Origin of the sequence: Hungatella sp. SL.1.14 (assembly GCF_024460495.1) — a bacterium.
Classification (GTDB): Bacteria; Bacillota; Clostridia; order Lachnospirales; family Lachnospiraceae; genus Hungatella; species Hungatella hathewayi.
Genome location: NZ_JANFYJ010000030.1, coordinates 1 through 86,302, shown reverse-complemented (window position 1 = coordinate 86,302; position 86,302 = coordinate 1). Strand labels below are relative to the sequence as shown.

Annotated in this window: 73 protein-coding genes, 1 rRNA gene and 1 pseudogene; 64 read left to right on the top strand and 11 right to left on the bottom strand. The window is 49.3% G+C overall.

The features are described 5' to 3' along the window. The 10 genes and pseudogenes from NE473_RS25525 to NE473_RS25480 form a co-directional block, all read left to right on the top strand. Positions 1-112: ribosomal RNA gene (locus NE473_RS25525) — 23S ribosomal RNA — on the top strand; the annotation flags it as partial. A 303-nt stretch (positions 113-415) separates the two neighbouring features. Next, complete coding sequence (locus NE473_RS25520; RefSeq protein WP_055652072.1) at positions 416-829, top strand: DUF3788 domain-containing protein; 414 nt, start codon at positions 416-418, stop codon at positions 827-829. A gap of 345 nt (positions 830-1,174) precedes the next feature. Beyond that, a pseudogene (locus tag NE473_RS33220) lies at positions 1,175-2,047 on the top strand (tyrosine-type recombinase/integrase). Between the two features lie 275 nt (positions 2,048-2,322). Then, positions 2,323-3,573, top strand: a complete 1,251-nt coding sequence (locus NE473_RS25510) for an EAL domain-containing protein (protein WP_242866253.1) — start codon at positions 2,323-2,325, stop codon at positions 3,571-3,573. 175 nt (positions 3,574-3,748) lie between these two features. Further along, positions 3,749-5,191, top strand: a complete 1,443-nt coding sequence (locus NE473_RS25505) for a sensor histidine kinase (RefSeq protein ID WP_022032417.1) — start codon at positions 3,749-3,751, stop codon at positions 5,189-5,191. Between the two features lie 11 nt (positions 5,192-5,202). Beyond that, positions 5,203-5,925 (top strand): response regulator transcription factor, encoded by a 723-nt coding sequence (locus NE473_RS25500; protein ID WP_022032416.1) that lies wholly within the window; start codon positions 5,203-5,205, stop codon positions 5,923-5,925. 193 nt (positions 5,926-6,118) lie between these two features. Then, positions 6,119-7,447: an ABC transporter substrate-binding protein gene (locus NE473_RS25495; protein WP_055652071.1), complete on the top strand. Its 1,329-nt coding sequence runs from the start codon at positions 6,119-6,121 to the stop codon at positions 7,445-7,447. Positions 7,448-7,465: 18 nt separating this feature from the next. Beyond that, positions 7,466-8,353 carry a carbohydrate ABC transporter permease gene (locus NE473_RS25490; RefSeq protein ID WP_055652070.1) on the top strand — a complete coding sequence of 296 codons (888 nt, stop codon included), beginning with the start codon at positions 7,466-7,468 and terminating at the stop codon, positions 8,351-8,353. A gap of 14 nt (positions 8,354-8,367) precedes the next feature. After that, on the top strand, positions 8,368-9,192 hold the full coding sequence (locus NE473_RS25485; RefSeq protein WP_022032413.1) for a carbohydrate ABC transporter permease: 825 nt from the start codon (positions 8,368-8,370) through the stop codon (positions 9,190-9,192). 8 nt (positions 9,193-9,200) lie between these two features. Further along, positions 9,201-11,759 (top strand): beta-galactosidase, encoded by a 2,559-nt coding sequence (locus tag NE473_RS25480; protein ID WP_055652069.1) that lies wholly within the window; start codon positions 9,201-9,203, stop codon positions 11,757-11,759. 1 nt (position 11,760) lies between these two features. Here the strand turns inward: NE473_RS25480 and NE473_RS25475 are convergent, their stop codons facing one another. Then, the gene (locus NE473_RS25475; RefSeq protein ID WP_172682306.1) at positions 11,761-13,203 is read right to left on the bottom strand and encodes a helix-turn-helix domain-containing protein; all 1,443 of its coding nucleotides are present in this window, start codon (positions 13,201-13,203) and stop codon (positions 11,761-11,763) included. Positions 13,204-13,355: 152 nt separating this feature from the next. Between NE473_RS25475 and NE473_RS25470 the strand changes: the two genes are divergently transcribed. Beyond that, positions 13,356-13,577 carry a cation transporter gene (locus tag NE473_RS25470; protein WP_055652067.1) on the top strand — a complete coding sequence of 74 codons (222 nt, stop codon included), beginning with the start codon at positions 13,356-13,358 and terminating at the stop codon, positions 13,575-13,577. A 92-nt stretch (positions 13,578-13,669) separates the two neighbouring features. Further along, positions 13,670-15,565, top strand: a complete 1,896-nt coding sequence (locus tag NE473_RS25465) for a heavy metal translocating P-type ATPase (protein WP_256265423.1) — start codon at positions 13,670-13,672, stop codon at positions 15,563-15,565. A gap of 84 nt (positions 15,566-15,649) precedes the next feature. Here NE473_RS25465 and NE473_RS25460 read toward each other — a convergent pair whose 3' ends face one another. After that, positions 15,650-16,558 carry an alpha/beta hydrolase gene (locus NE473_RS25460; RefSeq protein ID WP_256265422.1) on the bottom strand — a complete coding sequence of 303 codons (909 nt, stop codon included), beginning with the start codon at positions 16,556-16,558 and terminating at the stop codon, positions 15,650-15,652. Positions 16,559-16,785: 227 nt separating this feature from the next. On the opposite strand from NE473_RS25460, the gene NE473_RS25455 reads away from it, so the two are divergent. The 17 genes from NE473_RS25455 to NE473_RS25375 all read left to right on the top strand — a co-directional run bounded on the left by NE473_RS25455 (position 16,786) and on the right by NE473_RS25375 (position 42,954). Then, entirely contained in the window at positions 16,786-20,004 is a 3,219-nt protein-coding gene (locus NE473_RS25455) for an ATP-binding protein (RefSeq protein WP_055652064.1), read from the top strand. A 33-nt stretch (positions 20,005-20,037) separates the two neighbouring features. Then, positions 20,038-20,400 carry a VOC family protein gene (locus tag NE473_RS25450; RefSeq protein ID WP_006776006.1) on the top strand — a complete coding sequence of 121 codons (363 nt, stop codon included), beginning with the start codon at positions 20,038-20,040 and terminating at the stop codon, positions 20,398-20,400. A gap of 207 nt (positions 20,401-20,607) precedes the next feature. Then, positions 20,608-20,979 (top strand): BlaI/MecI/CopY family transcriptional regulator, encoded by a 372-nt coding sequence (locus NE473_RS25445; protein ID WP_022032406.1) that lies wholly within the window; start codon positions 20,608-20,610, stop codon positions 20,977-20,979. Beyond that, positions 20,976-22,517, top strand: a complete 1,542-nt coding sequence (locus tag NE473_RS25440; protein ID WP_256265421.1) for a M56 family metallopeptidase — start codon at positions 20,976-20,978, stop codon at positions 22,515-22,517. The genes NE473_RS25445 and NE473_RS25440 overlap by 4 nt, the downstream gene beginning before the upstream one ends. A gap of 202 nt (positions 22,518-22,719) precedes the next feature. Next, on the top strand, positions 22,720-23,955 hold the full coding sequence (locus tag NE473_RS25435; protein WP_006776010.1) for a response regulator: 1,236 nt from the start codon (positions 22,720-22,722) through the stop codon (positions 23,953-23,955). Positions 23,956-23,972: 17 nt separating this feature from the next. Further along, on the top strand, positions 23,973-25,835 hold the full coding sequence (locus NE473_RS25430; protein ID WP_022032404.1) for a cache domain-containing sensor histidine kinase: 1,863 nt from the start codon (positions 23,973-23,975) through the stop codon (positions 25,833-25,835). 84 nt (positions 25,836-25,919) lie between these two features. Beyond that, positions 25,920-27,350, top strand: a complete 1,431-nt coding sequence (locus NE473_RS25425) for an ABC transporter substrate-binding protein (protein ID WP_006776012.1) — start codon at positions 25,920-25,922, stop codon at positions 27,348-27,350. A 97-nt stretch (positions 27,351-27,447) separates the two neighbouring features. Further along, entirely contained in the window at positions 27,448-28,368 is a 921-nt protein-coding gene (locus NE473_RS25420) for a carbohydrate ABC transporter permease (protein WP_006776013.1), read from the top strand. 12 nt (positions 28,369-28,380) lie between these two features. Beyond that, positions 28,381-29,214, top strand: a complete 834-nt coding sequence (locus tag NE473_RS25415) for a carbohydrate ABC transporter permease (RefSeq protein WP_006776014.1) — start codon at positions 28,381-28,383, stop codon at positions 29,212-29,214. A gap of 64 nt (positions 29,215-29,278) precedes the next feature. Further along, entirely contained in the window at positions 29,279-30,538 is a 1,260-nt protein-coding gene (locus tag NE473_RS25410) for an MFS transporter (protein ID WP_256265420.1), read from the top strand. 28 nt (positions 30,539-30,566) lie between these two features. After that, positions 30,567-31,574, top strand: a complete 1,008-nt coding sequence (locus tag NE473_RS25405; protein ID WP_256265419.1) for a PHP domain-containing protein — start codon at positions 30,567-30,569, stop codon at positions 31,572-31,574. 52 nt (positions 31,575-31,626) lie between these two features. Beyond that, positions 31,627-33,789, top strand: a complete 2,163-nt coding sequence (gnpA, locus tag NE473_RS25400; RefSeq protein WP_256265418.1) for a 1,3-beta-galactosyl-N-acetylhexosamine phosphorylase — start codon at positions 31,627-31,629, stop codon at positions 33,787-33,789. A 113-nt stretch (positions 33,790-33,902) separates the two neighbouring features. Continuing rightward, the gene (locus NE473_RS25395) at positions 33,903-35,117 is read left to right on the top strand and encodes a glycoside hydrolase family 88 protein (RefSeq protein WP_256265417.1); all 1,215 of its coding nucleotides are present in this window, start codon (positions 33,903-33,905) and stop codon (positions 35,115-35,117) included. Beyond that, entirely contained in the window at positions 35,051-36,529 is a 1,479-nt protein-coding gene (locus tag NE473_RS25390) for an alpha-L-fucosidase (RefSeq protein WP_256265416.1), read from the top strand. The genes NE473_RS25395 and NE473_RS25390 overlap by 67 nt, the downstream gene beginning before the upstream one ends. Positions 36,530-36,749: 220 nt before the next feature. Next, a complete protein-coding gene (locus NE473_RS25385) occupies positions 36,750-37,667 on the top strand; it encodes a homocysteine S-methyltransferase family protein (RefSeq protein WP_138312416.1) in 918 nt (305 codons plus the stop codon). A 196-nt stretch (positions 37,668-37,863) separates the two neighbouring features. Next, the gene (locus tag NE473_RS25380) at positions 37,864-41,709 is read left to right on the top strand and encodes a PAS domain-containing protein (protein ID WP_256265415.1); all 3,846 of its coding nucleotides are present in this window, start codon (positions 37,864-37,866) and stop codon (positions 41,707-41,709) included. 21 nt (positions 41,710-41,730) lie between these two features. Further along, positions 41,731-42,954: an MFS transporter gene (locus NE473_RS25375; protein ID WP_055652056.1), complete on the top strand. Its 1,224-nt coding sequence runs from the start codon at positions 41,731-41,733 to the stop codon at positions 42,952-42,954. Between the two features lie 245 nt (positions 42,955-43,199). On the opposite strand, the gene NE473_RS25370 is transcribed toward NE473_RS25375, so the two are convergent. Together NE473_RS25370 and dpsA are read right to left on the bottom strand one after the other, a co-directional pair. After that, complete coding sequence (locus NE473_RS25370) at positions 43,200-43,784, bottom strand: dipicolinate synthase subunit B (RefSeq protein WP_256265414.1); 585 nt, start codon at positions 43,782-43,784, stop codon at positions 43,200-43,202. A gap of 15 nt (positions 43,785-43,799) precedes the next feature. Continuing rightward, entirely contained in the window at positions 43,800-44,630 is an 831-nt protein-coding gene (gene dpsA, locus NE473_RS25365) for a dipicolinate synthase subunit DpsA (RefSeq protein WP_256265413.1), read from the bottom strand. 171 nt (positions 44,631-44,801) lie between these two features. On the opposite strand from dpsA, the gene dapA reads away from it, so the two are divergent. Then, the gene (gene dapA / locus NE473_RS25360; RefSeq protein ID WP_256265412.1) at positions 44,802-45,695 is read left to right on the top strand and encodes a 4-hydroxy-tetrahydrodipicolinate synthase; all 894 of its coding nucleotides are present in this window, start codon (positions 44,802-44,804) and stop codon (positions 45,693-45,695) included. A gap of 102 nt (positions 45,696-45,797) precedes the next feature. On the opposite strand, the gene NE473_RS25355 is transcribed toward dapA, so the two are convergent. Continuing rightward, positions 45,798-46,478, bottom strand: a complete 681-nt coding sequence (locus tag NE473_RS25355; protein ID WP_256265411.1) for a GntR family transcriptional regulator — start codon at positions 46,476-46,478, stop codon at positions 45,798-45,800. Between the two features lie 191 nt (positions 46,479-46,669). Here NE473_RS25355 and NE473_RS25350 point away from each other — a divergent pair, with 191 nt between their 5' ends. The 18 genes from NE473_RS25350 to NE473_RS25265 all read left to right on the top strand — a co-directional run bounded on the left by NE473_RS25350 (position 46,670) and on the right by NE473_RS25265 (position 67,299). Then, the gene (locus NE473_RS25350; RefSeq protein WP_055649520.1) at positions 46,670-47,683 is read left to right on the top strand and encodes a M42 family metallopeptidase; all 1,014 of its coding nucleotides are present in this window, start codon (positions 46,670-46,672) and stop codon (positions 47,681-47,683) included. Positions 47,684-47,701: 18 nt separating this feature from the next. Further along, entirely contained in the window at positions 47,702-48,976 is a 1,275-nt protein-coding gene (locus tag NE473_RS25345; protein ID WP_256265410.1) for an amidohydrolase family protein, read from the top strand. 16 nt (positions 48,977-48,992) lie between these two features. Next, a complete protein-coding gene (locus tag NE473_RS25340; RefSeq protein ID WP_055649518.1) occupies positions 48,993-50,540 on the top strand; it encodes an ABC transporter substrate-binding protein in 1,548 nt (515 codons plus the stop codon). A 32-nt stretch (positions 50,541-50,572) separates the two neighbouring features. Further along, a complete protein-coding gene (locus NE473_RS25335; protein ID WP_055649517.1) occupies positions 50,573-51,523 on the top strand; it encodes an ABC transporter permease in 951 nt (316 codons plus the stop codon). Further along, positions 51,516-52,382, top strand: coding sequence for an ABC transporter permease (locus NE473_RS25330; protein WP_070102766.1), 867 nt, complete (start codon positions 51,516-51,518; stop codon positions 52,380-52,382). Before NE473_RS25335 ends, NE473_RS25330 begins: the two co-directional genes overlap by 8 nt. Positions 52,383-52,394: 12 nt before the next feature. Next, the gene (locus tag NE473_RS25325; protein ID WP_256265409.1) at positions 52,395-53,384 is read left to right on the top strand and encodes an ABC transporter ATP-binding protein; all 990 of its coding nucleotides are present in this window, start codon (positions 52,395-52,397) and stop codon (positions 53,382-53,384) included. After that, positions 53,381-54,352: an ABC transporter ATP-binding protein gene (locus NE473_RS25320; protein WP_055649514.1), complete on the top strand. Its 972-nt coding sequence runs from the start codon at positions 53,381-53,383 to the stop codon at positions 54,350-54,352. The genes NE473_RS25325 and NE473_RS25320 overlap by 4 nt, the downstream gene beginning before the upstream one ends. A 1-nt stretch (position 54,353) precedes the next feature. Beyond that, positions 54,354-56,306 carry an FAD-dependent oxidoreductase gene (locus tag NE473_RS25315; protein ID WP_055649513.1) on the top strand — a complete coding sequence of 651 codons (1,953 nt, stop codon included), beginning with the start codon at positions 54,354-54,356 and terminating at the stop codon, positions 56,304-56,306. Next, on the top strand, positions 56,293-56,574 hold the full coding sequence (locus NE473_RS25310; protein ID WP_055649512.1) for a 4Fe-4S dicluster domain-containing protein: 282 nt from the start codon (positions 56,293-56,295) through the stop codon (positions 56,572-56,574). The genes NE473_RS25315 and NE473_RS25310 overlap by 14 nt, the downstream gene beginning before the upstream one ends. 209 nt (positions 56,575-56,783) lie before the next feature. Beyond that, positions 56,784-57,605 (top strand): AAC(3) family N-acetyltransferase, encoded by an 822-nt coding sequence (locus NE473_RS25305; RefSeq protein ID WP_055649511.1) that lies wholly within the window; start codon positions 56,784-56,786, stop codon positions 57,603-57,605. Between the two features lie 424 nt (positions 57,606-58,029). Further along, positions 58,030-59,454 carry an ABC transporter substrate-binding protein gene (locus tag NE473_RS25300; protein WP_055649510.1) on the top strand — a complete coding sequence of 475 codons (1,425 nt, stop codon included), beginning with the start codon at positions 58,030-58,032 and terminating at the stop codon, positions 59,452-59,454. An 81-nt stretch (positions 59,455-59,535) separates the two neighbouring features. Beyond that, positions 59,536-60,393 (top strand): carbohydrate ABC transporter permease, encoded by an 858-nt coding sequence (locus tag NE473_RS25295; protein WP_006775444.1) that lies wholly within the window; start codon positions 59,536-59,538, stop codon positions 60,391-60,393. 26 nt (positions 60,394-60,419) lie between these two features. Continuing rightward, on the top strand, positions 60,420-61,262 hold the full coding sequence (locus NE473_RS25290; RefSeq protein WP_006775445.1) for a carbohydrate ABC transporter permease: 843 nt from the start codon (positions 60,420-60,422) through the stop codon (positions 61,260-61,262). Between the two features lie 36 nt (positions 61,263-61,298). Beyond that, entirely contained in the window at positions 61,299-62,819 is a 1,521-nt protein-coding gene (locus tag NE473_RS25285) for a sulfatase (protein ID WP_055649508.1), read from the top strand. Further along, positions 62,791-64,284 carry a sulfatase-like hydrolase/transferase gene (locus NE473_RS25280; protein WP_242866086.1) on the top strand — a complete coding sequence of 498 codons (1,494 nt, stop codon included), beginning with the start codon at positions 62,791-62,793 and terminating at the stop codon, positions 64,282-64,284. Before NE473_RS25285 ends, NE473_RS25280 begins: the two co-directional genes overlap by 29 nt. Beyond that, entirely contained in the window at positions 64,265-65,362 is a 1,098-nt protein-coding gene (locus tag NE473_RS25275; RefSeq protein ID WP_341465586.1) for a substrate-binding domain-containing protein, read from the top strand. The genes NE473_RS25280 and NE473_RS25275 overlap by 20 nt, the downstream gene beginning before the upstream one ends. 129 nt (positions 65,363-65,491) lie before the next feature. Then, the gene (locus tag NE473_RS25270; RefSeq protein ID WP_055649505.1) at positions 65,492-66,844 is read left to right on the top strand and encodes an MATE family efflux transporter; all 1,353 of its coding nucleotides are present in this window, start codon (positions 65,492-65,494) and stop codon (positions 66,842-66,844) included. Positions 66,845-66,972: 128 nt separating this feature from the next. Beyond that, positions 66,973-67,299 carry a hypothetical protein gene (locus tag NE473_RS25265; RefSeq protein ID WP_055649504.1) on the top strand — a complete coding sequence of 109 codons (327 nt, stop codon included), beginning with the start codon at positions 66,973-66,975 and terminating at the stop codon, positions 67,297-67,299. A 209-nt stretch (positions 67,300-67,508) separates the two neighbouring features. Here the strand turns inward: NE473_RS25265 and NE473_RS25260 are convergent, their stop codons facing one another. After that, a complete protein-coding gene (locus NE473_RS25260; RefSeq protein ID WP_055649503.1) occupies positions 67,509-68,084 on the bottom strand; it encodes a P-loop nucleotide/nucleoside kinase family protein in 576 nt (191 codons plus the stop codon). Positions 68,085-68,117: 33 nt separating this feature from the next. Continuing rightward, positions 68,118-69,248, bottom strand: coding sequence for an SH3 domain-containing protein (locus tag NE473_RS25255; RefSeq protein ID WP_055649502.1), 1,131 nt, complete (start codon positions 69,246-69,248; stop codon positions 68,118-68,120). A gap of 235 nt (positions 69,249-69,483) precedes the next feature. On the opposite strand from NE473_RS25255, the gene NE473_RS25250 reads away from it, so the two are divergent. The 7 genes from NE473_RS25250 (at position 69,484) to NE473_RS25220 (ending at position 75,559) form a co-directional block, all read left to right on the top strand. Next, positions 69,484-69,606 (top strand): hypothetical protein, encoded by a 123-nt coding sequence (locus tag NE473_RS25250; protein ID WP_256265408.1) that lies wholly within the window; start codon positions 69,484-69,486, stop codon positions 69,604-69,606. Next, complete coding sequence (locus tag NE473_RS25245) at positions 69,603-70,469, top strand: helix-turn-helix domain-containing protein (protein ID WP_242866085.1); 867 nt, start codon at positions 69,603-69,605, stop codon at positions 70,467-70,469. Before NE473_RS25250 ends, NE473_RS25245 begins: the two co-directional genes overlap by 4 nt. Positions 70,470-70,545: 76 nt before the next feature. Beyond that, on the top strand, positions 70,546-71,505 hold the full coding sequence (locus tag NE473_RS25240) for a hypothetical protein (RefSeq protein ID WP_055649566.1): 960 nt from the start codon (positions 70,546-70,548) through the stop codon (positions 71,503-71,505). Between the two features lie 163 nt (positions 71,506-71,668). Further along, positions 71,669-71,965, top strand: a complete 297-nt coding sequence (locus NE473_RS25235; RefSeq protein ID WP_055649501.1) for a YciI family protein — start codon at positions 71,669-71,671, stop codon at positions 71,963-71,965. Positions 71,966-71,998: 33 nt separating this feature from the next. Then, positions 71,999-73,924: a GGDEF domain-containing protein gene (locus tag NE473_RS25230; protein WP_055649500.1), complete on the top strand. Its 1,926-nt coding sequence runs from the start codon at positions 71,999-72,001 to the stop codon at positions 73,922-73,924. 31 nt (positions 73,925-73,955) lie between these two features. Beyond that, a complete protein-coding gene (locus NE473_RS25225; RefSeq protein ID WP_055649499.1) occupies positions 73,956-74,717 on the top strand; it encodes a 4Fe-4S binding protein in 762 nt (253 codons plus the stop codon). A 104-nt stretch (positions 74,718-74,821) separates the two neighbouring features. Beyond that, positions 74,822-75,559 (top strand): CAP domain-containing protein, encoded by a 738-nt coding sequence (locus NE473_RS25220; protein ID WP_055649498.1) that lies wholly within the window; start codon positions 74,822-74,824, stop codon positions 75,557-75,559. Between the two features lie 127 nt (positions 75,560-75,686). Here NE473_RS25220 and NE473_RS25215 read toward each other — a convergent pair whose 3' ends face one another. Both NE473_RS25215 and NE473_RS25210 read right to left on the bottom strand, forming a co-directional pair. Next, a complete protein-coding gene (locus NE473_RS25215) occupies positions 75,687-76,274 on the bottom strand; it encodes a TetR/AcrR family transcriptional regulator (protein WP_022032085.1) in 588 nt (195 codons plus the stop codon). Between the two features lie 181 nt (positions 76,275-76,455). Next, positions 76,456-76,665, bottom strand: a complete 210-nt coding sequence (locus tag NE473_RS25210; protein ID WP_039893593.1) for a hypothetical protein — start codon at positions 76,663-76,665, stop codon at positions 76,456-76,458. A 201-nt stretch (positions 76,666-76,866) separates the two neighbouring features. Here NE473_RS25210 and NE473_RS33215 point away from each other — a divergent pair, with 201 nt between their 5' ends. Both NE473_RS33215 and NE473_RS25200 read left to right on the top strand, forming a co-directional pair. Further along, positions 76,867-77,010, top strand: coding sequence for a hypothetical protein (locus NE473_RS33215; RefSeq protein ID WP_432762474.1), 144 nt, complete (start codon positions 76,867-76,869; stop codon positions 77,008-77,010). Beyond that, positions 77,007-78,149, top strand: a complete 1,143-nt coding sequence (locus tag NE473_RS25200; protein WP_055649497.1) for an aldo/keto reductase — start codon at positions 77,007-77,009, stop codon at positions 78,147-78,149. Before NE473_RS33215 ends, NE473_RS25200 begins: the two co-directional genes overlap by 4 nt. Here NE473_RS25200 and NE473_RS25195 read toward each other — a convergent pair. Continuing rightward, on the bottom strand, positions 78,138-79,049 hold the full coding sequence (locus NE473_RS25195) for a helix-turn-helix transcriptional regulator (RefSeq protein ID WP_055649496.1): 912 nt from the start codon (positions 79,047-79,049) through the stop codon (positions 78,138-78,140). The genes NE473_RS25200 and NE473_RS25195 overlap by 12 nt on opposite strands. A gap of 280 nt (positions 79,050-79,329) precedes the next feature. Here NE473_RS25195 and NE473_RS25190 point away from each other — a divergent pair, with 280 nt between their 5' ends. Beyond that, a complete protein-coding gene (locus NE473_RS25190; protein ID WP_055649495.1) occupies positions 79,330-81,270 on the top strand; it encodes a DUF1565 domain-containing protein in 1,941 nt (646 codons plus the stop codon). 237 nt (positions 81,271-81,507) lie between these two features. Continuing rightward, positions 81,508-82,260 (top strand): TraX family protein, encoded by a 753-nt coding sequence (locus NE473_RS25185; protein WP_055649494.1) that lies wholly within the window; start codon positions 81,508-81,510, stop codon positions 82,258-82,260. On the opposite strand, the gene NE473_RS25180 is transcribed toward NE473_RS25185, so the two are convergent. Beyond that, complete coding sequence (locus NE473_RS25180; RefSeq protein ID WP_039893371.1) at positions 82,261-83,535, bottom strand: RelA/SpoT domain-containing protein; 1,275 nt, start codon at positions 83,533-83,535, stop codon at positions 82,261-82,263. 194 nt (positions 83,536-83,729) lie between these two features. Here NE473_RS25180 and NE473_RS25175 point away from each other — a divergent pair, with 194 nt between their 5' ends. The 5 genes from NE473_RS25175 to mbhE are packed head-to-tail and all read left to right on the top strand — an operon-like array spanning position 83,730 to position 86,189. Further along, positions 83,730-84,215 carry a Na+/H+ antiporter subunit E gene (locus tag NE473_RS25175; RefSeq protein ID WP_081034820.1) on the top strand — a complete coding sequence of 162 codons (486 nt, stop codon included), beginning with the start codon at positions 83,730-83,732 and terminating at the stop codon, positions 84,213-84,215. Beyond that, positions 84,203-84,601 (top strand): MrpF/PhaF family protein, encoded by a 399-nt coding sequence (locus tag NE473_RS25170; RefSeq protein ID WP_006776761.1) that lies wholly within the window; start codon positions 84,203-84,205, stop codon positions 84,599-84,601. Before NE473_RS25175 ends, NE473_RS25170 begins: the two co-directional genes overlap by 13 nt. After that, the gene (locus NE473_RS25165; RefSeq protein ID WP_022032094.1) at positions 84,598-84,972 is read left to right on the top strand and encodes a cation:proton antiporter; all 375 of its coding nucleotides are present in this window, start codon (positions 84,598-84,600) and stop codon (positions 84,970-84,972) included. Before NE473_RS25170 ends, NE473_RS25165 begins: the two co-directional genes overlap by 4 nt. Next, positions 84,959-85,231, top strand: coding sequence for a hydrogenase subunit MbhD domain-containing protein (locus NE473_RS25160; protein WP_006776763.1), 273 nt, complete (start codon positions 84,959-84,961; stop codon positions 85,229-85,231). Before NE473_RS25165 ends, NE473_RS25160 begins: the two co-directional genes overlap by 14 nt. Then, the gene (mbhE, locus tag NE473_RS25155; RefSeq protein ID WP_256265407.1) at positions 85,206-86,189 is read left to right on the top strand and encodes a hydrogen gas-evolving membrane-bound hydrogenase subunit E; all 984 of its coding nucleotides are present in this window, start codon (positions 85,206-85,208) and stop codon (positions 86,187-86,189) included. The genes NE473_RS25160 and mbhE overlap by 26 nt, the downstream gene beginning before the upstream one ends. The last annotated feature ends 113 nt before the right edge of the window (positions 86,190-86,302 follow it).

The following is an 86,302-nucleotide window of genomic DNA, read 5'->3' as shown; positions in this document are numbered from 1 at the left end:
TATCCCATCGCAAGAGTAAGACCCCTTGAAGACGACGAGGTAGATAGGGCAGAGGTGGAAGTGCGGTAACGTATGGAGCTGACTGTCACTAATAGGTCGAGGGCTTAACCAAGTTGGTTTAGGAAAAGAGGAAATAAGAACGGATGAAAAGATATGTACAATGTGTGGTTTTGAGGGTATATGTTCAAAAAAGGCGGAAATCCTGGTTGATGGATTCCCGCCTTTTTGTTATGATTCCCGCCTTTTTGTTATGCATGAAACGGGATTGCAGGTCAAGGAGCTTGAGAAAAGGCTGGCCTCCGGATAAACGGCCTGTATGACGCCCGGATTTTCTCTCATTCTGTAATTAAGGAGTTGTTGGCACGCAGGATATATGGTACAATCAGGTCAATAATGAGAACAGATGGAGGCCACTATGTACGAACGGATGCTGAATAAGAAGGAAGTACCAACAATTGCTGTTATGACCGCGTATTGCGGTGAAAACGGCGGGTTATTTACCTCACTGAACGAATGGTTATCCAGAACATTTGGAACTGAACAGAAAATAGTCTTTCCATATGGCAGCCAGTACGGCTGGGGAATCGCTCACAAGCTGAAACAGAAACTGATGTGCAATCTCTTCGCTGAAAATAACAGTTTTACAGTGATGATCCGATTGTCTGACAAGCAGTTTCAGTCTGTCTATGGCCAGCTGCAGCCCTATGCACGGGAGTATATCGATACGAAGTATCCCTGCGGTGACGGTGGCTGGATCCACTATCGTGTTACATGCAGGGAGCAGTTTGATGATATACAGAAACTGCTGGCTGTGAAGTGTTCGCGCTAAATGCTTCAGAAGTCTCTGGTTGAGGCGAACGAGGTGATTTGAGTTTTACTTATGTATCCATTATAATGATTGGGAATACATATCAGAGTCTTAACTATTACGTATCAGGAATATTAAGCCGGTATTGAACGCATCACTTCAATACCGGCTTTTCATACTGAAAATACTTCTTTTGGACAGAGCCGGAAGGCAACATTTCATAAAGGTTCCTAAACTGATGCATAGTTTTTTCTGATAATAAGGAAACTAAAAAGGCTGCTAAAGGCACAGTCCGCCATTCCGGCGTCAGGTGTCTTTGCCATACAATCACTTATAAACGTCTGACTGGAAAAATGGAGGCCTGTCATGGAAAATGCAAGGAATATCAAACGATATGAGGATTATCTGAAGAACGAGGAAAAAGCCGATGCCACCATACGTAAGTATTTGCATGAAGTGGAACAGCTGCTTGCTTATATGGATAAAGCCGAGATCAGTAAGGCGGCGATCTTACAGTACCGGCGTTATCTCAGCAGCCAGTACAAAGCGGGGACTGTCAATGGTAAGCTTTCGGCCATTCACTCCTATCTGGAATTTATGAATATGGATATGTGTAAGGTGAAATTCCTGAAGGTACAGAAAAAGGCCTATATCGATGAAGAGCGGGAACTGACGGAACAGGATTACCGAAGACTTTTGGACAGCGCAGGGAGAATGGGAAAATCACAGCTCTATTATCTCATGATGGTATCTACAGCACCGGAATCAGGATCAGTGAGCTGCCATACGTTACCGTGGAGGCAGTCTGCCAGGGAAAAACAGAGATCTATATGAAGGGGAAATGCAGGCTGATTATCTTTCCGAAAAACCTGATTAAAAAGCTGAAGGAATTTATCAGAAACGAAAAAATAAAAAGCGGCTGTATCTTCCGCACGAGAAGCGGCAGAGATCTGGACCGGAGCAATATCTGCCACTCCCTGAAGCGGCTGTGTGAGGAAGCCAGAGTAGATCCGTCAAAAGTGTTTCCCCATAATTTCAGACATCTGTTTGCAAAGACCTTCTACTCCATTGAAAAGAATCTGGCCCACCTTGCAGATATTCTGGGTCATTCATCGATCGAGACTACGCGCATCTATGTGGCGGCAAGCACGAGACAGTATGAAAAAGTCATGAACCGGATGAGGATCGGTTTAGACAAAATAACCACAGAATAACTATTCTGTGGTATCCGCTGTCTGAAAAAACACAGAGACCCCTTACCATATCTTCCATTTTTCTTCCGTAGTTCATAAAAATGGATTCTATCCTGCTACACAAGCAGACCGGCAAGAAACAGAGTTCTCTCCGGTCTGTTTATTGTGGGTAAAACCATGGATATGTACATTGACTCCCCCTGTCTTTTGTTGTAAAATAAACAGAGTTTCATTTATTTACTTTAAATAAGGCTTCCGGATACCACAGAATAGTTATTCCGTGGTATCCGGCGGCTCATACGAATGAGAGAAGGAAATCATATGAGAGCGGTATTGATCATTATCATTGAAAACTGCAAAAATCAGACGATAAGCGGTTGGCTGCAGTCTTTCTACGAGGAAAAACCGGTCTGCTTCCATGGGCTTGATCACATGCTGTTTCTGATCGAAGAAATTCTGGACAGTGAAGGGGTTCCGGCCGAAAACGGAGAATGCCGTCACCTGGTAAAAATGGATCCGGTAAAAACAAAAAGAAGAACGAAAAAAATTACGCATCCTGAAAAGTTTGGGCGAATGGTGAAGTTTTGCCCTGTTCGAAACCGCCTGAAAACCGGAGAAAATGTATTTACCGTCACGATATATTCCAGACAGAATGCAAGCATACAGGGAATTATAAGAAACAGCAGAGGAAGCGCCAGCTTCAGAAGCGGTCTGGAAGTGATCCGTATCATGAATGAATGTATGTTTGCCTCCTGCCTGGGAGTTTATGACAAAGGAGAGAACGGAAGGGAAATCGAAGTGTCTGAGATCATGCATGATATGCGGCAGGCCCTGGAACAGGAACAGTTTATTATTTATTTCCAGCCGAAATTCGATCTTGCCACAGATACGGACTATGGCGCCGAGGCGCTGGTGCGCTGGAATCACCCCAAAGCCGGCCTGATCCCGCCTGGAACCTTTATTCCGCTGTTCGAGAAAAGTGGTTTCATCGTCCGCCTGGATTACTACATGGCGGAACATGTGTGCCGGATTATTGGTAAATGGTGCAGTGATGGAATAAAACTAAATCCCATTACCATAAATCTTTCAAGGATAACGCTCCTTGATCCGAAACTGGTCGATATACTGCTGAAAGTGACGAAGAAATACCGCGTTCCGGTTTCGCTGCTGAATCTGGAAATAACGGAAAGTGCTTATGCCTCCGATTCAGATCAGATCATGGCTGCCATCCGTATGCTGCGGCGCGTCGGTTTTGTGACTATGATGGATGATTTCGGCAGCGGCTTCTCCTCTTTAAACATGCTGAAGGATATCGATGTAGATGTTCTTAAGGTGGACATGAATTTCCTTTCCGGAGACATACTGGCCGGAAAGGGGGAAATTATACTCACATCTGTGATCCGGATGGCCGGGAATCTGGGGATACCGGTAATTGTGGAAGGCGTAGAGACGCAGGAGCAGAGGAATTTCCTCGCAGCTATCGGCTGTGACTATGTTCAGGGGTATTATTACGCGAAGCCGATGCCGCTGGAGGAGTATGAGAGGAAGTACATATACAGGACTGAGGAATGATCGACTTTAAGCGGCTGAAAAATCGGATAGCAGCTCGAGAAAACCATTAAGACTGGTAATAAATTGTAAAAGTTGGTTGGATAAACTTTACAGTCGTATGAGGATTTATCAACGTAGCCGCTGTTTCAGTTCTGTGCTATAATAAACAGAATATAGGAGAAACGGGGGATAAGCGATGGACAAAAGCAGAACCAAAATATTTCTTGTGTTTGGAATGTTATTTTCTTTCATCTGTGTAACTCTGTTCTCCATGATTTATATGGCGAAGGATAATTACTTTAATAATACGATATTTCAATATTTTAATATCAGTAAAGAGTTATTTGGAAAATTAATTTACATAGATATCAGTAAATCGGTTCTGGTATGTGGAATGAATATGAGCAGTCTGCTGTTTTTAATCTGTAATTATACGCTGTCACAGATTGACTGGCCAAGGCAGCAGCGGAGACTGCGAATGGGACTGGTAATTTTCTGGCTGGCTCAGGTTATTCTGTATAGTCCTTTTTCTGTCCGGTTTTTCTATTATGGAGGCCTTGGCTTTTTTCCGGATCCGATAGTTTTTCGACGTGTATATCAGGTTTTTCACAGGATAACGGTAAGCGGTAATTTTTTAACTATATTAATGTCGTTTGTGTATATGGTCAGGAATGCTGTCAGAAAAGAACCGATAAAGGATTTAAGAGTTATGAAGTGGTCGCTGACTACAATGAATGCGGGAATCTGTATTCTCTATTTTTATATGTATTTTTCTTTACCGGATTCTTTTTTGTGGATGTCCAGAGCACTTAACTATACCGCTTATAAATCTTTGGATATGCCTCCCTATATACGTTTTATGAAAATGATTCCCTATCTTGTGATTCTTTTTTTATTGTTTCTTCTGTTGAGTTCTTACCGATATGACCGTGCGGCGAGAAAACTCAGGGAGAAAGATTATGTATTCTCAACCATTGCTGCTTCTTCAGAAATATCCACCAGGGTATTCAGCCACTATATTAAAAATGAAATGCTGGGCATTTTGTCGGAGGCGGAATGGGTGATGAAAGCTCCGGAAGAACACCGGGAAGGTCTGGAAACGATTCGTAATAGTTGCCTGGAGGTTTACGAACGATTAGATCTGCTCCAGCAGAATGCAAACCGTATTGTATTAAATCAGTCCTTAAACAATATTTTGATGATTCTGGCGGATACGCTTAAAAAGAATAAAGAATTGTTTGCAGAAAATAAAATTAAGCTGATTGATACTGCTGAGAATAAAGAAGTGAAAGTGTTTTGCGATGCCCATTACATGGATGAGGTCTTCCAGAATTTGATTCTCAATGCAGTTGATGCAATGAAAGATCAGCTGGTAGGAGAACGAACGATTACTGTGACTACGACGCTTTATGACAGGCAGATAAAAATCGAATTCAAAGATTCAGGGCCGGGAATCAGCCCGTCTGTTATGGATAATTTATTTGAACCATTTATTTCAACCAAATCGACAAAGCATAATTGGGGAATCGGTCTTTCCTTTGTTAAACGGATTATTCAGAGTCACAATGGGAAAATAGAAGCGGAGAATTCTACTGATGGAGGAGCTGTTTTTTCAGTTTATCTTCCGATTGTAGAATAGATGGAGGATATATGGAAGATAAAGAGATAAAAGTGATGATTGTAGATGATATTCCGTCCCTTTGCCACAGATATCAGGATATCTTTGAACACACGCCAGATATGAATGTGGTATCTGTCGCACATAATGGATATGAGGCTGTATTAAAGAGTGCAGTTACCAGGCCGGATGTTATCCTTATGGATATAGAAATGGAAAGCAGGTATGCGGGAATTACAGCCACGCAGCAGATTTTATCTGAACTTCCGGAGATAAAGATAATCATATTGACGGTTTATGAAGAGGATGCAATGGTTTATGCGGCTTTCCAGGCCGGTGCCTGCGATTACGTTCAGAAGACGGCTACCAGCGCGAACATGATTCAGTGTGTCAGGGATGCCTATTATGACCGGTCCGTGATGAAGCCAAAGGTTGCAAGAAAGATCAGGACAGAATTTAAGAGGATTAAAGATCAGGAGGAAAGTCTCATCTACAATCTTTATCTGATTCAGCTGCTCACGGATACCGAGCGGGATATATTGAGTGCGCTGCATGAGGGATTGTCTCAGAAGGATGTTTGTAAACAGCGTTATATCGGTACGGCGACGATGAAGACCCATATACGGAATATTCTTCAAAAAATGAAGTGCAAATCGATTGAGGATGTATTGCAGAAGGCGGATTCCAGCGGCTTTTTTTACTATATGGAAAAAGTGAAGGAAAGGCAGGCTCAGAAGAATCAGCCATTGGAATAGAAATGAGAGGGTTATGCATAATGACGGAAAACGATTAGAAAATCTAATCGTTTTTTCGTTATAAGGATTTGCAGAGAAAAGACCAGCTTGTAAGAGTTGTTAAAAATCACTTATAATCGCTTTATCGCAGGGAAGGTGGTTAGCACCCTGGAAAACTAATTGGAAATCAAAAAGGAGAGGGAGGAAAAGTAACATGACAAAACGTATGATACCAATGACTTTTACAGCACTTATGGCGGCCGCAGCACTGGCCGGCTGCGCAGGAAAAACACCGGAGGGCACACCGGCAGGAACACAGGAGAAAACTCAGTCTGAAGCTCAGTCAGACACAGTTTCAGGAGGAGACAGTTCTGGTAAGGTTCAACTGAACTACTACGCATGGAGCGAGGGCGATTATCTTCAGGATATTGTGGATGCTTACAATGCACAGAGTACAGTAGCAGAAGTGAAGATGACGCAGGTAAACAGCAATGACTATGAAGATAAGCTGTTCACGATGCTGGCAGGGAAAAATGATATCGATATATTTAACCTTCGTTCGGGATCGATGGCCAGTGATTTGGCATCAACAGGAAATCTGGTCGATATTTCCCAGAATATCAAAGACAGTGGGTTGGATCTGGGAATATACGGCACCGGTTTTGCTGAAACAAAGTATGATGGTAAATTCTATGTGCTTCCCTATCGGTCCTCTTCCTATGGCCTGTTCTATAATAAGAAAATGTTTGACGAAAAAGGAATTGCTTATCCGGATAATCTTACATGGGATGAATACGGAAAGCTTGCTATGGAACTGACTGAAGGTGAGGGGAAAGATAAAATTTATGGAAGCTATATTCCGGATTGGAACAGCTGTACTTATGAAGTGCTCCAGAAGGGATCGAATCTGGCGGACGATGATCTCACTCCTTTAAAAATTTGGATGGAACGGCTGAACCAATATTATAATATCGACAATTCCCATATGAGTTTTACTGATATGAGAAGCAGCGGAACCGATGGAATTAATTTCTTTACTACCGGTAACTGCTACATGTATCCCGGCGGTGAATGGTCCATCAGTGACGCGCTGGCAATGCTTAAGAAGAACCCGCAGCTTAAGGATACCTTTGAATTGGGAATTGCCATGATTCCACAGGTTGATAAGGAGGGGGAGAAGCTCACGATAGGAGGCGTAAGTACCTTTGTCGGAATTAATGCTGCCTCGGAGAAGCAGGAAGCCGCCTTTGACTTTGTTCAGTTTATGGCTGGCAAAGAGGCTGCTCTGATCACGGCTTCTTACGGCGCAATTCCTGCTTACATTGACGATGATGTTGTGTATGCCTTTGAAGAATCGATCGGTGTGGACGGAGCGGGCAATATGCTGGATATCAGCAAGGTTTCAGAAACTTTGTTTATACCTGGATACAGTGATATCACCAACCTTTATGTGGAGGAACTGGAGCTGTACCTGATTGGAGAACAGACCCTTGATGAAGCGGTAAAGAATTTTGAAGAACGCAGAGCGGAATTGAATTCTTAAGAGGGGAGCGTGCGTTTTATGATGCAGAGCAGCCGGCGAAAGAGGGAATGGACAGGCTGGATGTTTGTCCTGCCGAGCCTGATTGTTTTTACATTGTTTATGTTTCTGCCGATTATTTTGGGATTCTGGTATAGTTTGACAAACTATACCGGACTCTCGAAAACCTATGATTTTATCGGTTTTGGCAATTACGCCAAGTTGTTTTCTGATCGTTATTTTAAAGTGTCTATTAAAAATAACATCATCTATGCAGTGCTGTTTTCCACGATGACCATGCTCATTTCCCTGATACTTGCATCTCTTTTAAATCAGCTTACGAAGTTTAGAAAGCTGTTTCGAACATTGTTTTTTCTGCCCTATATTTCTTCCATGGTCTCTGTAGCCGTTATTTGGAAAATGATTTTTAATCCGGCGGGCGGCCCTTTAAATACGATTTTACAGCAAATAGGAGCAGCCAATCCGCCGCAGTGGCTTGCATCAACAAAATGGGCGTTATTTGCAGTGGTTATTGTCTCTGTATGGAAATCGTGCGGATATTACATGTTGATTTTCCTGGCTGGGCTGCAGAATATACCCGATAGTCTGTACGAATCTGCCGCTCTCGACGGAGCAAGTAGTCTCAAAAGATATTTTAAAATCACACTTCCCATGATAACGCCAAGTATTTTTTTGAATATGGTTCTGGTGACAATTAATTCATTTCAGGTATTTGACCTGGTGAATGTAATGACCGAGGGGGGCCCCGGTATGAGTACCAATGTGTTGTCGTACCGGATTTACTATGAGGGATTTAAGAGGATGAATATGGGGTATGCGTCTTCCATCGCGTATTTCCTTTTTGCCTTGATCCTGGCGGTAACGGCGGTTCAATTCCTGATGCAGAAACACTGGGTTCACTATGATTAGGGAGGAGAACGGATATGATACAATCTAAAAAATGGCAGGTGCCTTTTTATGTGCTTATGAGTGCCCTGTCTCTTACGATGATATTTCCTTTTTTGTGGATGGTTTCAACGTCATTTAAATTTGATACCCAAGTGTTTACGGTGCCTGTTGAGTGGATACCTGATCCGGTCAACTTATCGAATTATACGCAGGTCTGGGTGGAAGAACCATTTCTTCTTTATTATAAAAATACGGTAGTGGTAGCAGTATTTGCCACAGCGGGTCAGGTGATTATCAGCGCAATGGCGGCCTATGCATTCTCATCTATTGAATTTAGGGGAAAGAATATTTTATTTTCACTTTACCTGGCAACTATGATGGTGCCGTGGCATACAATTATGATTCCACAGTATCAGATCATCAGCAGACTGGGACTGACAGATACTCACGCAGCCCTGATTCTGGGGCAGCTGGCCAGTGCTTTCGGTATTTTCCTTCTGAGACAGTTTTTTCTCACAGTACCCAGAGAACTTATGGAAGCAGCCAGAATTGATGGGGCCGGAGAGGGGTACATATTTTCGAAGGTGATGCTCCCGCTGGCGAAGCCGGCGCTCTCTACACTGATTATTTTTACATTTGTGCAGGTCTGGAATGACTATACGGCGCCGTTAATCTATTTAAATACAAAGGAAAAGTACACGATTCAGCTGGGACTTACCTTTTTCCAGTCGGAACATACGATGCAGTATACTGTTATTATGGCGGGAACGGTATGCGCCCTGATCCCGATTATCATTACGTATCTTATATTTGAAAAACAAATCACAAACGGTATGGTACACAGCGGACTGAAAGGATAAAGAATACAATGAAACTGTCTAATATTTTGCTGGCGTCTTCCCTGTTCTATTTTAGAATCCCAAGAGAAAAATGGGCAAAAAGAATGAAACTTCTTAAGACGGCCGGCTATAATACAATTGATGTTTATTTCCCCTGGAACTATCATGAAACAGCTCCGGGAATATGGGATTTCTCAGGAAACCGTGATGTATATGCTTTTTTGGAACTGGCAAAAATGCATGAGCTTTTTGTGATTGCACGGCCAGGCCCATATATTTGCTCGGAATGGGATGGAGGCGGACTTCCCGCATGGCTGGCTGCAGACGGCGTTTCTGTGAGACAGGACGATGAAGAGTTTCTGAAGCGGATTGGAACATGGTATGATCATATTTTGCCTGTTCTGGAACCATTTCAGATAAGCAGAGGAGGAACCGTACTCTGCATGCAGATTGAGAATGAACTGGATTTTTTTGACTGCAAGAGCCCTGTAAGCTATATGGAGAAGCTCATGAGTATGGCAGCGGGCCATCGTATTGATATCCCGCTTTTTTACTGCTGCGGCCAGAACGATTTACTGCGTGCGGGTGGGCTGACACCGGGACTTTATACCGCGTTTAATGTGTATTCAGATTCTAACTCTCCGGGGACGGAGGAGAGAGCACTTCATCTTTATTCTACTGTGTCTGATCGGAATATGCCGTTTTTAATCACAGAGACAAACAGGGAGCACAGTTACTTAAAGCGTCTTCTGGCATGTGGTGCAAAGCTGCTGGGACCTTATAATCAGACTGCCGGCAATACGATGGAGTGGTATAATGGAATTACCAACTGGGGAACACGTGAGAATCCCATCGCGCTGATGGCTGCTGATTATGATTTTGATTCCATGATTGGCTCTGCCGGAGAGGTAAATGATCAGTTCTACGAATCAAGGCTTCTGTCCGGTCTGCTGAATTCATTCCCGACTGAGTTTGCGGAGTCGGTTCCAATGAAGGCGGAAGGTATGGTGATTCAATCCAGCCAGCCGGTAAACGCGGTGATTCCCCTGCTTCATACGACACGGGGAGATTTCCTGGAATTGTCCAATCTGGGCCGGAAGGATACCATTCATCTGCAATATCATGACTTTGAACTGACCCTGTTAATGGCGTCTCTGGAGACCAGACTTTTGCCTGTCAATGTTGTGCTTTCAGACAAAAAGAGGATAACCCTCTTATACAGCAGTTATGAGATTGGCTTTGTTGAGGAAAAAGAGGACCGTACTACAACAGTAATGTACGGCTATGGGGACTTTATTGCAGTACTTGATATGGACGGAGAAATAAAGACAGTAAACGGCGGGTATCAGGATGAGTCTTTTAACCTGATTGTCGGATCGCCGAAGGAGATTGCTGTGATGCCGATTCCCGGTCTGCCTGATATGAAGGGGAAGCTGGAGGAGCAGGCGGAGGAACGGGTGATATCCCATCTGTCCATAGCTGATGCAGTATTACCGGCAATTAAATTTGAGAAAACGCCAGTACAGCCAATGGAGAAGATCCCACAGTACAGAGGAATCGGCTGTTACCGTTTTTCGGTAGAAAAGGGCGGAGAATTCCTTTTCCAGGAAGCGGCAGATATTATTACCATATGCCGGGACGGGGAGCAGACAGATGTGATCTATGGGAGAGGAGACAGCATATTTCGTCAGTTACAGCCTGGAATTTACCAGATATATACGGAAATTTGGGGACACAGCAACTTCGATGATATACGCTGTAAGTCTCTGAGAATGAATTCTCTGAAGGGGATTGGGAAAATTGTTCGTATCAATGGCAGAGAGGATATCAGCGATAACTGGCTGTTTGATCTGGATGAACAGCCGGTGGGCGAATGGTACTTTTTCCGTCACTCCAATTATAATACCATAATGGGAATTGATTCCTACAGCAGGGCGGTAAGTCCTGTCAGAGGCGTCTACAGCAAATGGATTACTGTGCCAGATAATGCGGATTCACTGTATCTTCATTTTTCCAGGGCGGACTGCATCATTCATGTTTACGTAAATGGGCATTTAGAGGCAGATGTGCTGAAGGATGATCCTGTCGTCGATATCAGCCGCTATGCAAAAAATGACCGGATTGAGGTGTGTCTGAGAACAGAACGTAAATTTTCCACCGACCGGGTAGGAAACGTTACATTAATTGCAGGAAATGCACAGACGGACTGTGAGTACGGTATGCTGCCGGTGGAAACGTTTAAGATGCCCTTGCAGGCGGTTCAAACGACGTATCCCATAAAGTTCCGGAAGGGAAAAAATTATGTGATGACTCTGCCGCTGGAAAGAAAAGACGGGAAGGAAATGAAACTGTTTTTCCAGGGAAAGGATATAAAACTGACGATTGTAAACAATCACAGAGTAATCAGCAGACTGGTCCTTCCAAACGGTTCATTTCCGGATGTAAAAGGAGGAAGCCGGGATACTGCATATATCAGCGAGGAATGGCTGGGAGCAGAGAAACCGGTTATCTGGTGCCAGACAATTGGAAATGAACCGGAGCTTGAGGAGGTAAAAGTCTGCTATTATAGCTCTGTGTGTGATGCATGAATCAATCCTTCCGCTCATGCCGGCACTTCCTGCGATACTCCACCGGGGTCAGCCCATGGACTGCCTTGAACGCGGCGGAAAACTTACTCTGATTCGTATAGCCCAGGGAAGCCGCGATATCGGCCACGGTGCTGCCGGTGGTCAGAAGCAGGGCGGAGGCCCGCTCCATGCGCTCCCTTCTTAAGTAGTCCTTGATGGTCGTGCTGCAGACCTGCTTGAAGTTGCTTTTCAAGGAGGTTGGGCTGATGCAGAATTCCTTTGCCAGCTGATCGATCGTTATATTTTCCTGGAGGTTCTGCGTGATCCGGCGCTGTACCTGCCGGATAATGTCGATCTGATTCTTGGTGACACGGTCCAGGGCGCGTTCCTGTTCCGGATCGATCATGCTCAGGAACAGGAGGAGTTCCAGAACCTTGATCTTATAATAATCATGGCGGAACTCCTGAGGAATCTGATACAGTTCGCCGAATATATGATCGATCTGCCGGTTGGCACGGATTGCAAGGAAGTGACTGCCGGGGCAGAATCTGTCGCCGAATTCCTGCAGCCGCAGTTTTTCATTGTCCAGAAGCGGGGGCTTATGGTCTTTTAGAATCCCCAGATCCAGCACAATCGTGATCCCTAAGTAACGGCCCGTGGGAAAGTAGAGGCCGGGGGTGCCATCCTCCATGCGGGTAATACATAAATCGCCCTCGCCCAGGTAAAGGTAATCGCCGCAGAGCCACTGGCATTCTTCGCGGCCCTGGTAGCAGTAATTTATCTCAAGCAGTTCGCTCTCTGTCTTCAGGCTGCTGTCACAGTAAACCATGGAAAAGTCATTATAGATCAGTTCGATTCCCGGAAATATGGTAAATACATCCATACTTCCGGGATTTTCGCGGTTCCCATACTGATACTGGACATGCAGATCGGAGAAAACCTGCGGGGACAGCGGCTTTTGATTATAATAGATCTGATAGCGCGGTTTTGTTAGTTCATCCATCGAAAAGCCTCCTCGTCTGTTTACCGCTATTGTAACACAGTTGGAAGAAATATTCTGCTTCGAAATGAAAAACGTCAGATTCCGGTGAAGCATCATGCAGAACGCGTTCAGCGGTCCGAAGCTTATGAAAGACAGCTGGCCGTTCAGTGCAGCCATTTCTCCGGCGGTCTTCGTCCCCTGGATTCCGAAGAGGACAATAAAGCTGGAAACCATCACCTCTTTTGCGGAAATACCCGCGATCAGCGCCACGACAATCTGCCAGAAGCCAAGGCCGACCGGAGCCAGCAGTGGAACCAGCAGAGAAATGAGCTTCGCCCCGAAGTTGGCCGCCATATCCGAAGTATACCCCTGTGGACCAAAGTTTAAAATAAACCAGATAATCTTTCTTCTGTACGCTCCCAAAAGACCTGAATAGAGCCCGAATGGACAAATTGGAGAGCCATACAAATCAAGATTCAGCAAAAAAATCAAATGGCTCCAAGAAGACAGCATTTTGATCCAAACGGACAGAAAATGGCTCTATCCATTGACGAATCGTTTGATCTATTATAGAATACAAATGAACATATGAACAATTATTCATATAAAACAAAAATTGAAAGGGGATATTCCTTATGAAGAAAACATTTAAGCTGTTAGATTTAGACTGTGCACACTGTGCTGCGAAGATTGAGGGCGCTGTTAAGAAGATAAGCGGAGTTACAAATGTGGAGGTCAACTTCCTGAGCCAGAAGATGGTTCTGGAGGCAGCCAATGAACGGTTCCAGGAGATTGCGGAAGAAGCCGTAAAGCTGATAAAGAAAATAGAACCGGATGTAACCGTTAAGAAGATTTAATTGAGAAGCACGTGTAAGCGAGAGACAATTGCATCTATAAAAGCACGGCGGCACAGCATATTCTCGCCGCCGCAGACGAAGAGGAAAATGATATGACAAAAAAACAGAAAAAACAGTTATACCGGATTTTCGCGGCAGCAGCCATATACCTGATTACCATGGCCCTTCCGTTAACTCCAACAGGAAAACTGGCCGGGTTTCTGCTGTGCTATGGGGTGATCGGCTGGGATATCATCTGGAAGGCGGTTACGAATATTTTACACGGCCAGGTATTCGATGAGAACTTTTTGATGACGGTAGCGACCGTGGGTGCCATGTTCTTAGGCGAATATGCGGAGGGCGTCGCGGTCATGCTGTTCTACCAGGTGGGTGAACTGTTCCAGTCCTACGCGGTCAGCAAGTCGCGCCGGTCCATATCCGGGCTGATGGATATCCGGCCGGATTACGCAAATGTGGTGAGAGAAGACGGGATCGTGTCCGTCGATCCCGATGAGGTGGCTGTCGGTGAAGTGATTGTGGTAAAGCCGGGCGAGCGTGTACCGCTCGACGGAACCATTCTGGAAGGCCGTTCTGCCCTGAACACCTCGGCCTTAACCGGGGAATCCCTGCCAAGGGAGGTGGAACCGGGAGCCGATGTGATAAGCGGCTGTATCAACCAGAGCGGTACCTTAAAAATCCTGGTATCGAAACCATATGGAGAATCCACCGTGGCCAAAATTCTCGATCTGGTGGAAAATGCCAGCAGCAAGAAGTCGAAATCTGAGGCATTTATCACCAGATTTGCAAGATATTATACGCCGGCTGTTGTAGCTGCGGCGGTGCTTCTTGCAGTCATTCCTCCGCTTCTGACAGGACAGCCGTTCACGGTCTGGATTGAGAGGGCGCTGACCTTCCTGGTTATTTCATGTCCCTGTGCGCTGGTTATCTCTGTACCGCTCAGTTTCTTCGGCGGAATCGGCGGTGCTTCCAAATGCGGCGTTCTGATCAAAGGCAGCAACTACTTAGAAGCGCTTGCTAAAACAGAGACGGTTGTTTTTGATAAGACGGGGACGCTGACAAAGGGCTCGTTTGCAGTCAGCGGGTGCTTTCCGGAAAAGATTACGAAGGAGAAGCTTTTGGAGCTGGCCGCTTACGCGGAAAAGGATTCCAACCATCCGATCTCCAAATCCATTGTAAAAGCCTGTGGAAAGGAACTGAATGCCTCCAGAGTGGCTGATGTTCAGGAGATTGCCGGCCATGGAATCTCCATATCCTTAGATGGAAAGACCGTACTGGCTGGCAACAGCAGGCTGATGAATCTAAATCACATCAAATTCAAACCGGTGAGAGAGACAGGGACGGTTGTCTACGTGGCAGAGGACGGAATCAGCAGGGGAGCTATCCTGATTGAAGATGAAGTGAAGGAGGAGGCGGCCTTTGCGATCCGGGAACTGAAACAGTCGGGAATCCGGAAGACCGTCATGCTGACAGGCGACGCAAAGGCCGTGGGTGAAAATGTAGCACAGCGCCTGGGCCTGGATGAAGTGTATACAGAACTTCTTCCGGCGGATAAAGTAAGCCATATGGAGCAGCTGCTGTCCCAGACCAGCGGGAAGGGTAAACTGGCATTTGTGGGAGACGGCATTAATGACGCTCCGGTTCTTGCCCGCGCGGATATCGGCATTGCCATGGGCGGACTCGGCTCTGACGCGGCCATCGAGGCGGCCGATGTGGTCATTATGACGGATGAGCCGTCCAAGATCGCTGCGGCCATGAGGATTTCCAGAAAAACCCTGCGAATCGTTCGGCAGAATATCGTATTTGCCCTGGGGATCAAGGCAATCGTGCTGGTCCTGGGAGCGGCTGGATTTGCCAGTATGTGGGCGGCGGTATTTGCAGATGTAGGCGTTTCTGTGATTGCCATCTTAAATGCGGTAAGGGCTCTGCAGGTAGCGAAAGACGACAGAGTCAGGGACAGGAAAGTATTTCAGAAAGCGGCGGAGGTATAAAGAGTGGGAAAGAGCAGAGTATACATTTTTGCATACTCTGCTCTGGTATAAGTTCTTCTTTTTGACGTCCAGTATGAAAATCAATTATTGTATTACCCTCTGGATGAAGTCATCCATGATGTCCACAACCTGTTTCGTCCAGAATTCATTGCCGCCGTGGTCGGCGCCCTCAATCAGATACAGCTTCACATCCTTCCCGCACTCTTTCATACGGCGATAAAGAATCACGCTGCCTTCACAGTTGACAATGCGGTCTTTTGTACCATGGAATATGATCGTTGGCGGGATCACACTGTCTGGCTCCATGCTGCATTCCACCGAAAGCCTGCGGCGCAGCTCCTCACTTTCACGCAGGTCCGTATGCCCCATCACCATACCTTCCGGACTGTCTGGCTGGCAGTGGAGAAGCTGGGTCGGATTGGAATCTTCCTTCATGACGCTGCAGCTTCCGTAGAGATTTATGATGCCCTTAACCTCCGCAGAAATGCCCGGGAAGAGCGTATTTTCCACATCATCGTGAATCATGCCGGCAAACATGGCAGTGTGCCCGCCGGAAGAGTCGCCTGCAATAACGATTTTTTCAGGGGCGATCCTGTATTCTTCCGCATGCACACGCAGAAAGCGTACGGCATTTCTGGCATCCATAATTTGTGCCGGAAAAGGTGCGATACCCGAATGGCGATATTCCACCACAGCCACTGCATAACCACGTTCTGCAAGCTTTGCCAATCGCGGAAGCTGTGCATAGACGTCCTGCTTAAACCATGCGGAGCCCTGTACAAATACTACACACGGACAAACCATGTCCGGCTGGTTACGAGTCAGTGGGCGCAAAATCTGTAAATGCAGTTTTTCACCGTCAATTTCTGTATATTCTACATTATGGTGATAAATCACGCCAATTTCGTTACCGGTGGTCGGAATCTTTACCGCTCCGTCCACCTCTTCTGCAAATTCCGGAAAATCTTCATAGCTCCATTCCTTTACTTCCATAAAATCACCTCGTTCAGATATTCTATTGACTGTTCTAATTATATCGATAAAACGGGGATCTGTCGAATCTTTTTCAGATAATGTACTTTTTTTCGTACATTTGTATGTGTAAACTGGTTGTAATAAAATGCCGAATTTGATAAAATGAAATACAGTATGAGTGAAGTCCAAGGGACCGGATACGGCAGAATAGCTGGTGTACTCTTTGATACGGGAGGAAAAGACAGATGGCGGAACATTTTAAGGATATACAGAAGATTCAGGATATTTTGCACGAAGCCCAGACCGGTCTGTGGGCGATCGAACTGGAAGAGGGAAAGGAACCGCGAATGTATGCGGACAAAGCCATGCTGGAGCTGCTTGGCTTTGCCGGGGAGCCGTCTCCGGAGGAGTGTTACCGCGGGTGGTATGAGCGCATCGATCCGGATTATTATCCCATGGTTCAGAACGGAGTCCAGCGTATCTGCGCCGATGAGAGAGCGGAGGTGGAGTACCTGTGGCATCACCCGCTGTGGGGACAGATTTATGTACGCTGCGGCGGCATCCGGGACAAGAATTTTCAGAGAGGGACCTGTCTGCTTGGGTATCACCAGAATATTACCAATACGGTTATGCTGAAGCAGGAGTATGATACCATATTGGAGAAGCTGAATGAGAATTATAAAGGGATTATCCTTTGCAATCTTCAAACCGGTGAATACAGAATTATAAAAGCCACCGAGAAGCTGGAAGCCTTCAGCGAAGGCGCAGCGGATTTCGAGACTTTTTTTCGAAACTATGCGGAAAGCGAGATTGTATGGCAGAACTGCGAACTGTTTATGAATGCGGTCAATCCGGAGAATATAAGAAGACAGTTTCAAGCGGACTGTTCCGGCACCGGCAGAGCTGATTCCGATCATACGGGAGCGGAAGCGATTTACAGGACAAAAGAAAAACGCTGGCGCAGAATCAAAGTGGTTCCCTTAAATCAATACTCCGAAGAATATCCCTGGGTCATAGCCGCCATGGAAGAGCAGGACGGGGAGATAGAAAAGTGGATTGACGAAGCCAGCGCACAGGTTGCAGTGTCACAGATTTATACACTGCTCATCAGTGTGGACTGTGAAAAAACAGAGTATAACTGTATTTACTATTCCGGGGAACTGCTGACTCTTTCCAGGAGGGGCACGTATCAGGAATTCCATGATCAGGCGGTAACGATTATGCCGGAAGAGGACCGGTTGGAATTTGAACGCATTTTTGATACGGAAAATTATGATGCCGGTGCATACCGGGAAGGTATGCTGCATATGTACGACCGGGAGGGCGGTTTCCATGCCTACAGCTATTATTCTGCCCTGATCAGTCAGAATTTTGAGGACAGGATCCTTCTTACGGTGCGGAATGTGGATGATAAGTATGAGATTCAGAGACGGGAGGCCATCCTGTCAAATCTGTGTGAATGCTACTATTCCATCTATCTGTTTGACTATGTAAACAATACGGAAGAACCGATCTGGCAGGAGGATTTTATTCAGAAAAACAAGGCGTTTCCCAAGGGAGCCCTCGATGTCTATTATGAGAAGTTTGTAAAATATTACGTTTATCCCGAAGATCAGGAGAAAATGCGCAGAGCCGCCAGCATTGATTTCCTGCGTCAGACGCTCTCGGCCGAACTGCCTGTGTATGAAGTTGATTTCCGCCGGATCTATCCGGATTGTATCCGATGGGTCCGCTCCAGGTTCAGCATAGCGGAAATTCAGGACGGCGTTATCACAAAGGTGATTTTTGCCAACATGGACATCAACGAGCAGAAGCTGACGGAGCTGAAGGAAGAGCAGCAAAAGAAACTGTACGTCGAGGCTCAGAATATCATTAAGGGACTTTCCGCTTTCTACCACTCTGTCTTCTATGTAGACCTGGCGGAAGAGACTTTTCAGACCTTTGTTGTGCGGGAAGATGTCGCAGAGCGCCTGAAGCATTCGGATCAATACGGCGTGTTGTTTGATATTTACCACGAGCATCTGATTCATGAGGAGGACAGGAAACGGTTTCAGCAGGAAATGTCCCTGGGGGCTATTAAGGAACGGATTCAGGAAGGGGAAACGATCTATGACCTGGAATACCGCAGGGATTACAGCGGTTATTACGGCTGGATGCGGGTCCACGTGATTCTGGCGGAGAGCAGGAACGGGGTTCCAATCAAGATTATTTTAGCCTCCCATAATATTGAGAAGGAAAAGGAACAGGAGGCACAGAGCCAGAAAGCGCTTTTTGCGGCGTATGAGGAAGCACGAAACGCCAATGAGGCTAAAAGTAATTTCATGGCACAGATGTCGCATGATATCAGGACGCCGATGAATGCCATCATCGGTATGACGGCGATCGCCATGGGGCAGGTGGATGACCGGGAACGCGTGAAGGACTGCCTCCAGAAGATCAGTCTGTCCAGCAGCCATCTGCTTCATCTGATTAATGAGGTTCTGGACATGTCGAAGATCGAGAGAGGACAGCTCACATTAACAGAAGCGCCGTTTTCCTTAAAAAACCTGTTCCACGAGATCGGCAGCATCGTCTATAATGAATCGATGGAAAAGGAACAGACTCTGAATTTCCTGACGGATGGCACCACACACGACAACCTTTTGGGAGATGCCGGCAAGATCCGCCAGGTCCTGATCAATCTCATTAACAATGCCATAAAATATACCCCCCACGGAGGGACGATTACGGTTGCTTCCAGGGAGATGACATCGGGAATTCCAGGCGTCGGCTGCTTTGTATTTACGGTTGAGGACAATGGAATCGGGATCAGCAGGGATTTTATGGATCATATCTTTGTTCCGTTTGCCAGGGAAGACAACTGTCACGTGAGAAAGGTACAGGGCACCGGCCTTGGGATGTCCATCTCCTATGGAATCGTGAGAGCCATGCAGGGCAATATCCGGGTGGAAAGCAGAGAGGGCGAGGGAAGCCGCTTTATCGTTACACTGAACATCAGGATTCAGGAGGAAGAAGAAAAAGAGGAGGCAGTACAGCGGGCGGTAACCGGTAATCTCGGACGAAAGCTGGATGCCTGTCTCCAGGGACGGCGGCTTCTTCTGGTAGAAGATAATGAACTCAATATGGAAATCGCGGAGACGCTTCTGCGGGATGCGGGCTTTATCGTTGACAAGGCAGAGAACGGGTATGAGGCGTTTCAGATGTTCGTCAGCTCTGAGCCGGGAACGTACGACGCAATCCTCATGGATTTACAGATGCCGGTGATGGATGGATATACGGCGGCCGGAGAGATCCGCGGCAGCGGTCACCCGGAGGCGAAGACTGTTCCCATCATTGCACTGACTGCCAATGCATTTGCGGAAGATATCTCGAAAGTACTGGCTTCGGGAATGAACGATCACGTTACGAAGCCGATCGATTTTGACCGCCTTCTGGCTGCACTTCGAAAATGTGTCTGCCGTTGATTTTAACATAATTTATATTTGGAGGAAATTAACATGAAATTTATATTTGCAACACTGCACGTAAAGAATCTGGAGGAATCCATCCGCTTTTATGAGACGGTAACCGGAATGAAACTGGCCCGCAGATTTCCGGCCGGCCCCCGCACGGAAATTGCGTTTATGGCAGATGGTCCGGCAGAGATCGAGTTAATCTGCAGCGCAGATGCCGAGCCGTTCCTATATGGAGAATGCCCGTCGCTGGGGCTTTCCGTGGAAAATCTGGACGAGGCGCTGGAACACATGAAAGAACTGGGAGTGGAAATTGTCCGCGGACCGGTTCAGCCGAATCCCGGTACCCGCTTTTTCTTTATTCATGATCCGGATGGCGTGAACCTTGAGATCATTGAAAAAAAATAGAGAGAAGCGGCAGACCCCTGCCGCAACAGTGAAAGAGGAGAGAACTGCTGACGACTGCGGCTCTCTCTTTTTGCTTTACACCAGACATACCGGTCATTGTATCTGAATAAAAATAAGACAATTGTAGTATTGACATTTTTATAAGACTGGAGTAGTATATAGGCATGGATACTACTCCAGTCTTATAAAAGAAAAGAGGTGAAACAAATGGGCATCAAACTGGTAGACAGTGAAATAAAGGTTATGGATGTTCTGTGGAAAGAGGGAGACACCATGGCAAAGCACGTTGCCGACGTGATGAAGGAGCGGTACAACTGGAATGTCAATACCACCTATACACTGTTAAAGCGCTGTATCAAAAAAGGCGCTGTGGAACGGATCGATCCCAACTTTGTCTGTCATGCACTGGTGAAGCAGGAAGAGGTGCAGGAACAGGAAACCGATGAACTGCTTCATAAGGTATTCGATGGCTCCGTGGATAAGCTGTTTGCCTCTCTGCTGGGCAGAAAAAATCTGAGTGCGGAGCAGGTGGAAAAACTGAAACAGATGGTAGAGGAATTAGGAGGTGACGGGAAATGAGTCTGATACAAATGAGTGTTTCCGGTGCAGTCATGATTTTGGTTATCACAGCCGTCCGGGCCATCTCCATCAACCGTCTGCCGAAAAAAACGTTTGCTGTTTTGTGGGGGCTGGTTCTGGTACGGCTGCTGGTGCCGTTCTCGCTGCCCTCCCCGTTCAGTGTCTACTCCCTGGCAGGGCATTCCGGAGCCGGACAAATCGGAACCTCTCCGATTGCGAACGTATTGCCCGTTGATCCGGTTTCAGCCGGAACCGCGGCTGCACATAATACGGCAGCGTCTGCCGGGATTTCCATGTGGAGCTGGACCTGGGGGATCGGGCTGGTACTGTGCATCCTGTATTTTACCATTGCCTGCATCAGATGCCGCCGTAAATTTATGGTTTCTGAGCCGGTAGAAAACGATTTTACAATTCAATGGCTGACGGAATATCAGTTAAGGCGCCCTGTTTCCATTCGCCAGAGCGGCAAAATAACAGCCCCTCTTACCTACGGAATCCTGCATCCTGTTATTTTAATGCCGGCAGAGACGGACTGGACGGAGACAATGAGAATGCAGTACGTCCTTGCACACGAGTATGTGCATATCCGGCGCTTTGACGCAGTGACGAAGCTGCTGCTGACGGCTGCCCTGTGCCTGCACTGGTGTAACCCCCTGGTCTGGGTCATGTATCTGTTGGCCAATCGGGATATCGAGCTTTCCTGTGACGAAAGAGTCGTGCGGATGTTCGGTGAAACTGTCAAATCTGCCTATGCGTTAATGCTGATTGCCATGGAGGAAAAGAAAAGCGGCCTTACTCCGCTGTGCAGCAATTTCAGTAAAAACGCGGTTGAAGAAAGGATCGAAGCAATTATGAAAATAAAAAAGACAACAGTTTTCTCCATAGCGGCGGCCTGTGCCGTAGTGGCTGTGATTGGCAGCGCGTTTGCCACCTCCGCTGCTGCAGAGAGCATACCGGATCTCATATACGTGAAAGAAGATATCGCAGTCAGATTCCTGCCGGACCCCGGTATTTATGAACAATATTCCCCGTATGAAATTGGTATATCAGGCGATGGTCAGTCGCTCCTCTATAAAAACCAGAAAGTAAAGCTTTTTACAGATTCTAATGAGAAGGAAGCATTTTATTATGATGAGGCCGGAACGGTGAATCTGAAAGTGGAACGTGATTCCTCCGGAGCCGTCACCGGTGTCAGCGTGATGTCCGAGAAGGAGGCACAGAAATGCTGTGCCAAATTTTTTGAAGAGGACACAGACGGGTCAAATCAGGAGCCGCTGGAAAACGGAAAAAAATATGAGCAGTACGCTTCTTTCGGAATATCGTTTCGCGCGGAAGAGGACGCCATGTACTTTAAAGGGCAGAAGGTAAGAGTGTTTGTTGATGAAAGCGACGGCTGGTATCCAGCCTTCTGGACAGATGAAACGGGAACCGCTGATCTGGCGGTTACAAGGAATTCGTCCGGCCAGATTACCGGCATTGAAACCCTGCCGGAAGAAAAAACTGAGCGCTATCTTGCCGCTGCCGGAAAAGACGCATAGAAGCGGCATTAAGGGCGAAAAAAGCGTTTATCACAGCAGCAATTATGAGATTGAGACCGTGCAGGACTGCCGGTTTCAGTCTCATTTTTTTGGATTGAACTGTTTTTTATTGTCAGAAACCCAAAGAAGTTATACAATAAGTGACAGAAGCGGCCGCAGAACAGTTAAAGGCAGCTGCAAAATACGACAAGGAGGAACAGCCATGTACCAGTTACTGATAGTAGACGATGAGGAAGATATCCGCCGCGGCATGGCCCGGGGAATTCCGTGGAAGGAGTGGGGATTTGAAGTCGCAGGACAGGCGGAGAACGGGGAAGAGGCTGTGCGTATGATCGGGGAAACGCATCCGGACGTGGTTCTGTCTGATATCCGAATGCCAAAGATGGATGGAATCGAGCTGATGCAGTATCTCCATGAAAATAACCCGGAGATCAAGATTATCATACTCAGCGGATATAACGATGTGGAGTATTTAAATATGGCCATACGCAACCAGGTCACAGAGTATCTGTTAAAGCCTACAGACATTGATGAATTCGAGACGCTGTTTCACCGTCTGAAAACGAAACTGGATGAAGAGGGGATGAAACGGCGGGAACTGGAGTCTTTAAAGGTCTCGGCCATGCAGAATAAAGAACTGTCTTATGCGCGTGTTTTAAGCAATCTCCTGGACGGTTACGTGGGCGGAGAGGAAGAGTATGGCTGGAAAGAGGAGATGGAAGACGCCGGCATGAAGTTCAACTGCTGTATGATGGCGGTACTGGATGCCCAGCCTGTGGGATCAGGGGAGAGGGACGATCACTACCAGCTGAAGCAGAGGATTATCCGGTACTGCAACAGCAGAGAGATGGCCTGGGAGAAACATTTTTTCTTAAACCGTGACCGGAAGGTGGTGGGGATTATCACGCTGAAGGAAGGCAAAGCCGAGGAGCTGGAAGCCATAGGCCGCTGTATCAGAGAGATCCAGGGAGAGATCGGAGATATCTACGGACTGGGCCTTCTGGCCGGCTTAAGCGGTCTCTGTGACGACGAGGAACATCTGCCTGCCGTCTACGGGCAGACGGTGAAGCACGTCTCTTCCATCGCGCCGGACCTGTCAGCGGGCCAGAAGAAGACAGGCCTGCTGGTGACCTCCATACGGGAGTATTTAGACCGGGAATACTGTTCCAATCTGGTCTCCTTAGAGGCCACGGCAGAACATTTCCGGAAAAATCCGGCCTACATATCGAAAGTATTTAAAAAAGAAACAGGATTTAATTTCAGCGATTATATTACACAGAAGCGGATGGCGCACAGCAAGCTGCTGCTGCGGGACATGTCATTAAAAATTTATGAGATTGCCGAGATGACCGGATACGCAGATGCCTCTAATTTTATCAAAGTGTTTAAAAAGCACTGCGGCATGAGTCCAAATGAATACCGGGGACTCCATAACTGACGGAAAGGACAGACAGAATGAGAAACATATGGAAACGGCTCAGCAGCTATATGAACCGCGGATTGAGACAGCAGCTGTTTTTCTATCTGGTGGTTGGGGTGCTTCTGCCCTTTACGGTTGTTGCGTCTGTGCTGTTTATAAAGACACGGACGGAGATGAAAAACCAGGCAGTCGGAAATATACGCCAGAGAGCCGATGCCATCGCGGCCCAGGTGGATGAGCTGCTCTATAATGTACAGCTGGTATCCGACAAATTTGCCTACGACGTGGAGGTGGAGGAGTTCCTGGGAAAGGATTACGGCAGCAGGACCATCGAAAAGCAGCGGGATATCTATGAACTCAATAACTACTTTTTGAAGACTGACCCGCTGGGAAAAAGCCAGCGAATCAGCGCTATCTACGGAAATAACAAGGAAGTGTACAATTTCCTGGATCCGTATTTCCAGGGAAATGATCTCAAACGGATCATGGTCGGCATGGGCGCCACGGACCGGACGAAGCTGTCCATGTTTCACTGGCAGCCCCTGCAGAATAATTTCCTCAGCAGGACGAAAAAGGGGGATGTGAGAACGGACCAGGTGATTACCTGTATGCGCCGGATTCTGCACCCGTTTACCGGTACGTGGCTCTATACCCAGTTCTTTGTGCTGGAGGAAAATCAGATCTACCAGCTTTATCAGGCATCTGCCGAGGAGATGAAGGGGACCGTATATATCGTGGATTCCGGCGGCCGTCTCGTGTCTTCGTCGGATCAGGAGGCCGTCGAGATGTGCCGGATGCCGGAGCGGATTATGGAACTTGCAAAAGAAGCGGAAGAGGGGAGCCATCAGATTCAATATGACGATGAGTCTTATATTACGGATTTGAGCCCGTTAAACAACGCGGACTGGCAGATATTTACCGTGGTTCCCTTAAGCGCGGCCACCGAGCCCATCGACCGCCTGTTTAAGGAAATTATTGCCGCCATGCTGGTCTGCGTGACGGCCTGCATCGCGATCATTAACTGGATCTCCAGGCGTTTCCTTCAGCCGGTGGAGGTGCTGGACGCTTCCATGAAGGAGGTCTATGACGGCAATCTGGAGGCCTATGTGGAACCGGAGGCATACCAGGGGGAGTTAAGGAGCATGATGATGTATTACAACGCCATGCTGGTGCAGATTAACCACTATATCAAAGAACAGGTGGAGAGTGAGAAGAAGAAAAAGGAACTGGAGCTGGAGGTGCTTATGGGGCAGATCAACCCCCATTTCCTCTACAACACACTGGAAAATATCGTCTGGAAGTCCAATGAAGTAGGCCGCCCCGACATCGGGCGAATCGCTGCGGCGCTGGGGCGTCTGTACCGCCTGTCCATCGGAAACGGGGAGACTATCGTTCCCATCCGGCAGGAGGTGGAACACGTCATGGCCTATGTGAATATCCAGAAAAACCGCTATAAGGAGCGGATAGAATTCGACAGCACCGTCGATTACGATCAGCTGTATAACTATGCCATGATTAAGCTTACCCTGCAGCCGGTGGTGGAAAACTGCTTCATGTACGGTATGGAGGGGATCGACCGTGTGCTGAAGATCCGGCTTGATATCCGGGAGGAGTCAGAGGTGATCCGGTTCCGTGTGGCGGATAACGGATGCGGCATGACGAAGAACCAGCTGAAGGAGGTGCGCCGCCAGGTCGAGGCGGGGACGGTGAGAACCGAGACGGAGCCCGGAAAACGGAGACGAAAAGGGACCGGTATCGGTCTGTACAGCGTGAAGGAACGAATCGCCATCTATACCGGTTACCAGAACAGTGTTCGGATTTTGAGTAAACAGGGGGCCGGAACGATCGTGATCATAACGATTCCCAAACGATCGGTAAAGGACAAGAATAACCAATAAAGGTAAAATTCCAACTATGGATGCCGGCTGGTTTTCACGTTACAATTAATACATCAAATAAATTAGCTGGGAGGAATTACCACAATGAAAAGAAACATAAAACGCGTTGTTTCCCTGTCACTCTGCGCAGCAATGGCAGTAGGATCACTGGCTGGCTGCTCTTCAAAAAAGGCGGAACCGGCGGATACAGCCACAACCGCAGCAGCAGAAACCACCACAAAAGCAGAGGGCGAAACCGCAGCAGAGGGTGAGACAACAGAAGGTGCGGCGGCTTCCGACAAGCCGTTCGAGGGTGTTACCTTAAAGTATGCAACCACACAGACGGCCAGTACCGGAGAAGAAAACCAGAAGTTACTTGATCTGGTGAAGGAAAAAACAGGCATCAATATTGAATTCTACGTGATTCCGAATACGAAAGCCGGTGAAGTGGACAAAACCCTGGTCAGCTTAATGGCTGGTGATGAGATCGACTTAATCTACAATACAAAGCCGGGCTTAAAGGCATTCTACAATGCCGGTGTCTTAGAGCCGATGAACGCTCTCGCTGAGAAAGCGGGCTACGATATCGCAGGAACCTTTGGCGATTACGTTCCGGAGTTTGACGGAGACGTATACGGCCTTCCGGCATTTTCTGATATCTGGATCACGTTATACAACAAGCAGATCTTCGATGACGCAGGAGTTGACTACCCGACAGCAGACGGCTGGACATGGGAAAAATACATCGAAACAGCAAAGAAGGTAACAGATACCTCCAAGGGAATCTACGGTTCCTTAATGCTGGACTATGACTGCTACAACTATATGTACGCATTACAGAAGGGCTGGGAGCCATATAAGGCCGACGGAACAGCCAACTTTGACGATCCGCTGTTTAAAGAGAGCTTAGAGTTCTTCTACGGCCTGGGCAACACAGAAAAGATTCAGCCTTCGATTCTGGAATTCAAGGCTTCCAACACACCGTGGAACGCATTTGCATCGACCGGAAAATACGGTATGTTCATGTGCGGCGGCTGGGTAACTTCCATCTTAAATCAGTTTGACAAGTACCCGAGAGACTGGAAGGTCGGCCTGCTTCCGATGCCTTATCCGGAGGGAACCGATCCGTCCACACTGACAGTGCCGGGCTGCTACGCAGTACCGTCCACCAGCAAGAACAAAGACGCGGCATTCGCAGCGGCAGCCTGCATGGCTGAGAACCAGTATACACTGGGCATGGGCCGTGTACCTGCAAGAATCGACTTGACAGACGAAGAAATCAATGAGTACGTGGAGAACTCACTGGCCAAGCCATTTGAATTTGACGGACTCACTGTAGAAGACTTCAAGACAGCATGGTTTGACAGCGGCCGCAAGGCACTTTCTGAAAAAATCATTGGCTACGGCGACGCAGCGATCTCCCAGGCTATTATCGAAGAAGGCCAGCTTTACGGCCAGGGAGCTGAGAGCATCGATGACGCAGTGACCAAGATTCAGGATAAGGCAAACAGAGCGATCGAAGAAGATAAGCAGTAATGTAGTCTGACCTGACGGGCAGTCCATTCGGGAAACCTTAGGGGCTGCCCTTTTTGCGCTCACTCAACCGCATTTACACGAAAAAAGAGGTGTATTTATGAAAAGTAATGGTAATGCAAAAGTGAAAATGAAATCCTCCATTGCTCAGAAAAAGGAGAATCTTACGGGGGCCCTTTTTATTGCTCCCTACCTGATCGGCTACATTATATTCCAGGGGCTGCCGTTTCTGATTGCGGTGATTCTTGGTTTTACCAATGTCCGCTATATCAGCAAGCTGGAAGACGCGTCCTTTGTGGGGCTCAGCAATTTTGTCCGCATGTTTTCGGATGTGGATACCATGAAGGCATTAGGCCGTACCGGGCTTTACTCCCTGATGTATGTGCCGTTAATCATGGTATGCGGCTTTTTCATCGCATACATGGTAAATAAGGGAATCCACTGTAAGAATCTGGTCCGTTCCATGTTCTTCCTTCCCTACGTATCCAATATGGTGGCGGTGGCTGTTGTATTCAAGCTGCTGCTCGGTCCGGACGGTCCGGTTGTCTACATTCTGTCTGCCCTCGGCAGCGAGAATCCGCCGTATCTGCTGTACGGTCTTAATACCGCGCTTCCGACGGTTGTCTGCATCGCCGTGTGGAAAGGCATCGGACTTAACTTTATTACGTATTTAGCAGCGCTTCAAAACGTCTCTGCGGATTTATTAGAGGCCGCTCAGATCGACGGGGCCAGCAAGTGGCAGAGAATTAAGAATATTGTGATCCCGATGATTTCACCGACCACATTTTTCTTAATGATCAGTTCGGTGATCACATCCCTGCAGAACTTTACCACCATCCAGGCTCTGACCGGAGGCGGCCCGGGACAGGCTACCACGGTTATGTCCATCAATATTATCCGTACCGCATTTACCAACTACCAGACAGGCTACGCCAGTGCCCAGGCTCTCGTGATGTTTATCATCGTTCTGATCATCACTCTGATCCAGTGGCGCGGACAGCAAAAATGGGTCAACTATTAAGGAGGAAGAGCTATGCTTAAGAAAGATAAAAAGATGTCATGGGGCTGGACGATTGTTCTGATTGCCATCGGCCTTGTCTGCATCTACCCGTTTTTATTCATGGTGTCATCGTCCTTCAAGATATCGGGTGACGTGCTCACGAAGCCGCTTCAGCTGATTCCCGATCAGATCATCCTGTCCAACTATTCGGATTTGTTCGGTGATCCGTACTATGATTTCGGGCAGTGGTACATTAATACCATCGTGATGACGGTTACCACCATTGTCATTAAGGTTTTCGTGGTTTCCATCACGGCTTACGCGTTTTCCAAGATCAACTTTAAAGGAAGAGACGGAATTTTCCTGGTTCTCCTGACTTCTTTGATGATTCCCAGTGACATTATGCTGATTCCGAGGTATGTTATATTTAAGCAGATCCATATTCTGGATACCATGTGGTCTCTGGTACTGCCGGCTACCTTCGATATCTACTTTGTATTCATGATGCGTCAGGCATTCATCGGCATTCCGGAGGAGATCAGTGAGGCGGCCCGCATCGACGGCTGCAACCACTTTAAGATCTACTCAAGGATTATTCTGCCGTTGGCAAAGCCGTCCATCGTGACGCTGATTCTGTTTACATTCGTATGGTCCTGGAACGACTATATGGGGCCTTACATCTTCATCTCCAGCCTGGAGAAGCAGATGCTGTCTGTCGGTATTAAGCTGTTTACGGAAGGTACGGTGACGGATCCGGCGCTTCAGATGTCTGCGGCGACGCTGGTTCTGATGCCGGTCCTGGTGCTGTTCTTATTCTCGCAGAAATATTTCGTGGAGGGCGTCAATTCCTCTGCGGTAAAGGGTTAGGAAAAAAAGAAGGGAATAGGTCAGCAGCGTGGGGCTTCGATTTTACAAGATAACAGACAAAAAAATGGTGAGGCTTCTGTTCTGGCTGTGCTGGATTGTTTATTTTTCTACATATATTGGAAGGCTGAACTATTCAGCCAGTCTGACAGAGATCATTACATCGGAGGGATTTTCCAAGGGCCAGGCCGGAATGATCGGAACTGCATTCTTTTTTGCCTATGGAGCGGGGCAGTTCGTCAGCGGCTTCTTAGGAGACCGCCTGGCGCCGAAGAAAATGGTCTTCACCGGTCTTCTGGTGTCAGGTCTCTGCAACCTGGCTATGGCAGGGGTGAAAGCCCCGGGGATGATGGCGGCGGTCTGGTGTGTAAACGGCCTGGTTCAGGCGTTTATCTGGTCGCCCATGATCCGGCTGATGTATGAGTATTATGAGACGGAGACGAGGATGAAGGCGTGCGTATCTCTCAACAGCTCCGTCCCCGTGGGAACCATGGCGGCCTACGGCCTGACGGCGCTTGTGATATGGCTGTCGGGCTGGAGAGCCATGTTCGTTCTGGCGGGTTCGGCGCTGCTGGCGGTCTCAGTATTCTGGCTCCTGGGCATGAACCGGGTGGAACGGTACGCGGTGGAATCCGGGGAAGCCGGGACCTCGGACAGGCCGGACGGGGCGGCAGAGAAGAAGCCTTTTGCGGCAGCTTCCGTGAATGCGTCCGTCAGCTGGAAGAGCCTTCTGATCCAGTCAGGCTTTCTTTTTCTGATGATGGCTCTCTTCGTCCAGGGGGCATTAAAGGACGGAGTTACCACATGGGTGCCGACTTATATCAGTGAGACTTATGGCGTGAGTGCCATTCTGGCCATTACCAGCACCATGGTGATTCCGGTTTTCAACCTGCTGGGAGTCTATCTGGCATCGTTTGCCAATATTCACTGGTTCCGGGATGAGGTGCGGACTGCGGGAGCATTTTTCGTGGTCAGCGCAGCGGCCATCCTGATGCTGCGGCTCACGTCGGGGCAGAGCATGGCGGTATCCTTTCTGATGCTGGCTGTGGCGACGACGGCGATGATGGCGGTCAACACCATGCTGATTGCGGTGCTTCCGTCGTATTTCGGCGTGATCGGAAGAGCTTCTTCCGTATCGGGCCTCTTAAATTCCTCGGTCTATGCAGGCGGCGCCGTCTCCACTTACGGGATCGGGGCGCTGTCGGTGGCCCTGGGATGGAATGCCACCATCGTGATCTGGTTTCTGATGGCGGCGGCTTCGGCGGTGATCTGCTTCCTGATTGTCCGGAGATGGATTGCTTACCGGAAGAAAATTCTGCAGATTTAGAAATTTCACATCCTGGAGGGAGTATAAAATGTCAAACAAAATTTATTTAATACCGGAAACAGGGACCTTTTATAAGGCAAACCTTCACTGTCATACCATCCATTCCGATGGCCGCCTGACGCCGGAAGAGGTTAAAAAGGCATACATGGAAGCGGGGTATTCCGTAGTAGCTTACACGGATCACCGGAAGTATCAGTGGCACAGGGAACTGATGGATGATCATTTCGTGGCGCTGGCCGCCTGCGAGGTGGACATCAACGAGCACTTTCAAGTGCCGGGGGATTTTTCCAGGGTGAAGACGTATCATATTAATTTGTACGATGCGAAGCCGGAGGAATTCTCAGAAGAGAAAAAACAGATCCCCCTTCCGGAGCGCCGCTATGGGGATTACCACTATATCAATGAATATATTGATCAGATGAAGGCGTATGGATTTTTCGCCTGCTACAATCATCCTTACTGGTCCCTTCAAAATTACGACGATTACAAGAATCTCCGCGGTTTCTGGGGAATGGAGATCTATAATTACGGATGTGAGCACGATGGGCTGTATGGCTATAACCCGCAGAGCTACGACGAGATGCTGCGTTTGGGCAACCGGCTGTTCTGCGTTTCCACGGATGACAATCATAACTCTTATCCGTTCGGAGATCCGCTCTGTGATTCCTTTGGCGGGTTTACCATGATTAAGGCGGAAAAGCTGACGTATGACAGCATCGTGGCTGCTCTCTTAAAGGGCAGTTTTTACAGCTCTATGGGACCGGAGATTAAGGAGCTGTATGTGGAAGACTGCGTTCTGACTGTGAAAACCAGTCCGGTGGAGAAAATCTATGTGCTGATGGAAGGCCGCAACTGCCTTAAGAAAGTGGCCGGCCCGGGAGAGACGGTTACAGAAGCTTCTTTTGCGCTAACGGGAGATGAGACGTATATCCGGGTAACCTGCCAGGATGGAAGAGGCCTCCACGCGGATTCCAACGCTTATGAGCTGAATGGAAAAGAACCGGTGCTCCGTGAGTATGATATGCGTGTACTGTAAGCGGTATGAGGCAATGACTGAAAACAACGACGAATTATGAGGAGAAGCAGCAATGAGTGAAAAATATGGACGGGTAACCGTACCCACTGATGTGGATATGATTGAAGAAACGAAAGAAATCGTAAAACGCTGGGGAGCTGATGCTCTCCGTGACTGCGACGGCACCAGCATGCCGGACGAATTAAAGTCCATGCCGGTAAAAATCTACTCTACCTACTACACGACAAGAAAAGATAATCCGTGGGCAGAGGCCAATCCGGATGAAGTGCAGCAGATGTATCTGATGACAGAGTTCTATACGGCGATGGGAGCGGGAGAGCTTCGCATTCCGGTGATGAAGCATTTATACGATCAGCAGTTAAAGCCCAATACCATCGATGACATCAAACGCTGGTGGGAGGTGGTTGACCGCACGACCGGAGAGGTAGTGGCGCCGGATGAGTGGAGTTACGACGAGGCGGCCAGAGAGGTTATTGTGGCACAGCCGGAGCGTTACCACGATTATACGGTCAGCTTCCTGGCCTTCATCATCTGGGACCCGGTACATATGTATAATTTTATTACCAACAGCTGGGAAAATGTGGAGCACCAGATTACATTTGACGTGAGACAGCCGAAGACGCAGCAGCACGTCATTGACAGGCTGAAAAACTGGATGGTGGAAAACCCGGATACGGATGTCGTGCGTTTTACTACCTTTTTCCACCAGTTTACCCTGGTATTTAACGAGTATGCAAAGGAAAAGTTCGTAGACTGGTTCGGTTACAGTGCCAGTGTAAGCCCCTATATCCTGGAGCAGTTTGAGAAGGAGGCAGGGTACCGGTTCCGTCCGGAGTATATCATCGACCAGGGCTACCACAATAACACGAACCGCGTTCCGTCTAAGGAATTTAAGGATTTTCAAAAGTTCCAGCAGCGCGAGGTTGCGAAGCTGATGAAGGTCTTAGTGGATATCTGCCACGAAAACGGCAGGGAGGCCATGATGTTTTTAGGGGACCACTGGATCGGAACCGAACCGTTCGGGGAGTATTTTAAGGAAGTCGGCCTGGACGCAGTGGTTGGCTCCGTAGGGAACGGAACCACACTCCGCCTTATCTCCGATATCCCGGGTGTGAAGTATACGGAAGGCAGATTCCTGCCGTATTTCTTCCCGGATGTATTTCATGAGGGAGGAGATCCCATCAGGGAGGCGAAGGTCAACTGGGTCACTGCCAGACGCGCCATCTTACGCAAGCCAATCGACCGGATCGGTTACGGCGGTTATTTAAAGCTGGCGCTTCAGTTCCCGGATTTTATCCAGTATATCGAGGAAATCTGTGATGAATTCCGTCTGCTCTATGAAAATGTGGGAGGCCAGACTCCATATAACCACTTCACGGTAGGCGTCTTGAACAGCTGGGGAAAACTCCGCTCCTGGGGCACCCATATGGTAGCCCATGCCATTGATTACAAACAGACGTATTCTTACGCGGGTGTACTGGAAGGTTTGAGCGGCATGCCCTTTGATGTGAAATTTATCAGCTTTGACGATGTAATCGAAAATCCGTCTGTCTTAAAGGAATGCAGTGTAGTGATCAACGTGGGCGATGCATATACGGCTCCCAGCGGCGGCAGCTACTGGCTGAATCCGGCAGTTTCCTGCGCGGTAAAGGAATTCGTGGCAGAGGGCGGCGGGTTCATTGGTGTGGGTGAGCCGTCTGCCTGTCAGCACGAGGGACGCTATTTTGCACTGGCCAGTGTCCTGGGCGTGGATAAGGAAGTGGGCTTCAGCCTTTCCACAGACAAGTACAACTGGGAGCCCCACAGCCATTTCATCACCGAGGACAGCGGTGAGGAGATTCAGTTCGGCGAGGGCATGAAGAACATCTACGCTCTTCCGGATGCGAAGATCTTACGAAGCATTGGTCAGGACGTTCAGATGGCGGTTCATGAGTTTGGAAAGGGAAGAAGCGTATACTTAAGCGGAATTCCGTATTCCTTCGAGAACTCCAGAATGCTGTACCGCGCTATTTTCTGGGCGGCCGGCAGAGAGCAGGAGATGAAGAAATGGTACAGTGACAATTTCAACGTGGAAGTGAATTATTATCCGGCTACAGGCAAATACTGCGTTGTCAATAATACGTATGAGCCGCAGGAGACAGTCATTTACAATGGAGAGGGAAAGGCTGAGGCCATGAGCTTAAAGGCGAATGACATTCTGTGGTTTGAAGCCTGAATATGAGCGGAATGTTTGAACGGACAGAATGAAAAGCAGCCTGCAGTCAGCCGGAAGACGGCAGGCTGCAGGCTGTCCGGTTTATGACTGTGAGCAGGCTGTAAGGAGAATATATGGATAAAGAATTGTATGTAAGGAAAAACTGGCTGTCAGCTGCGCCGGAGTTAAATGACAGAGAGGCAGAAGAGGCCTTTGCCGTCTGTGTGGAAACTGTAAGGCGGAATATGGCTTATTTTGGCAGGAGCTTTCCGGCAGCGGCCAGTGTGGATGGGATCTATCCAAAGACAGCAAATGACGACTGGACCGACGGATTCTGGACCGGCGAGCTGTGGCTTTCTTACGAGGAGACGAAAGACCCTGCTTTTAAGCGGGAGGCGCTGGCTTCAGTGGCAGACTTTGAACGGCGCATGAAGGAACGGGTGGTGGTGGATCACCATGATATGGGATTTTTATTCAGCCCGTCCTGCGTGGCGGCATGGCGTCTGTTAAAGGGGGAAGAGGCGGAGGAAGCCGCGGTCAGCCAGGCCAGACGCACGGCTCTGGCGGCGGCGGACAATCTGATGGGAAGATTCCAGGAGAAAGGCGGATTCTTCCAGGCGTGGGGGACTGTGGGCGATCCGAAGGAATACCGTTTGATTATCGACTGCCTGCTCAATATGCCCCTTCTGTTCTGGGCGTCAGAGGTAACGGGTAATCCTGTTTACCGTGAGAAGGCAAAACGCCATATCAGAACGGCCATGGCCTGTGTGGTGCGGGAGGATTATTCCACGTACCATACCTACTACTTTGATCCGGAGACGGGAGCGCCTGTGAAGGGAATCACGCAGCAGGGAAACCGAAACGGCTCCATCTGGGCCAGAGGCCAGGCGTGGGGGATCTATGGAACTGCTTTAAGTTATGGATATTTTCACGATCCGGAATATGAAAGACTCTTTGATGGTGTGACAGCCTGTTTTATGGAACATCTTCCTTCTGATTTAATTCCCTACTGGGATTTCGATTTTCATGACGGAAGCGGGGAACCGAGAGATTCCTCCGCTGCGGCGATTGCTGCCTGCGGTCTCCTGGAAATGGCCAGGTGTGTGGATCAGAAAAAGGCAAAACTGCTTACGTCCATGGCTGCTAAACTGATGAAGGCCTTGACGGACCGGTGCCTCTTAAGAGAAGGTGCGCCGGGAGCCGGAATTCTGCTTCATGGAACGTATGCCAAACGGTCAGAGGAGAATGGAGTCCATGAGTCGGGAGTCGACGAGTGTAACCTGTGGGGGGATTACTTCTATATGGAAGCACTTATGAGAATGAGAAAGGATTGGGAACGGTATTGGTAATCGATGAACAGGAAAAAAGGCTGATTGAGGTGGTGCCTTCCGAGCGGCAGAGAAATCATCAGAAGCTGGAATTTTACGGTTTTCTCCATTTTACTGTAAATACGTTTACAGACAGGGAGTGGGGGGACGGAACGGAATCGCCTTCGATCTTTTGCCCGGAGAGGTTTGATGCAGACCAGTGGGCCAACGCTCTGGCGTCTTCCGGTATGAAAGGTGCGATTCTCACCTGTAAGCATCACGATGGCTTCTGCCTCTGGCCCAGTAAATATACGGACCATACAGTGGCTGCAAGTCCTTTCCGTGGTGGAAAGGGCGATGTGGTGCGGGAGGTATCGGAGGCTCTCCGGGCACACGGGTTAAAGTTTGGTATCTACTTGTCGCCCTGGGACCGCCATGAACCATGCTATGGAAAAGGAAACGAATACGACGATTACTTTGTGGGACAGCTGACGGAACTGCTGACAGGATACGGCGATATTTTCTGTGTCTGGTTTGACGGCGCATGCGGCGAAGGCGCCGATGGAAGGGTTCAGAGGTACGACTGGGACCGTTACTATGAGGTGATCAGGCGTCTGCAGCCGGACGCCTGCATCTCTGTCTGCGGCCCTGATGTGCGCTGGTGCGGCAACGAAGCCGGAGACACCAGGGAGCAGGAGTGGAGCGTGGTGCCGGCCCGTTTGCAGGACAAGGAAAAGATAAAGGAAAACAGCCAGCAGAGTGATGAGACAGAGTTTCGTCAGAGGACGCTCTCCAGCAGCGACCAGGATCTGGGGAGCCGGGAGGTACTGGAGGGAGAGACAGATCTGGTGTGGTATCCCACCGAGGTGAATTTTTCCATAAGACCGGGCTGGTTTTATCACGCCTCTGAGGACGATCAGGTGAGAAGTCTGGAAAATCTGGTATCCATCTACGACCGTTCCGTGGGAGGCAACAGTACGATGCTTCTGAATATCCCGCCGACAAAGGAGGGGCTGATCCATGAGCGTGACGCCGAAAGGCTGAGAGAACTGGGGGCGTACTTGAGAAGGCGTGAGGCTCATAATCTGGCCGAAGATGCAGAGATGACTGCCACCGGGTCCCAGGTTGGTTACGCCGCAGCCAATATCAGGAGGGATGATGATGGATGCTATAAGACTCCCGACGGCGTCAGAAGCTGTGAGATTCGTCTGAGCTGGAAGGAACCGGTTAACGTATCCATGGTGGTAATCAAGGAGGAGATCAGGTTCAGCCAGCGGATTGAAACGTTCCGCATTCTCAGCGTTGACGATGGAGTGAGCCGCATACTCTATGAAGGGAAAACGGTCGGATACCGGAAAAATGCGGTGTTTGAACCTGTCATGACGAAAGAAATCCGGCTGGAGATTCTCAAGAGCCGGGTTGCCCCGGTAATTCGTTTTTTGGGGGTGTATTGAGAGACACTCATTGATTACGAGAGATACCTGGCTTTGACTTTTTGTAAGAATATGGTAGAATAAGTTTAAATGATCAAGCAGGCAATGAAGATGGGCCGGGAATCTATAACTGATTCCTGTCCTGTCTTTATTGCCTGTTTGCAGATTTTTTTCTGACGAAATAAAATAGTCTGGTAAGGGTTCCAGATTTGGCAGATCAGGAAATACGGGAGGAAATAGTATGGACTTTAAAACTTCTTTTTATCACCATCAGGCCTTTCTGATGGAGGGCGCTCTGGGTGAACGGCTGAAGCGGGAGTATGGCCTGATGCCGGATAAAAGCCTTGCTCTGGCGAAGCATGTGTACAGCCTGAAAGGAAGGAATGCGCTGAAAGAACTCTGGCTGGAATATGGCGCCATAGCGGATAGATACCAGCTTCCGTTTCTGGCAGTGACGCCCACACGCAGAGTCAATCAGGAGCGTGTAAGGAGCAGATCGGATGAGGGCGTGATTGGGGATAATGTCAGCTTCCTTCAAAGAATAAAAAGAGAATGCAGGGCAGAGATGTATGCGGGAGGTATGATTGGCAGCCGGGGAGACGCGTATACAGGCAGAGGCGCTCTGGGAGAAAACGAGTCCAGAATGTTCCACAGATGGGAACTGGATCAGTTTAACGAGGCAGGCGTTGACTTTCTCTATGCGGCCTTGATCCCGACGCTGCCCGAGGCGGCCGGGATGGCCTGGGCCATGGCTGAAACAGGAATTCCTTATATCGTCAGCTTCACAATTCAGAGAAGTGGAACGCTGATCGACGGGACTCCTATTTGCGATGCAATCACGTATATCGATAACCGGGTATCTGATCCGCCGGTCTGTTATATGACTAACTGTGTCCATCCGCGGATTGCATACGAGGCGCTGTCACAGCCGTTCCAGGACAAGGAACTGTTGAAACGGCGCTTTCTGGGAATACAGGCGAATACGGCGCAGTTGTCATATGAGGAACTGGATAATGCTGCAGAACTGGTAACCTCTGAGCCTGAGGCGCTGGCGGAAGATATGATGGCGCTTAAGGATATTTGCTGTCTCAAAATATTTGGCGGGTGCTGCGGAACGGATGGAAGGCATATGAGGGAGATTGCGCGGCGTCTGGACTGATAGCTGACGGTTCTGTCTGCTGTCAAACGACGATTATTTTTGATTACGAATAATTGTCTGACTTTTTGATTGAGTTTTTGTCTGTTCTGCTTTATAATTTAACAAAAGAAGCAAAAATCCCCCGCACTGGAAGCGGAGGGCTGAATTGCCGGAAACAAACTTTTGTGATAGATAAAGGATAGAAAGAGGTGGAATTATGATACAACCGGGCGAGGCTGGAAGAACGGTCCGTTCTTTTTTTGATGCATATCTGATTCGGCGGAATGCAGAGGACACGCTGAACTGTGTGACAGATACCGTGCATTGGGTGGGAACCGGAAAGTCTGAACTGACAGTGGGACGGAACCAGGCAAAACAGGCACTGGTTACAGAATTTTCCCAGATGCCGGAACCGTTTGGAATAGAGTATGACAGCTTCGATGAAATGGTTGTTTCCGATCGGTGTGCCGTCGTTCTTCTTACGGCTAATGTATATCCGCCCGGGGACGAAGCGGACGCGATCTGGTTCCGGGTGAGCGCCGCCTGCGTTGAGGGTGAGGATGGAGTCTGCAGAATCGCTTCGATTCACGCATCGACGCCTGAAAGCCGACAGGAGGAGGGCGAATATTTTCCGGAATCCACGCTGGATCGGTATGAGCTGGAACGTCAGCTTGGAACAAAGGCGCTGGATATCATGGGGAAAAGTATTCCCGGCGGAATTATGGGCGGCTACCTGGAGCCAGGGCTCCCTCTTTACTATATCAACGATTTTATGCTGTCATATCTGGGCTATTCCTATGACGAATTTGTGAATGCGACAGAGGGCATGATTATAAACTGTGTGCATCCGGATGACCGGGAAGCTGCGGTACATATTTTTGAGGAAGCGCTTGATGAGAGCAGTGATTATACGGATTACTGCCGGATCTTAAAGAAAGACGGAAGCTATATCTGGGTCAGCGCCCTGGGAAAAAGAGGAGAGTCTGTAGATGGCCGGGCAGTCTGCATCTGTGTGGTCAGGGATGTTTCAGGAGAAGTGGAAGCGAGAGAGCATTTGAAATGCCAGGCAGAAGAGCAGGCGAGGCAGGCGAAACAGTACGACCATCTGTTCCAGTCAATGCTTTGCGGCATTGTACAGTACCGCTTAACAGACATGGGAGTTGTGTTTAAAAATGCCAACCGTGAGGCGATCCGTATATTTGGCTATGAACCGGAAGAATTCTGGCAGAAAAAGGACTGGAATATGCCCCTGCTGATCGCGGAGGAAGACAGGGAGAGCATTTTAAAAGAGATTGGGACACTGCGCGAGAATGGAGATAAATCTGATTTTGAGTACCGTCTGCTCAGGAAGGATGGGCTTCCCTGCTGGATCATCGGTACGGCTGAGGTCCTTCTGGACAGTGACGGGGAACAGATCATTCAGAGCGTTTTTATCGATATCAATGAGCGGAAGAGGGCAGAATTGAACGAACAGCGCCTTACAAGACAGGTGGAGGCCAGTAATGAGATCATCCATCGGGCCCTTGAGCATACGATGACCTGTGAGTTTTACTACTATCCACAGACCGGCGAATGTCAGGTCCCGGAACGGACCTGTAAAGTCTATCACTGCCGGAGCCGGTATGACAACATGCCGTTTGGGTTTGCAGAGGAAGAGGTAGATGAAGCGTATTATCCGGCTTTCTATGCGATGTACGAACAGATTCACAGCGGAGAGAGAACCGCCACCTGCGAATTCCGCGGAAAAAGCCGCAGTTACTGGAGCCGTCAGACCATGTCCGTCATTCTCAGCGACGAAGAGGGAAAACCGCAGTTTGTCATTGGTATTGTGGAAGACATTACCCGGGAGAAGGAGATGGAGGTGGCTTTGGAGGAGGCCAGGTCCCGTGACAGCCTGACCGGCCTTTACAACAAGGAGAGCGGAATCCGCATGATTCAGGAGTACCTTGCCTGTGAAAGGGCGCCGGGAGAACACGGCGTCATGATGCTTCTGGACATGGATGATTTTGAGGATATCAACCAGAAGGAGGGCAATGTCTTTGCAGATGCGGTTCTGCAGGAGGTAGCGGATGTTCTCCGGCAGATAACGGAAAAGGAGAGCATTCCGATTCGCCTGGGCGGAGATGAATTTATGCTTTTCCTAAAAAACTGCAACAAACGGGAGGCTGGCATCATCGGCCCGCGCATAGCCGCCATGATAAGAAATATTATTCTCAACACGGAAAAAGACATCCAGGTCGCAGCCAGCATCGGAATGTGCAGCACCGAAGTGACAGACGAATATAATGCGCTCTACTGCTGTGCCGAGAGCACCTTAAAATACGTTAAGGATCACGGCAGAGGCAATGCTGCCTGCTATCTCGACACCTCCAGAGAGGTAGGGGTGTTCCTTACGCAGATGTACCCGGAGGAATTCCAGGTAAACACGGTTGACCGGGAGATACTGCATCCGGAAAAGGATCTGGTTTCCTTTGCGCTGGAGCTTTTGGGACGGTCGAAAAATATCAACGACGCCGTGTTCCTGCTGCTTTCCCGTATTGGAAAGAAGTACCATTTCGACCGGGTGTCGATTATTGAGGCGGACAAAGCTTTTCTGTCCTACCATTTTTCCTATCAGTGGGCGCGTCACCACGCGGATCTGCAGCTGGGACAGGATTTCTATGCTTCGGAGGAAGATTTTGAAATCTGCGCCAATATGTATGATGAGGATGGCCTGGCCGACCATAACGTGAGGGACGGAATCTCCCATATTGCCTCCTGTCTTCATGCCGCGATCTGGAATTACGGGGAATATGTGGGTTCCATGAGCTTTGAGATCGATCAGGAGAATTATCAGTGGACCGGGGAACAGCGGAAGCTGTTGAAAGAGCTGGTGAAGATAGTCCCCTCTTTTATTATGAAATCAAAGGCGGATGCAGTGAGCCAGGCAAAAACGGATTTCCTGTCCCGCATGTCCCACGAGATCCGCACTCCAATGAATGCCATAAGCGGTATGACCATGATCGCCAAGAGTGTGCTGGATGACAGGGAGAAGACGCTGGACTGCCTGGAGAAGATTGAATCAGCCAATACCTATCTGCTGGAACTGATTAATGATATTCTCGATATGTCCCGGATTGAGAGCGGCAAAATGGAGCTAAACTATGAAGCGATGGATTTGGAACAGCAGCTCTCCAATCTGGAGTCCTTATTCCGCGTCCAGGCCGAGGCGAAGAACCTGGTTCTGACCTTTGACAATGATTACAGGAAAAAAAGGCTTCTGCGGGCAGACAGTCTGCGGCTGAACCAGATTCTGGTTAATATTATTGGAAATGCTATCAAATTTACGGAGACCGGCCGCGTTGCAGTCTCTGCGAATGTGCTGGAGGAAGAGCCCAGGGCATTGATCCGTTTTTCCGTCACGGATACGGGAATCGGCATCGAGCCGGCCGCATTGCGGAGAATCTTCAATGCCTTCGAGCAGGCGGATGCACTTACTGCCTCACGCCATGGAGGCACGGGACTGGGACTGTCCATATCCAGCCGCCTGGTGCAGATGATGGGAGGTACGCTGGAGGTGCGCAGCGAACCGGATCAGGGATCGGAGTTCTTCTTTACCCTGAGTCTGGAATATGCCTGCGAGAATACAGAAGAAAGTCTGTCAGCGGAACAGGAGGCCAGTATTCCGGATTTTAAGGGACGGCGTGTTCTGCTGGCCGAGGATAATGAACTGAACCGGGAGATTGCGCAGACCATTCTGGAGATGAACGGTTTCACCGTGACCTGTGCGGTGGATGGGCAGGAAGCACTTGATCTGTACTGCGGGAAAGAGCCTGGCTGGTTTGATGTGGTTTTGATGGATATCCGCATGCCTGTCATGGATGGACTGGAATCAGCCAGACGAATCCGGACCTCCGGACATCCGGATGCCCGCACAATTCCCATCATCGCCCTGACGGCAAACGCCTTTGACGAGGATACGAAAAAATCGCTGGCCAGCGGCATGAACGGTCATCTGTCGAAGCCGATTCAGGTGGATCAGATGCTTGAGGTGATGGGACGCTGCATGGGTTTGATATCATAGAGTACGGCAGAAGGGGAGATTATGTATTCATTTTTACTTGTTATTATTTATATGGCCTTTATCAGTCTGGGCCTTCCGGATTCCCTGGTAGGTTCGGCCTGGCCTGTTATGCACACGGAGCTGAATGTGCCCGTTTCCTATGCAGGGATGATCACGATGGTGATTGCGGCTGGTACCGTTGTTTCCAGCCTTCTTTCCGACCGTCTTACGAAAAAACTTGGAGCTGGCCTGGTGACGGCGGTCAGTGTGCTGATGACGGCGGTCGCTTTATTCGGTTTCTCAGTATCCGGTTCCTTTCTTCTTTTGTGTCTGTGGGCAGTTCCGTACGGGCTTGGTGCGGGAGCGGTGGACGCGGCACTGAATAACTACGTAGCGCTTCACTATGCCTCACGCCATATGAGCTGGCTGCACTGCTTCTGGGGGCTGGGCGCCGCGGCCAGTCCTTATATCATGAGATACTGCCTGACCGGCGGTTATGGCTGGCACAGCGGTTACCGTGCGGTTTCCATCATCCAGTTCGTTCTGACAGCCGGACTTTTCATCAGTCTGCCCCTCTGGAAACAGGCCAACAGAGAAAAGGGAGACGGCGCCCGGAACGCTGCAGCGGTGAAAGAAGAAAAACGGATCTCGGAGAATCCCTCTTCCGGGAAGACGCTCAGCCTATTGCAGACCATAAGATTAAAGGGTGTTCCCTTGGTGATGGCAGCATTTTTTTCCTACTGTGCCGTGGAGCAGACGATGATGCTCTGGGCAAGCAGCTATATGGTGCAGGTTCGGGGAATGGATGTGAATCTGGCAGCGGGATACTCCTCACTGTTTTTCTTCGGCATTACCTTTGGACGCTTTTTAGGCGGGTTTGCAGCCGACTGGCTTGGAGACCGGGGGCTGATCCGCATCGGTATTGCCACGATTGTGGTGGGACTGATTCTCGTGGCGGCTCCGGTAAAAACCAACATGCTGGTGCTTGCCGGTCTGGTGGTGATTGGGTTCGGCTGTGCCCCTGTATATCCGGCGATCATCCATGCGACTCCCTATAACTTTGGACGGGAAAATTCCCAGGCTGTCATAGGTGTTCAGATGGCCAGCGCCTATATCGGAACGACATTTATGCCGCCACTGTTCGGAGTCCTTGCCTCCATTACAAATATCAGCAGCCTTCCTTTCTACATACTGATCCTGACGGTTCTCCTGCTTGTGATGTCGGAGAAGCTGAACCGGACGGTGGACCGGAGGAGGAACCGGTAAAACTGCCTGCTGGAACGTTTCTGGCTACACCGGCCGGAATGAGCAGGAGGGATCATATTGACAGCCTGCTCTCCATGCGGGAAGGCTATCACGTGACCGGAAGACATCCGGGATATAAAAAATACAGTTCCCCTGGTGAGCGCAGTTAAGTCCTTTAGAAAGATGAGGCCGAAAGGTGATGATGATCCCATCACTTTTCGGCCTCATTGATCTGCCCGGATCGGTCATGCTGTGATCCGGAAGCGTTATACTCCCCTTATAACCGGCTGTATCTGCCGATTCTCCAGCGCTTCCCGAAGCGTATCTTCAATCAGTTCGGTACGCGCGATCATGGAGGACGGCTTTTTAACCGGATCGTCCTGACCAAACGGAACGAAGAAGATGTTTTTGGTGTGAAACAGCTCGCCGATATTTTTAAAGTTCATTCCCAGCGCATCGTTTGTAGAGACGGAAATGACCAGCGGTTTTCCATTGCGCAGATGGGCTTTTGCCGCCATGAGCACGGGAGTGTCCGTAATGCCGGAAGCCAGTTTTGCCAGCGTGTTGCCGGTGCATGGGGCAATGAGAAGAACATCCAGATACCCTTTGGGACCGATGGGTTCTGCCTCTTCGATTTTCAAAATCGGTGCATTTCCGGTCATTTCAGATACTTTCCGGATAAACTCTCCGGTATCCCCGAAACGGGAATCCGTAGTCTGAACGTGATCGGAGAAAATGGGGTGGAGAATAGCCCCTGTTTCAATAAGACGTTTTATTTCCTGTTCTATTTTTGAAAAGGTACAGAATGATCCGGTTATGGCCAGACCAATGTGTTTGCCTGCTAAATCCATAGTAAAACTCCTTTCTTACAGGTGATCCATAACAGCTTCATAGAGGATTTCGGCCGAGGACATGGGGGCGTAGACGCCCGGCAGCCCGGGACATAATTTGGCAGGAATACCGAGGCGTCTGCAGGTTTCGAAATCCACGCCTCCGGGGGAGGAGGCAATATCGACAATGACAGCTTCCTGTTTTGCCGCTTCAAGAAGGACGGAATCCAGGACCATGGCGGGAATTGTGTTAAAGATAAAATCGAACCGGTCGATGTCACCGGCCAGATCCTCCAGCAGCACAGTATCGTATCCGAGACAGCCCGCATGAGCCAGCTGTCTTTCGTCTCTGGCGGCAACGGTAACCGCAGTGCCCAGTCCCTTCAGCCGGTCCGCCAGTGTGCGGGCACAGCGGCCCCAGCCTGTTACGAGGCACCGGCTTTTATAAAGGTTAATGGAACTTAAGGAGATTGCCTCTGCGAGAGCCCCTTCCGCGGTGGCGGCGCTGTTCTTGCAGGCGACCGTCTCCATCTGCATAAAATCATGGCAGGGAATCCTCCGGGACTCGCAGTGCGCCTTTACGGAAGGCGGAATATTGCCGCCAAACAGGGTATGGCCTTTCGTTAAATGGTTCAGAAAGGTGTCGATCTCCAGCCCCTCCAAATGATTGTCGGAGAAAATGGTATGGCCGTCCTTCGAAAATGGTACGGGGCAGAGAATAATATCGGAAGTCTCCATTGCATCCCTGAGTGAGAATGCGGGAGTGGAATTGTCATAGTATAAAAGCGTCTTTTGGCCGGCCTTTTTTAACCGGCGGGTCAGGTAGAGCTGCCTGGGATCTCCGCCCAGGATCAGAAATTGATGCATGCAGAAGCTCCTTTCGCCTTAAAGCCTCCAGCGGTCTGCAGGTTTTGCGTGCCGCCGGAAAAGATGGGGTTCTCCTGTTTTATATGAAAATAAAAAATGGATTGTGACAGGTACCATTGATAAAAGGTTGTCATAGTTTTAGGTATAAAGAAAGAGTTGGAGAATGGTATTATGAGACAGAGTATTTTTAAGGGAAGCGCCGCCGCACTGGTCACTCCCATGAAGCCAGGCGGCGGCCTGGATTTTACAGCCTTAAGAAGGCTGACAGACAGAGTACTGGCCGGGAAGACCGACGCAGTAGTGGTAAATGGCACAACCGGCGAGTCTGCGACGCTGAACGACCGGGAAAAGCTTGCTGTGATCGAGGCTGTGATCAAGATCGTGGATGGGCGGGTCCCCGTCATTGCCGGTACCGGGAGCAACTGCACAAGACATGCCGTGGAGCTGTCGAAAGAGGCGCAGAGGCTGGGCGCGGACGCGCTTTTACAGGTGACGCCTTATTACAACAAAGCAAACCAGGAAGGCCTGGTACGCCATTTTACAGCAGTGGGGGACAGCGTGGATATCCCCATTCTTCTGTACAATGTTCCCAGCCGCACGGGGGTATCGATACAGCCGGAAACGTATCAGATTCTTTCCGGCCATCCCAATATCAGGGGGACCAAGGAGGCGGGCGGAGACTTATCGGCGCTTGCGAAGACCGCTGCTTTATGCGGGGATGGGTTTGATATTTATTCGGGCAGTGACGATCTGACTGTTCCGGTGATGGCGCTGGGAGGCAGGGGCGTGATATCGGTACTGGCCAATCTCATGCCGTGGGAGATGCATGAGATGTGCCGTCTGTTTCTGGAGGGGAGAATAGAGGAGAGCAGAAAACTGCAGCTGAAGCTGATGGAGGTTATGGAGGCCATGTTCTGGGAGGTGAATCCGATTCCTGTGAAAGCTGCGCTCTCTATTCTGGGAATCTGTGATGAGTTCTGCAGGCTTCCTCTGACTCCGATGGAGAGGGAAGAAAAAGAACGGCTGGCGGAGGTGCTGAAGAGGGCGCATGCAGGAGAGCTCTGAGAACCGGAGGAAAATCTGATCACAATAAAAGAAAGGCAGTGCAGAATCATACCAATTCTGCGCTGCCTGGTTTTTCTATTTCCATACTGTTTTCTTCTTCTCTTAATCAGCGGACTCAAGCTTTTTTAAGTACTCCGCCGCATACGCCAGAGACGTATTCAAATGTTCTTTCATAAGATCTGCCGCCAGCTGATAATTCTTCTGTAAATAAGCCTCATAAATCTTTAAATGTCCGCGTTCAATGTCCCGCTGGTGCTGCAGAGATGTCTCATACATGTTGGAGAAAATAGTCAGCTGGCTGCGCTGCTTTTCGGCGGCCCGTGCGAGACGGCTGTTGGCGCAGTAGTCGTAAAAAATCAGGTGAAAATGATCGGAATATCCCGTCCATGCCTCCGTCTCTTCTCTCGACAGATGTTCCTTCTCAAGAACTGCCTCCGTGTAACGAATGTTCTCCGTCAGTGCCTTTTCGACCGTTTTCTGATCGGGATAGCGGGAGGTGTAGAGAATGGCCAGGGCGTCCAAATCCCCCATAAATTCATAGAGCTCTTTTAAGTCCTGCTCCCCGATGCTTATGACATTGACTCCGATGTTGGAACAGGAGACGACCAGTTCGTCCTCAGTAAGCCGGGTCAGTGCTTCGCGGATCGGGGTGGAACTGACTCCAAAACGTTCCTGCAACTGCTTCAGCGTCAATTTCTCACCGAGCCGGATTTGCTGTGTCAGAATATCCTGGCGGAGAATATCGTATATCTGCCCGGAAAGTGTGGTTTTATTTAAATCCATGGTGTGATCCCTTCCTGAATGAAAATCTTTATTATATATTCATATTACAACAGAAGAAAATGAAGGTCAACCTTATTATTTTACATTTTGCAAAATGCATATTGCAAAATGTAAACGAAGATGGTACAATTCTTAAAACAACAATCATCTGACGCGTTAAAGCGAAAAAGCAGAGAACGGGAGAAGAACATATGAAAAATGAGGAATTGCTGAAACAGCTGAGCCAGGCTCAGGGAATTGCCGGTTATGAAAAAGAAGTGAGAGAGCTGATTGCGAAGGAAGCCGCAGCCTATGCGGACGATATGATGACAGACGCTATTGGGAATCTGATTGTCTTTAAGAAGGGACAGGGCGGACCAAAGTCCAAGAAGATCATGTTTGCCGCCCACATGGACGAAATCGGTTTTATGGTAAAGAAGATTGAGGAGGATGGACGGCTGCGCGTCTGCAGCGTAGGCTGGAACTGGGCTGCTTCCGCCTATAATGCCAGAGTGAGGTTCCGCAATGGAGTAACCGGCGTCTTTGGGTGCATGGGAGCCATCGAGGATGCCCATAACGATGTAGGAAAACTCTATCTTGATATCGGAGCAAAATCGAAGGAGGATGCCTTAAAATACGTCAAAGTCGGTTCCGTCTGCGGCTATTACGGCGAATATGTGGATCTTCAGAATAATCTGGTGTGTTCTAAAACCTTAGATGACCGGATCGGCTGTTATCAGCTTTTAGAGGCATTAAAGGAGAATGACGGTACGTATCCCAACGATATCTATTACGTATTTACCGTACAGGAAGAGGTGGGATGCAGAGGCTCCAAACCGACAGCGGAACGGATCCGTCCCGATATCGGAATCGCGGTTGACATCACGCCGGCGCATGATTATCCCTGTGATCTGGAGGGCAGCAATACTGTCGGAAAGGGAATTGCAATCAAGTATGCGGATCCGTCGGTGATCTGTGACGAGGAAGTGGTTGCCGCCATGGAGGAGTGCTGCGGGCGTGATGAGATTCCCTGGCAGCCGGAGGTGATTGACAAAGGCGGCACGGACGCTTCCAGCATGAATATGTCGGGCGTGGGTGCCAGAGCAGGCGGGATCGCCGTCGTGACCAGATATCCCCACTGCCAGAGCTGTGTGGCGTCCAAGGATGACATCGAAGCGGGAGTCAGGCTGTGTACTGCAGTATCCAGATACGAATTCAGTTTCTGAAGGTGACGGAGGTACCGGGTGAAACAATACATATTGACACATGGAAACATCCTGGCGATGAAGGACCGCACCATAACCTATGATACGGATATTTTCATAAAGGATGGAAAAATACAGAGAATCGGAAAGGATCTGGCCGAAGCGGTACAGCGGGGAACATCGGAGCAGACGGATTGGCCGGAGTGTGACACGGAGGTTTTGGATATAAGGGGCCGCTATGTGATACCGGGCCTGATTGACGGCCACTGTCATTACGATGCCGATTATATGGGAAAGCTGTTTCTGGCCTGTGGAATTACTTCCGTCAGAAACATGCGCGGCTATAAACGCCATGCCGAATATGCCGCAGAGACGCTGGCAGGAAGACGGACAGGTCCTTACATTTATTCCAGCGGTCCAATCTGCGACGGGGAAGATAAAACCATACCGGATAATACGAATGAAATCATCCGGACGGAAGCCGATGTGGAACGGGCCATTGAGTATACGATTGGAAATGGGTTCCTATGGCTAAAGACGTATCCGTCCATAGAGCCGGAGCTGTACCGGTATCTATTGAAACGGGCGAAACAGCAGGGGCTGCCCGTGTGCGGTCATATGAGTAAAAAGCTGGATAATAAGGTCCTGGCGGATGAAGGCTATTTCTGCTGTGAGCACAGCAGCTCTCTTCCGGCCCACAAGGCGGATATCCGCTATCTGGCTGAATCCGGGATGTGGTTTACGCCCACCCAGACCGTATGCGAGACACTGCCGGATTACGTCTGGAATGGTAAGACACTGCCGGAGCTGGCGCATTTTAAGAATCTTCCGGAGTGCGAACGGGAGAGCTGGGAGAGCAAAAACCGGAAAATTATCGAGAGCTACCGGGGCCAGGGCATCCGCCCTGATATCCGTGTGGTAATCGGCAGAGGACGGACATTTATGGAATATTCGAACCGGTTTATGGCGGGAACAGACTGTGCCTATCCGGGCATCATTCCTGGCTTTTCCATGGCGGATGAGCTGGAAAAGCTGGTGGAACTTTATGGCTGCAGTCCGTATGAGGCACTGAAGGCGGCTACGGTAAACCCGGCCGAACATATCGGAATCGGAGAGAAGAAAGGCCGTGTCCGTGAGGGAATGGATGCCGATCTGGTGGTATTAAACGGCAATCCCCTTGCCGATATCGGCTGCGTGAGAAAGGTACAGATGGTCATTCAGGGCACGAATCTATATGATGAGGAGACGGTCAGAGCCTTTTGCAGCGAAGCCGGCTTCCTGAAGAGGGAAGAAATAGAATTTATCCATTGGTAGAGAGAGGAGTACAATTATGAAAAAGAGTATGGCAGTTATTCTGGCGGCGGTGATGGCACTGTCACTGACCGCCTGCGGAGGTTCCGGGTCTGCAGACACTGCGGAGAACCATTCAGCGGAAGCTTCCGGCACGGGAGCAGCCGATTCCGGCAAGACGGAAATGGTGGTGGCGATGGGCGCCGATATCGACACGCTTCATCCTTCCGATTACTCGACAACGGTGGAACTTACCGTTTTAAACCAGGTCTATGACACCATGATGTATATGAATCCGGATGGCGAGCACGATCCGGAACCGCGTCTGGCTGAGTCGTATGAGATAAGCGGGGACGGGAAGACCTATACCTTCCATCTGCGCCAGGACGCCACATTCCACGACGGCACTCCTGTTACGGCAAAGGATGCGGTTTTTTCCCTGAATCTGTACAAAAACTCCCAGTATCAGAACTCCCAGGTGACAGGTCTGGCCAGTGCAGAGGCGCCGGATGATTATACAGTTGTCTGCCATCTGGAAAATCCGTATTCTCCGTTTCTTTTAGGGGCGTGCTCGGTACATATCGCCTCCGAAGCCTATTTTGAACAGTCGGCCGATGATTTTGTCAATAAGCCGGTAGGCAGCGGTCCATACAAGTTTACCGGAAGAAGCAAGGGAAGCAATGTGACGCTGGAAGCGTATGATGGCTATTACCGCGGGGAGGCCGCGATAAAAAAGGTAACCTTTGAAGTGATTCCGGATCAGTCTACCATGGCGATCGCCATTCAGACAGGCGAAGTGGATTTTGCAGAAATTGATTCGGCGAGCCTTCCGCAGCTGAAGGCGGACAAAAACGTAACCATTGCTGAGATCCCTACCTCCAGCTTCTCTTATGTCTGCATGAATCTGGAAAAGGCCCCGTTTGATGATGTGAGAGTGCGCCAGGCCCTGAATTATGCGATTAACCGCGAGAATCTGGTACAGATCTGCTATGACGGAGAGGCGGCGGTAAATTCCAACTTATGTTCCGCCAACCGCTTCGGTTACTCGGAAGAACAGCCAAAGTATGAGTATAATCCGGAAAAGGCGAAAGAGCTGCTGGCAGAGGCTGGCATAGCGACGCCGTACCAGCTGGGAGAGATGCTGGTTGCTGAAAAGTATTCCAATCTTGCCACGGTTATCCAGAATGACTTAAAGGCAGTCGGGATGGAGACGACGATATCGGTCAAGGAATTCAACTCTTATATTGGAGATCTGACCAGCGGCAGCTATACGATCAGCGCACTGAACATGACGCTGGAGGGCGATACCCAGATGATGGAGATGGCGTTCGGCAGCGATTACATCGGAACGGCTAATAATGCCAGATATTCGGATGCGGAAATGGATGCTCTGTTTGACAAAACACGGGTTTCCAACAATAAGGAAGAACGTGCGGAACTCTTTAACCAGATCTTTACGAAAGCGCAGGAAGAAGCCATCTACATTCCGCTTGCTAATCCGCTTACGCTGTTCGCATACAGCTCCTCCCTGAAATGCCCGGAGATTCCGTATGAGGCAGTATATTACATCTATGATTTTGCCTGGTAAGGCTTTTATCTGTTGAAGGAGGAGAATTCTCCATGACTAAATACGTGGCCAAGCGGCTTCTGTACATGATCCCTGTTCTACTGGGAGTTGCATTTTTAGTATTTTCCATCTTATCCATGACACCGGGAGATCCGGGTTCCATTATCCTCGGAATTACGGCGTCGAAAGAGGATATCGCGGCGCTGAATGCGGAATTCGGGTATGATAAGCCGTTTCTGATCCGTTTCTTCCGCTATATCGGGGATATCCTGTTCCACTTTAATCTGGGGGTGTCCTATCAGAGCCGCCAGCCGGTGATTCAGGATATTGCTGCAAGATTTCCCAACACCCTGCTCCTGACCGTGTTTTCCATGTCCCTGTCTGCGGTTATCGGGATTCTGCTGGGGATTATATCAGCAGTCAGACAGTATTCCGTGTTGGATCATACCTGTGTGATCGTGGCACTGGTGTTTGCCTCCATACCGGGTTTCTGGCTGGGGCTCATGCTGATGCTGGTGTTTTCTCTTCATCTGGGGCTGCTGCCATCCTATGGAGCCGGTACACTGAAGCATTTTATCCTGCCGACCATTACCATATCCTTAGGATCGGCGGCCAGTCTGCTTCGTCTCACCAGGTCCGCCATGCTTGAGACGGTGAGGCAGGAGTACATCCGGACGGCCCGGGCCAAGGGAGCGGGAGAAAAGAGAATTATCATGCGCCACGCGCTGAGAAATGCTCTCCTTCCGGTCGTTACAACGCTGGGGACCAGCTTTGGCGCCTCCTTAGGCGGTGCGATCATCGCCGAGACCGTGTTTGCAATGCCGGGCATGGGAACCTTAATTACGACGGCCATCCGTCAGAAGGATATTCCTGTGGTCATGGGATCCACCTTGTTCCTGGCCTTCTTATTCAGCCTCATTATTCTTCTGGTTGATGTTCTCTATGCCTTCATTGATCCAAGAATCAAGGCCAAGTACCAGGAGGGAGGTAAGAGCCGTGGATAAGGAAAAAAAACGAAAAAATGCCGTCAGGAACGAAGTATGGTACCGGTTTAAGAAAAATAAGGCTGCCATGCTGGGACTGGTGATCCTGATTGTAATTGTCGCGATTGCCGTGTTTGCCGACCTCATTGTCCCTTACTCCAGGTGTATCGAACAGGATGGAGGAGCAAGGCTTCTGATGCCGGGAGCATCCCATTTTTTCGGAACGGACGAATACGGCCGAGATCTGTTTGCAAGAGTCGTTCACGGTTCCAGATACTCCCTCTTTATCGGTGTTTCAACCAGCTTAATGGCACTGGTGATCGGCGCCGTGCTGGGAGCCAGCGCGGGATATTTCGGTGGGGTGATCGACAACACCATCTGCCGGATCATGGATGTATTTATCTGTGTGCCGCCGATTCTCATGTCCCTGGCCGTGGTGGCGGCACTGGGAACGAACTTAAAGAATCTGATTATAGCAATTACCATATCCTGCATTCCGGGAAACGTAAGGCTGATCCGGTCGGTTGTCATGACGGTGGCGGAACAGGATTATATCCGGGCCGCCAAGTCTTATGGCACCTCCAATGCCCGTATTATTTTCCGTTATGTGCTTCCCAATGCCATGGGACCTATCATTGTTAATACGACGATGAGCATCTCCGGGATGATCTTATCGGCCGCAGGCTTAAGCTTTATCGGCATGGGAATCCAGCCTCCGTCTCCGGAATGGGGCGCGCTGCTTTCCGGTGCGCAGAAATATATGTTTACTTCACCGTATCTGCTGTTTTTCCCGGGTGTCTTTATCCTGCTTGCTTCCCTGGCATTCAATCTGGTGGGTGACGGGCTTACCGACGCCCTGGATCCCAAGCTGAAGGACTAAGGAGGTGGCGCAATGAGTGAAACAATACTGGAGATAGACAATCTTTCCGTCGTATATGAGACGGATATGGAGACGGTATACGCCGTAAACGGAATCAGCTTTTCCCTCGGAAAAGGGGAGACCTTAGGGCTGGTGGGAGAAACCGGCGCAGGTAAGACCACGACGGCGCTGACCATCCTGGGGCTTTTGCCGGAACGGACGGGGAAGATCACCGGAGGGACCATCCGATTTGAGGGGATGGAGCTTGGAAAACTCAGCCCCCATGAGATGGAGAAGATAAGGGGAGCCAGAATATCCATGATATTTCAAGACCCTATGTCGGCCTTAAATCCAGTCCTCACGATCAGCAGTCAGATAGCCGAGGCCCTGGAGCTTCACAACACCGAAGGTCTGACGAAGAAAGAGATTGAAAAACGGGTGGAGGACACTCTGGAGATGGTGGGGATTCCAAAGGAGCGGAAGGCCAATTATCCCCACCAGTTTTCCGGCGGTATGCGTCAGCGTGTGGTGATCGCCATGGCACTGATTCTGAGTCCGGAGCTTTTAATCGCCGATGAACCGACGACCGCCCTTGACGTTACCATACAGGCACAGATTCTGACCATGATCTGTGACCTTCAGAGAAAATACGGAACCAGCGTCATTATGATTACCCATGATCTGGGCGTAGTTGCGGAGACGTGTGACAGGGTAGCCATTGTCTACGCCGGAGAGATCGTAGAGTATGGAACTCTGAGTGATATCTTTAACGGCAACAGACACCATCCCTATACAGAAGGACTGTTTGGTTCCATTCCCAGCCTTACAGAGGAGACGAAGCGGCTTCACCCGATTGAAGGAATTCTTCCGGATCCGACGGATCTGCCGAAGGGATGCAAATTTTCACCCCGCTGCACGAAATGCATGGAGCAGTGCAGCGTGACGGCGCCGGCCGTGTACGATGAAAACGGTCATCTGATACGCTGCCATCTGTATGGCAATAGAGAGGGAGGGCAGAAATGAAGGAAGATCTGCTGCTTGATGTAAAGCATCTAAAAAAATATTTTGACACCCCCTCCGGACTGCTTCACGCCGTGGATGATGTGAGCTTTTCCGTCAGGCGGGGAACGACATTGGGAGTCGTAGGAGAATCAGGATGCGGAAAATCCACTCTCGGCTCTACGCTTTTGTATCTTGACGAACCCACGAACGGTGAAATCCTGTTTGAGGGGACCAGTCTTCAGGGGGTGGGAAAGAAGGAATTCAAACGGATACGTCCCAGGATGCAGATGATTTTTCAGGACCCTTATTCCAGCTTAAACGGCCGTATGAATGTACGCCAGCTGATCGCGGAGCCCCTGATTGTCAATAAGGTCTGTAAAGATAAAAAGGAGATCGAGGCCAGAGTGGACGCCATGATGGAGACGGTGGGCCTGGCCAGACGCCTTGCGGGAGCCTATCCCCATGAGCTGGACGGAGGACGCCGTCAGAGAATCGGAATCGGCAGAGCGCTTATTATGGAACCGGCCTTTGTCGTATGTGACGAGCCGGTGTCGGCACTGGATGTATCGATACAGGCACAGATTCTAAATCTCTTAATGGATCTTCAGGACAGCATGAATCTGACGTATCTGTTTATTACCCATGACCTGTCTGTGGTCAAACACATATCCGATGAGATCATGGTTATGTACCGGGGAAAATGTGTGGAACAGGCGTCGTCGGCCGAGCTTTTCCGGAATCCGCTTCATCCGTATACGAGAGCGCTTCTTGCGGCGATCCCGGATCCCAGTCCGGATTCGCGGAATAAAAAGAGGACTCTGCTTCAGGGTGAGGTGGCCAGTCCTGTAAATCCGGGACCGGGATGCCGGTTTGCAGCGAGATGCCCGTTTGTCAAAGGCGAATGCAGGACCGGTGAGATTTTACTTAAGGAAGTCGGTCCGGGACACTATGCGGCATGCCCGGGTTGTCTGGACAGAATGGAGGAGTAACATGAGTGAAGAGACATACAGATGGCCTTACGCCAATGAGATTGGGGCTGAGGAGACTGTAACCAGCGACGTCCTGGTTCTGGGCGGCGGGCTGGCGGGATGTTTTGCCGCCATAGCAGCAGCCAGAAAAGGAAAATCCGTGGTGCTGGTGGAAAAGGGAGCCGTGGAACGAAGCGGATCTGCCGGAACGGGGTTTGACCACTGGGAATCAGCCTGCACCAATCCCTGTTCCGGAGTGACACCAGAGGAAATCGCAGAAGCCTATGTCCGTGAGCAGGACTGGTACAGCAACGGAATCGCCCACTATATCGAATGCCGTGAGGGATACGACCGAGTCCTGGACATGGAAGCTTTTGGGGGAAAGGTACGGGATACAGAGGATGAATTTAAGGGGGCGGAGTTTCGGGATGAGAAGACGAAGCTGATGTTTGCCTATGATTATAAAAACAAATTTACACTGCGTGTCTGGGGAACCACCTTTAAGCCGGCTCTGGCGCGGGAACTGAAAAGGCTGGGTGTGAAGGTGTATGAGAGGACGGAGGCAACGGCTCTTTTGACTGCGGTGCAGGATGGGAAGAAAAAGGGGGCCGGGGCCTGCGGCATGGATGTCCACACGGGAAAATTCTATATCTTCCGGTCAAAAGCCACGATTCTCACCATGTCCAGACCGGCCAGAGTCTGGCTGTTTAATCCGGATCTGGTAGGTTTATGTGAATTCCGACCCATGCAGAGCATCGGAAGCGGTCACGCCATGGGGTGGCGGGCCGGTGTAGAATTTACCATGATGGAGAAATCGGTGCGGGCAGAATTTTCCGGTGCCGGAAGAAGCTTTCCCGCATATGGAACAGGCAATAACCACAACACCTGGTATGCGGCCACCATGGTGGATGCCAGAGGCGTGGAGATTCCATACGTGGACCGTGACGGAAATGAACTGAAAACCGTTTCCCAGCGGTATTATCCGGCCAAAGGCCAGAAATTCTTCTTAAAAGGCGGTGTTATAGACAATCCTAAGTACGAATACCGCGGCCCGGAGACCCTGGACTTTGAGGAGCTGATCCGCCGGGGATACCAGCTTCCGTTTTATGCGGATTTGAGCCGTATGCCGGAGGATGAGCGCCGTGTCATATGGGGAATGATGGTTGGTGAGGAAGCAAAGACCAGAGTTCCGATTCTGGAGAATTATACGGAGCGGGGATTTGACCCGGAGACGAGTATGCTGCAAAGCTATGGAACCGGATGGCAGTCTGCCAGTTTTCTGGAACAGGAACGCCAGTTTTTCGGTGCTCCGGGCGGAATCATGCATGACTGGGACTTAATGACGAATATCGACGGCATCTATGCGGCCGGAGACCAGCTGTATGCTTCTGACTGTGCGGGGTTTGCCTGTGCCACCGGGTATTATGCGGGAAGAAAGGCGGCCGGTTACGCTTCGGATCACGAGATGGCGGATTTCAGCAGGAAAGAGGCTGATCGGGAAAAAGAGAGGCTGTATGCACCGCTTTACGTGGAGGAAGGAACCGGCTGGAAAGAGCTGAACATGGCGATATCCAAGACAATGCAGAACTACTGCGGCGGAGTGAAATGTGAGGCCCTTTTAAAGGAGGGACTCGATCTTTTGGAGAACTATGAGCGGGAGGTGGTACCTACTCTGACGTGCGCCAATCCTCACGATCTCATGAGAACCCATGAGGTGCTGGACATTTTGACTGTTGCGCAGCTGGTGCTTCACGCCTGTCTGCGGCGGCGTTCCAGTTCGCAACCGCTGTGCTTTCTGCGAAGTGATTATCCGCAGATGGACCCGGAAGGGGAACGGCGTCACATCGTCATCCGCCAGGAGGACGGCCAGGTGAGGGAACGAAGCGTTCCTCTCGATTTCTTCGGAAATCTCCAGGAGGAGTACGAACGGCGCAACCAGGATTATATGGGGGAGGTCAGCCATGAAAAAGCCTGAATTTACAGTGAGGCCGGTCGCCAGCAGTGCCAGGCCGATCATTTACGATGAGAGCCTCTGTATCGGATGCAACCGGTGCGCATCGGTCTGTCAGTGCGATATCCTGCTTCCATCAGAAGCGAAGGGAAAACCGCCCATCGTTATGTATCCGGGAGAATGCTACTACTGCGGCGCCTGCGTCATGGCGTGTCCGGTAAAAGGGGCTGTCAGACTGGAGCATCCGCTGATGAACCGGGCAAAGTTTGTGCCGGTGAGAGAGGGGCGGTAACAAATCAGAAGATGGATCTGGCACTCTTACAGTATGTTTATACTGTAGGAGTACACGGGTCCTCTTTTTATCTCTGAAAATAAAACGGGTTATGATTGAGAGATTGATTTTGGTGTGCTATGCTAATAAGAAAATCAGACCTGATGCATATGTGCTATGAAGAAATACACCTGTCAGGCCGAAATGGCATAAAGAGAGGATATAGGTGAATGAGAAATTTAAAGAAGTTTATTGATCAGAATGGAACACCTTTTTACAAAAAAGATCTGATGAATTTATTAACTCAGACTGGTATCGCATATGGCGATGTTGTGATTCTGCATGCTTCATTGCGTGCGTTCGGTTTTCTGTTTGGGGGAGAGCAAACCATGATTGAATCGATTCTGGAAACAATCGGTCCGGCGGGAACTTTGGTGATGCCCGCACAGACTACGCAGCTCGAAGATCCCAAATCATGGGAGAATCCTCCGGTTCCGGAGGCATGGCTGGCTGATATCCGAAACAGTATCGAGCCGTATGATCCGGGAAAAACTCCGGTGGCGGAGGAATTGGGGAAAGCAGCCGGCTATTTCGCCTTCTATCCTGGTTCGCGGCGAAGCAGCCATCCATTGTATTCATTCACCGCATATGGAAAAGAAGCCGGTTACATTACGAATAATCATAAGCTGGATTATGGGCTTGGCCATGAGTCCCCTCTGGCAAAGCTATATGAGATGGGTGCCAAGATTATTTTATTAGGAACAGATTTTGAATCCAATACATCAATCCACTTAGCTGAGTATCATTTGAACAGAGAGGATATCATTGAGCGCGCCCCTATATTAGTAAACGGAGAAAAAAAGTGGGTTGAATTTAAAAATGTGGAACTGGATATTTACGATGATTTCCGGGAAATAGAAAGGCTTTTTTATGAAAGGGGCTCTGACAAGACAATTATAAAGGAATTTGGCCCCTTTACCCCTTCTCTGGCAAAGGTAATGGATATGAAAGAATGCGTTGATTTCTGTACAGCGTATTATAAAAATAAATGATTAAAGCATTTACCGGCACTAAATGCCGGATGGAGAAAGTCAATAATTAAATAGTATGGAAAGAAGGCAGAGAGTACTGTTTCATCAGGATTCTCTGCCTTCTTTTTCATCAATTTGATAATGCAGTGCCATACAGAAGATAAATAAATGATAAATTATGTAAAAACATAGTGATATATAAGGTGCAATCGTTCTCATATATAATCCTTTAACAAAAGATAAAATCATGATAAAATATATTTGTATTAATAATTACCAATTATTTATCATGATAAGTAAAAATTATGTAAAAAAAGACAAGAAGCAAGAAAACCACTGTATTCAAACAGGTCATGTGTTTATCAGGCCTGTGAAATGTTCTGTCTGTGGAGTACGTAAGCAGCCCCAAAGACAGCGGCTGGGTTTAGAAAAAGGAGGAAAAAAGATGAAAAAGTGTTTATCAGTTTTACTGTCGGCGGTAATGGCAGCCTCTCTTCTGGGAGGATGCGGATCAGCGGATCAGAAACCGACGTCACCGGCTGCCACAGAATCCACTGCGGAAGGCAGTACAACGGCGGAAGCGGCACCAGCTCCGGAGAAGGCGGAGACGGCACCGGGTGAGAAAAAGCAGATTTCTCTGTGGTTCTGGAGCGCTCCGGCGGATCAGCAGGTTCTCTTAAAACAGATTATTGAGGACGACATCAATGCGGTTCAGGATGACTATGTATTAAACATTGAATTCCATGCGGGGAATGATCAGAACATTGCAACAGCGCTGGCAGCCAATGGTGGACCGGATATCGTCTTTACTTCAGGCCCCTCTTATGTGACCAATTACGCTTCGGCCGGTAAGCTGGAAAATCTGGACCGGTACGCGGAGAAGTACGGCTGGAACGACCGGCTGCTGGAACCGATCTACAATCTGGGTACTTACGAAGGATCGCTCTATGGCCTGTCGAACTCCCTGATGGTTATGGGCGTCTTCTATAATAAGAAAGTGCTCTCTGATAATGGCTGGGAAGTCCCGAAGACCATCGAGGAGATGGAGACAATCATGAAGGCGGCCCAGGAGAAAGGTCTTTACGGAAGCGTAACGGGCAATAAGGGATGGAAGCCTGTCAATGCCAACTATTCCAGCCTGTTTTTAAACCATATCGCGGGACCGGAAAAGGTGTATGAATGTCTGAAGGGCGAAGCGAAATGGAACAACCCCGATATGGTGGAGGCGCTGAATAAATCGGCAGAATGGTATCAGAACGGCTGGCTCGGCGGTGACAACTATACGGATCTGAACTTCGATGAGAGCGTCCAGCTTTTGTCCATGGGTATGGCGCCTTTCTTCGTCGGACCTTCCAATGTATTCCAGTGGGCACCAAAGTATTTCCGGGGTCTCACAGAAGACGATTTTGGATTCTTCCCGTTCCCGGCTACCAATGATAAGGTGAAATATCCGACCTATACGCTGGGGGTCACCTCCTGCCTGTCGATCAACGCTTTTTCTCCTTACAAGGACGAGTGTGCGGAGATTCTGGATAAGATCATGACGAACGACTTTATGGTCAAGCTGACGAAGGATTGGCCCGGATACTGGGCAATCCCGCTGAAGCAGTATGATATACCGGCAGATACCATGACGGGGATCTCCGCGGTGTTCTGCGACGTTATGATTGATACCTTAAAAGCGATTGAGGAAGGAAATTACGGATATTATACGACCAGCTTCTGTCCGCCGGCCACAGATGTCGCGCTGCAGGATATCGATGGTGTGTGGCTTGGGACCATGAGCGCGGAGGAGGTTTTAGACAGAACGGATGCGGAATTTGAGAAGGAACTTGCCAATGGCCTGGTAGTCCCGCTGCCAAAACGGTAGAACGGGCGGGCAAATCAGTTTAGGAGGAGACAGAGCCGGACGGGTATTACATGTCCGGCTCTGCTGCAAAGGAGGGTAAAAATGAAACGCAGACGAGATTATCTATTGCTTCTCCCGGCTTTTGTGCTGAGCATGGCCGTTGTGTTTATTCCAGGTGTGATGACGATATTTGCGTCATTCACGGACTGGAATGGCGTTTCCATGAATTTTCATTTCATAGGACTGCGGAATTTCTCCGAGCTTTTCGGTGATAAGATATTCTGGAGGGCAATCTATGACAATGTGAGATGGGTTGCGCTGTTTCTGACAATTCCTGTGGTGATCGGACTTTTGACATCCGTGCTTCTGCTGAACCGCAGACACAAGGGACTGTACCAGATGCTGTTTTTATTCCCATATGTACTTGCGCCAGTGACCAATGTGGCCGTATGGCAGAACATTATTTACAATCCGATTTTCGGACTGGTGGGCTATTTAAACCGTCAGGGCTTTCATATTCCATCTCTGCTCAGCGATATGAAAACCGCTTTGTATGCGGTTGCTGCCACAGATATCTGGCACTACTGGGGATTTTTAATGGTGGTCTACTTAGCCTCCTTAAGGCAGACGCCGGAGGATCAGGTGGAGGCGGCCCGGGTGGAAGGATGCAGCGGATGGCAGCTGTTTCGCTACGTCTATTTCCCCAATATGCTTCCAACCTTTAAACTGATGATGATCATGTCTGTCATAAATTCTTTCCTGACGTATGACTATGTCTACCTGATGACGTCGGGAGGTCCTGCGCACTCGACGGAGATGCTGAGTACCTATGCATATACGTTTGCATTTGCGTCTCTTCAGGTTGGAAAGGCGGCAGCTATCGCTCTCTTCATGAGCTTTTTCGGGCTGATTGCCTCCTTTGTCTACATCCACCTGTCACAAAATGAGATTATGTCATAGAGGCCAAGTGCCGGAAAGGAGTTTATATGGCAGTAATGGGTAAGAAAAAGCGGATCGTCACGCTGGTTACGGTTCATGCGATCCTGATTCTGCTGGTGATCACGGCGCTGTTTCCAATTGCACTCGTCGTGCTTAACAGCTTCAAGCCCCATGTGGCGATTGTCGCCAATCCGCTGTCCTGGCCGGAGAGCTTTACGCCGGTCAACTATACCAGCGCATGGAGCTATGCCAAGTTCGGCATCGGGTTTAAAAACAGTATCATTCTGGCGGCCTGTACGATAGTGATTGTGCTGTTTACCTCGACCCTGGGCGGCTATGTGCTCGCCACAAGAAGAGGAAAAGTGGTGAATCTGGCGCTTGTGTATTTCATGATTGTTATGACGATCCCGATTCAGCTGTTTTTATTTCCGCTTTATTATGTGATGTCCTATTTAAAACTCGTGGGTACGGTTGTGCCGATCAGCTTCATTCTTGCAGCCAGAAATATACCGCTGGCGCTGTTTCTGATGCGGACATTCTTTTTAAACGTTCCCAAAGAACTGGAGGAAGCCGCCAGAATTGACGGAGCCAATACGGGACACGTATTGTGGTATGTTATGGCGCCCGTTGTGTCTCCCGGCCTTCTGACCGTCAGCGTAATCGTGGGCCTTAACGCATGGAATGAGTTCCTGATCACCTCGACCTTTCTTCAGGGTGAGAAAAATTTCACTGCAACGCTGATGCTTCGCAGCATGTCAGGGCAGTTTGGATCGGACATCGGGATTATGATGGCCGGAGCCATGATCTTAATCGCGCCAGTCCTCATTTTCTTTATGATCACACAGCGCTATTTCATCGACGGGCTGGTCTCCGGATCTGTCAAGGGTTGAGTGCGTCAAAAAAAGAGATAGAAAGGAACACTTTAAATGAAAGCATTTTTAATTCTGATTGACAGTTTAAACCGTCATTTCCTTCCGTGCTATAATCCGGATACTAAGGTGATGGCAGAACACCTGACCAGATTTTCACAGGAAAATATTACCTTTGATTCCCATTACGTGGCTTCCGCTCCCTGCATGCCTGCAAGACGGGATATCTTTACGGGGAGAATCAATTTTCTGGAGAGAAACTGGGGCGGTATGGAACCATTTGATGTTACACTCATCAGTAAACTTCGGGAGCATGGGATTTTCACACATATTACAACGGACCATCCACACTATTTTGAGATCGGTGGGGAGAACTACTGCCAGATGTTTCATACGTGGAACTTTGAGCGGGGGCAGGAAGGGGATGTCTGGGTATCGAGAGTGAAGGGAAGCGATATTCCCCAGCCGCATTATGGAAAGGTCAATCGTCAGAATCAGTTAAACCGTCTGGCCTATACGAAGGAGGAGGAGTATCCGACGCCGAGAACTTTTAGGTCTGCATGTAACTGGATTGACAGCAACCGCGATGCGGATGATTACTTCATGATGGTCGAAGCCTTTGATCCCCATGAGCCTTTTGACTGTACGGAAAATTACAGGGAACTGTATCCCGATGCGTATGACGGACCGTATTTCGACTGGCCGTCATACCAGGCGCTTAATGAGGAGACTCCGGAGGCAATGGAACATTTGCGGAATGAGTATTCGGCAACGCTGACCATGATGGATCACTGGTTTGGAACGTTTATTCAGAAGCTTAAGGATACGGGGATATATGATGAATCCCTCATTGTGGTGACGTCGGATCACGGCCATATGCTGGGGGAACACGGATTTGCGGCGAAAAATTTCATGCCTGCCTACCAGGAGCTGGTTCATATTCCGCTGTTCGTTCATCTGCCCGGTTCTGCATATGCGGGCAAACGGATCAGCAGTCTGACACAGAATATTGATCTGATGCCGACGTTTCTGGAGTATTTTAAGACAGAGACGCCAAAGACCGTACAGGGAAAGAGCCTGCTGCCAATGATTCCGCATGATACGCCGGTTCGTGATAAGGCGGTCTATGGCTGGTTTGGCAAAGCGGTTAATGTGACGGACGGAACACATACCTATTTCCGTGCTCCGGTATCCGAAGATAATCAGCCGTGCTTTCTGTATGGTGCGATGCCGACCACATTTTTGAAGTATTGGGATATAAAACCAGGGGATTATGAGATGGGAACGTTTCTGCCGTATACGGATTTCCCGGTCTATAAGGTCAGATACCGGGTGGAAGGCCATTATCCGGAATGTCCGGAAGGACTGGACTATGTGCGGGAGAATTTACTGTTTGACATTCAGTCAGATCCATGTCAGAACAGACCGATAAAAGATAAGGCGCTGGAACTGGAAATGATTGAGAAGCTGCGCGCCGCACTTTTGGAATATCAGGCGCCGCAGGAACAGCTGATACGTCTCGGAATAAAAGAAAACAGAGGTGAAACCGTTGAAGAAACCAAACGTTATCATGATTAACAGCGACCATCAGGCACTGCATCAGTGGACATTCTATGAAAACAAGCCGTATCGGCCGTTTTTCGAACAATTTGTGGAGGAAGGAGCGGAATTTACACACGCCTGCTGTGCGGCGCCTCTGTGCGGGCCGTCGAGAAGAACGCTTCTCACAGGTCTGTATCCGCATGCACATAAACAGTATCACAATGAGACCAATCCGCCGTACAGCGATGAAGTCTATCTGGATTCTCTGGCCGAAGCAGGGTATCGGAACTACTATTTTGGCAAATGGCATGCAGGGCCGGGGTGTGCGCTGGACCACCACTGCGAAGGATTGTCTCCGGAGGAGTATGGGAACCCATATGTCACAAAGGAATATAAAGACTATTTGAAAAAACGGAATCTTCCGGCGGCCGCTCACCGGATCGAAAGGGTCTTTTTCTGGGCGGATAAGAGCCAGCAGGCGTATCAGAAGGGCTCTCCGGATGAAGTGCCGAGAAATGGAGAACTCTTTAAACTGCAGGATCCCAGGCACTGCTGTGAAGCCGCTTACGGAATTACGGTGACTCCCAAGGAAACATTGGAATTTTTCTTCCTGTCAGAATTGGCATGTGAAAAACTGGAAGAACTGAGCGCAGATGGAGAGGAGGCTCCATTTTCCCTGAGAGTGGATTTCTGGGGACCTCATCAGCCATACTTTCCAACTCAGGAGTATTATGATCTGTATAAGGATGTCTCTTATCCGCCCTATGCCAGTTTCAGCAGCGGCCTCGATGGGAAACCGGAGGTTTATTTCACGGAGAAAAATGTACCGATCGGAAAAGACAACCGCATCGTTATTCCCAATGCTCTTGACTGGAAAGAATATGAAGAAATGCTCAAATGCTGTGCGGCGCAGATTACAATGATCGACGAGGCTGTCGGCAGAATACTGGATAAGGTAAAGGAACTGGGAATGGAAGAAAATACGATCATTATCTGGACTGCCGACCATGGCGACGGTCTTGCCTGTCACGGAGGCCATTTCGACAAAGGGTCGTATTTATCCCAGGAGGTTTTAAGAGTTCCTTTAGGAATCAAGTGGAAAGGAACCATAGAGGCGGGAATGAAGATCGATGCTCCGGTCTGCACGGTCGATGTGCCTGTGACAATTATGGAGGCGGCCGGATTAACGTACAAAAACAGCGTGCACGGAGAAAGCCTGATTCCGATCTGCCAGGGAAAACGGAAGCCGGAGTACGCAGTGAGCGAAACGTATGGTCTTGGGTATGGGGAGTATGTGAAGGCAAGGGCAGTCACGGATGAAAATTACAAGCTGATTGCTACGCTGGGACAGACCTATGAACTGTATGATTTGAAGGCTGATCCGTATGAGCTGAAAAACCGGTATGACGATCCGGACTACCGTGCGGTTCAGGCAGAGATGACGAAGAAATTAAAAGAGTGGCAGAGGGAAACCGGCGACAATATTCCGTTTTTTCATTGAGACAGATTACCATCGAACGGAGGTTAGGGGTATCATACAGAGAGGAGAAGGTATGACATTAAAAGAAATTGCACAGGAGACCGGACTGTCTGTTTCGACAGTATCCAGGATTATCAATAAAGAAAACTACAAGTGCACCTCACGGGAAGCGGAAGCCAGAGTGTGGGAGATTGTACGGAACTCAGGCTATACCCCTAACCTGATGGCAAAAGAGTTAAAAAAGAACGGGTCAAAAAGACCAATGAGCCGTAATATCTCCTGCCTTTTTGCCAGAACGGAAAATTCTGTGGCAGAACAGTTTTTTTCTCCGATAGCACAGGCGGTAGAACAGGAAGCCCTTGTTCAGGGCTGTCCCCTCGGCTATTCTTTTTCCATGCTGCATATTTCAGAAATACAGAATGAGAGGATCAGCCAGCTGGAAAAGGATGGGATCGTTGTGCTGGGAAAACCGGGAAGCGATCTGGACCAGCTTTTGCGGGATAAATTCAAGAATGTGGTGGTGGTTGGGATTGATGTGAATGAGGTCCCGTTTGACCGGGTCCGGTGTGACGGATACGAGGCAGCGAAAACCGCGATCCGGTATTTGTATGATTTAGGCCACCGCAGAATCGGTTACGCGGGATTAAAAGACATTTCTGCATATGATGCATATTTTGATTTCTTTACCGAGCACAACATGAAGATCGATGAATCTGTGATCCATGGCTATAAGTCTGCATTCGGGATTGACTATAAAGCGGCCTGTGCCTTCCTTCAGGCAGAGAAGGATCTGCTTCCAACGGCATATTTCTGCAGCTGTGATATGATTGCGGTCGGAATTATCCGGGCGTGCCGGGAACTTAAGATTAAGGTGCCGGAAGAATTATCGGTTGTAGGAATTGATAATATCGAGATGGGACAGATTGTTTCGCCAATGCTGACGACCGTCAATGTGCCCGTGAGGGAGATGGGGCGCATGGCTGTGAAGATTCTGCTGGACCGGATCAATAAGGGGCATACATCGGCAGTCAATATCGAGTTTCCGACAGAACTTGTAAGAAGAGAAAGCTGCGTGGCGCTGCCCGTGAAAAAGGCGTGAGGTCTCTGCAGCAGTGATAATCACGGGGACCTCCCATCTCCTGCTTCCATCTTGCAAAATTTTCCCGGCGAGGTATAATAAACAGGGACTATACTGCCGAATAACGGTATCATTTGATATACGGGGGAAATGTTTGTGGAAAAGGATGAGGGATTATACCGCCGCTTTCTGTCGCTGGCGGTCGTTCTGGTGCTGCAGAATGTGGTGACGCTGAGCGTAAATCTGGCGGACAATATGATGCTGGGAGCATACAGCGAGACGGCTCTGGCCGGGGTGGCCGCAGTCAATCAGATTCAGTTCGTCTATCAGCAGCTTCTGCACGCGCTGGGAGACGGTGTGGTAATTGTGGGCAGCCAGTACTGGGGGAAGAATCAGACTGCGCCCATGAAAAGGCTGGCATCGGCGGCCATGCGCTTTGGGCTGGTTCTGTCCATCGCTCTGTTTGGGGTCGTGAGCCTGATTCCATACCGTGTTATGGGAATTTTCACACGGGACAGCGGAATCATCGCAGAGGGTGCCCGGTACTTAAATATTATCCGATTTACCTACCTGTTTTTTGCAGTGACACAGATTCTTCTGGCTACTCTCCGCAGTGTCGAGACAGTAAAAATCGCGTTTAAACTGTCTGTTCTCACTCTGTTCGTCAACTGCGGCATCAATTACGTTCTGATAAACGGTCATTTCGGTGCTCCGGAGATGGGCGTGAAGGGCGCTGCCATCGGCACTCTGGCTGCGCGGATTCTGGAATGTATTGTTCTACTTCTCTACATATCGAAAAGAGAGCGGAAGCTTAACTTAAAATGGCGGGATTATCTCGCGTGGGACCGCATCCTGACCGGTGACTACTTAAAAGTTACGATTCCCATGCTCACTGTACAGGGGCTCTGGGGTGTCAATACGGCGCTGCAGACGGTCATTCTGGGGCACATGACGGCCAATGCCATCGCAGCCAACAGTGTAGCGTCGACCCTGTTTTTGATGGTGAAGTCCATGGCGGTGGGATCGGCTGCGGCCACGTCCGTCATGATCGGAAAGGCAGTTGGAAGCGGAGACCGTGACCGGGCCGTAAGCTACGCGCGAAGCCTGCAGAGAATCTTCGTTCTGATCGGAATCGTGTCCGGCACCCTTCTTTTCTTTATCCGGATACCGGTACTAAGCCTGTATGACCTTTCGGCGGAAACCCGGGAGATGGCAAACACGTTCCTGGTTATTTTAAGCGTTGTATGCGTGGGGATGTCCTATCAGATGCCGACGAATAACGGAATTATCCGCGGTGGGGGAAATCCCATGTTCGTGGTTAAGATGGATTTAATCAGTATCTGGCTGATCGTCATACCGGTCTCCCTTTTCATGGCATTTGTCGTAAAGGCTTCTCCGGTCGTGGTAGTCTGCTGCCTGAATGCGGATCAGATTTTTAAGGTGGTTCCTGCCTTCCTTGAGGTGAGGTACGGAAACTGGATGAGGAAGCTGACGAGAGATTAGAGACCCGAACTCCCAAACTGTGCCGAAGAAGAACTATGGCAAAAAATAGTAGTTGATAAAAGAACGTATGTTCTGTATAATGATACTATGATTGTCAGAACGCAGAGTTCAGGGAGGAGATTCTGGAGATGGAAAAATTACTGGATGTGATAGAGCGGAAGGACGCTTTGGTGATAGCCCTGTCGGATGGCCATATCCGTGCTGTGGACTTAAGCGGGTATCATCGCGGGAATGAAGCGGAGATATCCGCGGAAGAACTGTATGAGGAAGGCAAGAGGGTCTATACGATCCTGACCGAGGACATGGAACAGTTGCAGAACTGTGAGTACATATTCCGGGAAGATGCCATGTGGGTCCGGTATGGGAGTAAGCTTCACGAGGAACTGCAGGAACACCGTCTGCAGGAACTTCTGGACCGGGAGATCTACTGCGAGGACGAAAACGGCATGCAGTAAACAGAAAATCATTGGCTGAAACGGAACTTACGTGCTGAAAAAGAAACGTGCCGGACTGCCGGGAAATACGATGATTTCCGGCGGTTCGGCACGTTTTTCTGCCTGTTGGTCATTTTTATTTCTGGTCTTTTGCAGGTATGGTATCAAAAAAGCGTCAAATTAAACCGTTATGTTCGATTGTCAAATTACCTTTTGATGGGGAATCATGCTTATGAATTTATAAACAGGCTGGCTGTATTAAAATAACCGGTAAAATCCACTGTGCTAAAATCTGTTGTGTCAACTTTTATTATTTTTCCGCCGATATGAAACATATCGAGATTATGGCACCATTTATCGAACTCATTATAAGAAGGAATAAATCCCATTTTATTTACCTGTCCTCGTTCGAGAGTATTTTCGCGTTCGATAAAACGCTGATGCAAGACCTGTGTATCGCCCATAAACTGAAACGTCAATGGTGTATAATCATATTTATGAATCAATGTTTTTATTACACTGGATTCGTCTGTCTTTTTGATTCCCGCAGGTGCAAAATTCCCTTCGATAATGAATGGATATCCTGTTTCCATAAGTCGTTCCGTTACATACATCATGGCGTCAAATGTAACAGCAGAAAAACGACTGCTTTCATATCGGTCTGCGATAGACAGGCTGCTGCATAATGCAATCTTAAAGGTATCTTTTATCAGATATGGTATAGTCAGCGTTTTGGATAATTGTACTGCAAAAGTAGATTTTCCAGAGGCCAGATACCCCTCAATAACAATAATTTTTTTATTCAAGCGAACACCTCCTGATAGAAATGAGTGATTAGTTCATTTTTTATAGAAACAGTTCCCATCCACAACCGTATAGGAAGCGTAGCTGTTATAGTCGGCGCGCTTTGCTGATTGAAAGAAAAGGTAGTCTCCGATATTGTTTGAACCGGAGAGAGCAGCCTTCGCAGCTTTTAATGCATCGGAGGAAGGTCCTTTTGCCAGATATTTATCCAGAAGGCCTGATGTGGCGCCTGGAAACTGGCCGTCGGCATAGATGACGTCTGTGATGGAATTTCCCCAGCGTCCGGATTTTACCCGGTTGACTATGACGCTGGCCACAGCCAGCTGGCCATCATAGGAACGGCTGCCGGATTCCATCATTACACAGGCTGCCATTAAGTAGATTTCATCAGAGGAGGCATTGATCACATACTTCGGTTTTTCTTCCTCTTTCTTCTTTTCTTTACTCTCCGCAGTCTTTAATGCAGCCTGCTCGGCCTCCATGCTGACTGCTTTCCCTGGAGTAAGACTCACCTTTGCATACTGACTGGAAATATAGCCGGAGGTATCCGAGGACAGCTGAACCCTGATCCAGCCGTCGGACTCTTCAAGAACCGGATAATAATCGTCTGCCGCAGCAAGTCCGATGATTGCCGCGTCGGTGGAAGGAGTCTCGCGTACATGCAGTGTCTGTGTAGTAACCCTGGCTGTAAACAGCCCCAGTTCTTTGGCTAAGGGCTTGATATCCTGGCCGAATACGAGATAATCGTTTTTCAGCCAGCCTTCCAGGCCGCCGGACCGGATCTTTGTCCAGCCGTCTTTCTTTTCCAGAACTGTGCCGCCGGCTCCCCGATAGCATTTGCCCAGAACTCTTCCTTCCAGAGAGGGCTCGGCCCGCAGATTGAGGACGTCGGTGACATTGGCTACAGCCTTGTTATCATATTCGGAGGCAGCAGGAGCGTAGGTTACCGGAACTTCTTTTCGCTCGATACCGGCCTGGGGAACCGAAAACGCCGATTTGACGCTGACGGAACCGCCGCCGGTGACAATATCTGTCTTCGCCGTATCCGGCAGAGACAAAGTCAGGTGTCCCGGCGATGAAAACGCGGTAAGACTCAAAGCAGCTGCAATGGCAGCAGCAGTTAAGACGGCGCGGTTTTCCCGGGTATTTTTCCATGGATGCTTCATAAAAACCTCTGATTTTCTGTAAAATTGTGGATTCCCATAAATGTTACAAAAATATTACAAAAAATACTATAGCAATTTTTTGTATACTTGTCAAGTTTCGACACGATTTGCACACTGGCCGCGCCGGCTGGCAGCAGACGGCGTCGGACCTGCGGGCATCGGATGGCGGTAGTTCCTGCTTGATAATTTTACTCAAATATATTATGATTTGGATAACATGACAGAGGAGGATAATATGGAACTTTTAACGAACGCAGGCTGTGATGTAATTCAGGGCTATCTATTCGCAGAACCGATGCCGAAGGAAGCGTTTGAAGCAATGCCGGGCAGCACGGATCATGTCCATGAATCATCGTGAGCAGGGTGGTTGAGTCAGGGGCACCGGTATTTCACAGGCTGTATCACCCGATTACATCGCGTCCGTTCCTGTCGGACCGAAGTTACAGGGAATACAGCCCGTGTGAATTGCTGCGCCCTTATATTTTATGCTATTGGACTATGGAAGATGAGGTCCCGCAGGAGATGGACGGAAAGGAACCGGGGGCTCCGGTTCTGGTGATTCCGGATACGTGTGCAGACATTATCGTCCGCATCAACCATACGAGACAGGAGATTTCCGGATTCCTGTGCGGAATTCAGGATCAGCCGTTTCATTCCGTTCCCCATGTCAGCGGGGACGAGGTCAGCTGTTTTGCAATCCGGTTCTATTTCTGGAGCGCCGGGCTTTTTCTGAATTTAAATTATAAAGAGACTTCGAACACTACGATTGGACTGGAGGAGCTGGGCAGGGACTGGAGCCTGCTGTTAGAACCGTTTTTCTATCTGACCGGCATGGAGGAGCGGATCGCTCACGTGGAGAAATTCCTGCTGAAAAAACTGGCGTCAATCGAGTGGAATCCGGATCTCTTCAATGCGGTCCACCGGATTCTTGCTTCATCCGGAAGGATCTCCGTGAAGGACATCTGCGAGTACAGCTGTGTCAGCCAGAGACAGATGGAGCGGATCTTCTTAAAAGAGGCGGGGCTGCCGATCAAACGGATCGCAGGCATGGTACGGTATCAGAATGTGTGGAGAGAGATGGCGTTCAGGGAGGCATTTGACATTCAGGATGCGGTTTACCGCTACGGTTATACCGATCAGGCCCACCTGCTGAAGGAATTCCGGCGCTATCACGGGATGGCGCCGGAGGAGGCGCGGCGGATCGCGCGGCTGAACCGGTAGCATGTCGTATTTTTACAATACAAATCGGCCGGTTTCTGGTATCGTATCGGTTACAACACGGAAGGAGATCAGGAATATGAAAGTACTTAACCGAGAGGATTACCAGGAGATACGCAGCTGGATTCACCGCAATGCAAGACAACTGGAGCTGTCTGTCTGGAATTATTTTTTTGAGAATGGAAGCCGGGAGGCTGTAATCGATGCGCTGTCCTATTACCAGAATGAGGACGGGGGCTTTGGAAATGCGGTCGAGCCGGATGTGTGGAATCCGGAGTCATCGCCTTACGCTACGATGGTGGTGACGGGAATCTTGAGAAGAACAGGAGCGGCCGATGATATGGGAGCCGGTCATCCCATGATGCAGGGGATATTCCGCTATCTGGGAAGCGGCGCCGGCAGCGACGAGGACGGCTGGCTGTTTTCTGTTCCCTCCAATGATGCATGGCCCCGCGCTCCATGGTGGAGCTATGACGAGGCAGAGAATAAGCTTCAGAGCATGGGAATTACCGCCGGACTGTGTGCCTTTATCCTTCATTACGGTGAAAAGGAGTCCGGGATATACCAGACGGCACTTGAACATACGGAAAAGATCTTAAAAAAGGCGGCGGCGACAGAGGATTTCGGGGAGATGGGAGCCGGAGGAGTCTGCATGCTGCTGGGAGAAGTGATGATGAGCGAGGCAGAAGTGTCATTCTCCTGTGAAGCACTGATGGGGAAAATGGCAGAGGTTGTAAACCGTTCCATCGAGCGCGATACAGAGAAGTGGGCTGGCTATACACCGCGGCCATCAGAGTTTATCTGGGGACCGGACAGCCCCTTTTACAAGGGGAATGAAGAGATCGTGGAAAAGGAGCTGGATTATCTCATTGATACGAGAAAACCGGGTGGAGTGTGGGATATCACATGGACCTGGTTTGCATTGGGGGAAAAGTACCCGAAAGAATTTGCAGTCAGCGAGAACTGGTGGAAGGCGTCCAAGGCGATCGAGAAGCTGGGATTCTTAATGAGCTTTGGAAGAGTAAAAACAGAAGCGTAAGCAATCATACCGCAAGATTCTTTTAAGGTCTGCGGCCGTGTTTTCCGATTATAGGAGAACACGGCCGTATTATTTTACCGTAAAGGCTAAGAATGCATTGAGTTTTAAGCCGGTATTCAGTATAATATGAGAGAGTGAACGTATGGTGAATGGAGGTAAAAACATGAAGTATTATATGGTAGAAGGATTGATACTGGATGCGGACCGTATGAATGATGCGATTATGAAGGAACATATGGCGTATACGCAGAAGGCCATGGACAGCGGGATGATCTTTCTGTCGGGGCTTAAGACGGACAGGAGCGGCGGTGCCTTTCTCATGAAAGCGGAGAATCCGGAGGAAATAGAGTCATATCTGGCCTCAGAACCTTTTAAACTGTATGGGATACAGGATTATAGATGGGCGGAGTTTGATATCCATTATATCAATCCACAGCCGGAGCAATGGTTCCAAAACTGATGCGCTTCCGGTAATCAGACAGGAGGATGAAGCATGAAAAAAGCCATCACGTTCAGACTGTGTGCCGTGATCATTACCGCCATGGTAATGATGGCGCTTCTGGGCTATTATCTGCAGACGAAGTCGGCAAAAGAGGCGATGAGAACGAATTCGGAGCTCCGGTTCAATCAGGTTTCGGAGGTCCTCGAACGGAATGATACGGAGATCGGGGAACTGCGGGAGAATCTGAAGGAGGATTATTTCATCCGGGCAAAAGCGGCGGCATATATCGTGCAGAAACAGCCTGAGGTGGCGGACGACTTGGAAGAGATGAGAAAGATTGCATCACTGCTCCGGGTCGATGAACTTCATCTTTTTGATAAGAAGGGCCGTCTTTACGCCGGTTCCGAACCGAAATACTACGATTATACATTTCAATCCGGTGAACAGATGCAGTATTTTCTGCCTATGCTGGACGACTATACTCTTCAGCTCTGCCAGGATGTGACGCCGAATACCGCGGAAGGTAAGATGATGCAGTACGTCGCGGTGTGGAGAGAGGATCACGAGGGGATTGTACAGATCGGGATGGAACCGGCCCGCCTGATGGCAGCTATGGAAAAAAATGAACTCTCTTACGTATTTTCCATGATGACGACCGAGAGCGGGGTCACTATTTTTGCAGTTGACCGGGAGACGGGAACGATTGTCGGATCTACGGGAGATATTCCGGCAGGAACCACGGCAGAAGCTCTCGGGCTTCATCTGCCTGAAGACATGGAGACAGGCGTCCCCTATGAAAGGGAACTGGATATCAGCGGAACGAAAAATTACTGCCTGGTGGAGCTGACGGATGGGATCGTGGTGGGGGTCAGCGCCACATACGAGAAACTCTATGAAAATGTTCCGAACAATATGATGCTGATCCTGTTCAGCCTGTGCGTACTTTCCTTTGTCACCGTGTTCCTGATTGTTAAAATGCTGGATAAATTTATTTTAAGTGATATTTACGGGACGATAGAAGGAACAAAGAAGATCGCGGCCGGCAATCTTGATTACAGGCTGGAGATCGACCATACGCCGGAATTTAAAGAGCTGAGCGCCAACATTAACCGGATGGTGGGAAGCCTTCTGGAGGCGACCGGCAAGCTGTCTTTCGTGTTCCAGAGTGTCGATATTCCGATTGCTGTTTACGAGTATAATCAGGACATGAGGCGTGTACTGGCGACGAAAAAGCTGGGAGAGATTCTGATGATACCGGAGGAAGAACTTCGCACTGTACTTGCGGACAGGACGCTTTTCGTGGAACGAATCAGGGAGCTGTGCGCCGAACCGCTGGCTGAAGAGAAGGAAGTATACCTCCTGGAAGGGAGCGAGCGCCGTTATGTAAGGATTACGTCGTATGAAGGGGAGGGAAGGACGCTGGGAATCGTCATCGATGTGACAGAGGCGATCGTGGAGAAACAGCAGATTGAACAGGAACGGGATATTGATCTGCTTACCGGCCTCCTGACGAGGCGGGCCTTTTTCCGTACGGCGGACCAGCTGTTTGCAGATCCGGGGCGGATGAAGACGGCGATGCTTCTGATGATGGATCTGGATAATCTGAAACATGTCAATGATACCTGGGGCCATGAGTATGGTGATAAGCTTCTGAAGGCGGCGGCCGATTTATTTGCCGGTCTGAAGGCTCCTGAGAAAGTGGCGGCCCGGCTGAGCGGAGATGAGTTTGTACTGCTGATCTACGGCGCAGATGAAAAAGAGGAACTCTATGCATGTCTAGAGCGGCTGGAAAAGAGTATAAGGGAAGCCAGGCTTGCACTGCCGGAAGGCGGGGAGGCTGAGATCAGTGTATCGGGCGGCTATTTGATCTATCCGGAGGTCGGCTGTGACTGCACAGAGATGCTTCATCTGGCTGATCAGGCGATGTACCGGGTGAAGAAGAGCGGAAAAGGCCGGTTTGAGAAGTATGGCCGGTAGAACCACAGGACTTTTCGAAGGAGGCGGTATTATGAAACTGTATGAAATCTATTTTAGCCCTACCGGAGGGACAAAAAAGGTCACGGAGATCATTGGGAGTGCCTGGACGTGTGAAAAAGAAAGGATTGATCTGATGAATCCCCGGCTGGAACCGGCGGGATACTCTTTTACTGCGTCTGATATCTGCATCGTGGCAGTCCCGTCGTTCGGAGGCAGAGTGCCGGAGACGGCGCTGGAGCGGCTGAAAAAGATGAACGGCGGCGGAGCCAAAACGGTTCTGGCGGCTGTTTACGGAAACCGGGAATTCGAGGATACGCTGATCGAATTAAAGGATGCGCTTTTGGAGGCGGGCTTTTGCTGTATGGCTGCCGCTGCTGCTGTGGCAGAGCATTCGATCATACATAAGTTCGGTGCCGGCAGGCCCGATGAGGAGGACCGGCGGGAACTAAAGGCATTCGCGGAACGGATCAAAATCCATCTGGAAGAGAATGGAAGCGGCGAAGTATCGGTGCCCGGTGATCATCCGTATCGAGAATATAAAGGCGTTCCCATGAAGCCGAAGGCGGACCGGGACTGCATCAGATGCGGTAAGTGCGCCGCAGAATGTCCGGTTCAGGCGATTCCGGAGGATAATCCGGCGTCAGTTGATAAAGATCGCTGTATTTCCTGCATGCACTGCATTGCCATATGTCCGGCGCAGGCCCGTCATAATGATAAAGTGCTGCTGTTTGCGGCAGAACAGAAGATGAAAAAGGACTGCAGCGGCCGCAAAGCCAATCACCTGTACCTGTAACCGGAGTTACCAGTTTTTCCCTGACAATTTCCAGTCATCCTGTGCTATTATATTTTTGTAACAGAAATGTAATAATTATGTAACAAAATCAGGAGGGACTAAACATGAAGAGATTAACCGCATACGCACTGACCGCAGCAGCGGCACTGGCAACGGCCGGAACCATACCATCGACGGCAAATGCAGCCGTTCATACATACAATTTTTCCGCAGGAGGCGGAAAGGTTATTATGGTGACGGGAAACAACGGGATGGATTTCAACCATATTTTAAACCAGATCCCCGGATTCCATGCTTCACCGGACTGCCAGCCGGAGTTCCCCGGTTATCCGGGAGAGGTTTTCCCGGATAACAGCTTCCCGACGCCGGAGCTTCCGACACCGGATTTTCCGGACAACAGCCTGCCTTCACCGGGGCTTCCGGACAACAGTCTGCCGACGCCCGACCAGCCGTCTGATGAAAATCAGGATGAGGCCGTCGGCGCGGTGCTGAAGCTTGTAAATGAGGAACGTGCCAAAGCAGGACTTCCGGCGCTGACACTTCATGCAGGCGCTACCCGTGCGGCTCAGCAGAGAGCCAGGGAGATCGAAGCTGCATTCTCTCATACGAGACCGGACGGAAGTAATTTTACCACCGCTCTGACCGCCGCAGGCGTGACTTACCGTGCGGCAGGGGAGAATATTGCCTATGGCCAGAAATCCGCGGGACAGGTTATGCAGGACTGGATGAACAGCGCAGGCCACAGAGCGAATATTATGAACGGTAATTTTACCTCGATTGGAATCGGTCATTATAAGAGTGCGGCAGGCGTTGATTACTGGACCCAGCTTTTTATCAATTAATATGAGATTAATCTGTATAAAAGAATGATTTAAAATGTGAGACATCATAAAACGGATGGTTCTGTACATTACAGTACAGGCCATCCGTTTTTTCTGCGAAGGAAAGCGCTTTTGTGCGGCGTATTCCTTATGTTAAATTTATTTTTTCCTGCAGCAGCTTTCCTGCAAGCGCGCCCCAGTCACCGTCATAGTAAAATCCCTTCATATTTGCCATGGCGGCAAGTCCGTGAGCGGCGGCCCACATGATGATTAAGCTGTCGCGGCGTTTATCCTTCTCCACATGATTATACTCAAGGCACAACAGCCCTAATTCCTTAAACAGATGAAAGGGTTCAAAGTCTCCGTCAAACGTATCTTCCGTCAAATCAATTCTGTAATCGTCACCGTCATAGATAAATGTAAAATAGTGGGGATTAACCGCGAAGAAATTAACATAGGCGATCCCCATGTCCAGAACGGCATTGGCAGGATCATCCTTATCCGTACCTGCGATCAGAGCCCCGCAGAATTTTTGAGTGACGTAATTTTTCATCTCCCGCATCAGTTCATCGACCGTAGAGTAGTGGTTATAGCAGGCGGCAGGAGAGACGCCCAGTCTTTTCGCAAGCTTGCGCAGTGAGAAATTACTTTTTCCTTCCTCGTGTATCAGCGCCAGCCCCTCCTCGATCAATTCTGTCTGCAGATTTCCGTGATGATATGGTCTGTCTTCTTTCATAGTCCGGCCTTTCTTAAGTCAGTTCTGGTTAGATAATGATGAGTGGAATCAATATTAACACATAATAACATAATGTTAACAATTGTTAATATTATAATACCATATATGTTTACAGGCGTCAACATTGCGCGCGTATCTGCCAGGATACGCAGATACCAATAAAACAAAACAAGCCGGGAACTTATAGTCCCAGCCTGTCTTTTGCCTCTTTTTCCGTGAAAAACACGGTCTTGCCGATCTGCCCGGAAGCGATCACATACGGCCCTTCACAGGCTCCGTAGCTGTCAATGCTGAATGTAAATCCACCGCTGACAGGGGTCACATCGGTCACCCGCCCAGAGTGAACCAGATCTTCATCGAGATAATAAACTACAGTTCCTTCTTCAATCATATCAGTCCTCCGCATTCTCGAAAGTGGTTGAAAGCCAACCGCAATTCGTATAGAATAAAAGATATATATACAGCGGCTACAACTGTAATTATATACATTACAGTTAGAAAAATCAAGCTTTACCGCCATGAAATCAAATCACGGATCTGTATAAGATATGGCCGCAGCACTTGCTGTGAATCAGTATTGGAGGAATCCCATATGAGGAAATGTAAGATTACTGTATTAAAGACGACACTGGATGAGGAACTGGCGAAGGAGTACGGAGTTTCGGGACTGCAGGCCTGTATCCAGGCTGGACTACAATCCCGTAGTACGGGAATAAAGGAGGGGAAATACATATGAACTACAGAAAACTGGGAAAAACCGGATTGATGGTCAGTGAAATCGGACTGGGAGGAGAATGGCTGGAACGCCATAATACAGATGAGGTTAAAGCCGTCATAGACTGCTGCGAGGAGGCAGGGATCAATATTCTGGACTGCTGGATGTCAGAGCCCAACGTCCGTTCCAACATCGGGGCTGCACTGGCAGGCAGACGGGAGAAGTGGATCATTCAGGGCCATATCGGCTCCACCTGGCAGGATGGACAGTACGTCAGAACCCGCGACTTAGATAAGGTAAAACCGGCGTTTCAGGATCTGCTGGACCGCATGCGTACAGATTATATCGATCTGGGAATGATTCATTTTGTGGATGAGGCTGCGGAGTTTCAGTCGATCATCCATGGAGAATTTATGGAATATGTCAGGGAACTGAAGGATCGGGGGATTATCCGCCATATCGGTATGAGCACTCATAATCCGGCGGTGGCGAAAATGGCGGCTCTGTGCGGTGAGATTGAGATGATTCTCTTCAGCATCAACCCTGCATTTGATATGCTTCCTGCCAGCGAGAATATGGATGACTATTTTAAAGAGGAGTATGAAGAAGCGCTGGGCGGCATTGCGCCGGAGAGGACAGAGCTGTACCGGATCTGCGAACGGGAAGAGGTTGGGATTACTGTTATGAAGGGATATGCTGGCGGCAGACTGTTTTCAGCAGAAGCCTCCCCCTTTGGAACAGCACTGACACCGGTCCAGTGCCTGCACTACGCCCTCACCAGGCCTGCAGTCGCCAGTGTTATGGTGGGGTATGACACTCCGGAACATGTGGCGGCCGCTGTGGCGTATGAATATGCCTCTGCGGAAGAAAAAGATTACGCGACCGTACTTGCAGGAGCACCTCACCACGCGTACGCCGGCCAGTGTACGTACTGCGGCCACTGTGCGCCGTGTCCGTCGGCCATTGATATCGCTATGGTGAACAAGCTTTACGATCTGGCAGTGATGCAGGAGGAGGTCCCTGCATCGCTGCGGGCACATTATAACGGACTGTCAGCGGGGGCGGGCGACTGTATCGGCTGCGGAAGCTGCGAATCACGGTGTCCCTTCGGCGTACCTGTGGTGGAACGGATGGAACAGGCGAAAGCGTTATTTTCCTGACAGTGTATCCGGCGCAGAATCTCCGTCTACACGGTTCATACAGTCCAGCGAATACATCCGCTTAAACTCTGTGGGAGTACATCCTTTAAGCTGTTTAAACATGCGGATGAAGGCTGAAAGACTGGAAAATCCGGACTGGAGCGCTACCTCGGTTACGGAGTATTCCGGGTTGATTAAGAGCTGTTCTGCGTGTGAAATCCGCTTTTTGTTTAGGTAGCGGTAAAAAGACGTATGGGTGAAATCTTTAAACAGCCGGGTAAAATGGTATTTACTGAAGCCCGCGATTCCGGCGATGGTTTCCAGGGATAAATCCTCCGTGCAGTGTTCGTTGATGTAGTTGCAGACGTAAAGAAACCGTTCGGCATATTTGGCAGACTGAGGGCCAAGCGTATTGGCGGAAACAGAAGGGGAGATGGCGTATCTTCCCAGGAGCCCTAACAGCTCGATGAGCGCACCGTAGAGCAGCATATCGTAAAAGGACCGGGAGCCGGCGTATTCCTCTTCCATGAAGGAGAGGAGTTCGACGGCTTTTCTGTATAATTCCGGCTCTCTCTCCGGAGTAATGGTGGTCACCGGCGGCAATAAGGCGAGCAGTGTTTCTAAGTTGGAAATGCCTCCTAAGAATGATAAATCTGCCAGATAGATGGTTCGGCTGCCAGTGTCCGGCGCATGGAGGGCGTGGATGGTGCCGGGGCGGATAATGGCGATTTCTCCCTCGTTTAACCGGTAGGTCCGGCCGTCAACCACGATCTTATACCAGTTTTTTGTTGCGTGTATGATCTCCATCGGAGTGTGCCAGTGGTCCGGGAAATCTTCACAGATGTCCATATCGCTGATTCGAATCTGCATGTTTTCGCGGAATGTAACTGTCTCAAAAATACCGTCAAGATGTTCGATCATCGGGAAGCTCCTTTCATGACTTTCTTACAGCAGGCCTGAAGCCAGGGAAAAGATAAAATAAAAAAGTGAAACAAAAAAAGTGCGCTGTATTTCCTGCTATCATACTGCGGTTATGGTGAATTTGCAATATAAATACTCATAAATACAGCGGTTATCATGAAATGTGTCGCTTTAATGAAGCAATTATTGATATAGACGGCGCAATAATTGTAAAGTCAAAACTGACACAATCTGCTATATTTAAGTCATCATAAGTATACAATTTTCAGGAGGTAATAAAATGAGAGAATATCATGTGGCGGTAACCGGCTGTGACTCAAATTCCGGAACAAAAGACCAGCCGTTCCGAACAATATCGAGAGCCGCGTCTCTCGCTATGCCGGGGGACCGTGTCATTGTCCATGAGGGAGAATACCGCGAGTGGGTGAAACCGGCGCAGGGAGGTACCGGCAGCGTTTCAAGGATTACATATGAGGCAGCTGAAGGAGAGCGAGTGGTGATCAAAGGCTCAGAGCGGATCACAAGCTGGGAGCCTGTAGAGGGCAGTGTCTGGAAAGCAGTACTCCCCAATTCTTTCTTTGGAACCTATAATCCATATCAGGAGGTTCTGGGAGGGGACTGGTTCATCTATCCGGCTGACAATTCCCTGCATACCGGTGATGTCTATTTAAATGGGAAATCCTTTTATGAGGCGAAGAGCCTGGATGAAGTGAAGAATCCGGTCATCCGCATGGAAGGCGTAAATCCACCGTGGATGAAACATCCGGAAGCAATTTTGCATCCGGAGGACACCGTCTTTCAGTGGTATGCAGAGACGGACCGGGATACTACCGTGATCTATGCAAACTTCCAGGGAGCGAATCCAAACGAAGAGCTGACAGAGATCAATGTGCGCAAGTGCTGCTTCTATCCTGAGAAAACGGGAATCAACTACATCACGGTGCGTGGTTTTGAGATGGCACAGGCGGCATGCCCGTGGACTCCTCCGACTGCGGATCAGCCGGGCCTTTTGGGAACAAACTGGAGTAAGGGATGGATCATTGAAAACAACCGGATTCACGATGCCAGGTGCAGTGGAATCAGCATCGGAAAGGAAGCATCAACCGGCCATAATCTCTGTACCAGAACCCACAGAAAACCGGGATACCAGTATCAGATGGAAGCCGTATTCCGGGCAAGACAGATCGGATGGAGCAAGGAGACAATCGGTTCCCATGTGATTAGGAACAATGAGATTTATGACTGCGGACAGAATGGTATCGTGGGCCATATGGGCTGTGTATTCAGCGAGATTGCCCATAACCATATTTATAATATTGCGGTAAAGCATGAATATTTCGGATATGAGATCGGTGGAATCAAGCTGCATGCCGCCATCGACGTACAGATTCATCACAACAACATACATAACTGTACGCTGGGAACGTGGCTGGACTGGCAGGCCCAGGGAACGAGAGTGAGCAAGAATTTATACTATGCCAATGACCGTGACCTTATGGTGGAAGTAACCCATGGCCCGTATCTGGTGGACAATAATATATTCGCCTCCAGTTATAATTTCGACAATATCGCCCAGGGCGGCGCCTACCTTCACAATCTCTGCTGCGGTACCATGAGGAGAGAGGATGTTCTGGACCGTTCCACTCCATATCACTTCCCTCATACGACAGAAGTGGCGGGAACCACGGTGGTGTACAGCGGCGACGACCGTATCTTCCAGAATATATTCCTGGGAGGAACTGTGACCTATACTGAACAGTCTGTCCATGGTACCGAAGGCTATAACGGCCATACGAATTCTCTGGAGGAATATATTAACGATGTAGTTTCCCGCGGAAACGGTGATTTAGAGCAGTTCAAGCATGTAAAACAGCCGGTATATATCCGCGGAAACGCTTATTTAAAGGGTGCAAAGCCCTATGAGCGGGAAGAAAACACGTATGTAAGCGATACGGATCCTGCTGTGCGGATTGTGGAGGAAGACGGGAAGACATATCTGGAGCTGAATGTGGAAAAAGGGATGCTGGAGATTCCGACAGAGGTCTATGGTACCGAAAAGCTGGGAATGCCGCGCATCACGGAGGCTCCATATGAGAATCCGGATGGGACTCCGATCGTATTTGATACCGATTATCTCGGTCAGGAGAGAAGCGGACAGCCTGCGGCAGGGCCAATGGAAGGACTGAAGGAAGGTATGAACCGGATTCTGGTCTGGGAATGATTTGAGTAAAAAGAAATAAGAAGAGGCGGCTGTGAAAAAGTGGAGTCAAATCAACTTTTTCACAGCCGCTTTTTATCTGAATTTATTATACAAAGGCTGTCTCCGATAAAAAGTGTTTTTCCATCCGGTTTTCTTAAGGAATCATTTCGTGAATTCCAAGTATTATATGGTAATATTTACCTGATGCTGATCTGCATCAGCAGGATAAAACAATAATACAAGATACGGAGGGGAATCATGAGTACATTTGCACTGAAAATCACAGCTTTGATCTTGATGTTTCTTGATCATACCGGACTCTATTTTGAAGGAACACCGGTGTGGTTCCGGTGGCTGGGGAGAGCTTCCTATCCACTGTTTCTATTCAGTATGGTATGGGGATACCATTACACGAGGAACCGGAAGAAATACCTGCTTCGTTTATACCTGATGAGCATTTTTATGACTGGTTTTATGTACTTTATAAAAATCCGGTTCAATGCGGTGGTGGATTACGGTTACCATAACATTTTTCTGTCCATGTTTCTGGTGGGCGTCCTGATCAGTACCATCGAACTGTTTATAAAGGACAGAAAAAAGGGCGGCATCCTGATCGGCGTCATAGTTCTCGTGCAGATCTTATATTATATGCTGCCCCGTTTCTTTCCCTTCCTCCGCAGCCTGAGCGGAGATACGCTCACCGGTGTGATTCCCAATCTGGCGATGAATGAATACGGACTTGAATTTGTTGCGCTGGGTGTACTGATGTATTTCCTGAAAGAGCAAAAAGACGTATTTACAGCCGTGTATCTGATCTTCTGCATCTGCCAGTTCAGCGAGGAAATGCTGGCCGCAGGTACCGCGACGCAGTGGCTGATGGTTCTGGCCCTGCCTTTCATGCTCAGCTATAATAACCAGAAGGGGCCGGGATTAAAATACTTGTTCTATGTTTTTTATCCGGCGCACACATTTCTGCTGTTCTATGCTGCTAACTATATTTTTTCGAAGTAGTCAGTTTGTCTGTTTCGCAGATTCGGCGGCAGCGGCGGGAGCGGAGAACTGCTCCGCCAGCTTTACGAGTAAATCCCTTGCTTCATTTCCCTGCTCCAGTAAGTCATCCACCTCGGGAGTCTCAATGTTATGGATGAGGACATTCCTTGTCTTACGGAGAGCGACGATCTTATTGAGGCATTCCTTGTCGAGAATGTCCAGGCGCTTTAAGGTGTTGATATTAAAGGCTCCGCGGGTCTTAGGCGAACTTTTGTGTGAGATGCGGTTCAGGAAATGCTCCAGAGGCACCCACTGGTTAAAGAAGTAGGTGATGGCGTTGCTGGCCACCTCATCGGTCTCTCCGGCAATGCGCAGTTCCCGGTAAATCTGATACCGCTTTTCGTTGCCCGTGATAATCTGGTCGATGATCTGCTGGGAGATGTTGCGGCGGTCCTTTTCGAACTTGACTGACTTTAAGACCGGCTCGATCTCTTTGACGCCGTTCATCTTGAGTCTGCTCAGGAGCTTAAATAATAACTCGATATTTCCCATGCGCAGTTCGATGTCCTCACGGCGAAAGTTATTGCTTAAGTAATTGTAAAGGTAGGAGGCCAGCTCATACTGGCTGCCGAACGTGGCGTTTTTGCTCCGCACCCGTTCGTTGCCGGCACTCTGCAGCCGTTCCAGGGCGATTTCACCGGCGAGGACCAGCCCGTTCAGTTCATCGATGATAGCCAGTTCTTCTTCCGACAGGGTTCCTGAAAGCGGCTTGTAAACGAGATCATGTTCGACCTCAGACCATGCATGCATCAAAACAGACGCCACCTGAATCTCGATTCGCGCGGTGGCGTATTTTTGCTGCGTCTTGTCTAAGGATTCCTCCTTCATATGGGCGCGGTAATGGTTGGCCCAGTAGCCGGAAAATCGTTTGTTGTAGGTAGGCGGCTTCGACTGTTCCGGGAATTGCTTCGTCTCAATGATGGTAAATAAATCAGCGATCAGGCTGTTGGCCTTGTCGCGGTCTCCGGGGAAGTAGAGAGACACCCGGACGCCTGATAAATCCGCAATATCCTCGTAAATCTCCCTCATATTTTTATAAGGAACCGTCCGCCGGCTGTTCCTTCTCTGTACCTTGCTTTTTAATCTGACAGGATTCTTGGCCCTGGAAGTCACCATGGCACGGATACCGGCTGCCTGAAGGGCGGATTCCAGCTGCCTGGCCGCGATGTGGCCGGCCATCTCGTAAAAGTTCAGCTTTTTCTTATAATTTTCAATAAACTGGTTAATTAAATCCATATACATTCCTCATTGGCCTCTTGTTACATGCTTATTATATCGCAATCGGAAAAATGATACAACCAGAAAGCTTCAAAAACAGGGGGCGTCCTGCAGCATCCGGAGGACAGCGGCGTTACCCGCGTAACTTCCCTTGTATTTCCCCCCAATGAGAGGTATAATACATAGTAAATCAAACTGGGCGGAAGGGGGATATGCCTGTGTTTCTTTTATTTTTTGCAGTGTGGGTGATTTTGAACGGTAAAGTGACGGCGGAAATCTGTATCTTTGGCGTTTTGATTTCGGCCGCACTTTTTTATTTTATGTGCCGGTATATGGAATACAGCCTGAAAAAAGAGCTGCTGCTGTTCCGTCTGGTCCCGCTGTTTATCCGTTATTTCGGAGTTCTCGTAAAGGAGATCGTGAAGGCCAACGTATGTGTGCTGAAGATCATCCTGTCTCCGGAACTTCAGCCGGAGCCTGCCTTTGTGTATTTTGATACGGCCTTTCAGACGGGGCTGGCGAAGGTGCTGCTGGCCAATTCCATCACGCTGACGCCGGGGACCATCACCGTATCCGTGGAGGACGACAGGTTCTGCGTTCACTGTCTGGATAAGGAACTGGCCGAAGGGATGGAGGATTCAGTATTCGTAAAGCTGCTTGAGGAAATGGAGGACGTGGAAGCGAGATGGACAAGATAGGACAGGCTTATGAGATGCTTTTAACCGGGGCCGCCCTGATTCTGGCAGTCTTAATGATCATCAGCATCATTCGTTCCGTTCTGGGACCGAAGATTTCGGACCGCATTATTGCAGTCAATATGACGGGAACCATGGTGATCATGGTCATCGCCATACTTTCCGTTTATCTGGATGAGAACTATCTGGTGGATGTCAGTCTGATTTATGCCATGATCAGCTTTCTGGGGGTCGTCGTCCTGTGCAAGGTATACACGGGCGTCTACCTTCAGAAGAAGAACCGGAAAGCCGATTTGGGTGCGATTGAGGATAATGTAGAGCGGCAGGCGGAAGAAACGGGGAGAGAAGGAGAGACAGGGAATAATACAGAACAGGAGGACTTGCTATGACGTGGCAGTGGATCAGATTCGCACTTTCGGCCGCCTGTCTCGTGACGGGCCTTGTTTTTATGATGCTGGCGGTATTTGGAGTTAACCGGTTTCACCGGGCGTTAAACCGGATGCACGCGGCGGCCATGGGGGATACGCTGGGAATTCTGTTTGTGTTTGCAGGCCTCATCCTGATCCGGGGATTTTCCATGGACTCTTTCAAATTACTGCTGGTTATTCTTTTTTTCTGGACTGCGGGACCGGTGTCCGGCCATATGATCAGCCGTCTGGAAGCCATGACCGATGAGGATCTGGGTGAGATTCTCGTCATTCGGAAAGAGAAAACCGATAAAAAACAGAAGGGGGAGGAAAAGGGCGATGAAACTCTTTGAAATCATTCTTTTAATCTGTCTGATCGTATGCGCCGTATCGGTGGCATTTACGAAGGATTTGCTGACCTCCATCGTTATTTTTATGTCCTACAGCCTGATCATGTGTATCATATGGATCCTGCTTCAGTCGCCCGACCTGGCCATTACCGAGGCTGCGGTAGGAGCGGGCGTGACCAGCATCCTCTTTTTCATTACGTTAAAGAAGATCAGAGCCATCCGAAAGGAGGAACGCGATGAGCAGGACGAAGGATCATTATGAAAACAGCCTTTGGCTGAAATTCAGGAAATGGGTCGACGGCGAGACGGACCTTCTCGCAGACGGAATGGAGACCCGCGCTCCGGAAGAAGAGTTAAAGGAACTTTCGCAGGCGGCGCAGACTGCACAGGCGGAGCTTTTGCAGTCTGACCCGGAAAAGACCGCCAGAATGCGCAGGAAGGAGGAACGGGGACTTCTTCTGTTTCGCCGGTTTTATCAGGTGATGTCAGTTCTTCTCTGCCTGACCATCATCTTTGTGCTTCTCTGGACGATCGCCTATCTGCCGGTCTTTGGAAATGCGGGAAATCCGGACAACAACGAGGTGTCCGCCCGCTATATAGAAAAAGGAGTGGAGGAGACCGGTGCACTTAACTACGTCACCGGTATGATTCTGGATTACCGCGCCTTCGACACCTTTGGGGAGTCGTGCGTCCTGTTTATCGCTTCCTGCTGCGTTCTGGCACTGCTTCGGATCGATGCGGTGAGCCGTGACGAGCAGACGCGCAAACGGCTTGACGAGGCCAATGACCGGCTTTTTGAGCCGAAGAACGACATCATTTTGCAGAAATGCGCCTGTATCCTGGTTCCTTTTATCATGATTTTCGGCGTCTACATCATTTTAAACGGCCATCTCTCGCCTGGAGGCGGGTTTTCCGGAGGGGCGGTTCTGGGATCAGGCCTGATCCTCTATTTGAATGCCTTTGGCTTTCGGAAGACGGAGCGCTTTTTTACAGAAACGGTGTACCGCAGAATCACGCTCTGCGCCCTGACGTTTTACTGTGTGGCGAAAAGCTATTCCTTCTTTACCGGCGCGAACCATCTGGAGAGTGGAATCCCCCTTGGAACGCCCGGCGCCATCTTAAGCAGCGGCCTGATTCTGCCTCTCAATATCTGCGTGGGACTGGTAGTGGCCTGTACCATGTACGCATTTTACACTCTGTTTCGAAAAGCAATTTGGTAATATGTCAAGAGGAAAATGAAAAAGATTTTCTAAGAAAAGGGTAACTTTAATAAACCTACGGTTCAAAAGAAACGTAAGTTCGATATGCACTATGGATTACCTACTCTTTTCCA

Excerpts from the sequence above, each read along its gene's own strand:
- NE473_RS25520 (WP_055652072.1), top strand. The coding sequence starts at position 416 with ATGTACGAACGGATGCTGAATAAGAAGGAAGTACCAACAATTGCTGTT.
- NE473_RS25510 (WP_242866253.1), top strand. The coding sequence starts at position 2,323 with ATGAGAGCGGTATTGATCATTATCATTGAAAACTGCAAAAATCAGACG.
- NE473_RS25505 (WP_022032417.1), top strand. The coding sequence starts at position 3,749 with ATGGACAAAAGCAGAACCAAAATATTTCTTGTGTTTGGAATGTTATTT.
- NE473_RS25500 (WP_022032416.1), top strand. The coding sequence starts at position 5,203 with ATGGAAGATAAAGAGATAAAAGTGATGATTGTAGATGATATTCCGTCC.
- NE473_RS25495 (WP_055652071.1), top strand. The coding sequence starts at position 6,119 with ATGACAAAACGTATGATACCAATGACTTTTACAGCACTTATGGCGGCC.
- NE473_RS25490 (WP_055652070.1), top strand. The coding sequence starts at position 7,466 with ATGATGCAGAGCAGCCGGCGAAAGAGGGAATGGACAGGCTGGATGTTT.
- NE473_RS25485 (WP_022032413.1), top strand. The coding sequence starts at position 8,368 with ATGATACAATCTAAAAAATGGCAGGTGCCTTTTTATGTGCTTATGAGT.
- NE473_RS25480 (WP_055652069.1), top strand. The coding sequence starts at position 9,201 with ATGAAACTGTCTAATATTTTGCTGGCGTCTTCCCTGTTCTATTTTAGA.
- NE473_RS25470 (WP_055652067.1), top strand. The coding sequence starts at position 13,356 with ATGAAGAAAACATTTAAGCTGTTAGATTTAGACTGTGCACACTGTGCT.
- NE473_RS25465 (WP_256265423.1), top strand. The coding sequence starts at position 13,670 with ATGACAAAAAAACAGAAAAAACAGTTATACCGGATTTTCGCGGCAGCA.
- NE473_RS25460 (WP_256265422.1), bottom strand. The coding sequence starts at position 16,558 with ATGGAAGTAAAGGAATGGAGCTATGAAGATTTTCCGGAATTTGCAGAA.
- NE473_RS25455 (WP_055652064.1), top strand. The coding sequence starts at position 16,786 with ATGGCGGAACATTTTAAGGATATACAGAAGATTCAGGATATTTTGCAC.
- NE473_RS25450 (WP_006776006.1), top strand. The coding sequence starts at position 20,038 with ATGAAATTTATATTTGCAACACTGCACGTAAAGAATCTGGAGGAATCC.
- NE473_RS25445 (WP_022032406.1), top strand. The coding sequence starts at position 20,608 with ATGGGCATCAAACTGGTAGACAGTGAAATAAAGGTTATGGATGTTCTG.
- NE473_RS25440 (WP_256265421.1), top strand. The coding sequence starts at position 20,976 with ATGAGTCTGATACAAATGAGTGTTTCCGGTGCAGTCATGATTTTGGTT.
- NE473_RS25435 (WP_006776010.1), top strand. The coding sequence starts at position 22,720 with ATGTACCAGTTACTGATAGTAGACGATGAGGAAGATATCCGCCGCGGC.
- NE473_RS25430 (WP_022032404.1), top strand. The coding sequence starts at position 23,973 with ATGAGAAACATATGGAAACGGCTCAGCAGCTATATGAACCGCGGATTG.
- NE473_RS25425 (WP_006776012.1), top strand. The coding sequence starts at position 25,920 with ATGAAAAGAAACATAAAACGCGTTGTTTCCCTGTCACTCTGCGCAGCA.
- NE473_RS25420 (WP_006776013.1), top strand. The coding sequence starts at position 27,448 with ATGAAAAGTAATGGTAATGCAAAAGTGAAAATGAAATCCTCCATTGCT.
- NE473_RS25415 (WP_006776014.1), top strand. The coding sequence starts at position 28,381 with ATGCTTAAGAAAGATAAAAAGATGTCATGGGGCTGGACGATTGTTCTG.
- NE473_RS25410 (WP_256265420.1), top strand. The coding sequence starts at position 29,279 with ATGGTGAGGCTTCTGTTCTGGCTGTGCTGGATTGTTTATTTTTCTACA.
- NE473_RS25405 (WP_256265419.1), top strand. The coding sequence starts at position 30,567 with ATGTCAAACAAAATTTATTTAATACCGGAAACAGGGACCTTTTATAAG.
- gnpA (WP_256265418.1), top strand. The coding sequence starts at position 31,627 with ATGAGTGAAAAATATGGACGGGTAACCGTACCCACTGATGTGGATATG.
- NE473_RS25395 (WP_256265417.1), top strand. The coding sequence starts at position 33,903 with ATGGATAAAGAATTGTATGTAAGGAAAAACTGGCTGTCAGCTGCGCCG.
- NE473_RS25385 (WP_138312416.1), top strand. The coding sequence starts at position 36,750 with ATGGACTTTAAAACTTCTTTTTATCACCATCAGGCCTTTCTGATGGAG.
- NE473_RS25380 (WP_256265415.1), top strand. The coding sequence starts at position 37,864 with ATGATACAACCGGGCGAGGCTGGAAGAACGGTCCGTTCTTTTTTTGAT.
- NE473_RS25375 (WP_055652056.1), top strand. The coding sequence starts at position 41,731 with ATGTATTCATTTTTACTTGTTATTATTTATATGGCCTTTATCAGTCTG.
- NE473_RS25370 (WP_256265414.1), bottom strand. The coding sequence starts at position 43,784 with ATGGATTTAGCAGGCAAACACATTGGTCTGGCCATAACCGGATCATTC.
- dpsA (WP_256265413.1), bottom strand. The coding sequence starts at position 44,630 with ATGCATCAATTTCTGATCCTGGGCGGAGATCCCAGGCAGCTCTACCTG.
- dapA (WP_256265412.1), top strand. The coding sequence starts at position 44,802 with ATGAGACAGAGTATTTTTAAGGGAAGCGCCGCCGCACTGGTCACTCCC.
- NE473_RS25355 (WP_256265411.1), bottom strand. The coding sequence starts at position 46,478 with ATGGATTTAAATAAAACCACACTTTCCGGGCAGATATACGATATTCTC.
- NE473_RS25350 (WP_055649520.1), top strand. The coding sequence starts at position 46,670 with ATGAAAAATGAGGAATTGCTGAAACAGCTGAGCCAGGCTCAGGGAATT.
- NE473_RS25340 (WP_055649518.1), top strand. The coding sequence starts at position 48,993 with ATGAAAAAGAGTATGGCAGTTATTCTGGCGGCGGTGATGGCACTGTCA.
- NE473_RS25335 (WP_055649517.1), top strand. The coding sequence starts at position 50,573 with ATGACTAAATACGTGGCCAAGCGGCTTCTGTACATGATCCCTGTTCTA.
- NE473_RS25325 (WP_256265409.1), top strand. The coding sequence starts at position 52,395 with ATGAGTGAAACAATACTGGAGATAGACAATCTTTCCGTCGTATATGAG.
- NE473_RS25320 (WP_055649514.1), top strand. The coding sequence starts at position 53,381 with ATGAAGGAAGATCTGCTGCTTGATGTAAAGCATCTAAAAAAATATTTT.
- NE473_RS25315 (WP_055649513.1), top strand. The coding sequence starts at position 54,354 with ATGAGTGAAGAGACATACAGATGGCCTTACGCCAATGAGATTGGGGCT.
- NE473_RS25310 (WP_055649512.1), top strand. The coding sequence starts at position 56,293 with ATGAAAAAGCCTGAATTTACAGTGAGGCCGGTCGCCAGCAGTGCCAGG.
- NE473_RS25305 (WP_055649511.1), top strand. The coding sequence starts at position 56,784 with ATGAGAAATTTAAAGAAGTTTATTGATCAGAATGGAACACCTTTTTAC.
- NE473_RS25300 (WP_055649510.1), top strand. The coding sequence starts at position 58,030 with ATGAAAAAGTGTTTATCAGTTTTACTGTCGGCGGTAATGGCAGCCTCT.
- NE473_RS25295 (WP_006775444.1), top strand. The coding sequence starts at position 59,536 with ATGAAACGCAGACGAGATTATCTATTGCTTCTCCCGGCTTTTGTGCTG.
- NE473_RS25290 (WP_006775445.1), top strand. The coding sequence starts at position 60,420 with ATGGCAGTAATGGGTAAGAAAAAGCGGATCGTCACGCTGGTTACGGTT.
- NE473_RS25285 (WP_055649508.1), top strand. The coding sequence starts at position 61,299 with ATGAAAGCATTTTTAATTCTGATTGACAGTTTAAACCGTCATTTCCTT.
- NE473_RS25270 (WP_055649505.1), top strand. The coding sequence starts at position 65,492 with ATGTTTGTGGAAAAGGATGAGGGATTATACCGCCGCTTTCTGTCGCTG.
- NE473_RS25265 (WP_055649504.1), top strand. The coding sequence starts at position 66,973 with ATGGAAAAATTACTGGATGTGATAGAGCGGAAGGACGCTTTGGTGATA.
- NE473_RS25255 (WP_055649502.1), bottom strand. The coding sequence starts at position 69,248 with ATGAAGCATCCATGGAAAAATACCCGGGAAAACCGCGCCGTCTTAACT.
- NE473_RS25250 (WP_256265408.1), top strand. The coding sequence starts at position 69,484 with ATGGAACTTTTAACGAACGCAGGCTGTGATGTAATTCAGGGCTATCTA.
- NE473_RS25240 (WP_055649566.1), top strand. The coding sequence starts at position 70,546 with ATGAAAGTACTTAACCGAGAGGATTACCAGGAGATACGCAGCTGGATT.
- NE473_RS25235 (WP_055649501.1), top strand. The coding sequence starts at position 71,669 with ATGAAGTATTATATGGTAGAAGGATTGATACTGGATGCGGACCGTATG.
- NE473_RS25230 (WP_055649500.1), top strand. The coding sequence starts at position 71,999 with ATGAAAAAAGCCATCACGTTCAGACTGTGTGCCGTGATCATTACCGCC.
- NE473_RS25225 (WP_055649499.1), top strand. The coding sequence starts at position 73,956 with ATGAAACTGTATGAAATCTATTTTAGCCCTACCGGAGGGACAAAAAAG.
- NE473_RS25220 (WP_055649498.1), top strand. The coding sequence starts at position 74,822 with ATGAAGAGATTAACCGCATACGCACTGACCGCAGCAGCGGCACTGGCA.
- NE473_RS25215 (WP_022032085.1), bottom strand. The coding sequence starts at position 76,274 with ATGAAAGAAGACAGACCATATCATCACGGAAATCTGCAGACAGAATTG.
- NE473_RS25210 (WP_039893593.1), bottom strand. The coding sequence starts at position 76,665 with ATGATTGAAGAAGGAACTGTAGTTTATTATCTCGATGAAGATCTGGTT.
- NE473_RS33215 (WP_432762474.1), top strand. The coding sequence starts at position 76,867 with ATGAGGAAATGTAAGATTACTGTATTAAAGACGACACTGGATGAGGAA.
- NE473_RS25200 (WP_055649497.1), top strand. The coding sequence starts at position 77,007 with ATGAACTACAGAAAACTGGGAAAAACCGGATTGATGGTCAGTGAAATC.
- NE473_RS25195 (WP_055649496.1), bottom strand. The coding sequence starts at position 79,049 with ATGATCGAACATCTTGACGGTATTTTTGAGACAGTTACATTCCGCGAA.
- NE473_RS25190 (WP_055649495.1), top strand. The coding sequence starts at position 79,330 with ATGAGAGAATATCATGTGGCGGTAACCGGCTGTGACTCAAATTCCGGA.
- NE473_RS25185 (WP_055649494.1), top strand. The coding sequence starts at position 81,508 with ATGAGTACATTTGCACTGAAAATCACAGCTTTGATCTTGATGTTTCTT.
- NE473_RS25180 (WP_039893371.1), bottom strand. The coding sequence starts at position 83,535 with ATGGATTTAATTAACCAGTTTATTGAAAATTATAAGAAAAAGCTGAAC.
- NE473_RS25175 (WP_081034820.1), top strand. The coding sequence starts at position 83,730 with ATGCCTGTGTTTCTTTTATTTTTTGCAGTGTGGGTGATTTTGAACGGT.
- NE473_RS25170 (WP_006776761.1), top strand. The coding sequence starts at position 84,203 with ATGGACAAGATAGGACAGGCTTATGAGATGCTTTTAACCGGGGCCGCC.
- NE473_RS25165 (WP_022032094.1), top strand. The coding sequence starts at position 84,598 with ATGACGTGGCAGTGGATCAGATTCGCACTTTCGGCCGCCTGTCTCGTG.
- NE473_RS25160 (WP_006776763.1), top strand. The coding sequence starts at position 84,959 with ATGAAACTCTTTGAAATCATTCTTTTAATCTGTCTGATCGTATGCGCC.
- mbhE (WP_256265407.1), top strand. The coding sequence starts at position 85,206 with ATGAGCAGGACGAAGGATCATTATGAAAACAGCCTTTGGCTGAAATTC.